At 70.8% G+C, this 115343-nt stretch carries 93 protein-coding genes, 5 tRNA genes and 2 pseudogenes (2 of these 100 cut by a window edge); 72 read left to right on the forward strand and 28 right to left on the reverse strand.

Annotation, left to right across the window (positions count from 1 at the left end; translation table 11 throughout):
* From ligA to ACIBJG_RS17140, 10 genes are all read left to right on the forward strand, one after another.
* Positions 1–485 carry the end of an NAD-dependent DNA ligase LigA gene (ligA, locus tag ACIBJG_RS17095; protein ID WP_399308333.1) on the forward strand. 1726 nt of this gene lie to the left of the window's left edge, so 485 of the gene's 2211 nt are visible here — the last part of the coding sequence; its start codon lies off the left edge, out of view; its stop codon occupies positions 483–485.
* Between the two features lie 269 nt (positions 486–754).
* Positions 755–2941, forward strand: a complete 2187-nt coding sequence (locus tag ACIBJG_RS17100) for a putative bifunctional diguanylate cyclase/phosphodiesterase (RefSeq protein ID WP_399308334.1) — start codon at positions 755–757, stop codon at positions 2939–2941.
* Positions 2942–3429: 488 nt separating this feature from the next.
* A complete protein-coding gene (gene gatC, locus ACIBJG_RS17105) occupies positions 3430–3726 on the forward strand; it encodes an Asp-tRNA(Asn)/Glu-tRNA(Gln) amidotransferase subunit GatC (protein WP_003966094.1) in 297 nt (98 codons plus the stop codon).
* 5 nt (positions 3727–3731) lie between these two features.
* A complete protein-coding gene (gene gatA / locus ACIBJG_RS17110; protein WP_399308335.1) occupies positions 3732–5234 on the forward strand; it encodes an Asp-tRNA(Asn)/Glu-tRNA(Gln) amidotransferase subunit GatA in 1503 nt (500 codons plus the stop codon).
* Positions 5231–5473, forward strand: a complete 243-nt coding sequence (locus ACIBJG_RS17115; RefSeq protein ID WP_148020961.1) for a hypothetical protein — start codon at positions 5231–5233, stop codon at positions 5471–5473. Before gatA ends, ACIBJG_RS17115 begins: the two co-directional genes overlap by 4 nt.
* Before the next feature lie 14 nt (positions 5474–5487).
* Positions 5488–6996: an Asp-tRNA(Asn)/Glu-tRNA(Gln) amidotransferase subunit GatB gene (gene gatB, locus ACIBJG_RS17120; RefSeq protein WP_399308336.1), complete on the forward strand. Its 1509-nt coding sequence runs from the start codon at positions 5488–5490 to the stop codon at positions 6994–6996.
* Positions 6997–7246: 250 nt separating this feature from the next.
* A complete protein-coding gene (locus ACIBJG_RS17125; RefSeq protein WP_399308337.1) occupies positions 7247–9478 on the forward strand; it encodes an MMPL family transporter in 2232 nt (743 codons plus the stop codon).
* 70 nt (positions 9479–9548) lie between these two features.
* Positions 9549–10235, forward strand: coding sequence for a hypothetical protein (locus ACIBJG_RS17130; RefSeq protein ID WP_399308338.1), 687 nt, complete (start codon positions 9549–9551; stop codon positions 10233–10235).
* A gap of 235 nt (positions 10236–10470) precedes the next feature.
* Positions 10471–10650 carry a hypothetical protein gene (locus ACIBJG_RS17135; protein ID WP_399308339.1) on the forward strand — a complete coding sequence of 60 codons (180 nt, stop codon included), beginning with the start codon at positions 10471–10473 and terminating at the stop codon, positions 10648–10650.
* Between the two features lie 57 nt (positions 10651–10707).
* Positions 10708–13866 carry an AAA family ATPase gene (locus ACIBJG_RS17140; RefSeq protein ID WP_399308551.1) on the forward strand — a complete coding sequence of 1053 codons (3159 nt, stop codon included), beginning with the start codon at positions 10708–10710 and terminating at the stop codon, positions 13864–13866.
* A 30-nt stretch (positions 13867–13896) separates the two neighbouring features.
* Here ACIBJG_RS17140 and ACIBJG_RS17145 read toward each other — a convergent pair whose 3' ends face one another.
* The 3 genes from ACIBJG_RS17145 to ACIBJG_RS17155 all read right to left on the reverse strand — a co-directional run bounded on the left by ACIBJG_RS17145 (position 13897) and on the right by ACIBJG_RS17155 (position 16612).
* Positions 13897–14178 (reverse strand): DUF6191 domain-containing protein, encoded by a 282-nt coding sequence (locus ACIBJG_RS17145; RefSeq protein WP_399308340.1) that lies wholly within the window; start codon positions 14176–14178, stop codon positions 13897–13899.
* Between the two features lie 32 nt (positions 14179–14210).
* Complete coding sequence (locus tag ACIBJG_RS17150; RefSeq protein ID WP_399308341.1) at positions 14211–15401, reverse strand: PQQ-dependent sugar dehydrogenase; 1191 nt, start codon at positions 15399–15401, stop codon at positions 14211–14213.
* A gap of 218 nt (positions 15402–15619) precedes the next feature.
* Positions 15620–16612 (reverse strand): aldo/keto reductase, encoded by a 993-nt coding sequence (locus ACIBJG_RS17155; RefSeq protein ID WP_399308342.1) that lies wholly within the window; start codon positions 16610–16612, stop codon positions 15620–15622.
* Between the two features lie 77 nt (positions 16613–16689).
* Between ACIBJG_RS17155 and ACIBJG_RS17160 the strand changes: the two genes are divergently transcribed.
* The 7 genes from ACIBJG_RS17160 (at position 16690) to ACIBJG_RS17190 (ending at position 27077) form a co-directional block, all read left to right on the forward strand.
* Positions 16690–17652 (forward strand): 2-hydroxyacid dehydrogenase, encoded by a 963-nt coding sequence (locus tag ACIBJG_RS17160; protein ID WP_399308343.1) that lies wholly within the window; start codon positions 16690–16692, stop codon positions 17650–17652.
* A 351-nt stretch (positions 17653–18003) separates the two neighbouring features.
* On the forward strand, positions 18004–20772 hold the full coding sequence (locus tag ACIBJG_RS17165; protein WP_399308552.1) for a putative bifunctional diguanylate cyclase/phosphodiesterase: 2769 nt from the start codon (positions 18004–18006) through the stop codon (positions 20770–20772).
* 217 nt (positions 20773–20989) lie between these two features.
* Complete coding sequence (locus tag ACIBJG_RS17170) at positions 20990–22846, forward strand: acetolactate synthase large subunit (RefSeq protein WP_399308344.1); 1857 nt, start codon at positions 20990–20992, stop codon at positions 22844–22846.
* 23 nt (positions 22847–22869) lie between these two features.
* Positions 22870–23397 carry an acetolactate synthase small subunit gene (gene ilvN, locus ACIBJG_RS17175; RefSeq protein ID WP_399308345.1) on the forward strand — a complete coding sequence of 176 codons (528 nt, stop codon included), beginning with the start codon at positions 22870–22872 and terminating at the stop codon, positions 23395–23397.
* Positions 23398–23503: 106 nt separating this feature from the next.
* Positions 23504–24505 (forward strand): ketol-acid reductoisomerase, encoded by a 1002-nt coding sequence (gene ilvC, locus ACIBJG_RS17180; protein WP_399308346.1) that lies wholly within the window; start codon positions 23504–23506, stop codon positions 24503–24505.
* A gap of 274 nt (positions 24506–24779) precedes the next feature.
* Positions 24780–26372, forward strand: a complete 1593-nt coding sequence (serA, locus tag ACIBJG_RS17185; RefSeq protein WP_399308347.1) for a phosphoglycerate dehydrogenase — start codon at positions 24780–24782, stop codon at positions 26370–26372.
* Between the two features lie 90 nt (positions 26373–26462).
* Positions 26463–27077: a TetR/AcrR family transcriptional regulator gene (locus ACIBJG_RS17190; protein ID WP_399308348.1), complete on the forward strand. Its 615-nt coding sequence runs from the start codon at positions 26463–26465 to the stop codon at positions 27075–27077.
* A 42-nt stretch (positions 27078–27119) separates the two neighbouring features.
* Here the strand turns inward: ACIBJG_RS17190 and ACIBJG_RS17195 are convergent, their stop codons facing one another.
* Complete coding sequence (locus ACIBJG_RS17195; RefSeq protein WP_399308349.1) at positions 27120–28262, reverse strand: PucR family transcriptional regulator; 1143 nt, start codon at positions 28260–28262, stop codon at positions 27120–27122.
* A gap of 189 nt (positions 28263–28451) precedes the next feature.
* On the opposite strand from ACIBJG_RS17195, the gene ACIBJG_RS17200 reads away from it, so the two are divergent.
* A complete protein-coding gene (locus ACIBJG_RS17200; RefSeq protein WP_399308350.1) occupies positions 28452–29432 on the forward strand; it encodes a proline dehydrogenase family protein in 981 nt (326 codons plus the stop codon).
* A gap of 249 nt (positions 29433–29681) precedes the next feature.
* Positions 29682–31313 (forward strand): L-glutamate gamma-semialdehyde dehydrogenase, encoded by a 1632-nt coding sequence (gene pruA / locus ACIBJG_RS17205; protein WP_399308351.1) that lies wholly within the window; start codon positions 29682–29684, stop codon positions 31311–31313.
* A gap of 100 nt (positions 31314–31413) precedes the next feature.
* Here the strand turns inward: pruA and ACIBJG_RS17210 are convergent, their stop codons facing one another.
* The 4 genes from ACIBJG_RS17210 to ACIBJG_RS17225 all read right to left on the reverse strand — a co-directional run bounded on the left by ACIBJG_RS17210 (position 31414) and on the right by ACIBJG_RS17225 (position 35153).
* Entirely contained in the window at positions 31414–32619 is a 1206-nt protein-coding gene (locus tag ACIBJG_RS17210; protein WP_399308352.1) for a lysophospholipid acyltransferase family protein, read from the reverse strand.
* Positions 32619–33479, reverse strand: coding sequence for a phosphatidate cytidylyltransferase (locus ACIBJG_RS17215; protein ID WP_399308353.1), 861 nt, complete (start codon positions 33477–33479; stop codon positions 32619–32621). The genes ACIBJG_RS17210 and ACIBJG_RS17215 overlap by 1 nt, the downstream gene beginning before the upstream one ends.
* The gene (locus tag ACIBJG_RS17220) at positions 33476–34048 is read right to left on the reverse strand and encodes a CDP-alcohol phosphatidyltransferase family protein (protein WP_399308354.1); all 573 of its coding nucleotides are present in this window, start codon (positions 34046–34048) and stop codon (positions 33476–33478) included. The genes ACIBJG_RS17215 and ACIBJG_RS17220 overlap by 4 nt, the downstream gene beginning before the upstream one ends.
* A gap of 94 nt (positions 34049–34142) precedes the next feature.
* The gene (locus ACIBJG_RS17225) at positions 34143–35153 is read right to left on the reverse strand and encodes an NADP-dependent oxidoreductase (RefSeq protein WP_399308355.1); all 1011 of its coding nucleotides are present in this window, start codon (positions 35151–35153) and stop codon (positions 34143–34145) included.
* 102 nt (positions 35154–35255) lie between these two features.
* Between ACIBJG_RS17225 and ACIBJG_RS17230 the strand changes: the two genes are divergently transcribed.
* Positions 35256–36140, forward strand: coding sequence for a LysR family transcriptional regulator (locus ACIBJG_RS17230; RefSeq protein ID WP_399308356.1), 885 nt, complete (start codon positions 35256–35258; stop codon positions 36138–36140).
* A gap of 260 nt (positions 36141–36400) precedes the next feature.
* A complete protein-coding gene (locus tag ACIBJG_RS17235) occupies positions 36401–36532 on the forward strand; it encodes a hypothetical protein (protein ID WP_261991728.1) in 132 nt (43 codons plus the stop codon).
* A gap of 28 nt (positions 36533–36560) precedes the next feature.
* On the opposite strand, the gene ACIBJG_RS17240 is transcribed toward ACIBJG_RS17235, so the two are convergent.
* Positions 36561–38126 (reverse strand): fibronectin type III domain-containing protein, encoded by a 1566-nt coding sequence (locus tag ACIBJG_RS17240; protein ID WP_399308357.1) that lies wholly within the window; start codon positions 38124–38126, stop codon positions 36561–36563.
* Positions 38127–38256: 130 nt separating this feature from the next.
* On the opposite strand from ACIBJG_RS17240, the gene ACIBJG_RS17245 reads away from it, so the two are divergent.
* The 18 genes from ACIBJG_RS17245 (at position 38257) to ACIBJG_RS17330 (ending at position 62839) form a co-directional block, all read left to right on the forward strand.
* On the forward strand, positions 38257–39297 hold the full coding sequence (locus ACIBJG_RS17245) for a 3-isopropylmalate dehydrogenase (RefSeq protein ID WP_399308358.1): 1041 nt from the start codon (positions 38257–38259) through the stop codon (positions 39295–39297).
* Positions 39298–39539: 242 nt separating this feature from the next.
* A complete protein-coding gene (locus ACIBJG_RS17250; protein ID WP_399308359.1) occupies positions 39540–40628 on the forward strand; it encodes a branched-chain amino acid aminotransferase in 1089 nt (362 codons plus the stop codon).
* Between the two features lie 150 nt (positions 40629–40778).
* On the forward strand, positions 40779–41459 hold the full coding sequence (gene ureA / locus ACIBJG_RS17255) for an urease subunit gamma (protein WP_399308360.1): 681 nt from the start codon (positions 40779–40781) through the stop codon (positions 41457–41459).
* Positions 41456–43144: an urease subunit alpha gene (locus tag ACIBJG_RS17260; protein WP_399308361.1), complete on the forward strand. Its 1689-nt coding sequence runs from the start codon at positions 41456–41458 to the stop codon at positions 43142–43144. The genes ureA and ACIBJG_RS17260 overlap by 4 nt, the downstream gene beginning before the upstream one ends.
* 26 nt (positions 43145–43170) lie before the next feature.
* On the forward strand, positions 43171–44172 hold the full coding sequence (locus tag ACIBJG_RS17265; RefSeq protein ID WP_399308553.1) for an agmatine/peptidylarginine deiminase: 1002 nt from the start codon (positions 43171–43173) through the stop codon (positions 44170–44172).
* Between the two features lie 3 nt (positions 44173–44175).
* Entirely contained in the window at positions 44176–44799 is a 624-nt protein-coding gene (locus ACIBJG_RS17270) for a TetR/AcrR family transcriptional regulator (RefSeq protein WP_399308362.1), read from the forward strand.
* A gap of 81 nt (positions 44800–44880) precedes the next feature.
* A complete protein-coding gene (locus ACIBJG_RS17275; RefSeq protein ID WP_399308363.1) occupies positions 44881–46212 on the forward strand; it encodes an MFS transporter in 1332 nt (443 codons plus the stop codon).
* A 278-nt stretch (positions 46213–46490) separates the two neighbouring features.
* A complete protein-coding gene (cimA, locus tag ACIBJG_RS17280; protein WP_399308364.1) occupies positions 46491–48098 on the forward strand; it encodes a citramalate synthase in 1608 nt (535 codons plus the stop codon).
* A 548-nt stretch (positions 48099–48646) separates the two neighbouring features.
* Complete coding sequence (locus tag ACIBJG_RS17285; protein WP_399308365.1) at positions 48647–49633, forward strand: LacI family DNA-binding transcriptional regulator; 987 nt, start codon at positions 48647–48649, stop codon at positions 49631–49633.
* Positions 49634–49928: 295 nt separating this feature from the next.
* Positions 49929–51605 carry an ABC transporter substrate-binding protein gene (locus tag ACIBJG_RS17290; protein ID WP_399308366.1) on the forward strand — a complete coding sequence of 559 codons (1677 nt, stop codon included), beginning with the start codon at positions 49929–49931 and terminating at the stop codon, positions 51603–51605.
* Between the two features lie 38 nt (positions 51606–51643).
* Complete coding sequence (locus ACIBJG_RS17295) at positions 51644–52711, forward strand: ABC transporter ATP-binding protein (RefSeq protein WP_399308367.1); 1068 nt, start codon at positions 51644–51646, stop codon at positions 52709–52711.
* The gene (locus ACIBJG_RS17300) at positions 52708–53688 is read left to right on the forward strand and encodes an ABC transporter permease (protein ID WP_399308368.1); all 981 of its coding nucleotides are present in this window, start codon (positions 52708–52710) and stop codon (positions 53686–53688) included. The genes ACIBJG_RS17295 and ACIBJG_RS17300 overlap by 4 nt, the downstream gene beginning before the upstream one ends.
* A gap of 164 nt (positions 53689–53852) precedes the next feature.
* Positions 53853–54830, forward strand: coding sequence for an ABC transporter permease (locus ACIBJG_RS17305; RefSeq protein WP_399308369.1), 978 nt, complete (start codon positions 53853–53855; stop codon positions 54828–54830).
* Entirely contained in the window at positions 54827–55837 is a 1011-nt protein-coding gene (locus tag ACIBJG_RS17310; protein WP_399308370.1) for an ABC transporter ATP-binding protein, read from the forward strand. The genes ACIBJG_RS17305 and ACIBJG_RS17310 overlap by 4 nt, the downstream gene beginning before the upstream one ends.
* A 34-nt stretch (positions 55838–55871) precedes the next feature.
* On the forward strand, positions 55872–57290 hold the full coding sequence (locus tag ACIBJG_RS17315) for a GH1 family beta-glucosidase (protein WP_399308371.1): 1419 nt from the start codon (positions 55872–55874) through the stop codon (positions 57288–57290).
* Positions 57291–57347: 57 nt separating this feature from the next.
* Positions 57348–60428, forward strand: a complete 3081-nt coding sequence (locus ACIBJG_RS17320) for a glycoside hydrolase family 3 N-terminal domain-containing protein (RefSeq protein WP_399308372.1) — start codon at positions 57348–57350, stop codon at positions 60426–60428.
* An 84-nt stretch (positions 60429–60512) separates the two neighbouring features.
* A complete protein-coding gene (locus ACIBJG_RS17325) occupies positions 60513–61949 on the forward strand; it encodes a hypothetical protein (RefSeq protein WP_399308373.1) in 1437 nt (478 codons plus the stop codon).
* Between the two features lie 293 nt (positions 61950–62242).
* Positions 62243–62839, forward strand: a complete 597-nt coding sequence (locus ACIBJG_RS17330) for a dihydrofolate reductase family protein (RefSeq protein WP_399308374.1) — start codon at positions 62243–62245, stop codon at positions 62837–62839.
* Between the two features lie 55 nt (positions 62840–62894).
* Here ACIBJG_RS17330 and ACIBJG_RS17335 read toward each other — a convergent pair whose 3' ends face one another.
* Positions 62895–64511 (reverse strand): adenosine deaminase, encoded by a 1617-nt coding sequence (locus tag ACIBJG_RS17335; protein WP_399308375.1) that lies wholly within the window; start codon positions 64509–64511, stop codon positions 62895–62897.
* Between the two features lie 162 nt (positions 64512–64673).
* Here ACIBJG_RS17335 and ACIBJG_RS17340 point away from each other — a divergent pair, with 162 nt between their 5' ends.
* Positions 64674–64994 carry a DUF1330 domain-containing protein gene (locus tag ACIBJG_RS17340; protein WP_399308376.1) on the forward strand — a complete coding sequence of 107 codons (321 nt, stop codon included), beginning with the start codon at positions 64674–64676 and terminating at the stop codon, positions 64992–64994.
* Between the two features lie 36 nt (positions 64995–65030).
* Positions 65031–65696, forward strand: coding sequence for a class I SAM-dependent methyltransferase (locus ACIBJG_RS17345; protein ID WP_399308377.1), 666 nt, complete (start codon positions 65031–65033; stop codon positions 65694–65696).
* Positions 65697–65714: 18 nt separating this feature from the next.
* Here ACIBJG_RS17345 and ACIBJG_RS17350 read toward each other — a convergent pair whose 3' ends face one another.
* Positions 65715–66638 (reverse strand): SDR family NAD(P)-dependent oxidoreductase, encoded by a 924-nt coding sequence (locus tag ACIBJG_RS17350; protein WP_399308378.1) that lies wholly within the window; start codon positions 66636–66638, stop codon positions 65715–65717.
* Positions 66639–66788: 150 nt separating this feature from the next.
* Between ACIBJG_RS17350 and ACIBJG_RS17355 the strand changes: the two genes are divergently transcribed.
* Positions 66789–67655 carry a helix-turn-helix domain-containing protein gene (locus ACIBJG_RS17355; protein ID WP_399308379.1) on the forward strand — a complete coding sequence of 289 codons (867 nt, stop codon included), beginning with the start codon at positions 66789–66791 and terminating at the stop codon, positions 67653–67655.
* Between the two features lie 29 nt (positions 67656–67684).
* Here ACIBJG_RS17355 and ACIBJG_RS17360 read toward each other — a convergent pair whose 3' ends face one another.
* Positions 67685–68614, reverse strand: a complete 930-nt coding sequence (locus ACIBJG_RS17360) for a hypothetical protein (protein WP_399308380.1) — start codon at positions 68612–68614, stop codon at positions 67685–67687.
* Positions 68615–69018: 404 nt separating this feature from the next.
* Here ACIBJG_RS17360 and ACIBJG_RS17365 point away from each other — a divergent pair, with 404 nt between their 5' ends.
* Positions 69019–69900, forward strand: a complete 882-nt coding sequence (locus tag ACIBJG_RS17365) for a GH25 family lysozyme (protein ID WP_399308381.1) — start codon at positions 69019–69021, stop codon at positions 69898–69900.
* 150 nt (positions 69901–70050) lie between these two features.
* The gene (locus tag ACIBJG_RS17370; RefSeq protein ID WP_399308382.1) at positions 70051–71187 is read left to right on the forward strand and encodes a glycoside hydrolase family 3 N-terminal domain-containing protein; all 1137 of its coding nucleotides are present in this window, start codon (positions 70051–70053) and stop codon (positions 71185–71187) included.
* Positions 71188–71198: 11 nt separating this feature from the next.
* On the opposite strand, the pseudogene ACIBJG_RS17375 reads toward ACIBJG_RS17370, so the two are convergent.
* Positions 71199–71312, reverse strand: a pseudogene (locus ACIBJG_RS17375) (DUF397 domain-containing protein); the annotation flags it as partial.
* A 20-nt stretch (positions 71313–71332) separates the two neighbouring features.
* Here ACIBJG_RS17375 and ACIBJG_RS17380 point away from each other — a divergent pair.
* The 5 genes from ACIBJG_RS17380 (at position 71333) to ACIBJG_RS17400 (ending at position 75357) form a co-directional block, all read left to right on the forward strand.
* Positions 71333–71653 (forward strand): ATP-binding protein, encoded by a 321-nt coding sequence (locus tag ACIBJG_RS17380; protein ID WP_399308383.1) that lies wholly within the window; start codon positions 71333–71335, stop codon positions 71651–71653.
* 42 nt (positions 71654–71695) lie between these two features.
* On the forward strand, positions 71696–72739 hold the full coding sequence (locus ACIBJG_RS17385) for an NAD(P)/FAD-dependent oxidoreductase (protein WP_399308384.1): 1044 nt from the start codon (positions 71696–71698) through the stop codon (positions 72737–72739).
* Positions 72736–73368 (forward strand): SAM-dependent methyltransferase, encoded by a 633-nt coding sequence (locus tag ACIBJG_RS17390; protein WP_399308385.1) that lies wholly within the window; start codon positions 72736–72738, stop codon positions 73366–73368. The genes ACIBJG_RS17385 and ACIBJG_RS17390 overlap by 4 nt, the downstream gene beginning before the upstream one ends.
* Positions 73369–73629: 261 nt before the next feature.
* Positions 73630–73998: a VOC family protein gene (locus ACIBJG_RS17395; RefSeq protein WP_399308386.1), complete on the forward strand. Its 369-nt coding sequence runs from the start codon at positions 73630–73632 to the stop codon at positions 73996–73998.
* A gap of 801 nt (positions 73999–74799) precedes the next feature.
* Positions 74800–75357, forward strand: a complete 558-nt coding sequence (locus ACIBJG_RS17400; RefSeq protein WP_399308387.1) for a DinB family protein — start codon at positions 74800–74802, stop codon at positions 75355–75357.
* Positions 75358–75388: 31 nt separating this feature from the next.
* Here the strand turns inward: ACIBJG_RS17400 and ACIBJG_RS17405 are convergent, their stop codons facing one another.
* Positions 75389–76129 carry an SDR family NAD(P)-dependent oxidoreductase gene (locus tag ACIBJG_RS17405; RefSeq protein WP_399308554.1) on the reverse strand — a complete coding sequence of 247 codons (741 nt, stop codon included), beginning with the start codon at positions 76127–76129 and terminating at the stop codon, positions 75389–75391.
* A 92-nt stretch (positions 76130–76221) separates the two neighbouring features.
* On the opposite strand from ACIBJG_RS17405, the gene ACIBJG_RS17410 reads away from it, so the two are divergent.
* Both ACIBJG_RS17410 and ACIBJG_RS17415 read left to right on the forward strand, forming a co-directional pair.
* The gene (locus ACIBJG_RS17410) at positions 76222–77061 is read left to right on the forward strand and encodes a LysR family transcriptional regulator (protein ID WP_399308388.1); all 840 of its coding nucleotides are present in this window, start codon (positions 76222–76224) and stop codon (positions 77059–77061) included.
* Between the two features lie 428 nt (positions 77062–77489).
* A complete protein-coding gene (locus ACIBJG_RS17415; protein ID WP_399308389.1) occupies positions 77490–77993 on the forward strand; it encodes a diadenosine tetraphosphate hydrolase in 504 nt (167 codons plus the stop codon).
* 38 nt (positions 77994–78031) lie between these two features.
* On the opposite strand, the gene ACIBJG_RS17420 is transcribed toward ACIBJG_RS17415, so the two are convergent.
* From ACIBJG_RS17420 to ACIBJG_RS17430, 3 genes are all read right to left on the reverse strand, one after another.
* On the reverse strand, positions 78032–78562 hold the full coding sequence (locus ACIBJG_RS17420) for a hypothetical protein (protein WP_399308390.1): 531 nt from the start codon (positions 78560–78562) through the stop codon (positions 78032–78034).
* The gene (locus ACIBJG_RS17425; protein ID WP_399308391.1) at positions 78559–78804 is read right to left on the reverse strand and encodes a helix-turn-helix transcriptional regulator; all 246 of its coding nucleotides are present in this window, start codon (positions 78802–78804) and stop codon (positions 78559–78561) included. The genes ACIBJG_RS17420 and ACIBJG_RS17425 overlap by 4 nt, the downstream gene beginning before the upstream one ends.
* A 116-nt stretch (positions 78805–78920) precedes the next feature.
* Entirely contained in the window at positions 78921–79535 is a 615-nt protein-coding gene (locus ACIBJG_RS17430) for a YceI family protein (protein WP_399308392.1), read from the reverse strand.
* 248 nt (positions 79536–79783) lie between these two features.
* Between ACIBJG_RS17430 and ACIBJG_RS17435 the strand changes: the two genes are divergently transcribed.
* Together ACIBJG_RS17435 and ACIBJG_RS17440 are read left to right on the forward strand one after the other, a co-directional pair.
* A complete protein-coding gene (locus ACIBJG_RS17435; RefSeq protein ID WP_399308393.1) occupies positions 79784–80305 on the forward strand; it encodes a hypothetical protein in 522 nt (173 codons plus the stop codon).
* Between the two features lie 215 nt (positions 80306–80520).
* Positions 80521–80892 (forward strand): annotated as a pseudogene (locus ACIBJG_RS17440) (ROK family protein); the annotation flags it as partial.
* An 89-nt stretch (positions 80893–80981) separates the two neighbouring features.
* Here ACIBJG_RS17440 and ACIBJG_RS17445 read toward each other — a convergent pair.
* A complete protein-coding gene (locus tag ACIBJG_RS17445; RefSeq protein ID WP_399308394.1) occupies positions 80982–82211 on the reverse strand; it encodes a glycoside hydrolase family 64 protein in 1230 nt (409 codons plus the stop codon).
* 349 nt (positions 82212–82560) lie between these two features.
* Between ACIBJG_RS17445 and ACIBJG_RS17450 the strand changes: the two genes are divergently transcribed.
* The 9 genes from ACIBJG_RS17450 to ACIBJG_RS17490 all read left to right on the forward strand — a co-directional run bounded on the left by ACIBJG_RS17450 (position 82561) and on the right by ACIBJG_RS17490 (position 98409).
* Entirely contained in the window at positions 82561–86433 is a 3873-nt protein-coding gene (locus tag ACIBJG_RS17450; protein ID WP_399308395.1) for an endo-alpha-N-acetylgalactosaminidase family protein, read from the forward strand.
* Between the two features lie 120 nt (positions 86434–86553).
* Positions 86554–88887 (forward strand): polysaccharide lyase 8 family protein, encoded by a 2334-nt coding sequence (locus tag ACIBJG_RS17455; RefSeq protein ID WP_399308396.1) that lies wholly within the window; start codon positions 86554–86556, stop codon positions 88885–88887.
* A gap of 66 nt (positions 88888–88953) precedes the next feature.
* Positions 88954–90354 carry a serine protease gene (locus tag ACIBJG_RS17460; protein ID WP_399308397.1) on the forward strand — a complete coding sequence of 467 codons (1401 nt, stop codon included), beginning with the start codon at positions 88954–88956 and terminating at the stop codon, positions 90352–90354.
* The gene (locus tag ACIBJG_RS17465; protein ID WP_399308398.1) at positions 90351–92648 is read left to right on the forward strand and encodes a tetratricopeptide repeat protein; all 2298 of its coding nucleotides are present in this window, start codon (positions 90351–90353) and stop codon (positions 92646–92648) included. Before ACIBJG_RS17460 ends, ACIBJG_RS17465 begins: the two co-directional genes overlap by 4 nt.
* 63 nt (positions 92649–92711) lie before the next feature.
* Positions 92712–94148 carry a hypothetical protein gene (locus ACIBJG_RS17470; protein ID WP_399308399.1) on the forward strand — a complete coding sequence of 479 codons (1437 nt, stop codon included), beginning with the start codon at positions 92712–92714 and terminating at the stop codon, positions 94146–94148.
* Positions 94148–95167 (forward strand): hypothetical protein, encoded by a 1020-nt coding sequence (locus ACIBJG_RS17475; RefSeq protein ID WP_399308400.1) that lies wholly within the window; start codon positions 94148–94150, stop codon positions 95165–95167. Before ACIBJG_RS17470 ends, ACIBJG_RS17475 begins: the two co-directional genes overlap by 1 nt.
* Positions 95164–96402: a carbohydrate ABC transporter substrate-binding protein gene (locus ACIBJG_RS17480; protein WP_399308401.1), complete on the forward strand. Its 1239-nt coding sequence runs from the start codon at positions 95164–95166 to the stop codon at positions 96400–96402. Before ACIBJG_RS17475 ends, ACIBJG_RS17480 begins: the two co-directional genes overlap by 4 nt.
* A 153-nt stretch (positions 96403–96555) precedes the next feature.
* Positions 96556–98139, forward strand: a complete 1584-nt coding sequence (locus ACIBJG_RS17485; protein ID WP_399308402.1) for an acyl-CoA carboxylase subunit beta — start codon at positions 96556–96558, stop codon at positions 98137–98139.
* Between the two features lie 66 nt (positions 98140–98205).
* Complete coding sequence (locus ACIBJG_RS17490) at positions 98206–98409, forward strand: acyl-CoA carboxylase subunit epsilon (RefSeq protein WP_399308403.1); 204 nt, start codon at positions 98206–98208, stop codon at positions 98407–98409.
* 258 nt (positions 98410–98667) lie between these two features.
* Here ACIBJG_RS17490 and ACIBJG_RS17495 read toward each other — a convergent pair whose 3' ends face one another.
* The 8 genes from ACIBJG_RS17495 to ACIBJG_RS17530 form a co-directional block, all read right to left on the reverse strand.
* The gene (locus tag ACIBJG_RS17495; RefSeq protein ID WP_123461870.1) at positions 98668–99249 is read right to left on the reverse strand and encodes an ATP/GTP-binding protein; all 582 of its coding nucleotides are present in this window, start codon (positions 99247–99249) and stop codon (positions 98668–98670) included.
* The gene (locus ACIBJG_RS17500) at positions 99230–99874 is read right to left on the reverse strand and encodes a DUF742 domain-containing protein (protein ID WP_399308404.1); all 645 of its coding nucleotides are present in this window, start codon (positions 99872–99874) and stop codon (positions 99230–99232) included. Before ACIBJG_RS17500 ends, ACIBJG_RS17495 begins: the two co-directional genes overlap by 20 nt.
* An 89-nt stretch (positions 99875–99963) precedes the next feature.
* Complete coding sequence (locus ACIBJG_RS17505; RefSeq protein ID WP_018551717.1) at positions 99964–100377, reverse strand: roadblock/LC7 domain-containing protein; 414 nt, start codon at positions 100375–100377, stop codon at positions 99964–99966.
* A gap of 10 nt (positions 100378–100387) precedes the next feature.
* On the reverse strand, positions 100388–103606 hold the full coding sequence (locus ACIBJG_RS17510; protein ID WP_399308405.1) for a nitrate- and nitrite sensing domain-containing protein: 3219 nt from the start codon (positions 103604–103606) through the stop codon (positions 100388–100390).
* A 346-nt stretch (positions 103607–103952) separates the two neighbouring features.
* Positions 103953–104534 (reverse strand): ATP/GTP-binding protein, encoded by a 582-nt coding sequence (locus ACIBJG_RS17515; RefSeq protein WP_073738725.1) that lies wholly within the window; start codon positions 104532–104534, stop codon positions 103953–103955.
* Complete coding sequence (locus tag ACIBJG_RS17520; protein WP_073738726.1) at positions 104515–104922, reverse strand: DUF742 domain-containing protein; 408 nt, start codon at positions 104920–104922, stop codon at positions 104515–104517. The genes ACIBJG_RS17515 and ACIBJG_RS17520 overlap by 20 nt, the downstream gene beginning before the upstream one ends.
* Before the next feature lie 133 nt (positions 104923–105055).
* Positions 105056–105469 (reverse strand): roadblock/LC7 domain-containing protein, encoded by a 414-nt coding sequence (locus ACIBJG_RS17525; protein ID WP_024495006.1) that lies wholly within the window; start codon positions 105467–105469, stop codon positions 105056–105058.
* A gap of 9 nt (positions 105470–105478) precedes the next feature.
* Positions 105479–109192: a nitrate- and nitrite sensing domain-containing protein gene (locus tag ACIBJG_RS17530; RefSeq protein ID WP_399308406.1), complete on the reverse strand. Its 3714-nt coding sequence runs from the start codon at positions 109190–109192 to the stop codon at positions 105479–105481.
* Positions 109193–109770: 578 nt separating this feature from the next.
* Here ACIBJG_RS17530 and ACIBJG_RS17535 point away from each other — a divergent pair.
* From ACIBJG_RS17535 to ACIBJG_RS17575, 9 genes are all read left to right on the forward strand, one after another.
* Positions 109771–109962, forward strand: coding sequence for a hypothetical protein (locus ACIBJG_RS17535; protein WP_399308407.1), 192 nt, complete (start codon positions 109771–109773; stop codon positions 109960–109962).
* A gap of 280 nt (positions 109963–110242) precedes the next feature.
* Positions 110243–111019: a fumarylacetoacetate hydrolase family protein gene (locus ACIBJG_RS17540; RefSeq protein ID WP_399308408.1), complete on the forward strand. Its 777-nt coding sequence runs from the start codon at positions 110243–110245 to the stop codon at positions 111017–111019.
* Entirely contained in the window at positions 111012–112484 is a 1473-nt protein-coding gene (gene gltX, locus ACIBJG_RS17545) for a glutamate--tRNA ligase (RefSeq protein WP_399308409.1), read from the forward strand. Before ACIBJG_RS17540 ends, gltX begins: the two co-directional genes overlap by 8 nt.
* A 93-nt stretch (positions 112485–112577) precedes the next feature.
* Complete coding sequence (locus ACIBJG_RS17550) at positions 112578–113297, forward strand: HAD family hydrolase (protein WP_399308410.1); 720 nt, start codon at positions 112578–112580, stop codon at positions 113295–113297.
* Positions 113298–113383: 86 nt separating this feature from the next.
* Positions 113384–113455: transfer RNA gene (locus ACIBJG_RS17555), tRNA-Gln, on the forward strand.
* Positions 113456–113490: 35 nt separating this feature from the next.
* Positions 113491–113563: transfer RNA gene (locus tag ACIBJG_RS17560), tRNA-Glu, on the forward strand.
* 60 nt (positions 113564–113623) lie between these two features.
* Positions 113624–113696, forward strand: a tRNA-Glu gene (locus ACIBJG_RS17565).
* A 12-nt stretch (positions 113697–113708) separates the two neighbouring features.
* Positions 113709–113780 (forward strand) — tRNA-Gln (locus tag ACIBJG_RS17570).
* A 36-nt stretch (positions 113781–113816) separates the two neighbouring features.
* A tRNA-Glu gene (locus ACIBJG_RS17575) sits at positions 113817–113889 on the forward strand.
* A gap of 95 nt (positions 113890–113984) precedes the next feature.
* Here ACIBJG_RS17575 and ACIBJG_RS17580 read toward each other — a convergent pair.
* Positions 113985–114626 (reverse strand): MerR family transcriptional regulator, encoded by a 642-nt coding sequence (locus ACIBJG_RS17580; protein WP_399308411.1) that lies wholly within the window; start codon positions 114624–114626, stop codon positions 113985–113987.
* A gap of 88 nt (positions 114627–114714) precedes the next feature.
* Here ACIBJG_RS17580 and ACIBJG_RS17585 point away from each other — a divergent pair, with 88 nt between their 5' ends.
* Positions 114715–115212 carry a DUF4188 domain-containing protein gene (locus tag ACIBJG_RS17585; protein ID WP_399308412.1) on the forward strand — a complete coding sequence of 166 codons (498 nt, stop codon included), beginning with the start codon at positions 114715–114717 and terminating at the stop codon, positions 115210–115212.
* A gap of 79 nt (positions 115213–115291) precedes the next feature.
* On the opposite strand, the gene ndgR is transcribed toward ACIBJG_RS17585, so the two are convergent.
* Positions 115292–115343, reverse strand: the end of a protein-coding gene (gene ndgR, locus ACIBJG_RS17590) for an IclR family transcriptional regulator NdgR (RefSeq protein WP_399308413.1). It continues 665 nt past the right edge of the window; the window shows 52 of its 717 coding nt (coding positions 666–717); its start codon lies beyond the right edge, outside the window; the stop codon is at positions 115292–115294.

The following is a 115343-nucleotide window of genomic DNA, read 5'->3' on the forward strand; positions in this document are numbered from 1 at the left end:
CGCAGGAGCTGGCGCGCCAGTTCCGGTCCATGGACCGGATCGAGGAGGCCACCGAGCAGGAGCTGGCCGACGCGGACGGGGTCGGGGGGATCATCGCCGCCTCGGTCAAGCAGTGGTTCGCCGAGGAATGGCACCGCGAGATCCTGCGCAAGTGGCGGGAGGCCGGGGTCCGGATGGAGGACGAGGGCGCAGGCGAGGACGAGGGGCCGAGGCCGCTCGAAGGACTCACCGTCGTCGTCACCGGCACCCTGACCGGCCACACCAGGGACGGCGCGAAGGAGGCGCTCCAGAGCCGCGGGGCGAAGGTCACCGGTTCCGTCTCGAAGAAGACCTCCTTCGTCGTCGTCGGCGACAACCCCGGGTCGAAGTACGACAAGGCGATGCAGCTGAAGGTGCCCGTGCTCGACGAGGACGGCTTCGCGGTGCTGCTCGAACAGGGGCCCGACGCGGCGCGCGAGGCCGCGGTCCCGCCCGAGGATCAGTAGGAGGGAGCCGGCGAAGGCCGCGTCGGACGCCGGAGAGTGAGGGCGGGATGACACACCGTCGGATTCACCCGATCGGCGCATAGCAGATGCTGACGGGTGGTCGGTTCGCATTCGGGCAAGAGCTGTAGACCGCTGCCCGTGGACGCCCTCGGCGGCCTACTGTTGGGAGATGCGCCTGCGGTACCCCGGCCACCGCGCGGGACGGGGCGTGCTGGCACGGAACGGAACCATCAGGTGACATCGGCACCGCCGGCTGTGAGAGGGACGGAATGAAACCGACCGAGAACGCCGCACCGGTGTCACGGATGCAAGGTTTCACCGGCCTCACACCCAAAGTGGGTGCCGTCGTCGTGGCCCTCGCCACGGTCCAGCTCGCGACCGGCTTCTACCGGACCGTGAGCAGCGGCCACGCCCTCTTCCCGGACGGGCGCGCCGGCTGGTCGCTCGCCGTCCTCACCGGGATCGTCGTCGGTCACCTGGTCGCGCTCGGCCGCGACCGCTGGTGGGGCGGCACCGGTTCCGGCGCCGCCCTCACCCTCGCCGTGCTCCTCCTCTACGGCTGGGTGCCCGCCGGTCTGGTCAGCCTCGTGGTGGTCGTGCTCGTCGGCGTGGCCCGCCGGCACCGCTGGTGGCAGGGGCTGCTGCACGGGGCGGTGGACATCCTGGGCGTGGGCGCGGCGGCGCTGGTCCTGGCGGCGTTCGGCGAGGTGCAGACCGTCGAGTCGCCCTGGCAGCCACTCGACTGGGGCATCGACGCCGTCCCGGAAGTCCTGCTCGCGGCCTCCACGTATCTGCTCGTCACCCGGGTCCTGCTGTGGTACTCCCGGTCCCCGCAGGGCGGCGGACTGCCGACGGTCGCCCGCACCGCCCTGCTGCGGCAGGGTCTCGTCGCCGTCGCGCTCCTCGGCATCGCACCGCTGATCTGCGTCGTCGCGATGGCGATGCCCGTCCTGCTGCCCCTCTTCGCGGTCCCGCTGATCGCGCTGGACTCCACACTCTGGATCGCCCGCGCCCGGGCTGAGGAGCAACTGAGGGACCCGCTGACCGGACTGCCGAACCGGCAGTGGCTGCTGGAGCGGACCTGGACGGCGCTGGAGGAGGCCGAGAGCCTCGGCAGCCGGGTCGGCCTCGTCCTGATCGACCTCGACCGCTTCCGTGCGGTCAACGACACCCTCGGTCACCTCGCGGGGGACCGGCTGCTGCTGCAGATAGCGGACCGGCTGCGGCTCGCACTGCCGCGCGGCGCGGAGGCGGCCCGGCTCGGCGGCGACGAGTTCGCCGTCCTGCTGCCGACGGCGGACTCCACCACCAGCGCCCAGCGCGTCGCCCGCCATCTGGTGGCCGAGCTCTCCTCGCCGCTGGACCTCGACGGACTCACGCTGGTGCTGGAGGCCAGCGCGGGCGTCGCCGTCTACCCGGACCACGCGCTGGACGCGGAGGGGCTGCTGCGGCGTGCGGACGTGGCGATGTACCAGGCCAAGCGCGACCGGACGGGCGTGGAGGTGTACGAGTCGAAGCGCGACAGCAACACCCCGGACCGGCTCGGCCTGCTCGGCGATCTGCGACGCGCGCTGGATGCCGGGGAAGTGGAGCTGCACTACCAGCCGAAGGTGCGTTTCGACGGCCAGGTGGCCGGCCTGGAGGCGCTGGTCCGCTGGGTGCATCCGGAGCGGGGCAGGGTCCCCCCGGACGAGTTCATCGCCATCGCCGAGTCCTCCGGGCTGATGCCGCACCTCACGGAGTACGTCCTGGAGACGGCGTTGGCCCAGGTCGCCCGGTGGCGGGCGCAGGGCCTCTTCGTGCCCGTCGCGGTCAACGTGTCGCCGCGCGACGTGCACACCCCGGGGTTCGCCGGCGGCGTCGCGGCCCGGCTGGCCCGGCACGGCGTCCCGGCGGGCGCGCTGCAGCTGGAGATAACGGAACACGTGCTCCTGGAGGACCCGCAGCGAGCCGCGGACACGCTGGCCGGGCTGACCGGGCACGGCGTGAAGATGTCCCTGGACGACTTCGGTACGGGGTACTCCTCGCTGGTTCACCTGCGCCGGCTGCCGGTCAGCGAGCTCAAGATCGACCGGTCGTTCGTGGCCCGGCTCGCCATCGACCACGAGGACGCGGAGATCGTCCGCTGCACGATCGACCTGGCCCACTCGCTCGGTCTGGTGGTCGTCGCCGAGGGCGTCGAGGACGACGAGACGTGGGAGCGGCTGCGGGACCTGGGCTGCGACGCGGTGCAGGGATGGCTGGTGGCCGCCGCGATGCCGCCCCAGGAGACGACGGCCTGGCTGCGGGCGCGCGGCGAGCACGGGTGGCGGCGTCCGGCGGAGCTGGCCGCGGCCGCCGCGGCCGCCGCGGCGGCAGCGAGTGCGGTCGCCGCGGGTGCGGCTGCCAAGGCGACGCCCGAGCTGGAGCAGCGCCCGTCCGGGCGGACGGTCGACTCGCGGCCCGCGACGACATAGGGCGGGTGCGGGGTGCCGGGGCGCGGGGTGCGATGAGGTGACCGGGGCGCCCGGCGGCCGCCCGCGATGAGGTGACCGGGGGCGCCCGGCGGCCGCTTTGTCCTCGATCTCCTCCATTACCGGAAGGGCATGGGGGATCCCCTCGACGGGCGTGATTGCGCCTGCCGGCGGCTTCGTCCTTGAGCGGCGGACGGGCTCGACTTCGCAGGGCGGCCGCTTTACCGACCAGCCGTTCCACAGGTGGCCGTAGCCAGTCCGGGCGACACCATAGGATTGGGGGGCCGGCGGCACATTTCCACCTGCCGTGCGGCGTCTGGCACGCACGCTCGCCGCGTTGCCGAAACGCCCACGTGGCTCCGCCACGAGGGCGCTCCGGCGCCTTGCGATCGCACGGACCAGACGCCGCACGGCCCGTCCTTCGGACGGACGGTGGAAACGTGCCGTCGGCCCCCAGCCAAAACCACACACCAACCCCTGAGGATCGCTGCATGCCTGGCATCACGCGCGAGGAGGTCGCCCACCTCGCCCGGCTGGCGCGTCTGGAGCTGAAGGGCGAAGAGCTCGATCACTTCGCCGGTCAGCTCGACGACATCATCGGCGCGGTCGCCCGCGTCTCCGAGGTCGCCGACCAAGACGTACCGCCGACCTCCCACCCGCTGCCGCTGACCAACGTCATGCGCGCGGACGAGGTCCGTCCGTCGCTCACCCCCGCGCAGGCGCTCTCCGGCGCCCCGGCCCAGGAGCAGCAGCGTTTCAAGGTGCCGCAGATCCTGGGGGAGGACTAAAACTCATGACGGACATCAGCACCATCATCAAGCTCACCGCCGCCGAGATCGCCGCGAAGATCGCTTCGGGTGAGCTCACGGCCGTCGAGGTCACCGAGGCCCACCTGGCCCGGATCGAAGCCGTCGACGAGAAGGTCCACGCCTTCCTGCACATCGACCGCGAGGGCGCGCTCGCTCAGGCCCGCGCCGTCGACGCCAAGAAGGCGGCCGGCGAGAAGCTCGGCCCGCTGGCCGGCGTGCCGCTCGCGCTGAAGGACATCTTCACCACCGAGGACATGCCGACCACCGTCGGTTCGAAGATCCTCGAAGGCTGGGTCCCGCCGTACGACGCGACCGTCACCAAGCGGCTCAAGGCCGCCGACGTCGTGATCCTCGGCAAGACCAACATGGACGAGTTCGCCATGGGGTCCTCCACCGAGAACAGCGCCTACGGCCCGACCGGCAACCCGTGGGACCTCACCCGCATCCCGGGCGGCTCCGGCGGCGGTTCGTCGGCCGCTCTCGCGTCGTTCGAGGCCCCGCTCGCCATCGGCACGGACACCGGCGGTTCCATCCGCCAGCCCGCCGCCGTCACCGGCACCGTCGGCGTCAAGCCCACCTACGGCGGCGTCTCCCGCTACGGCATGGTGGCCTTCTCGTCCTCCCTCGACCAGGGCGGGCCCTGCGCCCGTACGGTCCTGGACGCGGCCCTGCTGCACGAGGCCATCGCCGGGCACGACCCGCTCGACTCGACGTCCATCGACGCCCCGGTGCCGCCGGTCGTCGAGGCCGCGCGCAACGGCTCCGTACAGGGCATGCGCGTCGGTGTCGTGAAGCAGTTCTCGGGCGAGGGCTACCAGGCCGGTGTCGTCCAGCGCTTCAACGAGTCGGTCGAGCTGCTGAAGTCGCTCGGCGCCACGGTCGTCGAGCTGGACTGCCCGTCCTTCGACCTCGGCCTTTCGGCGTACTACCTCATCGCGCCGTCCGAGTGCTCCTCGAACCTCGCCCGCTTCGACGCCATGCGTTACGGCCTGCGGGTCGGCGACGACGGCACGAGGTCCGCCGAGGACGTCACCGCGCTCACCCGCGAGGCCGGCTTCGGCGACGAGGTCAAGCGCCGCATCATCCTCGGTACGTACGCGCTGAGCTCCGGCTACTACGACGCGTACTACGGCTCGGCGCAGAAGGTCCGCACACTGATCACGCGGGACTTCGAGAAGGCATTCGAGCAGGTCGACGTCATCGTCTCCCCGACGACGCCCACCACCGCCTTCCCGATCGGCGAGCGCGCCGACGACCCGATGGCGATGTACCTCGCGGACCTGTGCACCATTCCGACCAACCTGGCCGGCAACGCCGCCATGTCGCTGCCCTGCGGCCTGGCGCCGGAGGACGGCCTGCCGGTCGGGCTGCAGATCATCGCTCCCGCCATGAAGGACGACCGGCTGTACAAGGTCGGAGCCGCCGTCGAGGCCGCCTTCGTGGAAAGGTGGGGGCACCCGCTGCTTGAGGAGGCTCCGTCGCTATGAGCGCAATGGCTAAGAAGGCCAAGAACTTCAAGAAGTCCAAGACCGGCGCGTACGTGTCCATGGGCACCACCGCCTTCGGCGCGCTCAGCGTGTTCAAGCAGGTGAAGATGGCCCGCCAGGACAACGACACACTGCGGCTGATCGACGCCGCCGTATCCGCCGCCGCGATCGTGACCGGACTCGCGATCCTTTACCGCGAGCTCAAGCGTCTCGGCGACGACGACGTCCTGCTGGGCTGAGAGGGAAAGTTTCAGTGACTGTCATTGACCTGGAGTCGTACGAGGACGCCCTCGCGACGTACGACCCCGTCATGGGCCTCGAAGTCCATGTCGAGCTCGGCACCAAGACCAAGATGTTCTGCGGCTGCTCCACCGAGCTCAAGCAGGACGCCAACTCGCAGACCTGCCCGGTCTGTCTCGGGCTGCCCGGCGCGCTGCCGGTCGTGAACGAGATCGGCGTCGAGTCCGCCATCAAGATCGGTCTCGCGCTGAACTGCGAGATCGCCGAGTGGTGCCGCTTCGCCCGGAAGAACTACTTCTATCCGGACATGCCGAAGAACTTCCAGACCTCCCAGTACGACGAGCCGATCGCTTTCGAAGGCTATCTGGACGTCCAGCTGGAGGACGGGGAGATCTTCCGCGTGCAGATCGAGCGCGCCCACATGGAGGAGGACACCGGCAAGTCGACGCACGTCGGCGGTGCCACCGGCCGCATCCACGGCGCGTCCCACTCCCTGCTCGACTACAACCGCGCGGGCATCCCGCTCATCGAGATCGTCACCAAGCCGATCGAGGGAGCGGGCGCACGCGCCCCCGAGGTCGCCAAGGCGTACGTCGCCGAGCTCCGCGAGCTCATCAAGGCGCTCGGCGTCTCGGACGCCCGCATGGAGATGGGCCAGATGCGCTGCGACGTGAACCTGTCGCTGCGCCCGCACGGCCGCGAGGCGTTCGGTACCCGCTCCGAGACGAAGAACGTGAACTCGCTGCGTTCCGTCGAGCGGGCCGCCCGCTTCGAGATCCAGCGCCACGCCGCGGTGCTGAACTCGGGCGGCACGATCGTGCAGGAGACCCGGCACTTCCACGAGGAGGACGGCTCCACCACGGCCGGCCGCATCAAGGACAACGCCGAGGACTACCGCTACTTCCCCGAGCCCGACCTGGTGCCGGTCGCCCCGGCCCGGGAGTGGGTCGAGGAGCTCCGCAAGGGGCTTCCCGAGCTGCCGCGGCTGCGCCGCGCCCGGCTCAAGGAGGAATGGGGTGTCTCCGAGCACGACATGCAGTCCATCCTCAACGCGGGCGCGGTCGACCTGATCGTGGCCACGACCGAGGCGGGCGCCCCGTCGGACCAGGCCCGCAAATGGTGGATGGGCGAGCTCGCCCGTAACGCCAACGAGACCGGCCGCGGTCTCGACGAGCTGGGTGTCACCCCCGCGCAGGTCGCCAGGGTCGCCGAGCTCGTCACCTCCGGCGATCTCAACGACAAGCTGGCCCGACAGGTCCTGGAGGGTGTCCTCGCGGGCGAGGGCGACCCGGACACCGTCGTCGAGAAGCGCGGCCTGAAGGTCGTCTCCGACGACGGCGCGCTGTCCACGGCCGTGGACGAGGCCATCGCGGGCAACGCCGCCATCGCGGACAAGATCCGCGGCGGCAAGGTCGCCGCCGCCGGTGCGCTCGTCGGCGCCGTCATGAAGGCCACCCGTGGCCAGGCGGACGCGGCCCGGGTGCGCGAGCTGATCCTGGAGAAGCTCGGCGTCGAGGGCTGAGCCCGTTCCGTACGAGAGTGAAGGGGCGGTGCCCCGGTTCCGGCCGGGTGCACCGCCCCTTTGTGCGCCCCCGCCGTACGGCGGTGTTCATATCGCTCATATGTGGACCTGACCCCTGTGAGTAAGGCCACGAAACGGACAAAGGATCATAGTTGACTGTCAGAGTGACGGTTCTCAAGGTCATGCGTTCTCACACGGACGGTTCTGCCGAACGTCCGTGGAGACCACGAACCCGCAGGGAGTACGTCCCTTGGCTGCCATCGCCCGCTGGTGCGTCACGCACCGCCTCCTCGCCGTCCTCATCTGGCTGCTGGCCCTCGGAGGCACGGCGGCCGCGGCGGGGTTCGCGGGTTCCGCCTACTCCAACGACTACGAGGCACCCGGCACCGAGTCCGGGCGGGCGGCCGAACTGCTGAAGAACGGCTTCAAGGATCTCGGTGGCGACACCGACACCATCGTCTGGCACACCGACGACTCCACCGTGCGGGCCGCCGACGTCACCCAGAAGATGACCGCCACCCTGCACGCCGTCGAACGGCTGCCCGGCGTCGGAGCGGTCAGCGGTCCGTACGCGGACCCCGGATCCGGGCAGATCAGCGCGGACGGGCGCACCGCCTACGCCACCATCACCTTCGACCGGCAGGCGGACGACGTACCGGCCGCCCACGCCCGCGCCGTCGTCGACACCGCGAAGGCCGCCGCGGGCGAGCACCTCCAGGTCGAGCTGGGCGGCTCGGCCATAGCCCTCACCGAGGCACCGGCCGCCCACCTCAGCGAGGCCGTCGGGGTGGTCGTCGCCGCCGTCGTGCTCCTCCTCGCCTTCGGCTCGCTCGCCGCCAGCCTGCTGCCCATCGCCACCGCCCTCGTCTCGGTCGGTACGGCGTACGCGGGCATCGTGCTGCTTGGACACCTGATGACCGTCGCCGACTTCGCCCCCATGCTGGGCATGCTCATCGGGCTCGGCGTCGGGATCGACTACGCGCTCTTCATCGTGACCCGGCACCGCAGAGGGATCCGGCGCGGCATGACCGTACCCGAGGCGGCACAGCACGCCGTCACGACGACCGGGAGGGCCGTCGTCTTCGCCGGGGCCACCGTCTGCGTCGCGCTGCTCGGCATGCTGATCCTGCGGCTGAACTTCCTCAACGGCGTTGCCATCGCCGCCTCGCTCACCGTCGTCCTGACCGTAGCCGCCTCCGTGACCCTGCTGCCCGCGCTGCTGTCCCTGATCGGCATGCGGGCACTGAGCCGGCGCGAGCGCCGACGGCTGGCCGAGCACGGCCCGCAGCCCGAATCGGCCACGGGCTTCGCCGCCCGCTGGTCCGCCTTCGTGGAGCGCCACCCCAAACTGCTCGGCGCCGTCGCCGCCGCCGTGATGCTGGTCCTCGCGCTCCCCACCTTCTCGCTCCACCTGGGCAGCTCCGACCAGGGCAACAACGCGCGGTCCTCGACCACCCGGCAGGCGTACGACCTCCTGGCCGACGGCTTCGGTCCCGGCGTCAACGGTCCGCTGACCGTGGCCGCGCACCTGGACGGCGCCGACGACCGGCTCGCGATGGACACCCTGCCCGCGACGCTGCGCGCCACCGACGGGGTCGCATGGGCCTACCCGGTGACGTACAACTCCAGCGGCGACACCGCGTACGTCACCGTCGTCCCGGACTCGGCGCCGCAGTCCCGGCAGACCAGTGAGCTCGTGGACCGGCTGCGGACCGACGTCCTGCCGAAGGCGTCCGAGAACACGTCGCTCCAGGCCCATGTGGGCGGGGTGACGGCCAGCTACGACGACTTCGCCCAGATCATCATCGGCAAGCTCCCGCTCTTCATCGGCGTCGTCGTGGGACTCGGCTGTCTGCTCCTGCTGATGGCCTTCCGGTCGGTCGGCATCCCGCTGAAGGCCGCGGCGATGAACGTGGCGGCGGTGGCCTCCTCGTTCGGGGTGGTCGTGGCGATCTTCCAGTGGGGCTGGGGGAGCGAGCTGCTGGGGCTGGGCAGCTCCGGTCCGATCGAGCCCTTCCTGCCGGTGATCATGGTGTCCGTGCTGTTCGGCCTCTCCATGGACTACCAGGTGTTCCTGGTCGGCCGGATGTACGAGGAGTGGCTGGAGACCGGCGACAACCGGCGGGCGGTCAGGGTCGGCCTGGCCGAGACCAGCCGGGTGATCAACTCGGCCGCCGTGATCATGATTTCGGTCTTCCTCGCCTTCGTACTCAGCGGCGACCGGGTCATCGCCATGTTCGGCATCGCCCTCGCCGCGGCCGTGGCCCTGGACGCCTTCGTCCTGCGCACCCTGCTCGTCCCCGCCCTGATGCACCTGCTGGGCGGTGCGAACTGGTGGCTGCCCGGGTGGCTGGACCGGCGGCTGCCGCGCATCAGCATCGAACCGCCCGACTGCCGGGCTTCGCACGCGACGATCCCGGCGGCGCACGCGAACGGGGCCGAGAGCGACGAGGTCGCACCGACCGCTGAGCACGTGCACTGACCGGCGAGGAAACAGAGCCGACGCCGGGCGGGAGCGGACGTTAAGAGGGTTCTCATCTGTCCCACCTAGCGTGCGGAAGATGAACTCCACCACCCCCACTACTCCCACCGCTCCCGTCGCCGAGGGCGACGGCGAGCCGAAGACCACCGAGAAGGCGACTCCCGACAACACCGCCGACAAGACCGTGGAGAACACCACCGACGCCGCAGTCACCGACACCCCCGTGAGCAGCGGCACGGCGACCCGGCTAGACAAAACCGGCCCGGAGTCCGAAGCCGACGCCGAGCAGGATCTCGACCCGGAGCAGGACCTCGACCTCGACGACGACGAGGAGGAGGGCAAGGAGTCCTCCGGCCTCGCCACCGCCGCAGCGGCCGTCGTCACCGCCGGACTCGGCGTCGTCTCGCTCACCGGCGCCTGGAGCGGCCGGGTCGCCGCCGAGCGCGAGACGCTGATCGGGCAGTTCAAGACCTCGTCCGGTGCGTCGGCCGCACAGCAGATCTCCGAGATCTACGGCGACGCGTGGCACACCACCGCACTGGTCAACGGCCTCTTCGGCCTGCTCGCGCTGCTCGTCGGTGTCTACGTCCTGGTCCGCCCGGCGTTCGGCACCCCGTCCGCGCACCCGCAGCCGGGCTGGATCCGCGCGGTCGCCAAGGGGGGCATCGCCCTCGGCGTGCTGGGCGTACTGATCGCCGTGTGCATGTACTTCGACCTCATCGTCGCGCTGCCGACGGCGCCGGCCACCGCAGGATAGCCAGGGCAGGATAGCCAGGGCCCCTCACGTACGCCGCCCCGCGGCGCGGTCTAAGGCATCGGGCCGCGTCCCGGCCGTGACTGTGCGGTGGCGTAAGGCCCTGCCTAAGGCCCCCGGCCGTCACGGATGCGGAACTCGCCCGATGCGGCACCACCCCCTGGGGGACGACAGTGGTGGCACGGCAGAAGCACTGCCGCCACCGAGGCCCAACGGGCCCTACCCCAGGGGGAATCACATGTACGAGCTGGAACTCCACAAGATCAGGGCAGCCGAACTCGTCCGCCGCGCCGCCAACGAGCGGCTCGTGCGGGAGGCCCGCCGTGCCCGCAAGGCGGCTCGCGGCTCCGCACGCCAGGAGCGCGGGAGGACGGTGAGTGCGGACAGCGACCGGGAGCGGTTCGCGCACGCCGCGTAAGGGCGGACGGCCGTGCCCGCCCGGCTTCCCGGCACCGCGTTGTCGGACCCGTGTGCGATGCTCGGCGACGTGGAGACCAGGTCAGTCAGTCCCGTGTTCGTCGGACGCGCAGGTGAACTCACCACGCTCACCGACGCACTCGCCCGCGCCACCGCCGCCGGCACCGCCCCGACCGGCGGTGGCGGCGGCGAGCCGCAGGCGCTCCTCATCGGCGGCGAGGCGGGTGTCGGCAAGACCCGGCTGGTCGAGGAGTTCCTCGCGGTGGCGGTCCGCCGCGAGGCAGTCGTCGCCGTCGGCGGCTGCGTGGAGATCGGAGCCGACGGCCTGCCGTACGCCCCCTTCTCCACCGCCCTGCGCGCCCTGCTCCGCACCCTGCCCGAGGCAATGGCCGCCGCCTGCGCGGGCCAGGAGGGCGAACTGGCCAGGCTCCTTCCGGAACTCGGCGAGGCCGGCCGGGACACGGCCGACGAACTCGGCACGGCGCGCCTCTTCGAACTCACCGCCAGGCTGCTGGAACGCATCTCCGCGGACCGCACCGTCGTGCTCGTCCTGGAGGACCTGCACTGGGCCGACTCCTCCACCAGACACCTGCTCGCCTACCTCTTCCGTACGCTGCGCAGCGGCCGCCTCGTCGTCATCGCCACCTACCGCGCGGACGACATCCACCGCCGCCACCCGCTGCGTCCCCTGCTGGCCGAACTGGACCGGCTGCGCACCGTGCGGCGCATAGAGCTCCCCCGGTTCAACCGGGCAGAGGTCCGCCGCCAGCTCACCGGCATACTCGCGGGCACCCCCGAACCCGCCCTCGTGGACGAGATATTCGAGCGCTCCGACGGAAACGCCTTCTTCGTCGAGGAACTCGCCTGCAGTCTGGAGTGCGGCGACGGCGCCGGGCTGCCCGGCTCCCTGCGCGACCTCCTCCTCGTCCGGGTCGAGGCCCTCTCCGACGACGCCCAGAGAGTCGCCCGGATCATCGCCGAGGGCGGCTCCGCGGTCGAGTACGAACTGCTGGCCGCCGTAGCAGGCCTCGCCGAGGACGAGCTCATCGAGGCCCTGCGCGGAGCCGTCGGCGCCAATCTGCTGCTGACCACCCCGGAGGGCGACGGCTACCGCTTCCGGCACTCCCTGGTCCGCGAAGCCGTCAGCGACGACCTCCTCCCCGGCGAACGCTCCCGGCTCAACCGCCGATACGCCCAGGCCCTGGAGGCCGACCCCGCCCTCGTCCGCGACGGGGAACGCGCCACGCGCCTGGCCAGCTACTGGTACGGGGCGCACGATCCGGCCAAGGCCCTGCCCGCCGTACTGAAAGCCTCCGTCGAAGCACGCCACCGCAACGCCTACGCCGAGCAACTACGGCTTCTGGAACGGGCGATGGAGCTGTGGGATGACGCCCCCGAAGCGATACGCGGCACGCTGCGCCCCATCGACTACGCCGAGGTCTATCCGGCCTGCGGCCGTGACGGATCCGCCCCGCTGAGCCACCTCGACCTGATGGCCGAGGCCACCGTCGCCGCCCGCTTCGGCGGCGAGCGCGAACGGGCCCTCACCCTCTGCAAGAAGGCCCTGCGCATCCTGGACGGCGAGGACGACGCCCTGCGCGCTGCCTGGTTCTGGGTCCAGCGCTCCCGCCTGGTCCAGGACCTCACCCGGGGCGACGGCTGGGACGAACTCGCCACGGCGGAGGAACTGGTCCGCGGCCTGCCCCCGTCGGCCGTGCACGCGGACGTCCTGACGAGTGTGGCCGGCTGGGGCGCCCTGCACCGGCCCGGCGCCCAGACCCTCGCCGCCACGGACCGGGCTGTGGAGTACGCCCGGCTGGTAGGCGACGAGTACATCGAGCTGCAGGCACGGCTCACCCGAGGATGGCTGAACGCCGACGCCGGAGCCGTCGACGAGGGCATCGGCGAGCTGTACGCCGTCCGTGACCGTGCCGACGAGCTGGGCCTCATCGGCGTCATGGGCCGGGCCGCCATCAACCTCCCCTCCACCCTCGAAGCCATGGGCCGGTCGCTGGAGGCGGTGGCCGCCGCCGACCACGGCATCAAGGTCTGCCACAGCCACGGTGTCGCGGACATGGAGTCCTGGGCCCGGACCAACCAGGCGATGTCGCTGTTCTCCCTCGGCCGCTGGGACGAGGCCCTGGCCACCACCGAGGCCGCCTCCCGCAAGGCGCTGTCCCGGAAGTCACAGGGCCTCGTCGCCGCACGCCGCACCGAAGTGGCCCTGGCGCGCGGGGACCTCGACGAGGCCGAACGCCAACTCGCGCTCACCAGAAGGAGTTTCGGCTCCAACGATCCGCAGCCGCAGCACTTCATCAACATCGTCCGCCACACCCTCACCATCGCCGTGCAGCAGGGGCGCCTGCCGGAGGCGCGGGCGGCCTTCGAGGCCCAGTCGGCGGAGGGTTTCCCGCCCGGCACCCAGCGGTACGCCTTCCCGCTGCTGCACGTCGTCGCGGCGGCGGAGGCCGACGCCCGGGGGCTGCCCGCCACCGAACCGGGCCGGCCGGACATCCTCGCGCTCGTGCGGACCCACCTCAAGCGGCTGCCGGCGCTCGTCCCCGTATGGGCCGCCCACGTCGTGCTGATCGACGCGGAACTGGCCCGGGCCGAAGGCCTCGACACCCCGGACCACTGGTCCCGCGCCGCCCAGGTCTTCACCCCGCTGCACCGTCCGTACGAAATGGCGCAGATCCGCCACCGCTGGGCGGAGGCCCTGCTCGTCGCCTCCGGCGACCGGGCCGCGGCCACCACACTGCTGCGCGACGCCCACGGCACCGCACAGCGCCTCGGGGCGCGCCCGCTGATGGAGACCATCGAGCTGCTGGCGGGCCGCGCACGCATCACCCTCACCGACCCCGATGCCGCCCACGGCTCCGCACCGGGCCCCGGGGGCGCCATCCCGGTGGCCGTGACCGTCCCGGACCACGGCGACGAGCGGGGCGGGGGAGGCCAGGACCATTCGGAGGAACAGCTCAGGGCCGCGGCGGCCGCCGCGGTGGAGTCCTTCGGGCTGACCCCGCGCGAGCAGGACGTCCACCGGCTCGTGGCGGCCGGCCACACCAACCGCAAGATCGCGGAGGAGCTCTACATCTCGCCCAAGACCGCGAGTGTGCACGTCTCCAACATCCTGGCCAAGCTCGGCGTCACCGGCCGCGGCGAGGCGGCCGCGCTCGCCCACCGGCTGCGGCTGTACCGGATGCCGAAGGACTCGTAGAGCCGCAGCCCGGGCGCCACCCGGGCGGGGTCAGCCCCCGTCCGCGTCGCCGTCGCCGTCCGCACCGGCGCCGCCGGAGCCGTCGTCCGCGTCGCCGTCGTCCCTGTCGCCGCGGTCCCCGTCCGACTCTCCGGGGTCACCGTCACCGTCATCGTCACGGCGGCGGACCACGACCTTGCCCGAGGTCAGGTCGATGGGACCACGCGCGGGATCGCCGACGCCGAGATCCACCCGGGTCAGCTCCAGCCGTTTCTGCTCCTCGGCGGTGTGCTTGCGGCCGGGGGCGAAGAGTTCCTCGAAGAAGTTGAACACGGGCCGCGCACCCTTCCGCCTTCTGCTGGCCGCTAACGCACCTCGACCACCAGGATCCTGTCGTCTCCCGGCTTCGGGGTGCCACGGGTGTCCGTCTCGCTCGTCACGAGCCAGAGTCTGTTGCCGCCCGCCGCGAGCACGGTGCGCAGACGGCCGTACTTCCCCTTCAGGAACGACTGAGGTGCCGCCAGAGGTTCCTTGTCCGCCGTACCGGACAGCGGAATCCGCCAGAGCCGCTCACCCCGCAGACCGGCCATCCAGATCGAACCCTTGGCGAAGGCGATACCGCTCGGGGACGCCTCGGACGTCTTCCACTGTGCCACGGGATCGATGAATCCGGCCTGGCCGGCCTTGCCCTCGACCTCCGGCCAGCCGTAGTTCCCGCCCGGCACGATCCGGTTCAGTTCGTCCCAGGTGTCCTGGCCGAATTCGGACGCCCACAGCTGCTTGTGCCCGTCCCAGGCCAGGCCCTGCACATTGCGGTGACCGTACGAATACACCACGGAGTCGGCCTGCGGATTGCCGTGCAACGGCTCCCCGTCCGGGGTCATCCGAAGGATCTTGCCGGCCAGCGACTTCTTGTCCTGCGCCAGACCGTCGTCCCCCGTCTCGCCCGTGCCCGCGTACAGCATGCGGTCCGGGCCGAAGGCGATCCGGCCGCCGTTGTGGACGGAGCCCTTCGGGATGCCCCGCAGGATCGTGTCCGGGGCGCCCAGCAACTGGCCGGGGTTCGTCCCGTTCTCGTCGTAGAGCATGCGGGCGATGCGGTTGTCCGAAGCGGTGGTGAAGTAGGCGTACACCAGGTGGTCCGTGCCGTAGTCGGGGGAGACCGCGATCCCCAGAAGCCCGCCCTCGCCGGCCGGTGCCACCCCCGGCACGGCGCCCAGCAGCGTCTTCTTCCCGCTCTTCGCGTCGATCCGGGTGATCGTCCCCTTGTCGCGCGAGGACACCAGCAGATCGCCGTCCGGCAGCTCCGCGAGACCCCACGGTGAGTCCAGGCCCTCCGTGAGCGTCGACACCACCTTCACCGAGCCCTTGGCGGGCGGCAGATCGGCCGCAGGGCGCGAGGCCGACGGCGACGTGGACGGGGAGGCCGCTCGGCTCGACGAGGCCGCGGGTGAACCGGCCGGTGAGCTCGCCCCCTGGCCCGCGGTGCTCTCGGCCCCCTCCTGCGAGGAGCATCCCGCGGCGAGCATCAGGGCGCCGGCCGCCAGCGCCGCCACCGCTCCACGCCGTGCACCGCGACCGCTCCCGCGGGGCGTCGCGCGACGCTCCACCGGTTCCCGCACAGATCCGAACCTCGCACCGCGCACAGCACCGACCCCTTCGACGACCGTCTGTCCCCTGTTCTTACACCGCAGCCGCGCCCTGGGTTCCCGAAGCCCGGGGACTTTCTCGCTCGGCGATCAAACTTCACACGCGGAGGCCCGTGTACGGGCGCTCAGTCCCACGACTCGCGTGCGGCCGGAAGCCGGTCGATCTCATCGAGGTCCTGAGCCGTCAGCGCGAGCCCGGCCGCCCCGGCGTTCTCGACGGCCCACCGCGCCTGCTTGGTCCCCGGCACCGGAACGACCTGTGGCCCCTGCCGCAGCACCCAGGCCAGCGCGACCTGCGCCGGCGTCGCCCCGTGCCGCTCCGCGATCCGGCGCAGCCCCACCACCACCGGCTGGTTCGCGGCCATCATCTCGGCGGTGAACCGCGGATGCCTGGCCCGCAGGTCCTCCGGCTCGAAGCCCTGCCCCGGAGTGAGCGTCCCCGTCAGATAGCCGCTGCCCAGCGGCATCGCCGCCAGCACCCCGACCCCGCGCGCCGCACACCACGGCACCAGCGCCTCCAACGCCTGCGGGGACCACACGGAGAGCTCCGCCTGCACCGCGCTCACCGGAAAGACCTGCTGGACCCGCTCCAGCTGCCGGATCGTTTCGTCGTGCGTCCGCGCGCCCCGCCGGCGGGCGGCCCTGGCACCGACCGCGCACAGCCCGAGCGCCCGCACCTTGCCGGCGGACACCAGATCCGCCATCGCACCCCAGGTCTCCTCGACGGGCACCTCGGGGTCGGCCCGGTGGAGCTGGTACAGATCGATCACATCCGTCTGCAGCCGCCGCAGCGAGGCATCGCAGGCTCGCCGCACATAGCCGGGACGGCCGTTGGCCACGATGTGCTGATCGCCCACCAGCAGCCCGCACTTGGTGGAGAGGAACGCCTGCTCACGGCGCCCCTTCAACGCCCGCCCCACCAGATGCTCATTGGTGAACGGCCCGTACATGTCGGCGGTGTCGAGCAGGTCGACGCCCGCGTCGAGCGCCGCGTGCACCGCACGCAACGCCTCGTCACCACGCTGCCGAGAGGCGCTGTACGCCCAGCTCATCGGCATGCAGCCGAGGCCGACCGCACCCACGGCGAGCGCCGCCGCACCGAGACTTCTGCGCTCCAACTCCCCGAACCCTCCCTCGCACCGCACCCCCAAAACTAACCTCTGCGCCCCGCCGGGCTTCGCATAGCCTCCTGACCATGACTTCCACCACGTATTCCGCCGATGTTCCCGACGTATGGATGCCCTTCGAGGCCGACGACATCGAAGGGCTCCCCGAGGGTCTCAACTACCGCTTCTGGGACGGCGGGCAGGACTTCCCCGCCGACCCCGCGCACTGCGCCTTCTACGTCGTCCCCTACATGAAGGGACCGGCGGTCGCGGTCCGTCCGCTCGACGGCATGAGCGGGGTCCGGGTCGTGCAGACGCTCTCCGCGGGCATCGACCATGTGGAGCCGGGCCTCGGGCTGTTGCCCGCGGGCGTACGGCTGTGCAACGCCAAGGGGGTCCACGAGGCGTCCACCGCCGAGCTCACCCTCACGCTGATCCTCGCCTCGCTGCGCGGGTTGCCCGGATTCGTGCGCGGCCAGGAAAAGGAGGAGTGGCGGTCCGGCTTCTATCCGGCGCTCGCCGACAAGTCCGTGCTGATCGTGGGGTACGGATCGATCGGCTCCGCCATCGAGGACCGGCTCGCGCCCTTCGAGTGCGCGCGGGTGGCGCGCGTCGCGCGCTCCGCACGGACAACCGCACGCGGGCCCGTACTCACACTCGACGACCTGCCGGCACTGCTGCCCGAGGCCGATGTCGTCGTTCTGTCCACCCCGCTGAACCCGTCCACGCAGGGGCTGGTCGGCGCGGACTTCCTCGCCGCGATGCGGGACGGGGCACTGCTGGTGAACGTGGCCCGCGGCGGTGTCGTCGACACCGAGGCCCTGTTGTCCGAACTCGAGTCCGGCAGGCTGCACGCCGCCCTCGACGTCACCGACCCGGAACCGCTCCCTTCCGGCCATCCCCTCTGGCATGCTCCGAACGTCCTCGTCACTCCGCACGTCGGCGGCAGCACCTCGGCGTTCCTGCCGCGCGCCAAGCGTCTGCTCGCCGGACAGCTCAGCCGCTTCGCCGCGGGGGAGGCGGTCCACAACGTCGTACGCACCATCGGCTGAACACGCTACGGGCACGTTCCGTATCCCTCCGTGCCGACAACTCCGCTGGTCGTCACGGAGAGTAGAGGAACTATGTCCCTGTGTGACGAGTCTGGTGTATCGTCCCGAAAGGGGGCCTGCGCCGTGGAAGGGACGGCGCCCGGGGAGGAAGCCACACGCGAGGGGGCGACGGGCGATGTACGGCCGATGGGCGAACGATCCGACACGGCGGGGCGGTCGGCGGCTGCCGCCGGCGCGTCCGGTGCGCCGGCGCCGCAGCCGCCCGGCGACGTCGGGGGCACCGCGGTGAGCGCGCCGGCGAGCACCCGCGGGGCGTTCCTGGCCGGCCGGCCGGCCGTGGGCCGGGCTGCGATGGTGCCGCGCCTCCTTCTCGCCCTCGTCTGCGCGGGATACGCGGTGGGTGCCGCCGTGGACTGGGGCTCGGAGCGACTCGCGGTGTTCATGGGGGACTTCGGCCTGAGCGCGGCCGCCCTGGTCGCCGCCGTGTCCTGCTTCCTGTTCGCACGCTCGGCGGACAACCGGTTCCGGCCGGCCTGGCTGCTGTTCTCGCTCTCCTCCCTGATGGCGGCCGCGGGCAACGGGGTCTGGGGCTGGTACGAGTTCGTGCGCGAGGCCGAGGTGCCCAGTCCCTCCCTGGCCGACCTCTTCTTCCTCTGCTTCGCGCCGCCCGCCATCGTCGGACTGCTCGTCCTCGCCAAGCGCCCCGTCACCCGGGCCGGCTGGGTCTGTCTGGTTCTCGACTCCTGGCTGATCGGCGGATCGCTCCTCACGCTCTCCTGGAGCCTCGCCCTCGCCCACACCGCCCACCTGGCCGATGTCGAGGGCGCCAGCGTGGCCCGCGCCGCTCTCTCGCTGGCCTATCCGCTCCTGGACATCGTGCTGGTGTCCATGGTGCTGGCCCTGCACTTCCGGCGCTCCAGCGTCAACCGCGCCGCGGTGAACACCGCCATCGCCGCACTGGCCCTCACCGTCCTGTGCGACGCCCTGTTCACCTCGCCGCTGCTGCGTGAGAGCTACCGGTCCGGCCAGTTGCTCGACGCCGGCTGGTTCGCCGGGTCGCTGCTCCTCGCGTACGCCCCCTGGGGCGTCGCCCGGGACGAGGACGACACCGAAGGGCCACGTCCCGCGTCCCGTGCTACCAGCCGCCCCATCTCCGGTTCACTCGCCGCGCTGACGCCTTACCTCGCCGCAGCGGTCTGCACCCTGGGCATCCTCTACAACGTCATCGAGGGCCGCCGGGTCGACCGCATCGTGGTCTTCACCGGGTGCACGGTGGTGCTCGCGCTGGTCGTCCGGCAGGGCATCATGCTCGTCGACAACATCGCCCTCACCCAGGAACTGGCGCAGAAGGAGAACCACTTCCGCTCCCTGGTGCAGGGCTCCAGCGACGTCATCATGATCGCCGCGCCCTCCGGAATACTCCGCTACGTCAGCCCCGCGGCCGCCGGGGTCTACGGGCGCGAGGCGGACGACCTCGTCGGCGCCGAGCTCGCCTCGATCATCCATCCCGAGGACCTCGGCCGGGTGGTCCACGAAGTGCGGAGGTTCCTCGCCGCCCCGCCCGGTGAGGAACCCACCACGCGCATCGAGTGCCGCTTCCGCTCCGGCACCGGCGAATGGCTGAACGTCGAGTCCACCGTCAACCGCCACCAGGGCGGCCTGATCCTCAACAGCCGGGATGTGACCGAACGGGTCCGCCTGCAGGCGCAGTTGCAGCACAACGCGGAGCACGACCCGCTCACCGACCTGCCCAACCGTGCGCTCTTCACCGGCCGGGTCCGCAGGGCGCTGGGCGGCCGACGGGCCGGCGACGTGGGTACCGCCGTGCTCTTCATCGACCTGGACGGCTTCAAGGCGGCCAACGACCGGCTCGGCCACCAGGCCGGCGACGAGCTCCTGATCCAGGCCGCCCGCCGCCTCCAGGAGTCCGTCCGGACGGGGGACACCGCGGCCCGCCTCGGCGGGGACGAGTTCGCCGCCCTCATCGTCGGCGACGGCGGACGCGACCAGTCGGCCCGCGAGTACCAGGTCCACGAGATCGCCGACCGGCTGCGCCTCACGCTCTCCCAGCCCTATCGCATCGGCGCCGGCGAGGTCCGGGTCACCGCCTCCATCGGGGTCGCCTTCGCCGAGCCCGGCATCACCCCCAACGACCTCATGCGCAACGCCGACCTGGCCATGTACCGCGCCAAGGCGGGCGGCAAGGACCGCGTCGAGCTGTACGCCCCCCAGATGCAGGCCGAAGTGGTGCGCCGCTCCGAACTGGCGGCCCGGCTGCGCACCGCCCTGCGCGACGGCGAGTTCGCGCTGCTGCACCAGCCCGTGGTCCATCTCGCCACCGGCACCGTCGCCGCCGTCGCGGCCCAGGCCCGCTGGCGCTCGGCCCAGGGCATCCTCTTCACGCCCGCCGAGTTCCTTCGCGTGGCCGAGGACAGCGACCGCACCGCGGAACTGGGCCGCTGGCTCCTCGAGGAGGCCGTCGAGCAGGCCGCGGACCGGGCCAGGGCCGGTCACCACGTCTCCGTCGCCGTCCGGCTCTCCGCCCGCAGGCTGCTCGACAAGGGGTTGCCGTTCGGCTCCGTCGAGGCGCTCCTGACGCGGTACGGGCTGCCCTCCGGGGCCCTGATGATCGAGGTCGCCGACAGCGACCCGCGGATCTCCTTCGACGAGCTCGAACAGCGCCTGGTAGCCCTGCGGCGCCTCGGCGTACGGATCGCGCTCGACGGCTTCGGCAGTGGCTACGCCGCGATCAACGCCCTGCGTCGGCTCCCCATCGACGTACTGAAGCTCGACCGCGGCCTGGTGGAGGGCGTCGTCGAGTCCGCCCGGCTGCACAAGATCACCAGCGGGCTGCTGCGGATCGCCTGCGACCTCGGCATGCAGTCCGTGGCCGACGGCGTCGACGTACCGGAACAGGTCCTCGCCCTGCGCGCCATGGGCTGTACGCACGGCCAGGGCATGGCCTTCTCCGGGCCGCTGGACGAGTACCGGCTGCGCCGCGCCCTGGTCCGGGGTGAGTTCCCGGTGCCCGGCAGTCCGGCCGTCCAGCCGGTCCTGGCGGGAGGCTCGATTCCCCTCCTCACCGGCTCACATGCTGAGACTCCCGTCCCACCCACTTGACATGCCGAGTGCGTCGGAGAGAGGGTCAATGCCATGCGCACCCGAATTCTCGTACTTGGAAAGCGCGTCGGCTGAAGCAGAGTTGCTCGATGACACTCTGCAGACCGCACCGACGCGCTCCCCTCGCCTGCCTCACGGCACGAGGGGTTTTTTGTTGCACCGGCACCACGCAAACCATCGCAAAACACTCGCAAAAACCCTCAGCTTCGAGAAGAGAATGCCGATGACCGAGCAGGCCACCGGGGCCCACCATCCCCAGCCGCGGGCCCGTAACGGCGGATCGTCGTCCGCCACCGTTGAGCACGTCACGGGCGCGCAGTCCCTCATTCGCTCTCTCGAGGAAGTCGGGGCGGACACCGTATTCGGTCTCCCCGGCGGCTGCATCCTTCCGGCGTACGACCCGCTGATGGACTCCACCCGGGTCCGCCACATCCTGGTCCGCCACGAGCAGGGTGCGGGTCACGCGGCCACCGGTTATGCGCAGGCCACCGGCAAGGTCGGTGTCTGCATGGTCACCTCGGGGCCGGGCGCCACCAACCTGGTCACCCCGATCGCCGACGCGGCCATGGACTCGGTGCCCCTGGTCGCGATCACCGGTCAGGTGGCCTCCGCCGCCATCGGCACGGACGCCTTCCAGGAAGCCGACATCTGCGGCATCACGATGCCGATCACCAAGCACAACTTCCTGGTCACCCGCGCCGAGGACATCGCGCACACGATCGCGGAGGCCTTCCACATCGCCTCCACCGGCCGCCCCGGACCGGTCCTCGTCGACATCGCCAAGGACGCGCTGCAGTCGAAGACGGCCTTCACCTGGCCGCCGGTGATGGACCTGCCGGGCTACCGCCCGGTGACCAAGCCGCACGCCAAGCAGATCCGCGAGGCCGCCAAGCTCATCGCGCAGGCCGCACGCCCGGTGCTGTACGTCGGCGGCGGCGTCATGAAGGCCGGCGCCACAGCCGAGCTGAAGGTCCTGGCCGAGCTCACCGGAGCGCCCGTCACCACCACACTGATGGCGCTCGGCTCCTTCCCCGACAGCCACCCGCTGCACGTGGGAATGCCCGGCATGCACGGTTCGGTCACCGCCGTCACCGCGCTGCAGAAGGCCGACCTGATCGTCGCCCTCGGCGCCCGGTTCGACGACCGGGTCACCGGCAAGCTGGACAGCTTCGCCCCGTACGCCAAGATCGTCCACGCAGACATCGACCCGGCGGAGATCGGCAAGAACCGTGCCGCCGACGTCCCGATCGTCGGTGACGCCCGCGAGGTCATCGCCGACCTGGTCCAGGCGGTCCAGGCCGAGCACACCGAGGGCAACACGGGCGACTACAGCGCCTGGTGGAAGGACCTCAACCGCTGGCGCGAGACCTACCCGGTCGGCTACGACCTGCCGGAGGACGGCAGCCTCTCGCCGCAGCAGGTCATCCAGCGCATCGGCGAACTCGCCCCGCCGGACACGATCTTCGCCGCGGGCGTCGGCCAGCACCAGATGTGGGCCTCGCACTTCATCCAGTACGAGCAGCCCGCCACCTGGCTCAACTCCGGCGGCGCGGGCACGATGGGCTACGCGGTCCCCGCCGCGATGGGCGCCAAGGCGGGCATGCCCGACCGCACGGTCTGGGCGATCGACGGCGACGGCTGCTTCCAGATGACCAACCAGGAACTCACCACCTGCGCGCTCAACAACATCCCGATCAAGGTCGCCATCATCAACAACGGCGCGCTCGGGATGGTCCGCCAGTGGCAGACCCTCTTCTACAACCAGCGGTACTCCAACACCGTGCTGCACTCCGGTGCCGACACGGACGGCAACGCGGCCAAGGGCACCCGAGTGCCGGACTTCGTGAAGCTGTCCGAGGCCATGGGCTGCTACGCGATCCGCTGCGAGGACCCGGCCGACCTGGACAAGGTCATCGCCGAGGCCAACGCGATCAACGACCGGCCGGTCGTCATCGACTTCATCGTTCACGAGGACGCCATGGTGTGGCCGATGGTCGCCGCCGGCACCTCCAACGACGAGGTCATGGCAGCGCGCGGTGTCCGCCCCGACTTCGGCGACAACGAAGACGACTGAGAGACAGAGAGAGACCGACTCACATGTCCACCAAGCACACGCTCTCCGTCCTGGTCGAGAACAAGCCCGGTGTCCTCGCCCGGATCACCGCACTGTTCTCCCGCCGCGGTTTCAACATCGACTCGCTCGCGGTCGGTACCACCGAGCATCCCGACATCTCCCGCATCACCATTGTGGTGAATGTCGAGGGCCTGCCCCTGGAGCAGGTGACCAAGCAGCTCAACAAGCTGGTCAACGTCCTGAAGATCGTCGAACTCGAGCCGTCCGCTGCGATCCAGCGTGAGCTCGTCCTGGTGAAGGTCCGCGCCGACAGCGAGACCCGCTCCCAGATCGTCGAGATCGTCCAGCTGTTCCGCGCCAAGACCGTGGACGTCTCCCCGGAGGCCGTCACGATCGAGGCGACCGGCGGCGCCGACAAGCTGGAGGCGATGCTCAAGATGCTGGAGCAGTACGGCATCAAGGAGCTCGTCCAGTCCGGCACCATCGCCATAGGACGTGGCGCGCGCTCCATCACCGACCGGTCGCTGCGCGCCCTCGACCGCTCGGCGTAAGCACCGCGGGTCCGTCGCGCCGCTCGCATGGCGAGACCCGAAAACGTAACTGACGCACCCCGCCGTACGGTGGGACGCAACACCTGCACACCAAGGAGAAGACCCAGTGGCCGAGCTGTTCTACGACGACGATGCCGACCTGTCCATCATCCAGGGCCGCAAGGTCGCGGTCCTTGGTTACGGCAGCCAGGGCCACGCCCACGCGCTGTCGCTGCGCGACTCGGGTGTCGACGTCCGTGTCGGTCTGCACGAGGGCTCCAAGTCCAAGGCCAAGGCCGAGGAGCAGGGCCTGCGCGTGGTGACCCCGGCCGAGGCGTCCGCCGAGGCCGACGTCATCATGATCCTGGTTCCGGACCCGATCCAGGCCCAGGTCTACGAGGAGTCCGTCAAGGACAACCTCAAGGACGGCGACGCGCTGTTCTTCGGCCACGGCCTGAACATCCGCTTCGGCTTCATCAAGCCGCCGGCCGGCGTCGACGTCTGCATGGTCGCCCCCAAGGGCCCGGGCCACCTCGTCCGCCGTCAGTACGAGGAGGGCCGCGGCGTTCCGTGCATCGTGGCCGTCGAGCAGGACGCCACGGGCAAGGGCCTGGAGCTCGCCCTCTCGTACGCCAAGGGCATCGGCGGCACCCGCGCCGGCGTCATCAAGACGACCTTCACCGAGGAGACCGAGACCGACCTGTTCGGTGAGCAGGCCGTTCTCTGCGGTGGCACCGCCGCCCTGGTGAAGGCCGGTTTCGAGACCCTGACCGAGGCCGGCTACCAGCCGGAGATCGCGTACTTCGAGTGCCTTCACGAGCTGAAGCTCATCGTGGACCTCATGTACGAGGGCGGCCTGGAGAAGATGCGCTGGTCGATCTCGGAGACCGCCGAGTGGGGCGACTACGTCACCGGCCCGCGGATCATCACGGCCGACACCAAGGCCGAGATGAAGAAGGTCCTCACCGAGATCCAGGACGGCACCTTCGCCAACGCCTGGATGGCCGAGTACCACAACGGTCTGCCCAAGTACAACGAGTACAAGAAGGCCGACAGCGACCACCTGCTGGAGACCACCGGCCGTGAGCTGCGCAAGCTCATGAGCTGGGTCAACGACGACGACGCGTAGTACCGGCGCCCGGGGGGCGGGTCCCGGACCCGCCCTCCGGGCATCCGCCGTGTTTCACCCGCTGGAAGAGGCGGCGTCGTACGTGTGTACAAGTCGTCCAGCCTCTTGTGGGTGATCCTTCCAACGGGGCGCAGTATGCGTCCTCGCGCATGACTACACTTCTCCACACATACACGCGTCAGGCCCACAGTGTCGTGCGTCTTCCACGCGGCAAGCCCCTCCACCGCCTGCGGCCGTCGGGACGGCCGTCCGCACTGGATCTGTGAGGACTCACGTGAGCTCGAAACCTGTCGTACTCATCGCTGAAGAGCTGTCGCCCGCCACGGTGGACGCCCTGGGACCGGACTTCGAGATCCGGCACTGCAACGGCGCGGACCGCGCCGAGCTCCTCCCCGCGATCGTCGATGTCGACGCCATCCTGGTGCGCTCCGCCACCAAGGTCGACGCCGAGGCCATCGCCGCCGCGAAGAAGCTGAAGGTCGTCGCCCGCGCGGGCGTCGGTCTGGACAACGTCGACGTCTCCTCGGCCACCAAGGCCGGCGTGATGGTCGTGAACGCGCCGACCTCCAACATCGTCACCGCCGCCGAGCTCGCCTGCGGTCTGCTCGTCGCCACCGCGCGCAACATCCCCCAGGCCAACAGCGCGCTCAAGAACGGCGAGTGGAAGCGCTCGAAGTACACCGGCGTCGAGCTGAGCGAGAAGACCCTCGGCGTCGTCGGCCTCGGCCGCATCGGCGTCCTGGTCGCCCAGCGCATGTCGGCCTTCGGTATGAAGATCGTCGCGTACGACCCCTACGTCCAGCCCGCGCGGGCCGCGCAGATGGGCGTCAAGCTCCTCTCGCTGGACGAGCTGCTGGAGGTCTCCGACTTCATCACCGTGCACCTCCCCAAGACCCCGGAGACGCTCGGCCTGATCGGCGACGAGGCGCTGCACAAGGTGAAGCCCTCGGTGCGCATCGTCAACGCCGCGCGCGGCGGCATCGTCGACGAGGAGGCGCTCGCCTCCGCCCTCAAGGAGGGCCGCGTCGCCGGCGCCGGCCTCGACGTGTACACCAAGGAGCCCTGCACGGACTCCCCGCTGTTCCAGTTCGACCAGGTCGTCTGCACCCCGCACCTGGGCGCCTCCACGGACGAGGCCCAGGAGAAGGCCGGTATCGCGGTCGCCAGGTCGGTGCGCCTCGCGCTCGCCGGTGAGCTCGTGCCGGACGCGGTCAACGTCCAGGGCGGCGTCATCGCCGAGGACGTCCGCCCCGGACTGCCGCTCGCCGAGAAGCTCGGCCGGATCTTCACCGCGCTCGCGGGCGAGGTCGCGGCCCGTCTCGACGTCGAGGTGTACGGCGAGATCACCCAGCACGACGTGAAGGTGCTCGAACTCTCCGCGCTCAAGGGCGTCTTCGAGGACGTGGTCGACGAGACCGTGTCGTACGTGAACGCCCCGCTGTTCGCGCAGGAGCGCGGCGTCGAGGTCCGCCTCACCACCAGCTCCGAGTCGCCCGACCACCGCAACGTGGTCACCGTGCGCGGCACGCTGGCCGACGGCCAGGAAGTCGCGGTCTCCGGCACACTGGCCGGCCCCAAGCACCTCCAGAAGATCGTCGCGATCGGCGAGCACGACGTGGACCTGGCGCTCGCCGACCACATGGTCGTGCTCCGCTACGACGACCGCCCCGGCGTCGTCGGCGCGGTCGGCAAGATCCTCGGCGAGGCCGGGCTGAACATCGCGGGCATGCAGGTCTCCCGGGCCGACGTGGGCGGCGAGGCACTGGTCGTCCTCACCGTCGACGACGACGTCCCGGCGTCGGTGCTCACCGAGATCTCCTCGGAGATCGGCGCGGCCTCGGCCCGCTCGGTGAACCTCACCGGCTGAGATCTCCCCGGCACGGATCTCGGATCCTTGGTACCCGGTATGTAGACGTACGTCTTACACAAACGTCTGCATGCCGGGTACGCTGCTGTCATGGGACATCGTGAGGATCTGCTCGAAGGCGCCAAGCGCTGCCTGCTGGAGAAGGGGTACGCCCGGACGACGGCGCGCGACATCGTGGCGGCCTCGGGAACGAACCTCGCCTCCATCGGCTACCACTACGGCTCCAAGGAGGCCCTGCTCAACCTCGCCTTCCTCAAGGTGACGGAGGAGTGGGGCGATGTGCTGACGAAGGACGGCGACGCGGCCGAGGCCGCCCAGGACATACCCGCCGCCCCCCTCGACCAGTTCCGCGAGACCTGGGAGCGGGTGATCGGGAGCTACGAGCAGACCCGTGCCGTCTGGCAGCTCCAGATGGAGGTCATCTCGCGGATCGACTCCGACCCCGAGCTGAAGAAGGCCCTCGCCGGCCCGCAGCGCGAGGGCCGCAACGGACTGGTCGAGAACATGCTGGGCATCGACCCCGAGGCCGAACCCGAGAAGGCCCGGGTGGCCGGACTCTTCTGTCAGGCGCTGCTCGCGGGTGTCATGGTCCAGTGGCTGATGGACAGTGAGTCGGCGCCCTCCGCGCAGGACCTGACGGACGGGCTGAAGGCGGTGCTGGAGGGGCGGGTCGTCCACACCGAGGCCCCGGACGCACCTCACTGACCGAGGGGGCCGCCCGCAGTCCCGGCGTCGGGCGCGGCGGATTCAGAGCCGGGACGCCTTCAACGCCATGTGCAGCAGCAGCCGGTCCTCGCCGTCGTTCAGATCGAGGCCGGTGAGCTGCTGGACCCGGGAGAGGCGGTAGTACAGCGTCTGGCGGTGGATGCCCAGCTCGGCCGCGGTCCGGGACGCCTGGCCCGCGCAGTCGAGAAACACTTCGGCGGTACGGGCGAGGTCCCGGTGCGGCGGGGCGAGCAGCGGGCGGACCGTGTGGTCCGCCGGTGTGCCGGGGACGAGCGCGGTCAGCAGGCGGTACGGGCCGATGGCCGACCACTCGGCGACCGGGCCGAACCGCGTCTCCGCCGCTGCCGCCCGAGCCGCGGCCGAGGCCTCGTGCCACGCGTCGGCCAGCTCAGCCAGGCCGCGGCGGGGGACCGCGATCCCCGCCGTGGCGGCCGCCCCCGCGGTGGTGCGCAGCCGGCCGGCGGCGGTGAGCGCCGGATCCAGCACGTCGTGCGACCGGAGCCGGACGAGCGCGGCCAGAGCCGGACCCCCCGTACCGCCCGGGGAGGTCACGCCGGACAGGGCGGCCGCCGACGGTACCGTACGCGCCGACGGCGGGTCGTCCGGCCATGGGGCCACGCACACCACGGTGTGCAGCCCCTCCGCATCCGGGCCCAGCGCCTCGGTGAACGCGGCCACCGCCATGTCGCGCTGCCAGCCGCGCCCCGCCGTGAGCACCGCGCCGAACTCCCGGGACAGATCGGTGCCCGCCCGCGCCTCGTCGGAGAGCAGCGCCCCGATCCGGGTCGCCACGTCCATCGCCGCGTCGAGCTGCTGGTCGGTCGGCCCCGGGTCGGCGTCCAGCAGCCATACGTAGCCGAGCACGACACCCCGATGGCGTACGGGCAGACAGATCCGGCCCCGGTAGACACCGGCCTCAGGGGCGGCCGGGATGCGGACGGGGCCGGTGGCGCGGGTGATGCCGAAGTTCTCGAACCAGGCGCGGACCGCCGGGGTGGAGCGGCGGGTCAGGATCGAACGGGTGCGGACCGGGTCCATCGCCGTGTCGTCGTCGCTGTCGTGGGCTCCGAAGGCGACCAGGCCGAAGTCCCGGTTCTCCAGCGTCGCGGGGACGCCGAGCAGTGCGGAGATCTCGTCGACCAGCTCCTGGTAATCGCCCTTCACCCGGCCATTCTCGCACCCCTTCAGACATATGTCTGAGATCCAGGGCACGGATGCGTGACAGCTGTCGATGGCACAGGATCGGAGGGATCCTTAGATTTCACGGTGGTTCTCCGTGCTGTACCGCTTCTGTTCCCTATCGGGCACTTGTGGCGGTTCGGCCTTCGTTCGTACTTTCCGTGGAGGTGCCCCGTGCTGGGTCCCGTGATTCTCGCCGCGTCACGCAGCGACAAGATGCGCCGTTTCATCTCGGCAGCCCCGGGCACGAAGCAGGTCGTCGACCGGTTCATCGCCGGTGAGTCGGTCGAGCAGGTCGTCCCGATCATCGAGGACGCCACCGGCAAGGGCCTCGAAGTCACCCTCGACGTGGTCGGCGAGGACATCACCACCCCCGAGCAGGCCGCCGCCGCGCGCGACGCCTACCTGGAGCTCATCGGCCGCCTCAAGGAGCTCGGCCTGGGAACGAAGGCGGAGATGTCCGTCAAGCTCTCCATGTTCGGCCAGTCCCTCCCGTCGCCCGCCACCACCCTCAACGGAGAGCCCTTCGGGCTCGCCCCCGCATTCCCCGGGGGCCACGAGCTGGCCCTCGCCAACGTCCGCCCGGTCGTCGAGGCCGCCGCCGCGATCGGCACCACGGTCACCCTGGACGCCGAGGACCACACCACCCTCGACTCGATGTTCGCCATCCACGAGGAGCTGCGGAAGGACCACCCGCAGACCGGATGCGTCATCCAGGCCTACCTGTTCCGCACCGAGGATGACGCCCGCCGCCTGGCCGACGCCGGCAGCCGCGTGCGCATCGTCAAGGGCGCCTACAAGGAGCCCGCCTCCGTCGCGTACCAGGACAAGGCCGAGATCGACAAGGCGTACGTCCGCATCCTCAGGACGCTGATGGAGGGCGAGGGCTACCCGATGATCGGGTCCCACGACCCCCGCCTGATCGCCATCGCCCAGGAACTGGGCCGCAAGGCCGGCCGCAAGCTCGACGAGTACGAGTTCCAGATGCTGTACGGCATTCGCAGCGACGAGCACATCCGGCTCGCGGCCGAGGGCCACCGCATGCGTGTCTACACCGCGTACGGCACCGACTGGTACGGCTACTTCATGCGCCGCCTCGCGGAGAAGCCGGCCAACCTTCTGTTCTTCGGCCGCTCCATCCTCACCAAGGGGTGAGCGGCGGTTGTCGCCCCCCAGGCGCATCCTGGGAGGCGACAACCACCGCCCGCCGCCCGGCTGAGCCGGACCCGTTCCGCGCTGCCTCCCGAAGGAGCTACGGAAACACCGTGACTCCGCCCCTTGAGGCTTCTCAGTCACCCGCCGAAGCGAGCTTGTGACGGTCAAGCCCTGACCGCCGCGCAATATACGTACAGGACTTCAGTTCCTCCCGGCTGAGGTCGGCAATTCACTCGGAAGAGGTAACTCATGGACGCCGTGACCCAGGTCCCCGCCCCCGTCAATGAGCCGGTGCACAGCTACGCCCCCGGCTCCCCGGAGCGCGCCCGCCTGGAGGCGAAGCTCAAGGAGCTCAGCCAGAACCCGATCGACCTGCCGATGACCATCGGCGGGGAGAAGCGGATGGGTGGCGGTGAGCGCTTCGACGTCGTCCAGCCGCACAACCACAAGGCCGTCATCGGCACGTACGCCGGCGCCACCGAGCAGGACGCCCAGGACGCGGTCGACGCCGCCCTCGCCGCCGCCCCGGCCTGGCGCGCGATGGCCTTCGACGACCGCGCCGCCATCATCCTGCGCGCCGCCGAGCTGCTCTCCGGCCCCTGGCGCGAGACGCTGGCCGCCTCCACGATGCTCGGCCAGGGCAAGACCGCCCAGCAGGCCGAGATCGACTGCCCCTGTGAGCTCGTCGACTTCTGGCGCTTCAACGTGCACTACGCGCGCCAGATCCTGGCCGAGCAGCCCCCGGCTAACTCCGCCGGTGTGTGGAACCGCATGGACCACCGCCCGCTGGAGGGCTTCGTCTACGCGATCACGCCGTTCAACTTCTCGGCCATCGCGGCCAACCTGCCCACCGCCCCGGCCCTCATGGGCAACGTGGTGGTCTGGAAGCCGTCCCCGACCCAGACCCACGCCGCCGTGCTGCTGATGCAGCTCCTCGAGGAGGCCGGTCTGCCCAAGGGCGTCATCAACCTGGTGACCGGCGACGGCATCGCCGTCTCCGAGGTGGCCCTGAACCACCGCGACCTGGCCGGTATCCACTTCACCGGCTCGACCCCCACCTTCCAGCACCTGTGGAAGACGGTCGGCAACAACATCGCCAACTACCGCACCTACCCGCGGCTCGTCGGCGAGACCGGCGGCAAGGACTTCGTCGTCGCCCACCCGTCGGCCGACCACGCCGTCCTGAAGACCGCGCTGACCCGTGGATCCTTCGAGTACCAGGGCCAGAAGTGCTCGGCGTCCTCGCGCGCCTACGTCCCGGCCTCCATCTGGAACTCCGGTTTCAAGGAGAAGTTCGCGGCCGAGGTCGACTCCATCACCATGGGCGACGTCACCGATCTGTCGCACTTCATGGGCGCCGTCATCGACGACCGCTCGTTCGCGAAGAACAAGGCCGCCATCGACCGCGCCGCGGCCGACCCGGCGTGCACGATCATCGCGGGCGGCACGTACGACGACTCGGTGGGCTACTTCGTCCGCCCGACCGTCATCGAGTGCAGCGACCCCGAGAACGAGGTCTTCACGACCGAGTACTTCGGCCCGATCCTCGCGGTCCACGTCTACGAGGACGACAAGTTCGACGAGATGCTGGAGCAGATGGAGTCGGTCTCCGACTACGCCCTGACCGGTGCCGTCATCGCGAACGACCGAGCCGCGGCCGCGTACACGATGGAGAAGCTGCGGTACGCCGCGGGCAACTTCTACATCAACGACAAGTCGACCGGCGCCGTCGTCGGCCAGCAGCCGTTCGGCGGCGGCCGTGCCTCGGGTACGAACGACAAGGCGGGCGCCCCGCAGAACCTCCAGCGCTGGACCCTGACCCGGGCCATCAAGGAGACGCTGGTCCCGCCGACCGAGTACACCTACCCCCACCAGGGCTGACCGCCCAGGGGGCCGCCCTGGTGGCCCCCGCCCCGAACTCCGCCTCCCGACCGGTTCCCCTGCCGGCCGGGAGGCGGTTTCCATTTCCGCCCTCGGCGGTTCAGCCCCAGCCGTGCACGATCAGCGCCAGCCCCGCCGCGAACCCGCCGCCCAGCAGCACCAGGTAGTGGCCGTACCGGCGGCGGTGGCGGCGCAGCAGCAGGCCGAAGCCGGCGAAGGCCAGGCCCACCGTCAGCGTGCGGGAGCCCCGGGCCGCCGCCGACGCGGTGAGCCAGTCGAGCGCGGGGACGTCGGCGCGTCCCGCCTCGGCGCCGTACACCTTGAACGGGATGCCGTTCCACGGCTGGTGGCGCACGGCGGAGGCACCCTCCAGGGCCAGCTCGTGCCGGACCTCCGCCCGCATCCGGTCCGTCGTCAGCGGCGCCGGCAGGTGCACGCCGGCCGAGGCCAGGTGCAGCGCCAGCAGACCGCCCGCCAGGCTGCCGGCCAGTGCGCCCAGGGACATCTTCAGCGCCGCGCGCGGCACCGCCACGCACACGACGCCCAGCAGCAGCTCCGGCATCAGCGGCCAGCTCAGCGCCTCCGCGAACGCCCAGCAGAACGCCAGGGGCACACCCCAGCGCGAGGTGACGACCGCCGCGACCCTGCGGCGCGTCGCGGAGTCCCTCAGCGGCTCGGCGGACGTACGCGCATGCAGCGCCACCACCGCGTCGCGGGCCTCCTCCGGGGAGACGGCCGACGGCAGCGGTTCACCGATCGTCACCCGGACCAGCGACGAACGCAGGCGCCCGTGCTTGGGCAGCAACCGGTCCGTGCCCGCGATCCCGACCGGCACGACCGGCACCCCCGCCTCCTCGGCCAGGACCAGCGCGCCCCGGTGGAAGGAGCCCAGTGCGCCGTCCTTGGCCCGGGTGCCCTCGGGGAACAGCACGACCGCGCGGCCCGCCCGCAGTTCACCGGCCATCGTGAGCAGGTCCTCCATGCCGCCGCCGCCCCGCCGCACCGGGAAGCCGGCCGCGAGCCTGCGGCAGATCCGGCGCCGCCACGGGGAGGCGAACCAGTAGTCGGCCGCTGCCCCGATCGCCGGGCTGTGCCGGGCGTCGAGCGCCGCGAGGAGTGCCGCGGTGTCCGCGTGCGAGGAGTGGTTGGCGACCACCACACAGCCGCCGCGCGGCAGCCGGCCACGCCGCTCGACCCCGCCGGTGAGGCTCAGCACGCCCCACCACAGGCCGCGCCGGAGCGCGGCGGCGACACGGGAACGGCGCGGGAGCACGGCTCGGGCCGGGATGTTCAGGAGCGTACTCATCAGGTCATCACCGTCGCCAGGAGAAGGGCCACCAGCAGGGAGTCGATCCGGTCGAGCAGGCCGCCGAAGCCGGGCAGCCAGCTGCCCGCGTCCTTGACCCCCGACTCGCGCTTGACCATGGACTCGATCAGGTCGCCGAGTACACAGCCGCCGATCACGGCCGCCCACAGCGGGAGGCTGAACTCGCCGAGCACCAGCAGGAGTACGGCCGTCGCGACGGCCGCGCCGAGCACGCCCGCCCAGGTCTTGTTGGGGGAGAGCGGCGACAGCGGCCGGGCGAGCGCGCCGCGCCGGCCCAGCGCCGTGCCCCCGCACCAGGCGCCGACATCGCCGAGCGCCACCGCCAGGCCCACCGCCACAGCCGTGTCGCCGAGCGACACCAGACCGGTCAGCGCGACGGGGATCCACAGCAGCCCGAAGGCGGTGCGGGCCGTGCGGGTGAAGCCCGTCCGGTCGTCCCCGGCCAGCACCGACGGCAGCGCGGCCGCGACCAGCAGCAGCGCCGCCGCCCGCAGGTCCAGGAGGTGCGGAGCCAGCCAGGCCAGCGCCGGGAGGGCGACCGCGGCCGCCGCCAGCACCACGTGGTCGCCACGTCGCAGCCCCGCCATCCGGACGAACTCGCTCACAGCGATCACCCCGAGCCCGGCGGCCAGGGCGTACGCACCGCCGCCGCCCAGGAAGTACGCGCCCAGGAAGACCGGCGCGACCAGCGCCCAGGTCCGCCACCGCCTGCGCAGTTCGGCCCGCATCCGCACCTTCGAGGGAAGGACCGCGACCGCGACCCCGCCCGCCCCCAGCACACCCGCGACCAGCGGAACCGCCCGCGCGGCCGCCTCCTCGGCGATCAGTACGGCGCTCATGCCAGCTCCCTCCACAGCCCGGCCAGCCGGAGCGCCGCCGTGAGTAGCGAGCCGACGGCGATCACGATCAGTACCGGTACGCTCCAGCCGCTCGCCGCGGCGACCACGACCAGCAGGCAGCGTTCGGTCTTGCCGACCGGTCCGCCGTTGCGCCGGGGCGCACCGGCCGCGGCGCCGGCCAGCGACACCCAGGACGGCAGCGTCGCCGCGAGCGCGGTGACGGCCACCAGCCAGAGAGGGGCGAGGGCCAGGAAACCGGTCAGTACGACCAGGTCCGCGACCCGGTCGCCGAGCTCGTTGAGCACCGCACCGCGCTTGGTCGTGCGGCCCGTGTCGCGGGCCAGCGCCCCGTCCAGGTTGGCGAAGGCGAGCCGGGCCGCGAGAAGTGCGGCGACCGGCAGGGCGGCGGGGCCGGCGGGCAGCCAGGCCAGTGCGGCGGCCCCGCCGGCAGCGGCGACGACGCCGGCCGCGGTGAGGGTGTCGGGCGACACCTCACGGCGGACCAGCGAGGCGCGGACACCGGAGAGCCGGTTCGCGTACCAGGGCTTGAGAGCGTAGAGGCCGTTCATGGGTGCAACTGTCGTGCGTCGCACGCTTCTTCGACACGGGCCGGGTACTCAAATGGCGGCTGAGTACCCGGTGGGTGCGGCAGAGGCGTACCGCCTACTCGCCCGTACGGATCAGCATCTTGCCGGTGTTCTCGCCCCGTAGCATTCCCAGGAAGCCGTCCACGGTCCGCTCGAAGCCGTCGACGACGGTGACGTCCGGGGTGATCCGGCCGCTCTGCAGATGCGGGACGAGCAGTTCCTCCAACTCGGCCTGTGCGGCGGTGTGGTTGCGCACCATGACACCTTCGAGCCGCAGGCTCTTCTCCACCATGTCGAAGAGGTTGCGCGGGGCAGCCGGTGGCCGGCCCGCCGAGTGGTACTGGGCGATCGCGCCGACCCAGGCGATGCGGCCGTGCTCGCGGAGCGCCGATATCGCGGCCTCCAGATGGTCCCCGCCCACGTTGTCGACGGCGACGTCGATCCCGGCCGGGGCCGCCATCGCCAGCAGTTCGCCGACCGGCCCGTCGTGGTAGTCGAAGGCCGCGTCGAAGCCGAGGTCGCCCGTCAGCCGGGCGGCCTTCGCCGCCGAGCCCGCGCTGCCGACGATCCGGCCGGCGCCGAGGAGCCGGGCGATCCGGCCCACCGCGGTGCCGACCCCGCCCGCGGCGGCGGAGACGAACAGGTCCTGGCCCGCCTTGAACTCCAGCGTGCGGGTGAGCGCGACGTACGCGGTCAGCCCGGTCCCGCCGAGGATCGACAGGTACGCGGTCAGCGGCACCCCTTCGTACGACGGGAGCCTGCGGGTGCCGGGGGCCCCGGCCGTGACCAGGGCGTGGGTGCGCCAGCCGTGCCGGTGGAGGACCAGGTCGCCTTCGGTGAGGCCGGGGTCGCGGGAGGCGACGACCCGGCCGAGCGCGCGGCCCTCCAGCGGGGTGTTCAGCTCCCAGCCGCCGTCCATCTCCTCGCGGTGGTACGGGTCCACGGAGAGGAGGACGTTCTCGACGAGGGCCTCGCCCGGGCCGGGAACGGGAAGCGCGGTTTCGACCATGGAGAAGAGGTCAGGGGTGGGGAACCCCGAGGGGCGGGCGGTCAGGTGGAAGGTGCGGGCCGTGCGCGTCGTCGTCATGGCAGTGACCGTAGGAAGGAATCGATCGGCCCGGCAGGGGGTTGCGTCCATGGAAAGGCCGTTTCCATGAACGGTGTTCATGGCATGAGGGGGACTCACACGATGACCGATCTGACCCCGCACGAGCTGCGGATCATCGTCGCGGTCGAGAACACCGGCAGCTTCTCGAGTGCCGCGACGGCGCTGGACATGACGCAGTCTGCCGTCTCCCACGCGATCCGGACCAGCGAGGGCAGGATCGGGGCCGTGCTCTTCGACCGCGGCCGGAAGGGTGCCCGGCCCACGGCGGCGGGCACGAGCGCCGTCGCGCATGCCCGTCGTGTGCTGCGGCTGCTGGAGGTCATGGGCGCCGAGGCGCGCGCCGCGGCGGCCGGACCGGAGGGGTCCGGCGTTCTGGCGGGTCCCTTGCGCATCGCCGCCTTCCGCAGCGCGGCGCTCCATCTGCTGCCGCCCGCCCTGGAACGGCTCACGGCCCGCCACCCGGGGATCGAGCCGAGGGTGCGGGTGGTCCGGGAAGTGGGGCGGGGGACGGCGGGCGAGGTCCTGGACGGGCGCGCCGATCTGGGGATCGCGACGATCGGGGTGAGTTCCCCCGTACCGAAGGAACTGGTCGGGGGAGTGCTGCGGGAGGAGGAGTACGCGCTGGTGCACCCGGCCGGTCATCCGGCGCCCCGGACCCTCCCGCTGCTCGACTGGGCGGAGAGCTGCACCTCGTACACCCGCGAGTGGTGGGCCGCGCAGGACTGGATCCCGCGGGCGACGATGGAGGCGGAGGACGACGGAGCGGTGCTCTCGATGGTGTCCCGTGGTCTCGGTATGGCGATCATGCCGGAACTGTCACTCGAAGGAGCACCGGACACGGTCGCGATCACCGCTCTCGGACCGGAGCGGCCGACGCGCTCGGTGGGCTATGTCACCACCCCTGAGCTGGCACGATCGCTCTCCGTGCGGGCGCTCATCAGGGAGCTGAGAGTGAGCGCGGGGTGAGCGGGCGTAAACCTCCGTCTCAGATAGTAGGAAGTCCGAGTAATTGTGGAGACAGACCGGCGCGGCTGCCTTAGCTTTGTAGAAGCCGAACGTCTCGCTAGATCAAGCGACTGGCGGTCGTGAGCGCGCGCCCCCGAAGCAGGCAACCCCTGCGGCGCCTGCTCCCCGCCCCTTCCGGCACCTCGAAATCCCTGATCTCGACATCACGTTCACGATTTTTCGATCTCGAAATCCTCGCGATCTCAAGGAGTCGATCCACCATGGCCGAGACCACTGTCCGCCGCCGCGTCCGTCACACCCACCGCCCGACCGAGTCGGAGCGGCAGAACGCCGCCGCCGCCCTGCAGCGTGCACTCGACCGCAGGGACAACGGCGGCTCCACCGGTCACTGAACCGGGGGCGCCCTTCAGCCGGCCGCGCTCAGCCGCGGCTGATCTCGAAGTGGTCGATGCGCTCGCCGGACTCGGCGAGCGCGGTGACCTTCATCCGCGCGTTCTTCCCGGGCTCCACCTCCACAGCGAGGAACGAGAAGCCCGTGTAGCGCACCCGCGACCACTCCACGGTCTCGACGGCCTTACCGCCGCCCTTGACCACGTGGTACGTGTCCACGCTCTCGAGGTCGGTGACGTGACCCTCGTAGCTGTCGGGCGCCGGGAAGTTGTACAGCGCCTTGCCCGCGCCGCCCGCCGTGACGTACACGATGCCGTCCCGCGTCGGGTCGGTGCGCTCACCGATCGGCACCTCGCGCTGCACCGCGTTCCTCAGGATCGCGTCGGTGCGCTCGTAGACGTGGTTGTGCCCGTTGATGACCAGGTCCACCTGGTGCTTCTCGAAGAGCGGTACCCAGGCGTCCCGCACCCCGCCGTCCGAGGCGTGCGCGTTGGTCGTGGAGAAGGCGCAGTGGTGGAAGAAGACCACCAGGAAATCGATGTCGTGGCGCGCCCGCAGCTCGCCCAGGCGCCGGTCCAGCCAGCGCGTCTGCTTGCCGCCGCTGATGCCGAAGTTGGCGGGGATCTCGTACGAGACGTCGTTCGCGTCGAGCGCGATCACGCCGACGTTGCCGTGCACGAAGGAGTACGCCCCGGGCTGGTTCACCGGGTCCGGCCCGTTGTCCGGCAGGGTCCAGCGGGCGTTCTGGCCGCCGTAGCCGTCGGGCGAGTACCAGGCCTCCATGTCGTGGTTGCCGGTCGTCACCATCCACGGCACGGTCTTGGAGACCGTCTCGGTCTGCGCCAGGAACTGGTCCCAGGTGCGCGCGTCATAGGTGTCGCTGGTCTGGCCGGAGCCCGACGGGTCGGCGTAGCAGATGTCGCCCGCGTGCAGGTGGAAGGCGGGGTTCTGGCCCAGGATCAGCTGGTCGTTGCCGAGCGCGTGGTAGCTGACGCCCTGGTCGCCGAAGGCGGTGAAGGTGAACTTCCCGGCGCGCGAGGGCGCGGTGGTGAAGGTGCCGAGCGTGCCGAGGTTGCGGGTGTCGGCCGGGTCGAAGCCGTCGTGGCCGACGCCGTAGTAGTACGTGGTGCCGGGCTTCAGCCGCTCCAGGGCCGCGTGCACGTAGTACTGCTCGGCGGCCGCGATCTTCCCGTCGTTCAGCAGCGGCGTGGTGAGGTGGCGCACCTCGGCGTCGATCTTCCGGCTCAGCGCCCACGGCTTGAGGCCGATGCGGATGTACGGGCGGCGCACCGCGAAGGGGACCTGCCAGGAGACCGTCATCCGCGTCTTCGGGTCGGAGCCGTAGGCCAGGTGCCGGCCGAACGGCGCGACGAGCGAACCGTCCACCCGGGTGGTGCTGTGCGAAGTGAGCACCGACGGTGCCGCGTTCGCGGGGGAGGAGACGAGCGAGGTGCCGAGGCCGGCCACGGCGGCGGTCGCCACGCCCGTACGCAGCACGCCGCGTCGCGTCAGCCGGGTGCGCAGGTAGTCGTGCTGCTCGGCCATGCTCATGCGGTCGGCGAGCTTCTCGGGGATTCCGAAACGGGGGATGTCCATGGGCGACAACCTCCACCCGTTCCCTGACGCCATTCCGTCGGGTAGGTGAACGGTACACGTACAGCTCCCCATGTGTCCGTATAGTGGACGCGACATGTCATGGGGTGGGACGCGCAGTATCGTGCCGGACATGGCTCCCAGCATCAATCTCGCAGTGATCCCCGGCGACGGTATCGGCCAGGAGGTCGTGACCCAGGGGCTCAAGGTCCTCAACGCTGTTCTCCCGCAGGATGTGAAGCTGGAGACCAAGGAGTACGACCTCGGCGCCCAGCGCTGGCACCGCACCGGTGAAACCCTCCCGGACGCGGAGCTGGAGGCCCTCAAGGGTCACGACGCCATCCTGCTCGGTGCGATCGGCGACCCGTCCGTGCCCTCCGGCGTTCTGGAGCGCGGGCTGCTGCTGAAGCTGCGCTTCGCCTTCGACCACTTCATCAACCTGCGGCCGTCGAAGCTGTTCCCGAACACGGCGACCCCGCTGGCCGGCAGCCCGGAGATCGACTTCGTCGTCGTCCGTGAGGGCACCGAGGGTCCGTACACCGGCAACGGCGGTTCGCTGCGCACCGGTACGGAGCACGAGGTCGCCACCGAGGTCAGCCTCAACACGGCCTTCGGCGTCGAGCGCGTCGTCCGCGACGCCTTCGAGCGGGCCGCCGCCCGCCCGCGCAAGAAGCTGACGCTGGTCCACAAGAACAACGTCCTCGTCTACGCGGGCCACCTGTGGAAGAACACCTTCGACAAGGTCGCGGCCGAGTACCCCCAGGTCACCACCGACTACCTGCACGTCGACGCCGCGACGATCTTCTTCGTCACGCAGCCGGAGCGCTTCGACGTCATCGTCACCGACAACCTCTTCGGCGACATCCTCACCGACCTCGCCGCCGCCATCTCCGGCGGCATCGGTCTGGCCGCCTCCGGCAACATCAACCCGACGGGCGCCTTCCCGTCGATGTTCGAGCCGGTCCACGGCACTGCCCCCGACATCGCGGGCCAGGGCAAGGCCGACCCGACCGCCACGATCCTCTCCGTCGCCCTCCTGCTGCGCCACCTCGGCTACGAGGCCGAGGCCGTGCGCATCGAGGACGCCGTCTCCGCCGACCTCGCGGAGCGCGACGGTACGGCCCGCAGCACCGACGAGATCGGCGACGCGCTCGCGGTACGCGTAGCGGGCTGATCCGACGACTCCCTTACGAAGCCGCCGGGTCGCACACGCACCCGGCGGCTTCTCCTGTGCGGCCCCGGGTGTCACCATCGAACCCTGGACCGCATTCACGCCATTTCGTGCACGGCCTCCCACGAGAGATAATCGAACGGGACCGTGGCCTGCCGCGAAGCTCGGACGTCCTAGCACCTGTCCGACAGGAGCTGACGTGAGCGTGGTCCTACACACACAAAACCGGTGAAGGACACGCACTCATGACGACGCCCACGATCGAGCTCAAGCCCTCCTCGAACCCGCTGTCCGACGCGGAGCGCGAGGCGATCCTGGTCAAGCCCGGCTTCGGCCGCCACTTCACCGATCACATGGTGACGATCAAGTGGACCGAAGGCCGCGGCTGGCACGACGCCCAGCTCGTCCCGTACGCGCCGCTGTCGATCGACCCCGCCAACATGACGCTGCACTACGGCCAGGAGATCTTCGAGGGGCTCAAGGCCTACCGCCAGCCCGACGGCACGGTCGCCACCTTCCGCCCCGAGGCCAACGCCGAGCGCTTCCAGTCGTCCGCCCGCCGCCTCGCCATGCCGGAGCTGCCCGTCGAGACGTTCGTCGCTGCCTGCGACGCGCTCGTCCAGCAGGACGCGGCCTGGGTCCCGGCCCACGGCGGCGAGGAGTCGCTGTACCTGCGCCCGTTCATGATCGCGACCGAGGTCGGGCTCGGCGTCCGGCCCGCCAACGAGTACCTCTTCCTGGTCATCGCCTCGCCGGCCGGCGCGTACTTCCCCGGTGGTGTGAAGCCCGTCTCCATCTGGCTCTCCGAGGACCGCGTCCGCGCCGTCCCCGGCGGCATGGGCGACGCCAAGACCGGCGGCAACTACGCCGCGTCCCTCCTCGCCCAGGCCGAGGCCGCCGCCAAGGGCTGCGACCAGGTCGCCTACCTCGACGCCGTCGAGCACAGGTGGGTCGAGGAGCTCGGCGGGATGAACCTGTACTTCGTGTACGGGAACAAGATCGTCACCCCCGCCCTGACCGGCTCCCTGCTCGCGGGCATCACCCGTGACTCGCTGCTCAGGCTCGCCGCGGACCTCGGCTACGAGCCCGAGGAGAGCCGCGTCTCCATCGACCAGTGGCGCGACGACAGCGCGAACGGCACCCTCACCGAGGTCTTCGCCTGCGGCACCGCCGCCGTCATCACCCCCGTCGGCACCGTGAAGAGCGCGGGCGGCAAGTGGACCGAGGGCGACGGCACGCCGGGCCCGGTCACCCTCCGGCTGCGCGAGCGCCTGCTGGACATCCAGCGCGGCGTCGCCGAGGACACCCACGGCTGGATGCACCCGCTCGGCTAGCCGATCCACGTACCCGCAGAAGGCCGCGTCCGCAGGGCGCGGCCTTTTTGTGCGGGAAGACTTGGAGTGTCACTCGAACCCAACTGCCAAGGGTTCCGTTTCTGCATGCCCCCTGGTTAGAGTGCTGCTCTAACCAGGAGGTGCGACGACGTGCGACTGACCCCGACCGAGCGCGACCGGCTGCTGCTCTTCGGCGCCGCCGAACTGGCCCGCGCCCGCCGGGCCCGCGGCCTGAGGCTCAACGTCCCCGAGGCCACCGCCCTGATCGCGGACACCGTCTGCGAGGCCGCCCGCGACGGGCGCCGGCTCGCCGAGGCGATCGAGGCGGCGCGTCGGGTGCTGGGCCCGGACGACGTGCTGCCCGGGGTCGCCGACGTCGTCACCGAGGTCCATGTGGAGGCCGTCTTCGACGACGGATCGCGGCTCGCCGTGGTCTCCCGGCCCCTGGGCGCAGGCCTCGGCGACGAAGCGCCCGGCGCGATCGTGCCGGGCCCCGCCACACCGGAGCCCGAGCCCGCGGTACGGCTGGGCGTCCGGAACACCGCGACCGTCCCGGTCTCCGTGACCTCGCACTTCCACTTCTTCGAGGCCAACCCGCGGCTCGACTTCGACCGGGCGGCGGGGTACGGGATGCGGCTGTCCGTACCCGCGGGCTCCTCCGTCCGCTTCGGGCCGGGGGAGCACGTCGAGGTGGGCCTCGTACCCATCGGCGGCGACCGTGTCGCGATCGGCTTCGCCGGGCTGGTCGACGGCCCCCTCGACGAACCCGGCGCCCGCGAGGAAGCGCTGCGACGCGCGGCCGCCTGCGGATACCTGGGGGCCGCACGATGAGCATCGACCCGTACGAGTACGCCGCCGTGCACGGCCCGCGAGCCGGCGACCGGGTCCGGCTCGGCGACTCCGGGCTGACCGTCAGGGTCGAGTCCGACGCCCAGAAGCCCGGCGACGAGTTCCTCGCCGGATTCGGCAAGACCGCCCGCGACGGCCTCCACCTCAAGGCCGCCGCCGTCCGGGAGACCTGCGACGTGGTGATCAGCAACGTACTGGTCATCGACGCCGTGCAGGGCGTCCGCAAGGTGTCGATCGGCATCCGCGAGGGCCGGATCTCCGCGATCGGCAGAGCCGGGAACCCGGACACCCTCGACGGGGTGGACGTCGTCGTCGGCACGGGCACCTCCATCGTGTCCGGCGAGGGCATGATCGCCACCGCCGGTGCCGTCGACACCCATGTCCACCTGCTCTCGCCGCGGATCATGGAGGCCTCGCTCGCCTCCGGCGTCACCACGGTCATCGGCCAGGAGTTCGGCCCCGTCTGGGGCGTCGGCGTCAACTCGCCGTGGGCCCTGCGCCACGCCTTCAACGCCTTCGACGCCTGGCCGGTCAACATCGGCTTCCTGGGCCGCGGTTCCTCCTCCCACGAGGCGCCGCTCGTCGAGGCGCTCGCCGAGGGCGGGGCCTGCGGCTTCAAGGTCCACGAGGACATGGGCGCCCACACCCGCGCCCTGGACACCGCGCTGCGCGTCGCCGAGGAGTACGACGTCCAGGTGGCCCTGCACAGCGACGGGCTGAACGAATGCCTGTCGGTCGAGGACACCCTGAGCGTCCTGGAGGGGCGCACCATCCACGCCTTCCACATCGAGGGCTGCGGCGGCGGACACGTCCCCAACGTCCTGAAGATGGCCGGCGTGCCGAACGTCATCGGCTCCTCGACCAACCCGACCCTGCCCTTCGGCCGGGACGCGGTCGCCGAGCACTACGGGATGATCGTCTCCGTACACGACCTGAAAACGGACCTGCCGGGCGACGCCGCCATGGCCCGCGACCGGATCAGAGCCGGCACGATGGGCGCCGAGGACGTGCTGCACGACCTCGGGGCTATCGGCATCACCTCCTCCGACGCCCAGGGCATGGGTCGGGCCGGCGAGACAGTCCGCCGCACCTTCGCCATGGCCGGGAAGATGAAGGCCGAACTCGGCCCGATGGAGGGCGACGGGCCGGGCGACGACAACGCCCGGGTGCTGCGCTACATGGCCAAGCTCACCATCAACCCCGCCATCGCCCACGGCCTCGCGCACGAGATCGGCTCCATCGAGACCGGGAAGCTCGCCGACATCGTGCTGTGGCGGCCCGAGTTCTTCGGCGCGAAGCCGCAACTGGTCCTCAAGTCCGGCTTCCCCGCCTACGGCGTCACCGGCGACCCCAGCGCCGCCACCGACACCTGCGAACCCCTCGTCCTCGGCCCGCAGTTCGGCGCGTACGGGGCGACCGCCGCCGATCTCTCGGTCGCCTTCGTCTCGCAGGCCGCCACCCAGCTGGGGGCGGACGCCATGCCGACCCGCAGACGACGCGTCGGCGTCCGGGGTACACGCGGCATCGGCCCCGCCGACCTGCGCCTCAACTCCCGTACCGGAACGGTCGACGTGGACGGACGCAGCGGTCTCGTCACCCTGGACGGTGACCCGCTCAGCTCCGCACCCGCCGACTCGGTCTCCCTCAACCGGCTCTACTTCCTGTAAGGACCCGTGCTCCCGTGACCTTCCGCATGCCGCCCGAATGGGCCCCGCACGAACGCACCTGGATGGCCTGGCCCGGCCCCAACCCCACCTTCGCCTCCGCCGCCGAACTCGACGAGGCCAGTAGCGCCTGGGCCGCCGTCGCCCACGCCGTCCGCCGCTTCGAACCCGTCACGATGGTCGTCGGCCCCGGCCAGGAGGAGGGTGCCCGCGCCCTGCTCGGCCCGGAGATCGAGCTGGCGGTGCGCCCGCTCGACGACGCCTGGATGCGCGACATCGGCCCCACCTTCGTCACCGACGGCCACGAACTGGCCGCAGTCGACTGGACCTTCAACGGCTGGGGCGCCCAGGACTGGGCCCGCTGGGACCACGACCGGCACATCGCCCGCTCCGTCGCCGAACTCGCCGGAGTCCCCGTGCACAGCTCGCCGCTCGTCAACGAGGGCGGCGCGATCCACGTCGACGGCGAGGGCACCGTCCTGCTCACGGAGACCGTCCAGCTCGGCAGGGAACGCAACCCCGGCTGGAGCCGCGCGGACGTCGAGGCCGAGGTCCACGCGCGCCTCGGCACCCGGAAGGCCATCTGGCTGCCCCGCGGCCTGTCCGGCGACTACGGCACGTACGGCACGCTCGGCCATGTCGACATCGTCGCCGCCTTCGCCCGCCCCGGCACCGTCGTCGTCCACGTCCAGCCGGACCCGACCCACCCGGACCACGAGATCAGCCGGGAGACCGTCCGCATCCTGCGCGCCGCCACCGACGCGAAGGGGCGGCCGCTGGAGGTCGTGGAGGTCCTGGCGCCCACCGTGCTGCGGGCCGGCGGGGAGTGGGTCGACTACTCCTACATCAACCACTACCTCTGCAACGGCGGGGTCGTCCTGTGCGCCTTCGGCGACCCGCGCGACGAGCTCGCCGCCGGGATTTTCCGCCGCCTCTTCCCCGGCCGTACGGTGACACTCGTCGACGCCCGCGCGATCTTCGCCGGGGGCGGCGGCATCCACTGCATCACCCAGCAACAGCCCAAGGTCTGAACCGTGCCCTCCGCCCCGCGCAGCCGCAACACCGCCCCGCCCCGTGAGGACGTGCTCGCCGCCGTCATGGCCACCGTCGCCGAACGCGGCCTCGACGGCCTCACGATGGCCGCTCTCGGCCGGGAGGTCGGCATGAGCAGCGGCCACCTCCTCTACTACTTCCGCACCAAGGACGAACTGCTGCTCCAGACCCTCGAATGGAGCGAGAGCCGGCTCGGGGCCGAGCGGCACCGGCTGCTGTCCCGGCCGACGACGGTCCGCGAACGCCTCGACGCGTACATCGCCCTCTACCTCCCCGCCGGTCACCGCGACCCGCACTGGACGCTCTGGCTGGAGGTCTGGAACCGCTCGCGCGGCGCCGCCGACGACGCACGCGCCCGGCAGGCCGCGATCGAGGCGGCATGGCACCGCGACCTGGTGGCACTGCTCGCCGAGGGCGGCTCGCGCGGGGAGTTCCACCGGGTCGACGCCGAGCGCTTCGCCACCCGGCTGCGGGCCCTGCTGGACGGCTTCAGCGTCCATGTGGCGGTCGGCCTCCCCGGCACATCCCGGGACCAAGTCCTGCAAAGTGCCGCCGAGTTCATCGACGAGACGCTGACCGCTCCCACGGGTCTCACCCTTCCGTGAACGCAACGCACGTAAGTACGCGCGATCGTTGCGCCCTGCACCCTTGTTGGGGTTCCGGTGGTTCGGGCACGGTGGCCGACCATGGGACGAGAGCAGTGGAAGAAAATCTGGGTCGGCTCGGCCGGCAACATGGTCGAGTGGTTCGACTGGTTCGTGTACGCGACCTTCGCGGTGTACTTCGCGGATTCGTTCTTCCCCGAAGGCAACGAGACCGCCAACCTCATGAACACCATGGGCATCTTCGCCGTCGGCTTCTTCATGCGGCCGGTCGGCGGCTGGCTGCTCGGCAGGATCGGTGACCGCAAGGGCCGCAAGGCCGCGCTCACCCTGACCGTCACCCTCATGTCGGCCTCCGCGGTCCTCATCGCGATCGCCCCGACCTACGACGTCGCCGGGTACGGCGGCGTCGCCGTGCTGATGGTGGCCCGGCTGCTCCAGGGACTGTCCGTCGGCGGTGAGTACGCGGCCAGCGCCACCTACCTCACCGAGGCCTCCGCGCCCGAGAAGCGCGGCTTCGCCTCCAGCTTCCAGTACGTGTCCATGACCGCCGGACAGCTCGTCGGTCTCGGCCTCCAGATCCTCCTGCAGCGCAACATGTCCGAGGCGGCGCTGCACAGCTGGGGCTGGCGCATCCCGTTCGTCGTCGGCGCGCTCGGCGCGGGCATCGTCTTCTACCTGCGCCGCTCCATGCTGGAGACCGAGGTGTACGCGGAGTCCGGCGCCGCCGAGCAGCAGGACCGCGGCACGATGAAGGTGCTGTGGCAGCACCGGCGCGAGGCGTTCCTCGTGATGGCGCTGACCATGGGCGGGACCGTCGCCTACTACACGTACACGACCTACCTCACGAAGTTCCTCTCCAAGAGCGCCGGCATGGAGAAGTCCACCGCCTCGCTCGTCAGCTTCTGCGCGCTGTTCGTCTTCATGTGCATCCAGCCGCTGGCCGGGATGCTGTCCGACCGGATCGGCCGCCGTCCGCTGCTCATCACCTTCGCGATCGGCTCGACCTTCCTGACCGTGCCGATCATGACGATGCTGCGGCACGCGGACACCTTCTGGCCCGCCCTCGGCCTCGCGCTGCTCGCGCTGGTCGTGATCACCGGCTACACCTCCATCAACGCCTGCGTGAAGGCCGAGCTCTTCCCGACCGGCATCCGCGCCCTGGGCGTCGGACTCTCGTACGCCGTCGCCAACGCGCTCTTCGGCGGCACCGCCGAGTACGTGGCGCTGTGGTTCAAGAACGCCGGCGCCGAGTCCGGCTTCTACTGGTACGTGGCCGGGTGCGCCGCGGTCTCGCTGGTCGTCTACCTGACGATGCGCGAGACCCGGGACATCGACCTGAACCGGGTCGCCGCCGTGCGGGCCGGGGAGAAGGCGTCGCCGGCCGGAGCGACGAGCGTCACGCCCGCATCCTGAGACGGGGCGGGGCACGGAAGCGGTCCTGTGCCAGACTGCTTCCGTGTCCTCGTTCGTCATGATTATTGGCAACAGGCGCGCCGGTCCGCAGTGATCGTCCCGTACCACCACGTACGGCACGGCCATCGTGCCCCAGACCCGCGCGCAGACCTCTCGCACCCGCGAGGGGTTTTTTGTTTTCCGGCCCTCACCACCGGCCGGGACGAGGCACGCGGGATGATGGGGGCAAGTGGAGTCAGATCGTCCGGATCCACTCATCCGACAGGAGTCAGACCAGCATGACCACCAAGGCCAAGCCCACCGACGACAGTTTCCATGTCTTCGACACCACGCTGCGCGACGGTGCCCAGCGTGAAGGCATCAACCTGACGGTCGCGGACAAGCTGACCATCGCCCGGCACCTGGACGATTTCGGCGTCGGTTTCATCGAGGGCGGCTGGCCGGGCGCCAACCCCCGCGACACCGAGTTCTTCGCCCGCGCGCGCCAGGAGATCGAGTTCAGGAACGCCGAGCTGGTCGCCTTCGGCGCGACCCGCAGGGCCGGCGGCAAGGCGGCCGAGGACCCGCAGGTCAAGGCGCTGCTGGAGTCGGGTGCCCCGGTGATCACGCTGGTCGCCAAGTCGCACGACCGCCATGTCGAGCTCGCCCTGCGCACCACGCTGGAGGAGAACCTGGAGATGGTGCGCGACACCGTCTCCCACCTGGTCGCCCAGGGGCGCAGGGTCTTCGTCGACTGCGAGCACTTCTTCGACGGCTACCGTGCCAACGCCGAGTACGCCAAGGCCGTCGTCCGGGCCGCGTCGGACGCCGGCGCCGACGTCGTCATCCTCTGCGACACCAACGGCGGGATGCTCCCGGCCCAGGTCCAGGCCGTCGTCGCCACCGTCCTGGCCGACACGGGCGCCCGCCTCGGCATCCACGCCCAGGACGACACCGGCTGCGCCGTCGCCAACACCCTGGCCGCCGTCGACGCGGGTGCCACGCACGTCCAGTGCACCGCCAACGGCTACGGCGAGCGGGTCGGCAACGCCAACCTCTTCCCCGTCGTCGCCGCGCTGGAGCTCAAGTACGGCATGACCGTCCTGCCCGAGGGCGCGCTCGCCGACATGACCCGCGTCTCGCACGCCATCGCCGAGGTCGTCAACCTCACGCCCTCCACCCACCAGCCGTACGTCGGCGTCTCGGCGTTCGCGCACAAGGCCGGGCTACACGCCTCCGCGATCAAGGTCGACCCGGACCTGTACCAGCACATCGACCCCGCGCTGGTCGGCAACACCATGCGGATGCTCGTCTCCGACATGGCGGGTCGCGCCTCCATCGAGCTCAAGAGCGTGGAGCTCGGCATCGACCTCGGCGGCGACCGCGAGCTCATCGGCCGCGTCGTCGAGCGCGTCAAGGAGCGTGAGCTCCGGGGCTACACCTACGAGGCCGCCGACGCCTCCTTCGAACTGCTGCTGCGCGCCGAGGCCGAGGGCAGGCCCCGCCGCTACTTCCGCGTGGAGTCCTGGCGGGCGATCGTCGAGGACCGCCCCGACGGCACCCACGCCAACGAGGCGACCGTGAAGCTCTGGGCCAAGGGCGAGCGCATCGTCGCCACCGCCGAGGGCAACGGCCCGGTCAACGCGCTCGACCGGGCGCTGCGCGTCGCCCTGGAACGGATCTACCCGCAGCTCGCCAAGCTGGAGCTGGTGGACTACAAGGTCCGCATCCTGGAGGGCCGCACCGGCACCGAGTCCACCACCCGCGTCCTGATCACCACGGGTGACGGCAAGGGCGACTGGGCGACCGTGGGGGTCGCCGAGAACGTCATCGCCGCGTCCTGGCAGGCACTGGAGGACGCGTACACCTTCGGGCTGCTGCGCGCGGGGATCGAGCCGACGGAGTAACGCGGACGGACACGTCCGGATCGCGGGCCGGCTCTCCGGCCCGCGGTCCAGGTGTGTGCGCCTGCTACCGAAGCCGTCGCGCGGGCCGCCGTTCCGGCCTGCCGCCGCCGGGGGCCGAATGGCCGCCGGCTCCGCCCGGTCACGGATGTCGTCGACGGAGGCCGGCCCGCCCTCCCGGTCCGGGTCGCGGATCCAGGCTCGTGTGCGAGCGAGAAGCGGGCGGGGCGGACTCCCGCCCGGGGCGTGCCGTCGTACGCGCGGCCGTGGCGAGGCAGGTCCACCGAGGCCGCCCACCGGATCGCTTACGGACAGGACCCCGCGGAGGCCCGCATCGCCTGGGCCGCTTTGTGTGTTCAGGATGTGAACGCAAGTGTCGTGCAGACCCGTTGCGGAAATGGGTACGGACCAATCTCGACGTGAAGTATTGACGGCCCTGTTCCAGCGAGGTTAACTCACGCCACCAACGCCGGTACCGGTTCCGGAACCGGTTGCGGTACCGGTTCCACGGCTGCTCGTTCGCTCTGTCCCGTTGTGTCCTGGAGGCCCCGATGCGTGTCACCATCGCTGATGTCGCCCGCGAGGCCGGCGTCAGCAAGACGACCGTGTCCCGGGTCATCAACACGAAGGGCGAAGTGGACGGTTCGACGGCCGCCCGTGTTCGTGAAGTGATCGCACAGCTCGGCTACGTACCCAGCTCGGGCGCCGTCGGTCTGGCCCGCGGCAGCAGCCGTACGGTCGGCATGCTGGTGCCCTCGCTGACCTGGCCGTGGATGGGCGAGGTGCTTCAGGGCGTCGTCGACACCGTCGAGGCCGCCGACTACGGGCTGTTGCTCTTCACCTGCAACCGCGGGGCCGAGTCCGTGCAGCGCTTCACCAGCCAGGTGTCGGCGCGCGCCTTCGACGGACTGGTCGTCGTCGAACCCGAGAACACCCTCGACCACCTCACCTCACTGCACCGCGCCGGCCTGCCGATCGTGCTGATCGACGATCGCGGCCACCACCCCGAATTCCCCTCCGTCGTGACCACCAACCACGAAGGAGGCGCGTCGGCAGCCCGCCATCTGCGGGACGCCGGCCGCACCAGGCCCCTGGTCATCACGGGCCCCCAGGACTTCGGCTGCGTACGCGACCGGCTAACGGGGTTCGTCTCCGTCCTGCCCACCGACCTCGTCCACCGCGGAGACTTCACCGAGCGTTGCGGCCGCGAGGCCGTGGAGCAACTCCTCGCCTCCGGCGTCGAGTTCGACTCGGTCTTCGCGCACAACGACATCACCGCGGCAGGCGTGCTGCGGGCGCTGCGCGCCGCGGGGCGCTCCGTGCCCGGCGACATCGCGGTGGTCGGTTTCGACGACATCCCGATGGCCGAGCACACCGAACCGCCCCTGACCACCGTGCGCCAGCCCACCCGGCAGATGGGTGAGACGGCCGCACGGATGCTCCTCTCCCACCTCGGCGGCACGCCCGTACCCGACGCACCGCTCGTGCTGCCCACCGAACTGGTCGTGCGCCACTCGGCGCCCGTGGGGGGTGGCTGACGAGTGAGGGCGGCGTCGCGGCGTCCGGCACGCACGCTCGCGGCGTTGCCGAAACGCCCACGTGGCTCCGCCACGAGGGCGCTCCGGCGCCTTGCGATCGCACGCACCGGACGCCGCTCCTTCACCCGCCCTCACTCGTCAGCCACCCCCTAGCGCTGCGGGCCCCGGCCCGCACGCACCCGTACCACCAGCACTGCCTGTACCGCCCGCACGCACCCGTACCGCCCGTAGCCGGCGCGCCGAGCGCTGCCCGTTTCCGGATCTCCCAGACCCGCCAGTCCCTCCTGGAGTCGCCATGTCCGCACGCCGTCACCACACGCTCAGAGCGGTCGCGCTCGCCACCGCTGTGGTCGCGCTCGCCGCCGGATGCTCGTCAGCCAACTCGAACCGCGACAAGAGCGGCAGTGGCGCTTCGGGCGTCCTGAACATCGGCAAGCCGGACGGGCCGCAGACGAACAACAGCAACCCGTTCCTGGCCACTTCGGCGGGCGCCACCCTCGGCTACCGCTTCATGATCTACGAGCCGCTGGCGATGGTGAGCCAGATCCGGCCCGCCGACAAGCCCGACCCGTGGCTGGCGACGGAGTGGAAGTGGGACCTGAACTTCACCAAGGTCACCTTCACCCTGAACGACAAGGCCAAGTGGGCCGACGGCAAGCCGCTGACCGCCGAGGACGTCGCGTTCACCTTCAACCTGCTGAAGAAGCACCCGGCGCTCAACGGCGACGGCATCGCGTTCGGCGGCGTCGAGGTCCAGGGCAAGAAGGTCGTCCTGACCTTCGACGACTCGCAGTACGTCAACCAGAACAAGATCCTCCAGCAGTTCATCGTGCCCAAGCACATCTGGGAAGGCGTCAAGAGCCCGGAGACCTGGCCCAACCGCACGCCCGTCGGCTCGGGCCCGTACAAGCTGAAGACGTTCACTCCGCAGACCACCACGCTGACCGCCACGCCCACCTACTGGAAGGGCGCGACGAAGGTCAAGGAGCTGCGCTACAGCACCTACAACGACAACAGCGCCGCCACCACCGCGCTGGCCAGCGGCAAGCTGGAGTGGTCGTTCGTCTTCATGCCGAACTACAAGCAGCTGTTCATCTCCAAGGACCCCAAGAACCACAAACTGTGGTTCCCCTCCGGGCTCGGCATCCACGGCCTGTGGTTCAACACCGCCCGCAAGCCGTTCGACAACCCGGCGCTGCGCAAGGCCATGGCGATGGTCGTCGACCGCAACGCGATCTACACCCAGGCCGAGGCGACGCTCTACCCGGAGATCACCAACCCGACCGGCATCCCGCTGCCCGCCGGTGAGTCCTTCCTCGCGCCCGAGTACAAGAGCGCGACCACGAAGCCGGACGTCGAGGGCGCCAAGAAGGTCCTGGAGGAGGCCGGCTTCACGCTCAGCGGCGGCGTGCTGAAGGACCCGGGCGGCAAGGCCGTGAAGCTCACCTTCACCGACCCGGCCGGCTGGAACGACTACATCACCGGCCTCGCGATCATCAAGGACAACATCAAGAAGATCGGTATCGAGGCCAAGGTCAAGACACAGACCGCCGACGCCTGGACCGCCGACGTGGCCAACGGCAACTTCGACGCCACCCTGCACTGGACCAACAGCGGCGCGACCCCGTACGACATGTACCAGAACATCATGGACGGCGCGCTGCTCCAGCCCATCGGCAAGCCCTCCCAGCTCGGCAACTTCGGCCGCTTCAAGAACACCGAGGCGACCGAGGCGCTCAAGGACTTCGCCGGCGCGACCACCGACACCGCCCGGACCGCCGCGATGAACACACTGCAGAAGATCATGGTCGAGCAGGCGCCGATGATCCCGACCGCGGCCGCGCCCATCGGGGCCGAGTACTCCACGAAGAACTGGGTGGGCTGGCCCACCGAGGCCGACCCGTACGCCGACCCGCAGCACACGCAGCGCTCCGCGCTGGAAGTCGTGCTGAAGCTCAAGCCGTCCAAGTAGGGCCGTCGGCCTCAGACCCAGGGATCCAGGTACCGGCCATGTCTGACCAGACCGAGAAGAACCACGTCGTGCTCGAAGCACGCGGAGTCACCAAACACTTCGCCGTCCGGCGCACCGGCCGCGACCTCGTCGCGGGCAAGCGCCGCAGCGTCCACGCCGTCGACGACGTCTCGCTGCAACTGCGGCGCGGCACCGTCACGGCACTGGTGGGGGAGTCGGGCTCCGGGAAGTCCACCGTCGCCAGGCTGCTCGCCCAGCTGTATCCGCTCACCGAGGGCGAGATCCACCTGGACGGACAGGCGGTGAAGGCCGGACGTGGCCGGTCCTTCCGCAGTTACGTACGCCGGGTCCAGCTCATCTTCCAGGACCCGTTCGCCTCGCTGAACCCCGTGCACACCGTGCGCTACCACCTCACCCGCGCCCTGAAGATCCACGGCCGGGCGGGCAACGGAGAGGCGGAACTCGAAGAGAACCTGACCGCTCTGCTGAACCGCGTCCAGCTGACTCCTCCTCATCAGTACCTGGACAAGTTCCCGCACGAGCTGTCGGGAGGTCAGCGCCAGCGCGTGGCCATCGCCCGCGCGCTCGGCGCCGACCCCCAGGTCCTCCTCGCCGACGAGCCCGTCTCGATGCTGGACGTCTCGATCCGGCTCGGGGTGCTCAACCTGCTGGCGGACCTCAAGGACCGCATGCACCTCGCGATCCTCTACATCACCCACGACATCGCGTCCGCCCGCTACTTCGCGGACTCCACGCTGGTGATGTACGCCGGCCGGATCGTCGAGGGCGGTGACAGCGAGACCGTCACCCAGCACCCCGCGCACCCCTACACCCAGCTGTTGATCGCCTCGGCGCCCGACCCGGACCGGGTGGCCGACGAGGAGGAGCAGGAGGAGACCGGCAGCGGCGAGCCCCCCTCGCTCATCGACCCGCCGGCCGGCTGCCGCTTCCACCCCCGCTGCCCCAAGGCGATGGAGCGCTGCCGCACCGAACTGCCGCCCCGCTTCGACCTGGCCGACGGCCAGTGGGCCGCCTGCTGGCTGTACGACTCGGCCACCGGCGACGCGACCACCACCGACGACCACGAGAAGGAGGCTGCGAAGTGAAGTTCCTGCTCCAACGGCTCGCCTTCTACCTGGTCACCGCGTGGGCCGCGATCACCATCAACTTCCTCATCCCGCGGATGATGCCCGGCGACCCGGTGCAGTCCCTCATGGCCCGCTTCCAGGGACAGCTGGACACCAATGCCATCGCCTCGCTCCAGGCCCTCTTCGGCCTGGACAAGCACCAGTCGATCTGGCAGCAGTACGTCGACTACTGGGCGCATCTGCTCGACGGCGACCTCGGGCTGTCCTTCACCTTCTTCCCGACCCCGGTGAGCGAGGTCATCGCCCAGTCGCTGCCGTGGACGCTCGCGCTCGTCGGCATCACCACGCTGATCAGCTTCGTGCTCGGCACCGGCATCGGGGTCTTCACCGGCTGGCGGCGCGGCTCCTGGATGGACAGCCTGCTGCCCGTCACCACGTTCATCTCGGCGATCCCGTACTTCTGGCTCGGCCTCATCGCCATCTCGCTGTTCGCCGTGAAGTGGCCGCTCTTCCCGGCCGCCGGCGGCTACGACAACTCGCTGGTGCCCGCCTTCGACTGGCCGTTCATCTCCAGCGCGCTCTACCACGGGGCGCTGCCCGGCCTCACGATCGTGCTCAGCGCCGTCGCCGGCTGGATCCTCGGCATGCGCAACATGATGGTGACGGTGTCGAGCGAGGACTACGTCATGGTCGCCCAGGCCAAGGGGCTCTCCGAGCGCCGGGTGATGTTCGGGTACGCCGCCCGCAACGCGATCCTCCCCAACATCTCCGGCTTCGCCCTCTCGCTGGGCTTCATCGTCGGCGGCACGCTCCTGGTGGAGATGGTCTTCTCCTACCCGGGCATCGGCTACCAGCTCTTCCAGGGCGTGGGAGCCAAGGACTACCCCCTCATGCAGGGCGTCTTCCTGATCATCACGCTCTCCGTCCTCGCGGCGAACCTCCTCGCCGACGTGCTCTACATGGTCCTCGACCCCCGTACCCGAAGGGAGGCCTAGTGCCTCTCGTCCAGAGCAGGCCGGGCTCGCGGGGTCTGGCACGCACATCTGCGGCGTTGTCGTCAATCACCACGGCTCCGCCGTGCCTCAATCCTCCGCCTCGCAGCTGCACGCACCAGACCCCGCTCCCTGTCCGGCCTGCTCCGAACGAGAGGCACTAGCTCATGGCCGTCACCGCCACCGAAGTCGCCGTACTCGACGCGACCGAGACCCCCGCAGCGAGCAAGCGCAGGTTCCGCTTCCTGCGCGGCCGCAAGACCGTCGTCGGGCTCTGCATCCTGCTCTTCTTCATGCTGATCGCCGTCATCGGCCCGTGGATCGCCCCGTACGACCCCGACACGATGAGCAGCGAACTGCTCCAGCCGCCCTCCGGATCCCACTGGTTCGGCACCACGCAGACCGGTCAGGACGTGCTCTCGCAGATCCTGGTCGGCACCCGCGGCGTCCTCGTCGTCGGATTCATCGCCGGCATCATCGCCACGATCCTCTCCGTGCTGATCGGCGTCAGCGCAGGCTTCCTCGGCGGCACCGCCGACGAGGTGCTCTCGCTGCTCTCCAACGTCTTCCTGGTGATCCCCGGACTGCCGCTGATCATCATCATCGCCAGCTTCGTCTCCGACACGGGCGACCTCCTGATCGCGGCCGTCATCGCCCTCACCTCGTGGGCCTGGGGCGCCCGGGTGCTCCGCGCCCAGACGCTCTCGCTGCGCCGCAGGGACTACGTCGAGGCGGCCCGCGCCACCGGTGAGTCGACCTGGCGGATCATCTTCTTCGAGGTGATGCCGAACCTGACCGCCGTCATCGCCTCCGGTTTCGTCGGCACCGTCATCTTCGCGATCCTCTCCGAGATCACGCTCGCCTTCATCGGCGTCGCCGACATCTCCAACTGGAACTGGGGGACCGTCCTTTTCTGGGCGCAGTCCAACCAGGCACTGGCCCAGGGCGCCTGGTGGTGGTTCGTCCCGGCCGGGCTCTGCATCGCACTGCTCGGCATGTCGCTCGCCCTCATCAACTTCGGCATCGACGAGTTCGTCAACCCGCGCCTGCGCACCGAGACCGGCGGCTCCCGGAAGGTCCGGATGCGCGTCGGCTTCACCCCCGTGGCCCGTACCGGCACGTCCAAGAAGGAGCCCCGCCCATGAGCGAGCCCGTCCTTACCATCAGCGGCCTCAACGTGGACTACGGGACCGGCGCCGACGCCGTACACGCGCTGCGCGACATCGACCTCACCCTGCACCGCGGCGAAGTCCTCGGCCTCGCGGGCGAGTCGGGCTCCGGCAAGTCGACCCTGGCCTACGCCGTCACCCGGCTGCTCTCCCCGCCCGGCGTGATCACCGGCGGCGAGGTCCACTACCACCGGCCGGGCGGCGAGGTGCTCGACCTGCTCACCCTGTCGGCGCCCGAACTGCGCGCCTTCCGCTGGCAGGAGCTGTCGATCGTCTTCCAGGGCGCGATGAACTCCCTCAACCCGGTGCACACGGTCCACAGCCAGCTCACCGACGTACTCCAGGCCCACCGCCCGGAGATGAAGAAGAGCGAACGGACGGCGCGGGCCGAGGAGCTGCTCAACCTGGTCGGCATCTCCGCCGACCGGCTCGGCGCCTACCCGCACCAGCTCTCCGGCGGCATGCGCCAGCGCGTGATGATCGCGATGGCCCTCGCCCTGGAGCCCGAGATCGTCATCATGGACGAGCCCACGACCGCACTCGACGTCGTCATGCAGCGCCAGATCCTGCGCCGGCTGGTCGAGCTCCGCGAGGAACTCGGCTTCTCCGTCGTCTTCATCACGCATGACATCTCCCTCCTCATCGAGTTCTCCGACCGCATCGCGATCATGTACGGCGGCCGGATCGTCGAGGAGGCCGGAGCGTCCGACATCTACCGCGACCCCCGCCACCCGTACAGCGACGGACTGCTGCACTCCTTCCCCGCGCTGCACGGCCCCCGCCGCGAACTCAGCGGCATCCCGGGCTCGCCCCCGCACCTGTCCGCGATGCCGGCCGGCTGCGCCTTCCACCCCCGCTGCGGCAAGAAGGTCGCGGGCTGCGACACCCACGTCCCGGTGCTCGCGGCGCCGGACGGAGGCGACGGCTCCCGCTCGGTGGCCTGCTGGCTCCACAAGGAAGCCCCGGCCGCCGCCCGCTCGTAGCGCCGCCGTACGCCACGCACACCACAGGAGAACCATGAACCTCGTCACCTCCCAGGCCTACGCCCGCGAGCTCGCCGCCCGGGCCGTACCCGGTCTGCCCGCCGACTTCCGCTGGGGCGTCGCCACAGCCGCCTACCAGATCGAGGGAGCGGCGGCCGAGGACGGCAGAACACCGTCGATCTGGGACACGTACTGCAGGGTGCCGGGCATGGTCGTCCGCGGCGAGAACGGCGACGTGGCCTGTGACCACTACCACCGGATGCCCGAGGACGTCTCGCTGATCGCCGGCCTGGGCGTCGACACGTACCGCTTCTCGCTGGCCTGGCCCCGCATCCAGCCCGGCGGGCGGGGCCCCGCCAACGCGAAGGGCCTGGACTTCTACAAGCGCCTGGTCGACGAGCTGGAGGACAAGGGCGTCACCCCGTGGATCACGCTCTACCACTGGGACCTCCCGCAGGAGCTGGAGGACGCGGGCGGCTGGCCGGCCCGCGACACCGCCTACCGCTTCGCCGAGTACGCCGCCCTCGCCTACGACGCCCTGGGCGACCGGGTGAAGCACTGGACCACGCTGAACGAGCCGTGGTGCTCGGCGATGCTCGGTTACGCGTACGGCAACCAGGCCCCCGGCCGGAAGGACTTCGGCGAGGCGATCCACGCGGTCCACCACCTGCTCCTGGGCCACGGCCTCGCCTCGCAGTACCTGCGCGAACAGTCCGCCGCACGCGGCAACGAACTCGAACTCGGCATCACCCTCAACCTGGGCACCGCCACCCCCGAGACCGACAGCCACGAGGACGCCGAGGCCTGCCGCCGCGCCGACGGACTCGGCGCCCGCCTCTACCTGGACCCCGTCGTCAAGGGCGCCTACCCCGAGGACATCGTCACCGACCTCGCCGCCCAGGGCATCGAACTCCCCGTCCAGGAAGGCGACCTGGCGGCCATCTCCACCCCGCTCGACGTCCTCGGCGTCAACTTCTACCGGGGCTCGCTCTTCTCCGGCGTCACCGAGGACGGCGCGACGACCGACACCGACGGCCTGCCCGTCACCCGCGTCGTCGAGCGTGACCTGCCGCGCACCGCCATGGACTGGGAGATCACCCCCACTGCCCTCACCGACCTGCTGGTCCGGCTGGAGAAGGACTACGGCCTCCCGACGGTCATCACCGAGAACGGTGCCGCGTTCGACGACACCGTCTCCGCGGACGGCGAGATCCACGACGCCGACCGCACCACGTATCTCGCCGACCACATCGCCGCCGTCGCCGACGCCCGCGCCCAAGGGGCCGACGTCCGGGGCTACTTCGCCTGGTCGCTGATGGACAACTTCGAGTGGTCCTACGGCTACGACAAGCGCTTCGGCATCGTCCGCGTGGACTACGACACGCAAGGCCGGACGCTCAAGGACAGCGCCAAGTGGTACCGCGACACCATCCGCCTCACCCGCGGCGCGTAGCCGCCCCACCCGCACTCCCGTACCCCTCGCCGCAGCAACCGTACGAAGGAGCCGCACATGCCACCACGCACCCGTCGCCGGGCGAGACCCGCGACCGCCGCACTGGCCGCCGCCACCGTCCTGGCCGGCCTGCTCGCCGGGGCCGTCCCCAGCGCGGCGGCGCCCGTCGCGGCCGACGAACCGGCCCCCGTCGCCATCGACCGGTTCGAGGGCGAGGTCCCGTTCGCGACCCAGCCCGCCGAGGGCATCTTCACCTGGGGCGGCGACGCCGACGACCCGCCCACCCTGTCCCTGAAGGAACGCGCGGATGCCCCCGAGGGCGCCAAGGTCCTCGAAGGCACCTACGACATCAGCGGCTACGGCGGCCTCAGCCACGACTACGCCGCCGACCAGCCGGCCCACGACTGGTCCGCCCACAAGGGCATCCGCTTCTGGTGGTACGGACAGAACACCGCGCCCCTGCCCCCCGGTTCGGGCAAGAAGATCAGCTTCGAGATCAAGGACGGCGGCGCCAACGGCGAGGCCTCCGAGCTCTGGACCACCTCCTTCACCGACGACTGGGAGGGCTGGCACCAGGTCGAGATTCCGTTCGCCGACTTCACCTACCGCGGCGACTACCAGCCCGTCGGCGGCATCGACCAGGTGCTCGGACTCGACGAGATGTGGGGCTACGCCCTCACCCTGCCGCCGGGCGCCCCCGGCTCCTTCGCCATCGACGGCATGGAGCTGTACGGGAAGGCCGACGCCGCCCTGAAGGCGAGCGTCGTCACCGACGCTGCCGTGCACCCCGTCAAGCAGGGCGAGACCGCCGACATCGGCCTCTCCGTCGCCACCACCGGTTCGCTCCCGCTGGAGGAGCCCGTCACCGTCGCGTACGAGACCAAGGGCGGCAGCGGCGGGTCCGGCACCGACTACACCCCGGTCAGCGGCACGTACACCTTCCCCGCGGGGACCGCCTCCGGCGCCACGCACCGCGTCTTGGTCACCACGAAGAAGATCGCCGGCGCCGCCTCCGCGAAGACGGTCCCGCTCGAACTCACCGTCACCGGCGCCAAGCCGCCGAAGGAGAACCCGCAGGTCGTCATCGACGCCCACGGGCTGCCCTACCAGAACCCGAAACTGCCGGTGAAGAAGCGGGTCGCCGACCTGCTCGCCCGGATGTCGCCCGCCGAGAAGGCCGGCCAGATGACGCAGGCGGAGCGCAACGCGCTCTCCTCGCAGGGTGACATCGCCACGTACGACCTCGGCTCGCTGCTCTCCGGCGGCGGCTCCGTCCCCACGCCCAACACCCCTGCGGCGTGGGCCAAGATGGTCGACGCCTACCAGCTGCGCGCCCAGGCGACCCGCTTCCAGATCCCGCTGATCTACGGCGTGGACGCGGTGCACGGCCACAACAACGTGATCGGCTCGACGATCATGCCGCACAACGTCGGCCTCGGTGCGACCCGTGACCCGAAGACGGTCGAGAAGACCGGCGCCGTCACCGCGAACGAGGTGCGCGCCACCGGCATCCCGTGGGACTTCGCCCCCTGCCTCTGCGTCTCGCGCGACGACCGCTGGGGCCGCGCCTACGAGGCGTACGGGGAGGACCCGGCACTCGTGGAGTCCCTGGAGACCGTGATCCAGGGCATGCAGGGTGCGGCCTCCGGCAAGGACCTGGACCGCAACGACAAGGTGCTGGCCACCGCCAAGCACTACGTCGGCGACGGCGGTACGGAGTACGGCTCCTCGACCACCGGCTCGTACCCCATCGACCAGGGCGTCACGAAGGTCACCCGGCAGGAGCTCGAAGCGGTGCACCTCGCCCCGTTCACCGAGGCCGTCAAGCGCGGGGTCGGCACGGTCATGCCGTCGTACTCCTCGCTCGACATCCTCGGGGACGACGAGGGCCCGGTGAAGATGCACGCCAACGCCGAGATGATCAACGGTGTACTGAAGGACCGGATGGGCTTCGACGGCTTCGTCATCAGCGACTGGCAGGCGATCGACCAGATCCCCGGCGACTACGCGAGCGACGTCCGCACCTCCGTCAACGCCGGACTCGACATGATCATGGTGCCGACGGCGTACAAGGACTTCACGAAGACGCTCCAGGACGAGGTCACCGCGGGCCGCATCACGCAGGCCCGGATCGACGACGCCGTCACCCGCATCCTGACGCAGAAGTTCAAGCTGGGCCTGTTCGAGAAGCCGTACGCCGACACGTCCAACCTCGACAAGGTCGGCTCGGCCGAACACCGTGCCGTGGCCCGCGAGGCCGCCGCCAAGTCCCAGGTGCTGCTGAAGAACGACGGCGGCGTCCTGCCGCTGAAGTCCGCACAGAAGGTGTACGTCGCCGGCTCCAACGCCGACGACATCGGAAACCAGGCCGGCGGCTGGACCGTCAGCTGGCAGGGCTCGTCCGGCAACATCACCCCGGGCACCACGATCCTGTCGGCCATGAAGAAGGACGCGGCCTCGGTCACGTACTCCAAGGACGCATCGGCCGCCACGGACGGTTACGACGTCGGCGTCGTGGTCGTCGGAGAGACCCCGTACGCGGAGGGCATCGGCGACGTCGGCAACGGCCACGACCTGGAGCTGTCCGCCGCCGACAAGGCAGCGGTCGACAAGGTCTGCGCCGCGATGAAGTGCGCCGTCCTGATCGTCTCGGGCCGCCCCCAGCTCATCGGCGACCGGCTCGGCGACATCGACGCCCTGGTGGCCTCCTGGCTGCCGGGCACCGAGGGCGACGGTGTGGCCGACGTGCTCTTCGGCAAGCGGGCCTTCACCGGGCAGCTGCCGGTCACCTGGCCGAAGTCCGTGTCGCAGCTGCCGATCAACGTGGGCGACGCGGCATACGACCCGCAGTTCCCGTACGGCTGGGGCCTCACCACCCTGAAGAAGCCCCCGGCCGGCGGCGAGCTCACGCTCGGCGCACTCGCGCTGGCCGCCCAGGTCGCGGAGAGGACAGGCCTCGGCCGGACGGACGTGGGCCGCACCATCGTCGGCCAGGCCCGGCTGCTGGTCCAGCAGAAGACCGGCGGGAAGCTGACGGAAGCGGTCTCCAAGCCGTTCGCCGACGCCGACCACCTGCTGCTCACCGGTGACCTGACCGGTGCGGTGGCCAAGCTGAGGGCGGCGTACCGGGCCGTCTGAGGCGCGAGCGCGGCGGGTGGGCGGCGAAGGTGCCGCCCCCCCGCCCGCCACGCATTTCTCACCCGTCTGGGTTAGCGTCGAAGTATGCGGAACAGAGCGTTCCCAGCCTTCCTGGTCCCGGCATTCCTGGCGGGGCTCCTCCTCCTGCTGTCGGCGGCCGCCCTGCTCCTGGCCCCCGCCGCTCCCGCCGCTCCCGCCGCACCGGCCGTACCGGCCGCCACCGGCGCCTCCACCGTCGACGAGGTCGCCCAGGCCCTGCGCAAGAGCCCGGTGTACGTCGATCCGGCAGCGGCCTCCCAGCTCTCCCGGAACCAGGCAGCCGCCCTGACGAAGAAGATCAAGGACGCCGACAAGCCGGTCTTCGTGGCCGTGCTGCCGCAGAGCTCCGCCTTCCCCGCGGACAGCGTGCTGCGCACCCTGCGCACGGACACCGGGATCACCGGCGTCTACGCGATCCGCCTCGGCGACGGCTTCAACGCGGGCGCCGATCCACAGGTGATGTCGCGGCAGGCGGTCCAGAACCTCACCGCTGCCGTGAAGACCCCCGGCGCGGACACGTCCGCCGCCACCCAGCTGAACGCCTTCGTCGACCGTGCCGTGGAGCAGGCCCGGGGCCACGCCCCCGGCTCCTGGGGCGGCGGCAACTCCTCCCGCACCGGCTCGGCCGCTCCCGGGCTGATCGCGATCGGCGCGGTGGTGGTCCTCGGCGGCGCGGGGGCGTACACGATCGTGCGCCGCAACCGGAAGCGCAAGGAGGCCGAGGAGCAGGCCGCCCTGGACAAGCTCCGGGTCGTCGTCGACGAGGACATCACGGCCTACGGGGAGACCCTGGACCGGCTCGACTTCCACCCCGCGGAGCCGGGCGCCGACGACACGATGCGCGCCGACTACGAAAGCGCGCTCGACTCCTACGAGACCGCCAAGTCCCGTATGGCCCAGGCCCGGCACCCCTCGGACGTGCGCGGAGTCACCCAGGCCCTCGAGGACGGGCGCTACTCGCTCGCGGTCCTGGAGGCCCGCCGCGGCGGTGGCGAGCTCCCCGCCCGCCGCCCGCCCTGCTTCTTCGACCCGCGCCACGGCCCCTCGGTCGCCGACGTCCGCTGGACCCCCTCGGGCGGCACGGCCCGCGAGGTCCCGGTCTGCGGCGCCGACGAGGTACGGCTGCAGCGCGGCGAGGACCCGATGAGCCGCACCGTCGACGTGGGCGACGGCAGCCGCCGCCCGTACTGGGAGGCCGGCCCGGCCTACGGCCCGTGGGCGGGCGGCTACTTCGGCGGCGGCCTGCTCCCGGGACTGCTGGTCGGCACCATGCTCGGCTCGATGCTCTCGACCCCGGCGTACGCGGCGGAGTACGGCGGAGGCGACTTCGGCGGTGGTGACTTCTCCGGCGGCGACGTCTCCGGCTCCGACTTCGACTCGTCCGGGTTCGGCGGGGGCGGTTTCGGCGACGGGGGAGGCGGCGGGTTCGGTGACGGCGGAGGCTTCGGTGGTGGAGGCGACTTCGGGGGCGGAAGCTTCTAGGGCGTGTTTCGAAAGTCCCGCCTGCCGGGCGGCGTCTGGCACTTCCCCGAGCTCTCGGCTTCGCTCGAGCAGGGGAGACCCCATTGCTCGCGGCGTTGCCGAAAAGCCCTGGTAGCTCCGCTACGAGGACTTCCCGGCGCCTTGCGATCGCACGCACCAGACGCCGCCCGGCCCGCCCGCCGGGCGGACGGCGCTACTTTCGAAACACGCCCTAGGACATTCGTCGATGACTTCCGGGCCGCGTGGCAGTCTCTCTTCCCGTACACCTGATCTGCAGCCGAGGAGCACGTCACATGCGCATCGTCATCAGCGAGTTCATCAGCCTGGACGGCGTCGTACAGGCGCCGGGCGGTGCCGAGGAGGACACGGACGGCGGCTTCACCCACGGAGGCTGGTCGCACCCGTTCTTCGACCCGGAGGTCGTGGGCGGATCCTTCAGCGACTCGATGAACGGGGCCGAAGCTCTCCTGTTCGGCCGCCGCACCTGGCAGACGATGGCCGGGGCATGGCCCGAGCGGGCCGGTGATCCGTTCGCCGACCGGATGAACGCGATCGAGAAGTACGTCGTGACCGGCACCCTGGGCGACGACGAACTGACGTGGAACAACACGGAGCGCATCCCCGGCGAGAAGTTCGCCTCCCGCATCCAGGAACTGCGCGAGAAGGACGGCGGCGACCTGCTGGTGATGGGCAGCCCCACGCTCGTACGCAGCCTGCTGAGCGAGGGGCTCGTCGACGAACTCCGGCTCGTGATCATGCCGGTGCTGCTCGGCGGCGGAAAGTCGATCTTCCCTGAGGACGGCGGGCTGCGCACGCTGGAACTGGTCTCGCACGCCACGAGTGACGCGGGCGTGCAGGTGTGCACGTACCGGACGGTGGCGAAGGCGTAGGCGTAGGAGGGGTGCGGGGCCACGGCCCCGCACCCCTCACGACGCGGGCCTCGGGTCAGCGGCGGCCGGCGTGGTCGCGCTCGAAGGCGGCGAAGGCCGTCTCCTGACGCCACTGCGTCGCGGCCTTCGGGTTGTCGGCGAGATAGCGGGCACAGCGGGCGCCCGGGTGAGCACTGCCGGGCCGGCTGTCGGCGCAGGCAGGGACAGCCCGGTAGCCGGAGGGGGCGGAACCGGCGGCCCACAGGCTGCGGCCGTCACGGAACGCGTACTCCAGCGAGGCGCGCGCCAGGTCCTTCAGCTCGGTGTAGGAGAGGCTGTACGTCCGGGCGGCGTACTGGTACTCATGGCTGACGTTGATCCGCGAGACGCCCGGGTCGTCGGTGGACAGGACGACCGGCACGCCGTAGCGGCGGTAGGCGTTGAACGGGTGGTCGGCTCCCGCGATGCCGAGGATCTGCTTGTTGCTGGAGAACGGCACCTCGACCGCGACCTGGCGCCGCGCCATGGTCCGGGCGAGCTGCCGCCAGTCGTCCTCGTGGACCAGGTCGACGCCGTGCCCGATGCGTTCGGCTCCGGCGACGAGGACGGCCTCGCGGATGTGGAAGGTCAGGTCCTCGGGCTTGACGAGACCGGGAGCCAGCTCGCCGGCGTGCAGGGTGAGGTGGGCGCCCGGGTACTGGCCGCGCAGGTACTTCAGCATCCGCATCTGGAGGCTGTAGTTGCTGAGCGCGCTCTCCCCGTCCTCGGGCTGTACGAGGTTGACGGCGACGAACCTCGGATCGCGCTCCGCCAGCCGCATGCCGACCGCCATCTGCGTGAACACCCGTGCCGGGGAGCTGCCCCGGGAGACCTGGGAGATCCAGCGGACGGGCAGCCGGCAGCCCGGGTCGGGGCGCTTCGTGCCGCAGTGCGCGGTCGCCCGGAACTGGGCGTTGGCGTCGTCGGCCTCCCGCACCGCCTCGTTCACGACCCGGTCGAGCTGCCCGCCGGCCAGGAGCTTGCGGTGCAACGCCGCCAGGTCGGCGTCGTAACCCACCGCGTCGGCAAGCTTCTTGGAGCTGTCCGACGCCGGGGTGACCATCGTCTCCAGGTAGAACTGGTTCTGCTCCACCACGGTGTTGGCCACATTGGCCAGCAGTTTGCCCCGGTCGGACGTCGCCAGGCCGAACTTGCCGAACGTGTCGAAGAAGTGGTCGTGCCCGGACTCGTCGGCCGGGAAGTCCTGCATGGACCAGGCCCGGACGATTCTCTGCCGGAATCGGCTGTCCGTCCGCGCGTCGGCGGCGGGCCGCGTGCCGGGACCGCAGGGCGGCGCGACGGCCGTCATTGTCGCGTCGATGCACAGGCCCTTCTCGCCCGCGAGCCTGATCAGGTACTCGGTGGTGACCGCACCCGACAGGTGGTTGTGGAGGTCGCCCCCCTTGGGCAGGGCGGCGAAGAAGGCCTTCAGCCTCCCGGGCCGGCCCTGCAGCGAATCGAGGTACGCGGCGGTCCTGCGCTCGGACGCGGTCACGGCACGGGGTGAGGAGAATCCTGCCGCCTGCGGCGTCACGTCGGCCGACGGTGCGGCCGCCGCCGGGGTCGCCGGGAGCAGGGTCAGCACGGCGAGTGAGCCGAGCCCGGCGATGAAGGGGGACTTGGGACGGCGTGCCGTCCGGTTGGTTGAGATCACGGCTCGAATGATCGCGCCCGGGAGGTGACTTATCCCGCAAACCACCTCTACAGGACGGAACGTCCACTCGATCGAGTGCGGGACCGGTTGGCCGTCGGTGGTCAACGGTTCGTACGGTGACCGTGTCTTCAGTGCACGCCACGCCAACGAACGGGGAATCAGGTGTCCGCTTACGTCATCGTCAACGTCGATGTGCTCGACGAGGAGGCCGGCCTGGCCTATGCCGCCGCCGCCCGGAAGACCATCCTCGGCCACGGCGGCCGCTACCTGGTCGCGGGCCCCACGCCCGAGGCCGTCGAAGGCAGCTGGGACTCCTCCCGGTTCATGGTCATCGAGTTTCCCGACATGGACCGGATCCGGCAGTGGTACGACTCTCCCGAGTACCGGAGTGCCCGGGAGATACGTGAGGGCAAAGCCCGGGTGGGGATGCTGTTCGTCGACGGCGCGCCGCCGGAGGGCTTCCGCCTCCCGCCTGATGAGTAGCCGGCCCGTCAGACGCCACCTCACTGGATTGTGACCATGCCGGACGCACTCTCATCCATGCCGGAGCCCGGCAGCGCCGCCGACGTCGTCCGCACGTGGAACGCTCGCGCCGACCGCTATCTCCGGCTGTTCCGCGACGAGTTGGACGGCAAGCCCTTCGACCGCGAGATGCTCCGCGCGTTCGCCGGGCGAGTCGGCGAGGGCGGCAGGGTGTACGACGCCGGGTGCGGGCCCTGCGGCCATGTGACGGAACTGCTGGCCGTCCGTGGTCTCGACGTCCTGGGTATCGACCTCTCACCGCGCTGCGTCGCCCTCGCGCGGCAGGAGAAGCCCGGCTGTCGATTTGCGGTCATGGACCAGCGGGACATCGCGGAGGAGCGGCTGGACGGGCTGGTCTCGTACTACTCGCTCCACGATCAGCCCAAGAGGGACCTGGCCACCACGCTCACCTCGTGGGCTGCGGTACTCCGCCCCGGCGGGCAGCTGCTGATCGTGGCCAAGGAAGGGAGCGGCGACGAGGTGATCAATGATCCGCTCGGCGGTGATCTGCGCGTCTACTGGGCGGAGTTCACGGCGTACGAGCTCCGCACGGCGGCCGGGGACGCCGGCTTCCGCGTCGACGACTGCACGGTTCGCGAGGCGTACGACGACGAGATCCCGACCCGCCGCATCCATCTGGCGGCGACGCGCGGCGCGGCCTGAGCCCGAAGGGTCCACAGCTCAGGTGGCGTGCGCCGCGGTGAACCGTTCGACGGTGTCCCAGAGCTCGCCCTCGCGCTGGGGGTCGTAGGACTCCTCCGACGACCGGGTCGCACGGGTGCGGTCGACATAGGACCCGGTCGGCGCCTGGGTCGTACCGAGGACGACGTCGGCGAGGTAGCGCCCGGCTGCACGGCGGCCGGTCGCGAAGGGGGTGAGGGCCATGACCGGCAGGATGCGGCGCATCGCGAACCGGGAGGCGGGGCCCGCGTTCCGGGTGAGGCCGGTGCCGGGGACGAACCCCGGGTTGTAGGCCACGGCGTCGATCCCGGCCGGCAGCCGGCGTGCGTACGCGTGAACCAGATAGATCGCGGCCAGCTTGCTCGTGGAGTACGCGGTACGCCCACCGGCCACGGTGTCCGGCCGGGGGAAGGCGCCCGGACGGGCGAGGACGTCCGGGGACTTCCACGCCGGACCGGGCACCATGCCCATGTTGTGCTTGAAGTCCCCGAAGTGGGTGTCGCTGGCGGTGATCACGATCCGGGCGGGAGCCACGAACCGGTCCTGGAGCAGGCGGACGAACAGGTGGTTGGCGAGCACGTTGATCGTGAACGTCGACTCGAACCCGTCGGGCCCCTCGGTCATCGCGTTCGTGTACTGCGTGCCCGCGTTGCCCACGAAGCCGCGCAGCGGCGGCAGCTCACCCCGATCCAGCCGCCCGCGGATCTCGGTGGCGGCCGACCGGACGCTGTCCAGCGAGCCGAGGTCCGCCGAGACGTACGAGACCGTGTGTCCGCCCTCCCTCAGCTCCGCGGCCAGCGGCGCGCCGGAGGATCCGCGGGCTACGACGAGGAGGTGCGCGTCGGGCGACCGGCGCAGGATGTGCGCTGCGGCGACGCGGCCGAGGCCGCGGCTCGCGCCCGTCATCACGATGGTGTGGCGCATGGGAGGCCCCTTTGCTGGTCAGCCGATGTGCGCCCGGGACCGGGCGCATCACCACGGTCGCCTCTCACGACGGCGCCAACCAGTGCCGTCCTCGTCACTAGGACCGGCAGTACCCAGGCTCGCCGGGCGTCGAGCGGCGACAATGGACCCATGGCTGCTCCCCGCTCCACCTTCGGTGCACTCCTGCGTGCCTGGCGCGACCGCCTCCCCCCGGCCGACGCCGGCCTCACCGCGGCGGCCGGCCGCCGCGCCCCGGGGCTGCGCCGCGAGGAGCTCGCGCAGCTGGCCGGGCTCTCGGTCGACTACGTTCTGCGCCTGGAGCAGTCACGCGCGAAGAATCCCTCGGCCCAGGTCGTAGGCGCCCTCTCCCGGGCCCTTCAGCTGTCCCGGCCCGAGCGCGACCGGCTGTACCGCAGCGCCGGACTGCTTCCGCCGCAGGACGGCACGGTCAGCACCCATGTACCCCCGGGGATCCAGCGGCTGGCCGCGCGCCTGGGCGACGTCCCGATCGGGTTGTTCACCGCCGACTGGACCCTGGTGTGGTGGAACACCCTGTGGAGCGCCCTGCACGGCGACCCCGCCGCTCTCCCGGCTGCTGAACGGAACCTCGCGCGCGCCCTGTTCGGCCACGGCGCCGCGCGTGCCTCGCTGTATCCCATCCGGTCCGAGCGCGGACAGGAGGCCGTCGAGACGTCGATCGTCGCCGACCTCAAGGACGCCGTGTCCCGCTACCCGGCGGACCGCGGGCTGGATCGTCTCGTACAGGGCCTCCGGGAGGAATCCGAGGTCTTCGCCCGTCACTGGGCCACGCAGACGGCGGCCGCCCAGCACGTCAGCGACCGCAAGACGATCCGGCATCCGGAGATCGGCGGCATCCTGCTGGACTGCGACGTCCTGGTCGTTCCGGGCGCGGACCTGCGCATGGTCACCTACACGGCGGCGTCCGGGAGCAGCGACGAGGGCAAGCTCGACCTCCTGCGCGTCACAGGCGGCCGTCCCGCCAGCGCACGCCCCTGACAGTTCCCCTGGCCGTCCGGTCCACCGGTTCATCCGAGGTGGGACGCGAGCGCGGTCCGCAACCGCTCGTAGGTCGCAGCCAGTCGGCGCAGCCCGTCCGCCGCGACCCGGTCGTCGCCCGTGACCACGGGGTGCTGGAGGCTGCCGACCAGCCGCGCCTGCCCGGCCGCGACGGACGCCGCTGCGGACAGCCCCAGCGAGTCCAGGCAGTGCGCGGCGTCGGAGAGCCGGCGGGCGCCGACCCGGATCGCGAAGTGCGCCAGGAAGCCGCGCATCCGTGCGTCGAGCCCCGCCTCTGCGAGGTCGGCCAGCGCCTCCACCCCGGCGGCGCCCCCGAGCGTCCCCGCCGGCACCGGCCGGTCGTGGCGCCCCGCCAGCCACCGCTCGGCGGCGGGCAGCGACGCCCGCAGAGCGTCCTCGGCCGAGACCTGCCGTTCCTGGACGAAGCCGGCGCGCATCACGTACGGGGCATCGGTGTACCCGACCGCCTTCGCCTCCCACGCAACGAGGAAGTCCGCGACGGGCAGCGTCGTGAAGGGATGACCATGCGGGTCATGGAAGACCACTGTGCCGCCGTCGACCTCCAGCACGGCCACGAAGTGGTCGCCGCCATCGGTGGTGGGTGTGCCCGGCTGGTGAAGGAGTAGCCCCATGTCGACGGGACCGACCAGCACGGGGCCACGAGCGGCCGCCGCCCGCAGCCGCTCCTCGGCAACCTCGGCCGTACCACCGGCGGTACGTGCGCAGCGCGCGCCGAGCAGGGTGATGGCCGCGTCCAGGCCGTGATCCGGGTCCCAGCCGTACGGGTCGAACAGCGGAAGCGTGCCGCCGAGCAACTCGAACCCGAACGGCGAACCGGTCAGTACCTCGATGACAGCCGGGGGCGGGGCCGACTCGCCGACGACCATGGCGAGGGAGTTGGCGTAACAGTAGGGGCCGGAGCCGATGAAGTGCGTCACTGGTGTCCTGTCTTCTTCGGTTCGGTGAGGAAGCGAGGGGCGGGGCGGCGGCAGCCCCGTGAGCGCGGAGAAGCCCGGGGGCGGGCACGCCCGACATCGAGTTCAGACCTTGACGCGGTGTGAGGGTCAAGCCCGTCGTACGGCCCTGGATGCGTTGGCCGCAGGCCTGTGCGGACGCTCGGCGTCGCGACCGAGTGCACAGGGGGCCCGTCAGTCCGGAAAATTTCTTTCAAGCGCAGGTCGTTTGCACAGCTCACCAGGACGCAGGTAGGTCTAGACCACTAACGAAAGGTGAAAGCTATTTACCGCACGGGCGCACCTGTGGCTCACTATGTCGTGTCCCCGACAACTTGACGCGCGTAGACCGTCGTGGAATCACATCCCCCCACAAGCAGGAGGCCACCGTGTTCCCCCGGAGCATCTCCCTCAGGTCCACCCAGAAGAGACTCACCGTGGCTGGTGTCGTCGGCACGAGCGCAGCGCTGCTGCTCGGCCTGATGTCCGGCACCGCGTCGGCGACGCCCGTGCCGGACAACCCCGTGCCGTACGGCCAGGGGCACATGGGCGTCGGATACATCCAGGACGGCAAGGACTTCAAGCCCGACACCCGCCAACTGCACCTCGGGGCCCAGTCGGACGCCAGCCTCAAGGCGAACCCCGAGGGCATCGACGTCTCCGGCTGGCAGGGGAGCATCAACTGGAGCTCGGTCCGCAGTGCGGGCATCGAGTTCTCCTGGATGAAGGCGACCGAGGGACTGACGTACAAGGACTCGACGTTCAGCGCCAACTACGTGAACGCCTACAACGCGGGCGTGATCCGGGGCGCTTACCACTTCGCGCGGCCGGACGTCTCCGGTGGCGCCGCGCAGGCTGACTTCTTCGCGAGCAATGGTGGCGCCTGGTCCCGCGACAACCTCACGCTCCCCGGCGTGCTGGACATCGAGGGCAGCTGCTACGGCTACTCCCAGGCGAGCATGCGGCAGTGGGTCCTCGACTTCTACAACACGTACAAGGCCCGCACGGGTCGTGACGTCGTGATCTACACGAGCCCGAGCTGGTGGAACACCTGCACCGGTGGCTGGAGCGGCATGTCCGCCCTCACCCCGCTGTGGGTCGCGCACTGGACCTCCGCCGCCAACCCCACCATTCCGGCGGGCTTCCCGTCCTGGACGGTCTGGCAGTACAGCGCCACCGGCTCGGTGAGCGGAGTCGCGGGCGACGTCGACCGCGACCGCTTCAACGGTGACCGCTCCCGCCTGCTGGCGCTGGCCAACAACACCGCGTGACGGTGGGTGCCGGACCACGGTGACCCTTCCGGGGCGTGGCTTCCGCACGAGGGTGCGCGGGCCGGAGAGGCTGTACCCGGCTGCTCCGGCCCGCCACCCTCCCGAGGTCCGGCCCGGCTCCACGACAGTTCACGAAGGAGCAAGTCAGTCATGAGCTCGACACCACCTCTCAGCAGGCGCGGCGCCCTGATCGCCGGAGCTGCGGCCCTGGCCGGGCTGGGACCGGCGGCGACCGCTTCGGAAGCCGCCGTGCGTATGCCGGAGGGCTCACGCCCCCGGGCCGCCGCCCTGACCCCGCAGCAGCGCGCCGCGCAGTGCGTCATCCACTCCTACCCAGGACTCACGCCCCCCGCCTCCCTGATGAACGCCATCGCGGAGGGCCGCACGGCCGGCGTCATCTTCTTCGGGGAGAACGTCGAGGACCTGAGCCAGATCGAGAGCGTCATCCAGTCGATGAACGCGGCGCACGCCTCGTCCCCCGTGAAGGCCCCGCTGCTCCTGATGACCGACCAGGAAGGCGGCCTGGTCCGCCGCCTGCCCGGTGAGCCCGTGATGTCCGCGAAGGAGGTCGGCGCCGCCACCGACCCGCACCAGTGGGCCGACTTCACCGGCAGCGGTGCGGGCATGAACCTCGCGGGCATCGGCATGAACGTCAACCTCGCACCGGTCCTCGACGTCTACCGCAAGGACGGCGACTTCACCGACCAGTACGAGCGCTCGTACAGCAAGTCAGCAGCAGCCGTGGCCAGTTGCGGTGCGGCCTTCATCGCCGCCCAGCAGGGCGCCGGTGTCGCCGCCACCGCCAAGCACTTCCCCGGCCTCGGCCCCGCATCCGCGAGCCAGAACACGGATCTCCGATCCGTCACCCTCACCACGTCTGCGGCCACCCTCCGCGGTGTGGACGAGGTGCCGTACCGGGATGCCATCGCCGCCGGTGCCAAGCTCGTCATGCTGTCCTGGGCCATCTACACCGCCCTGGACTCCAGCCGCCCCGCCGGCCTGTCCCCGGCCGTCGTCGGCGAGCTGCGTAACCGGCTCGGCTACACCGGCGTCACGATCACCGACGGCCTGGAAGCCGGTGCCCTCCAGTCCTTCGGCAGTACGTCGCAGCGTGCCGTCACGGCCGCCTCCGCGGGCATGGACCTCTTGCTCTGCTCGTCCCGCAGCGTCTCGCAGGGAGACGAGGCGGTGACCGCGCTGAGCGACGCCCTGGCGTCCGGCAAGCTCGACGGCACGGCTTTCGACGCCGCGGCGGCACGCGTCAGCGCTCTGCGCGTCGGGCTGTGACGAGCGGGCGTCTACCTTGCGGCCACGAGGAACGCGGACCAGGCGTGCGGGGGGACGGTGAGGACGGGGCCGTCGGTGACCTTGGAGTCGCGGATGTGCACGGCGGCGGGGTGGGCGGCGACCTCGCGCCGATCGACGCGAAGCCGTGGTTCTGGACCAGGACCACGACGTACTGCTCTGCGTGAGTGAGCTCGCCACCAACGCATTCGTCCACGGGGTGCCGCCGGGGCGTGGATTTCGGATGCATCTGTACTGGGAGCGGGGTGACGGCCGGCTCCGTATCGAGATGCATGACAGCGGCGACGGCGAGGTCCCGGTCGCCCGGCACTGTCCGCCCGGCGCCGAAAGCGGGCGCGCACTGCTGCTGGTTTCGGCGCTTGCCGATGCGTGGGGCGTGGATGAGCAGAGTCCCGGCAAGGTCGTCTGGTGCGAATTTGCCGCTTCGGCAAGGATCTTTGCCGAATAAGAGCCCAGCGCGCACCATCTTCCCCAGATGGAGGTGTTTCGCATGAGCGACATGACGCAGACGTACGACGTGGTGGTGATCGGTGGCGGGGCCGCCGGCCTGAGCGGGGCGCTGTCCCTGGGGCGGGCCCGGCGTTCGGTGCTGGTGATCGACGCGGGCAGCCCGCGCAACGCACCCGCGTCCCACGTGCACAACTACCTCGGCCGCGAGGGCACCCCGCCCTCGGAGCTGGCGGCCATCGGCCGCAAGGAGGTGGCCCAGTACGGGGTCGACATCGTCGAGGGCGAGGTCACTGCGGCTGAGAAGCTGCCGGGCGGGGCCGGATTCCGGGTCGTGCAGGGGGACGGGACCGCTGTCACGGCGCGTCGCCTCCTCGTCACCACGGGGCTCGTCGACGAGCTGCCGCCGATCCCCGGCCTGGCCGAGCGCTGGGGGCAGGACGTGTTGCACTGCCCGTACTGCCACGGCTGGGAGGTCCGGGACGCGGCGATCGGCATCGTGGCGCTGACGCCGATGGCTGTGCACCAGGCGCTGCTCTGGCGGCAGTGGAGCGCCGACGTCACCCTGTTCCTCCACAACGCGCCCGAGCCGGGCGACGAGGAGTACGAGCAGCTGGCGGCGCGGGGCATCGCCGTGGTGGACGGGGAGGTGGCCGGGCTGGAGGCGAGCGGCGACCGTCTGACCGGGGTGCGGCTGGCCGGTGGCCGGGTCGTCCCGCGCGAGGCCGTCGTGGTCCAGCCGCGGTTCACGGCGCGCTCCGGGGTGCTCGACGGGCTCGGTCTGCACGCCACGCCGCTGGAGATGGGCGGTCACACCCTCGGCACATACATCGCGGCCGACCCGATGGGGGCGACGGAGGTGCCGGGTGTGTGGGTGGCCGGTAACGTCGCCAGTCTGATGGAACAGGTCATCGGCTCCGCCGCGGCGGGCCTGAAGGCGGGCTCCGCCATCAACGCCGACCTCGTCGCCGAGGACACCCGCCGCGCGGTCGAGGCCCGCCGCGCCCCCTTCTCGGCGGAGGCCGAGCGCCAGGTCTGCGAGAAGACCCTCGGAAACCGCCGGCACGGACTGCAGGAGACACGATGACCAACGACAGCGCCGCCGCCTCCGATGCCGAACTCTGGGACGAGCGCTACCGCGAGAGTCACCGGATCTGGAGCGGCAACCCCAACACCGCCCTCGTCCGCGAGGTGGAGGACCTGAGCCCCGGGCGCGCTCTGGACCTCGGGTGCGGTGAGGGGGCCGACGCGGTGTGGCTCGCCCGGTGGGGCTGGCAGGTCACCGCCACCGACATCTCGCGCGTCGCCCTGGACCGGGCCGCCGAGCACGCGGCCGAGGCGGGGGTCGCCGACCGTGTCGACTGGCAGTTCCACGACCTCGGGGTGTCCTTCCCCGAGGGGGAGTACGACCTGGTCTCCGCGCAGTTCCTGCACTCCATGGGCGACCTGCCGCGCGAGCAGATCCTGCGCCGTGCCGCCGCCGCGGTTGCCCCCGGGGGCGTGCTCCTGATCGTCGGCCACGCCGGCTTCCCGGCCTGGGAGCACAACCATGCGGACATGGAGCTCCCGACCACGGTCGAGGTGCTCGCCTCCCTCGAACTTCCCGAGGGGGAATGGGACGTGCTGGTCAGCGCGGAGCACGAGCGCATTCAGAACGACCCGGACGGGAACCCCACCACCCGTACGGACAACGCGCTGAAGGTCCGCCGGCGCTGACCGGCGGGGGTGCGGTGGTTTGAGGGCCCTCAGAGCCCACCCCGTGCCAAGCGTCGCCTTGTTCGCGTTCGTCTTGGACAAAGAGGCTGCGCCATCTTGAAGTGGCTGGTCAGCAGGGTGGTGCGGCCGCGTTTCCGGCTGCTCCTACTGGTCGCGGGCGGCGGTCCGGGGCGTAGATCGCCTGGCAGGGCGGTTGTGCCGATGAGTTCACCGTCGTCGAACGGTCTACCCAGCGACACGACCGTTCTCGACAGGAGTGCCATGTCCACGATCCAGCCAGTGATCATCACTGCCGACCAGGACGTCCTGCTCGGCTTCTATACGAAGTTGTTCGGCGCCGAGGAGATCTTCCGGGTACCGGCGGAAGGCCCGGCCTTCTACCTCGGCTTGCGCATCGGCGACACCGACCTCGGCCTGGTGGCCAAGACGGACCCGGGGACCGGGGCAGCACCGCGGATCCTGCTCAGCATCGGTGTCGACGACGTCGACGAGACGCTCGGCCGGGTGACGGCGCTGGGCGGCTCGGTCCGCGGCCGCCCCAACGACATGCCGTGGGGGCAGCGCGTCGCCCACATCCAGGACCCCGACGGCAACCCGGTGAACCTCACCCAGCCGATCCCGGCTCAATGACGCCGTTCCAGGTGCAGGCCGGCCGGCTGTCCAGCACGGCCGCGTCGGCACGGCCCCGCGGGCTTCCCGGAGCCGTCAGGCCGGGGTAGAACCGCCGTCAACTGGATGGCGTCCGCGGAGCGCGCCAACGACGGCCGTCCGCTGAGCGAGGGGGCGGACGACATCGGCTCCGCCGACCGCGCGGCGACCCCGCACGACAGCAGCATCCCCGCCCAGACCGCGATCACCTGCGCGGACTCCAGCCTGCGCCCCGGCTTCGAACATCTCGACAGGGACGAGGCCCGCGTCAAAGCCGCCTCACCCGTCTTCGGCGCGGCCTGGTCCACCGGCGTCTACCTCTGTTACGACTGGCACACCGTCCCCGGGGCCGGGGTGCGGCCCTGCGCTGATCGGCGACGATCACACGGCCGGCCTCTTCTCGTGCGGGCCTGGTCCGCTTACGGAGCGGGTTCGTGGACGACCATGGTGGTCGGGCACTCGGTGGCCAGGTTCTGGAGCTTGGGCATCCACTGCGTCGAGTCCTCGTCGGCTTTGGACCTGTTGGACTTCGCGGTGACGCCGATGAGAGTGAGTGGGGAGCCCTGGTCGTTCGCGTGTGCTTCCCGCCGGAGAGGGCCGGGGCCGGGTCACTCCGCACGCCGAGCAGGGCATCGACACCTCCACCACGGAAGGCCGCGCCGTGGACGGCGTGGCCGTTGTGACCGACCATGGGGTAGGGCGTCGTTCAGGTCACGTACTGACCTATAGGCCTTCTAACGTGTTCCTTGACCGGCTGATCAGGAACAACAGGAGGCAGAGATCATGACCGTCAGCGAGACCACCACCCAGGACGTCGCCGATGCCCCGGCCCTCACCGGCGAGCGCGCCGATCTGCTGGAAATGCTCGCCAAGCACCGGCACTTCCTCCGCTTCACCACCCGTGACCTCACCGACGAGCAGGCCGGGTTGCGCTCCACAGTGAGCGAGTTGTGTCTGGGGGGTCTCATCAAGCACGTCACCGGCGCCGAACGGAGCTGGGCCGGCTTCATCGTGAACGGCCCGTCGTCCATGCTCGACTTCACCGCGATGACCGACGCCGACTGGGCCCAGCGGGCCGGTCAGATGCGGATGCTGCCCGGCGAGACGCTGGCCGGTGTGCTGGACGACTACGCCGAGGCCGCCCGTCTGACCGACGAACTGATCGCCACCCTGCCCGACCTGAACGCCACCCAGCCGCTGCCGAAGGCTCCGTGGTTCGAGGGCACCGCGCACTGGTCGGCGCGCCGGGTGCTGATGCACATCATGACCGAGACCGCGCAGCACGCCGGTCACGCCGACATCATCCGGGAGTCGATCGACGGCGCCAAGAGCATGGGCTGACTCCCGGCCCCAGCGGGAACACCTCAGAAGGTCACCACGGTACGACGCCGTTGTCGTCGAACTGCTGACCAGTGGGACCGTCGTCGGGCAGGGCAGCCAACCGGATGGCGATCGCCGCGCCCTGCTCAGGGGGCTGAGTCCCGCTGAACGCGTTGAGGCCGGTGGCCACGTAGCCGGGGCAGGCGTTGTTGATCAGGATGCCGGTGCCGCTCAGCTCCTTGGCGTACTGGATGGTGACGGCGTTGAGGTAGGTCTTCGTCGGCGCGTACGCCCCGCTGACGCCTCCGAGGTCGACGCCGGGCGTGGTCTGCAGGGCCAGCGAGCCGACGTGGCTGGACTGGTTGACGATCCGCGGGTGCGCCGAGTCGCGCAGCAGCGGCAGCATCGCGTTGGTGACCCGGATGACGCCGATGACGTTCGTCTCCACCAGCCGCCGCACAGTCTCCAGGTCCATGGTGGTGGGCTCTTCCGGCCGCCCACCGCTCGCGACGCCGGCGTTGTTGATCAGCACGTCGAGGCGTCCGGCTCGCTCATCGAGCAGCTGTGCCGCAGCGGCCACGCTCTCGTCGTCGGTCACGTCCAGGGGCACGCCGAACGCGTCGGCACCTGACGCGCGCAGTTTCGCCACGGCGTCCGTCCTGCGCCGCTCGTCCCGGGCGCCGACACCGACGCTCCAGCCCAGTGCGCCGAGCCCGGCCGCGATCTCGTAGCCGATTCCCTTGTTCGCGCCGGTGACCAGCGCGATTGTCTTCTCGCTCATGACGTCGAGCATGGCTGCGCGGCGACCGGACACCAACACCATCTCGGTGGTGCACCGATACCCGAACGGCATCGATCGTCCGTTCGTCTGCGTACTGTGCAGTTATGGAGCTACGCGAATTGCGGTACTTCGTTGCCCTCGCCGAAGAACTGCACTTCGGCAGGGCTGCGCAGCGCCTGGAGATATCCCAGCCGCCGCTGTCCCGCGCGATCGCCCGGCTCGAACGCCGGCTCGGAGTCACGCTGCTGGAGCGCACCAGCCGCAAGGTCACGCTCACCGAGTCCGGATCCGTGCTGCTGTCCGAGGCGCGCACCATCCTCGGTGCGGTGGCCGCGGCCGAGCGGCGTACCCAGCAGGCCGCGCAACAGCGTCCGCGTCTCGTCCTCGCCGTGAAATCCGGTACCGGGGGCGAGTTCCTGGCCAAGCTGCTCGATGCCTACCGCTTGGATCCCGGCGCGGCCACCGTCGATCTGATGCTCTGCGAGGCGCATCAACCACAGGAATTGCTGATGTGCGGGCAGGCCGACGTGGCTCTGCTGCACCTGCCGTTCGACTCGACGGCCGGACTCGACACCGAAACCCTGTACACCGAGGGCCAGGTGGCGATCCTGCCCGCCTCTCACCCGCTCGTCGGCCGGTCTCGAGTCCGGGTGGCCGAGGTCTCCGCATTGGCGGAACTTCCGATGGCTCGCTGGCCCGGTCCCGGTGGCAGCTATCCGGAGGGACCAGGGGTCGAGGTACGGAACCTGACCCAGCTCTTCCAGCTGATCGCGCTGGGGCACACCACGGTGATCCTGCCCGAGTCCGCCGGCACGGACCTGCGCCGTGATCTTGTCGCGGTGCCGGTTCCGGATGCTCCACCTGTGACGACGGTGATCGGTTGGCCGTCACAGAGCCGCGTGCGGGCGGTCGCCGACCTGGTCCGCTTGGCAACGTGCCTCTGACTGACGGTTGTTCGGCCGGCCGATGGGCTGAGGTACCCGGTCTCTCAGTCGAAACGCAGCGCGGGTAGCTGCGAGGGGATTCGTTGCGCAGCCTCAGGAGCTCCTTCCACTGCCGGGCGTGGTCAGCCGCCAACAGCGGTTCGGGCACGTCGGCACGCCGCACCGCGAGACTGACCCCGCACTCTCCCTGCTCAGCTGATGGATCCGGTGAGCCCCGTCGTACCAGACGCTGGTGTTGTCCCGGTTCCCGCATACCCGGCACGTCAGCGCGGGAGTCCCACCCCACGGACGCTGCCCGCCCTCCGCGCACGGACCGTACGTCACTTCGACTCAAGGCCTCGGCGAGGCCGTGTTCTTCACGATCGACCCTTGGGAGGAGGGCGGGGAGCGAGAAGCGGTCTTCGATCTCCGGCATGTAGGTTCTCGCCATGACCGAGGAATGGCGGATGGACCGGATCGGAACTGCTCTGAGGGGCGAGAACCCCACCGTCCTGCGGCGGTTGACGTCGGGATTCGCGGTGATCGGGGACGTTCAGTTCCTGCCGGGATACTCGGTTCTTCTCGTGGACCAACCGGATGTGCAGCGCCTGTCCGACCTGCCGAAGGCGAAGCGGCTGTCGTTCCTGGCCGACATGGACCGGCTCGGTGAAGCGGTTGAGCGGGCCTGTCGGCGGCTGGATCCGGCATTCCGGCGGGTGAATCTGGAGATCCTGGGGAACACGGACCCGTTCCTGCACGCGCATGTGTGGCCGCGGTTCGCGTGGGAGCCGGCCGACGCGGTGGGTGCTCCGGTGTGGCTCTATCCGCGTGCACGGTGGAGCGACGAGCAGTTCAGGCTCGGTCCGCAGCACGACGTTCTGCGGGAAGCGATCGGCAGCGAACTCGACCACTTGTCCGATGTACCTTCGCGGGCGCCCGAGGGCCGAGCGTAGCTCCGGGCCGGCCGGCGTGAGCCTCCGGAGGCCGGCGGTCAGAACAGTTCCTCCTCCGGCTCCGCCTCGTCCCGGACCGTCAGCCCCGCCACCCACAGCGGCATCAGCCAGTGCGCGACGAACACCGTGGCCAGGACGGGGAGGAGCAGGGTTTCCGCCTCGGCCCGCCCGGTCCAGTCCCCGCCGGCGACGACGCCGAGGGCGATCGCGAGGAGCAGCGTGGTGAGGCGGTGGGCCCGGGCTCGCACTCGGTCCCGCTCCGCCACCTGGCGCTCGTCCAGGACGGGCGTTCGCAGTTCGAGCAGGCCGCGGGTGGCGCCGTTGATCGCGCCGGTGGCCACGCACCACGGGAGGACCATGGCGAGCAGGGCGAAGGCGGGCCAGCGCTGGTCGCTCGCGTACGCGCCGATGCCCGTGGCCAGACCGGCCGCCGTGAGCGTCACGTGGGCCGCGACGGCTGTGCGGCGGCGCGCGGCCGTCGCGTACAGCGCGCTCGCCCGGCGGTCGTTCATGACGGCGAACATGCGCCGGTCGTGGCGTGTGGGGGCCGACATGTCTGTGCTGGTCATTGCTTCCTCCCGTAGACCTCGTCCGTGAGCGGGCGGAACGGCCGGAGGGAGAACAGTGCCTCCACCGGCAGTTCGAAGAACTCGGCGATGCGCAGAGCCAGGTCGAGGCTCGGGTTGTACTGCCCGCGCTCGATGTAGCCGATGGTCTGGTAGTGGACGCCGACCGCCTCGGCCAGCGCCTGTCGCGACACCTTGCGTTCCGCGCGCACCATCGCCAACCTGTTGTGCACCTGCTCGCTCATGTATAAGAAGTACTACATTAACGAGCAGGGTCGCAAGGCGGAAACGCCGAGCGCCCGCCGTCCTCCCCGCAGGGGGTGGAAGGCGGGCGCGCTCGGTGCGGGGTGTCCCGGGGGGGTCAGGCCTGCGGTGCGGCAGCCTTGATCGCGGAGATGTCGAAGTTCAGCTTGACCTTGTCGCTGACCATCACGCCGCCGGTCTCCAGCGCCGCGTTCCACGTCAGGCCCCAGTCGGAGCGCAGGATGTCCGCGCTGCCCTCGAAGCCGACGCGCTCGTTGCCGTACACGTCCGTCGCGGAGCCGTTGAACTCCAGGTCGATGGCGAGCGGGCGGGTGACGTCCTTGATCGTGAGGTCACCGGTGACGCGGTACGTGTCGCCGCCGAGCTGCTCCGCGGCCGTCGAGCGGAAGGTCATGAGGGGGAACTTCTCGGCATCGAAGAAGTCGCCGCTGACGAGGTGGCCGTCGCGGTCGGCGATGCCGGTGTCCACGCTGGCGATCTTGACGTCGATCGAGGCTGCGGAGTTGGCCGGGTTGCTGCCGTCCAGCTTCAGGCTGCCCTCGTGCTCACCGAAGGAGCCGCGCACATTGGTGACCATCGCGTGACGGACGGTGAAGCCGATGCTGCTGTGGGCCGGGTCGATCGCGTAGTCGCCGGTGAGGGCGGCCAGGGCCGGGTCGACGGCGACGGTGGTGGCGGGGGCGTCGTTGTTCTTGCGGTTGAACAGAGCCATGGCTCCTCCTCGGGGACGTGATCGAGCGGGGCTCGAAGTAGTTGTTTAACCTTCAACGAGATTTACTGTAGACCCATTTTGTTCAAAGTTCAACATCTGCGACCCCGACTGTTACGGAAGGGGGCGGGGTGGCGGCTCGGGGAGGGGGTGTATGTGCGCGACCGGCGCCGCAGGCCCTCTGGCGGACGCGCGTAGAACTCGGGCAATATCCTCCATGCCCCATTGTCATGCACAGGAGGAGTTCCCCCATGGTGTCCCGTATGACGCTGCGCCCCGTCCTGACCGCTCTCGCCCTCGTCCTCGGCGTCCTCTTCGCCCCCGGAATCGGCGTCGTCGCCGGTACGACGGACGCCTACGCCGTCACCAAGCTCACCCACAGCCAGGCGACCTCCAGGTTCAGCTCGTCGGGCGTCACATGGTCGTCCTCCGGTGGCTGCTCCAACCGCAACGTCTCCACCTGCACCTCGTTCGACCAGCTCAACCTGGCGACCGCCCAGGGCGCCCAGACCCTCAAGAGCGCCACGGGCTGCGCGCTCAACATCACCGGCGGCACCGAGACCGGGCACGCCAGTGGTACGTACTCGCACTGGAACGGCTACAAGCTCGACTTCGGCAAGACGACCTGTCTCACCAACTACGTCCACGGAGTGTTCAGTTACATCGGTCTGCGCGGCGACGGCGCGCCCCAGTACAAGTCGGGCTCCGGCAACGTCTACGCGGACGAGGGCAACCACTGGGACGTGACGTTCTACAACTGCGGCGGCTGCTGACCGCTTTCGCGCCCATGCGTGACGGCCTCCCCGCCCGTCCCTTCAGTTCTAGTGGTCGTTGCAACACCCCGGATGAAGGGGTGCGATGGACTTCGAGATCCGGGAGGGCCGGAGTAAGCCGAGCGGGAAGAGGCTGGTCCGAGAGCGGGCTGCATACTTCCAGCTCATGGAGCAGGGCTACAGCACGCGAGAAGCTGCGCGGATCATCGGAATCAACCTCCGGCCGCTCCATCGGCGCCCGCTACACGGAGCGCACCGGCCGGCGGCTGACCGCCCGCGAGGTCGCGGGGGCGGCGGAGCGCGGTGACGAGGACGCCCTCGCGGTGTACCGGGCCGCCGGTGCCGGCATCGCACGGGCGATCGTGATGACTGCGGGCGTCGTCGACATCACGACGGTGGACGTGGGCGGCGGGGTCAGCCACGCCTGGTCGCTGCTGAGCCCGGTCGTCGTCGCGTCGCCGGCCGCCGAACCGCCGGTGAGCGGTCACCCCGTCCGGCTGGTCAGGTCCGGCCTGGGCGCCGACGCCGTACCGGTCGGCGCCGCGGCAAGGGCACGGCAGGAGCTCGCAGTGGGTTCCCCGGCCTGATCCGGCCCGCGCCCGCGGCGCATGGGTGCGGCGTCGTCGTGCCCCCGTCCTGGAACCCAGGACGGGGGCACACGCATGTCCGAACGGACTCAGGACCCCACGGCCACCGTGAAGCGCCTCGGGTTGCCGTCGTTGGCGGCGCCCGAGACGTCGGGCTCGCCTTCGGGGCGTACGTCGTCGTAGGGGAAGGCGTAGCCGATCGGGCTGTTGGCGTGGACGATGCGCGACCAGTGGTTGGTCACCGCGCCCTGGTAGTAGTCGGCCACCGTGGTGCCGTTGGGCTGGTCGGGGTGGCTGAGCATGATGGAGCGGTTGAAGCCGGCCGCGAGTCGGGCCAGCAGGCCCTTCTTGTCGTCGGAGTCCGCCGGGTTGTTGGTGAACGGTCCGTGGTTGCAGGTGAAGATGTCCTTGGAGACGGGCTTGGTGAAGGTGTGCCCGCCGTTGAACGTCAGGGTGTCGCCGCTGACCCGCCCGGTGAAGACACCGCGTCCGCCCTGGAGGTCGATCCGCAGGTCGGTCGAGCGGTACTTCTCCCAGACCTCGTCGATCTGCGCGGTGAACAGGTCGCGGAACGGCATCTGGTCCGGCCGGTCGAAGAACGGGGCCATCAGGTTCTGCGGGGAGATGACCCGCAGCACGCTGCCGTCCGAGCCGCGCGTCACCAACTGGTCCCACGGCTGACCGTCTGCGGCGGCCTGGGCGGTGAGGCCGTCGGCGATCCGCTGCACGGCGCCGTCGGGCAGCGGGGCCACCGTGTGGGTGGCGTCGCCCTCCAGCTTCAGGCCGATGGGCAGTGCCGTCACCAGGTCGACGTAGCTGATGTTCGCGTACAGCTGCTGCGGGTTGAAGGTGAACTCGCAGAACGACCAGGTGCGCCCGTAGTTCGCGTCCGTGGACGTGGCGAAGGCCGGCTCGACCAGGGCCGGGCCCGGGTTGAGGTAGAAGTCCAGGGTGTCGTCGCGGACGAAGTAGACCCGGGCGCCGTACATCTGTGGCAGCGTCAGGACGACCGGGGCGCCGCCCGCGGCGTTCAGCGGGATGGCGCAGTCGACCGGGAGGGGGGTCTGCGGCGCGGCGGGGGAGTCGGGGCGGTAGACGCTGCCGTCCGGCCGCAGCAGCACCCAGCGGTCCGTTCCCTGCTCATGACCGGTGACGTAGGCGTTGACCCGGCCGGGCAGCGAGCGGTTCTCCAGGGCCAGTTCGCAGGTCGCGGCGGACGCCGAGGCGTTCGGACTCAGCGCGCTTCCCCAGAGGGGGTAGGAGAGCGCGGTCGCGGAGGCGGCGACGCCGCCGGAGAGGAACATTCTGCGCGAAATCATCAGGCGACTCCGGGTGTGTGGGGGGCCGCGGACGGGGTCGTGATGCGGGGAGTGTGGAACGGGGGCGTCCGCGGTGCGCACCACTCTTGCGACGGTCGGGACAGCCGTCAAGACTTGTGACTGAGAGCGCTCTCAGAAGAAAGAAGTCTTCACAACTCTACGCAGGTGAACGGTATTTGGCGGGACCGTCAGCGAGCGGCTCGAGGTTCCGTGATCAGGAACTGAACGCTGCAGCCGCCCTGACCTGCGCACGCGCACTTGGACTTACGCGGCACGGTTGTTGGACTGGAGAGGCCCTCGGAGCCGTACGTCGTTGACGGTGTCACGACACGGCGACTACGCAGTGCACATGTCGCCAAGATTTACTTCGGTGGGCGCCGCAGCCGCCGCCTCAGCAGCCGTCCTGGCTCTGGCCGGGACCGCCCTGCCCGCCTCAGCCGCCGCCCCCGCCTCCGCCGCGGCCGAATCCGCCGTCCCCGCGGACGCCCCCGTCATCGGATCGGCGCAGCTCGCCGTCGCCGTCGCCGACGACTTCCCGCGCGTCCTCACGTACACCGACCGCGCCACCGGGGCCCAGCTGTCCGGCAGCACCCGGCCGGTCACCGCCGTCACGCTCAACGGCACGGCCCACCCGGTGCGGCTCAAGGGCGCCCCCGAGATCACCGCGTCGGCCGCCCGCTACACGCTCGTCTTCGCCGATCTGCCCGGGATCGAGATCGACGCCACGCTCTCCATCTCCGGACGCGCCACCACCTTCAAGGTGACGGCCGTCCGTGACACCGAGGCGTTCCGGGTCGGCACGATCGACATCCCCGGCCACGACCTCGTCTCCGTCGCGAGCACCGACACCGGGGCCGCCACCGCCTTCACCAAGCTCGACCCCGACTCGACGAAGACCGCCGACGTCTTCGCGAAGGTCACCGGCGACACGAAGGCCGACGCCGCGCCGGTCGGTGGCACCTACGCGATCGTCAACACCGGGTCGCTCGCGGCCGCCGTCGAGTCCAACTCCTCGTACGACAAGCCCTCCGGTGCCACCGGCGGCGACGACGCCCGCTTCTGGCACCAGGCCCGCAAGGCCGACGACGGCTCCACCCGCGTCGGCGTCTGGTCCGGCCAGTGGACCTACCGCGGCGACGGGGCGCCGAAGCCTTCGATCGGGGAGAACCTGCCCTGGGCGAAGGTCGTCGTCACGCCCGACGCCAACGGCGACAAGACCGTCGACTGGCAGGACGGCGCCGTCGCCTTCCGCTCCATCGGCGTGGTCGCGCCGGGCAGCAAGGACACCGCGGACCGGGTGATCACCCACATCCCGTTCAACTTCGCCAGCCAGGCCACCCACCCCTTCCTGCGCACGCTCGACGACGTCAAGCGGATCTCCCTGTCCACGGACGGCCTCGGCCAGCTCGCGCTGCTCAAGGGGTACGCCTCCGAGGGCCACGACTCCGCCCACCCCGACTACGGCGGCAACTACAACAAGCGCGCCGGGGGGCTGAAGGACCTCAACGAGCTCCTGAAGGACGGCAAGAAGTGGGGCGCCACCTTCGGCGTCCACGTCAACGCCACCGAGGCATACCCCGAGGCGAAGGCGTTCGACGAGAACCTCGTCGACAAGTCGAAGCCCGGCTGGAACTGGCTCAACCAGAGCTACTACATCGACCAGCGCCGCGACATCAACAGCGGTGACCTGGCCAAGCGCTTCCAGCAGCTGCGGGACGAGACGAACAGCAACCTCAGCATGCTGTACATCGACGTCTACTACACGCACGGCTGGATCGCCGACAAGACCCTCCAGTCCCTCCAGACGCAGGGCTGGAACGTCTCCAGCGAATGGGCCGACAAGTTCGAGCGGGGCTCGCTCTGGTCGCACTGGGCCAACGACCTCGACTACGGCGGCGCCACCAACAAGGGTCTCAACTCGCAGATCATCCGGTTCATCCGCAACGGTGAGAAGGACGTCTGGAACAACGACCCGGTACTCGGCCAGACCGCTATCGACGAGTTCGAGGGCTGGACCGGCGAGACCGACTGGAACTCCTTCTACGACAACGTCTGGCAGCGCAACCTGCCCGCCAAGTACCTCCAGCAGCAGAAGATCACCCGCTGGGACGGCAACGACATCACGTTCACCGGCGGGGTGAGCGGCACGGTCGAGGACGGGAAGCGCACCTTCTACGACCACGGCCGCAAGGTCCTCAGCGGCACCGACTACCTGCTGCCGTGGGACGGCGGCAAGAAGCTGTACCACTACAGCGAGTCCGGCGGTACGAGCACCTGGGCGGTGCCCTCCACCGGCACGTACACGGTCTACGAGCTCACGGACAACGGCCGGGTGAAGACCGGCACCGTCCGTCCCGTCGAGGGGAAGATCACGCTGAAGGCGGAGGCCGGGCAGCCCTACGTCCTCTACCCGGCCAAGGCGCCGAAGGCAGCCGACGCCAAGTGGGGCCAAGGCACCCTCGTCGACGACCCCGGCTTCAACGACAGCAAGCTGGCCGCCTGGTCGAAGACCGGCACCGCCGCCCGCGACACCGACGGCCAGGGCCGCAACAGTGCGAAGCTGTCCGGCACCGGCACGGCGGCGCTCTCCCAGACCATGGCCGGACTGAAGCCCGGCGCCCGCTACACCGCGTCCGCGCTCATCGAGGTCCAGCCCGGCAAGACCCGGCACACCACGCTGTCGGCCGGCGGGAAGTCCGTCGCCGTGGACCGCTCCACCGCGAAGGACTACGTCGCCGCGTCCGACTGGCACGGCACGTACTTCCAGCGCGCGAAGGTGAACTTCACCGCACCGGCCAACGGGCGCACCACCCTGCGGATCGAGGCCGCCGGCGGCAGCGCGGCGACCGTCCGCGCCGATGACGTGCGCCTCGTCGCCAACGCCCCCGCCACCAAGGAGAACACCGTCGTCCACGAGGACTTCGAGGACGTCGACCAGGGCTGGGGCCCCTTCCTCAAGGGCGACGCGGGCGGCGCCACCGACCCCCGCACCAGCATCTCCCAGCTGCACGCCCCGTACACCCAGGCCGGCTGGAACGGGAAGCTCGTCGACGACGTGCTCGGCGGCAAGGAGTCCCTCAAGGCCCACGAGGAGAACACCGGGCTCGTCTACCGGACCGCCCCCTGGACCGTCCCGATGACGGACGGACACCGCTACAAGGTCGAGTACGACTACCAGTCCAGCCACGCCGGCGCCTACGAATGGGTCGACGGCTACGACCGGATCACCGCGGACGGCGCGCCCGACTCGGTCGAGACCCGGACCACCGCGATCGGTGCCCAGCACACCACCGCTCACTTCAGCGAGACCGTCACGGCGGGCTGCGGCGACGCCTGGACCGGGCTGCGCAAGCGCGGCGACGCGCCCGACGGCGCGGACTTCGTCCTCGACGGCTTCACCGTGACCGACCTGGGCGCGGCCCCCGCCGGTGAGCAGGCCGCCTGCGGCACGCTCACCCTCGACCCCGCCGCCGAGACCCTGGAGCCGGGCACGGCCAACACCGTGAAGGCGAGCTTCACCAACTACGAGGCCACCGCGGCCACCGGCGTCTCGGTCGGCCTCACCCTCCCCGAGGGCTGGAAGGCCGAGCCCGCCGGAGTCGTCACCTTCGACTCGGTCGCGGCTGGTGCGAAGGTCACCGCGAGCTGGCAGGTCACCCCGCCGGTGGATGCCAAGTACCAGACGTACGGCCTGAGTTCCGAGGCGTCCTACACGGTCGGCGGTGCGCGGCGGACGCTCGGCGCGCAGACGTCGGTGCGGACCCTGCCGCCGCCGCCCACCACGGACAGCTGGGCCAGTGACCTGGACTGGACCGCCGCCACGAACGGCTGGGGACCGGTCGAACGCGACCTCTCCAACGGCGAGACCGGCACCGGCGACGGCACCGCGCTGACCATCGGCGGCGCGGTGTACGCCAAGGGTCTCGGCAGCCACGCACCGGCGAGCATCCGCTACTACCTGGGCGGGAAGTGCACCTCCTTCACCGCCGAGGTGGGCGTGGACGACGTGCAGAAGAGCGCGGGCAGCGTGCAGTTCTCCGTGAAGGCAGACGGTACGGAGAAGGTGAAGTCGCCGGTCCTCAAGGCCGCCGACACCGCCTGGTCGCTGACGGCGGACGTCACCGGCGCGAAGTACGTCGAGCTGATCGCCGGTGACGGCGGCGACGGCAACGGCAACGACCACGCCGACTGGGGCAGCGCCCGCTTCCACTGCGGAAGCTGAACGGCTCCATGAGGGGAAGGGGGAGGGCCGGCATCGGTCCGCCCCCTTCCCCGTCGCAGTAAGCGCGTGCTAGACCAACCCTCGTCCGGTCTAAACCACTTGCCCACCGGAGGTAGCCCCGTGTCACTCCTGCCCGCCTGGTCCCGCCGTGCCTTCCTCGCCACCGGCAGTGCCACCGCACTGGGTCTGGCGCTCCCCTCGACGGCACGCGCGGCGCAGGACGAGTTCGAGACGCTCCGGCTGCGCTGGAACGACCTGTCGCTCGGTACCGGATACGACCCCGCCACCGAGCCGTACGCCGCCAAGCTGGCCGAGACCGGTGAACTCGCCGCGGAATTCCGCTCGACGATGGCCCCCGCCGCCGACTCCCTCTGGGCCGGGCACACCTTCGACCCGCCGTCCGGCATCACCTGGAGCTACAACCGGCTGTGGACGATGACCCAGGCGTACGCCCAGCAGGGCACCGGCCACACCGGGGACGCGGGCCTCCTCGCCGACATCCTCCGCGGCCTGGACCACCTCTCCGCGACGGTCTACAACCCGGCCACGGCCCGGTACGGGAACTGGTGGGAGTGGCAGATCGGCAGCCCGCGCCTGCTCATGGACATCGTTGCCGTCCTGCGCCCCCATCTGGGCGAGGAACGCGTCGCCGACGCCTGCGCCGCCGTCGACCACTTCATCCCCGACACCATGCTCACGGACTACAGCGGCACCTCCACCGGGGCCAACCGGGTCGACCTCTGCCGCTCCGTAGCCCTGCGCGGCATCCTCGGCCGGGACGCCGCGAAGACCGCGCTCGCGCGCGACGCCCTGTCGCCCGTCTTCCCGTACGTGACGAGGGGCGACGGCCTCTACGCCGACGGGTCGTTCGTCCAGCACACCTGGGTCGCCTACTCGGGCACGTACGGCCAGGTCATGCTCGACGGCCTCGGCCGGCTCTTCGCGCTGCTGGCCGGATCCACCTGGGAGGTCACCGACCCGGGCCGGCAGATCATCCTCGACAGCGTCGAACACGCCTACGCGCCGCTCATCCACGACGGCCTGATGATGGACAGCGTCAACGGCCGCGCCATCAGCCGGGGGCTCCTCAAGAGTGACGAGCGCCGGATCATGCGCAGCGACCACTTCCACGGCCAGGGCCTGATCGCCGCCGTCGCGCTGCTCGCGGGCGGCGCGTCCGCCGCCGAACGCGACCGGTGGAACGGCATGGTCAAGGGCTGGATCGAACGGGACACCGTCAGCCCGATCCTCGCCGCCCCGCAGTTCGGCGTCGCCGACCTGTCCCGGCTGCAGGCGGCAGCGGAAGCCCCCGTTCCCGCCGCGCCCGAACCCGTCGGCCACACCCTGTTCGCCGCCATGGACCGGGCCGTGCACCGCCGCCCCGGCTGGGTCGCGAACCTCTCCATGGCATCGGAGCGGATCAGCGCGTACGAGTGCGGCAACGGCGAGAATCCGCGCGGCTGGCACACCGGGGCCGGAATGCTCTACTGGTGGCAGGGCGAGAACGGCGGCGGCCAGTACACCGACTGGTTCTGGCCCACCGTCGACTGGTACCGGCTGCCCGGCACCACCGTCTCCACCAAGCACCTCGCCGACCGGGCCGGCGGCGAATGGGGCGAACCCCGCCCGGCCGTCCAGTGGGTCGGCGGGGCGCACGACGGCGAGTTCGCCGCCGTCGGACAGCATGTGAAGGGTCTCGGCTCCACCCTGGAGGCCCGCAAGTCCTGGTTCTGTGCGGCGGACGCGGTCATCTGCCTCGGCGCGGGCATCACCGCCGCCGACGGGGTCCCCGTGGAGACCGTCGTCGACAACCGCAATCTGGGTCCGGACGCGCGGCAGACCCTCACCGTCGACGACCGCGAACGCCCCCGCTGGGCCCATCTGGAGGGGCACGGCGGCTGGGTGCTGCCCGGTGGCGCCGCCCTGCACACCCTGCGCGAGGCCAGGACCGGTGCCTGGTCCGACATCAACACCACCAGCTCCACCGAGCAGCAGACCCGCCACTGGCAGACGCTCTGGCTCGACCACGGCACCGACCCGGTCGATGCCGCGTACCTCTACCTCCTGATGCCCGGCGCCTCCCCGCGCACCGTCGCCGCCCGCGCGGCCGACAAACACTGGCTGACGGTGCTCGCCAACACCGCCGCCGCCCAGGCCGTCGCCGTGCGCTCGCTCGGGCTGACCGCCGCCAATTTCTGGCAGCCGGGCACCGCCGGACGGCTCTCCTCCACCGGGCCGGCCAGTGTTCTCGTACGGGAGGGCCGGAGCACGACGGCCGTCCGGGTCAGCGGACCCGACCGGAGCGGCGCGCCGTTCGAAGTGGTCTGGGACCGGCCGGTGCGCGAGGTCGTCTCGGCCGACCCGGGCATCGAGGTCCGGGCCATCGGCCGACGGCTCGTGCTGGGCGTGGACCCGGGGACGTCGGGGGCCACCCTGCGGTGCGACGTCCGGTAACCCGTTGGGCCGGACTGTGCGCGGAGTCTGGGAACGATGGCTGTTGCACGCGTACTCTCAAGCGGTATGGGGGAGTTGAGAGCGGACTGGCGGCTCCGGTTACGCCGGGGCGGTGCGGACGGACCCGTGTGCGGGGCCGGGGTGCTCCTCACCCAGGACCGGGTGCTGACGTGCGCCCACGTCGTCGGCGGACCGGACACCCCGATGTGGGTGGAGTTCGCCGAGAGCCCCGGCATCCCGCCCGTCGGCGCCCGGGTGGCCCCGGGCGGCTGGCTGCCCGGCCTCGACGGGGCCGACGGTGAGGACATCGCCGTGCTCGCCCTGGACAGCCCGCGCCCGCAGGCGGCGCCCGCGCCGCTGGGACGGCGGCTGGAGCGGGGCGGCGAGGTGTGGATCGGTGGATACGCCCAGAGCTTCGACGACGGGATGTGGCTGAGCGGCCGCATCGGCGGACTGCACGGCGACTGGGTGCAGCTCGACGCCGGGACCGACGCCGACGTGGTGCGCCCCGGGTTCAGCGGCGCCGCCGTCCAGACCCGGGGCGTGCGGCCGGGGACGGAGGAGGTCGTCGGCCTGATCGTCAGCCGGAGCGCCGATCCGGGGCCCGCCCCGCCCACCGGGAACCACCTGGCGTTCTCGTACATGATCCCCGTCGACCGCATCGCCGCCCTCGTGCCGCTCGTCGCCGAACTGAGCGGCCCGGACGGCTGGGACGGGGACCTGGAGCGGCGGCTGCGGCACTGGTTCGCGGGCGGCGAGGAGCCCGCGGTGCGGTTCGGCGTCGTGGCACGCGGCACCGGCCGCGACCGGGCCCTCCAGCACCAGCTCCACCGGGCCCACCTCGTCTGCCGGGGCGGCGTCACCCGGCCCGGGGAACTCGTCGACACCCTCGTGGCGCAGCTGCGGCCGCCCCGGTACCAGCGCAACGCCTACCGCGACTGGCTGCTGGAGGGCGGCGACGCCCCGGACCGCTCGGACGGCGGCAGGCCCGCCGGATCGGGCCCGGTGCTGGCCGTGATCGGGCTGGACGAGGATCCCGACCCGGTCGCCCTGGTGCCGCTGCTGGCGCGCGTACGCACCCTCGGATTCCGGCTGCTGGTCATCTACCGCCACGCCGACGGCGCCGGCCTGGCCGAGGTGGCGCGGCAGTTGCTGGTGCCCGCCCTGGAGGAGCGGGCGGAGGTGCTGGTGCGCCGGGTCGAGCGTGTCGAGCGGGAGCGGACCGGGCTGCGGGGCATGGTGAGCTCCGCCTCGCTGGTCCCGCGCCCCGCGGTCGACGCGGCGGCCCGCCGCCACCGGCTGGGGGAACTGAAACTGCTGGCCGACCCGCAGGACCAGCTGGCGGAACTGAAACAGCTGTTACGGGAGTTACGTGACGACCTCGGCGGGGTGAACGGACCCGGGCGGCCGGAGCAGCCCGCTCTGCCCGGCCCGAGGACCGGACGCGGCCCTGCGGAGCGCCGATGAGGATCCCGTGTCCGCACCGCCGCTTCACCGGAGCCCCCTGCGAGGGCGCCGTCCAGCAGACCGGCTACTGCGACACCTGCGGCCGCGAGGAGGGCGCGCCCGGACTGCCGCCGCTGCCCACCGCCCCCGAGCGGCACGGACCCGCCGGACTGCTCGAACTGCCGCTGCTCGACCCGGGCAGCCCGGCGGAGCGCCTCGCCGCGGCCGAGCAGCCGGTGCGCATCGTGATGACGTGCTCGGCCGAGGCGTGCCACACCTCGTTCGTCCCGCCGCACACGGCGTCCCCGCCACCGGACGAGGGGTACTGCCCACAGTGCGGGGCCCCGTACTCGTACCGCCCCGAACTGACGAAGGACGGGCCCCCGCTCCAGGACCAGTACCGCATCCGCGGCCCGATCGCCCACGGCGGCCAGGGCTGGGTCTACCTGGCGGAGGACACCCACCTGGAGGACTTCGTCGCGGTCAAGGGCCTCCTCAACCGGTACGCGGAACGCGGCGCCGCCCAGGCCGGTGAGGAACGCCGCAGCCTGGTCGCCATCCGGCACGAACGCATCGTCCAGATCCGCGACTTCGTCAGCACCCGCAACGCGGACGGCACCGTCTCCGGCGGCTACATCGTCATGGAGGACGTCGGCGACCGCACCCTGACGGCCGTCGTCGAATCGACCCGCCAGGGCGCCTTCGTCCTCGACATCGAGCACGTCATCACCTACGGCTGCCAGATCCTGGAGGCCCTCGCCCATCTGCACGACATGGGCTTCCTGTACGGCGACATGAAGCCGTCCAACGTCATTCACCACCTCGACGGCATCAAGGTCATCGACCTCGGCGGGGTCCGCAAGGCGGGGGCCACCGACCCGCCGCCCGTCATCACGCCGTGGTTCGCCGCACCCGAGACGGACGGGACGGGCCCGCTCACCGTCGCCCACGACGTGCACACGGTCGGGGTGACCCTGGCCGAACTGGCCGGCTGGGCCGTCGGCGACGACGTGCCGGGGCTCGGCATCAGCTCCTTCCGGCTGGTCGTGGAGCGGGCCACGGCCCATGACCCGGAGCGCCGGTTCGGCTCCGCCGAGGACATGGCCGGCCAACTGCGCGGGGTGCTGCGCGAGATCCGGGCCCTGCGCGGCAAGCGCGACCAGCCCGAACCCTCCGCCTATTTCACCCCCTCCACCGAACTGCTCGGCGCGCGCCTGGGCTCGGTGCCCGACTACGCGCACTGGCTGCACCGCCCGCTGTACGACCGCCGGGACACACCCCGGTCGCCCGCGCTCGACCCCGGGCTGCCCACCCCGACCGAGATCGCCCGCAGACTGCCGGTGCCCCGGCCCTATCCGCGGGACCCGCAGGCCGCCCGGTTCGGCGTCAGCAGCTACGACCCGGGACAGCCGCTGCCCCAGCCGGCCCACGGGGAGCGGTCGGTGGAGATCTGCCTGCACAACGCCCGGCTGCTGCTCGGCCAGGACGGCGACGAACCACTCGCCGCAGCCCGGGAGCAGGTGCAGGCCGCCGCCGCGATCCCGGGCCCGGGGCCTGTCCGGCAGTGGCGGCTGAGCTGGCACTGGGGTCTCGTCGCGCTGCGCAGCGCCGATGTGCTGGACGACCGGCAGCCGATGCTCGAAGCGGCCCTGGAGCACTTCTCCGCCGTGCACCGGGCCCTGCCGGGCGAGTACGCGGCCAAGCTGGCGCTGGCCTACTGCGCGGAACAGTTGGGCGACGACCGGCCGGCCGCGGCGGGCCCCTCCGCGTACGAACTCTTCCGGGCCGTGCACGCCCGCAACCCCTCGCACGTCGGCGCGGCCCTCGGGCTGGCCAGAATCGCCCTCGCGCGCGGCGACCGGGCCGCGGCCACCGAGGTCCTCGACCTGGTGCCGGACGAGTCGCGGGACCACACCGTCGCCCGGATCGCCGCCCTCCGTATCAGGGCGGCCCGGCTCGCGACGGGGGAGCGGCCCCTGCCCGACGAGGCGGAGATCGACGCCTGTCTGGCCGCCCTCGCACCCGAGCCGGGCATCCCGTCCCCGGTGGTCGCGGGCGACGAGGCGGCCTGGCTGCTGCGGACCGAGCTGTACGAGTGGAAGCTCGACGCCGTCCGCGCCGCGGGCCGGGTTCCGTTGCCCCGGGGCGGCCTGCTGCGGATCGGGCTGCCGCCCCCGGCCGTACCGGGGGAGCGGGCGGTGCGGGAGGACCTGGAGCAGTGCTACCGCTGGCTGGCCCGGCAGCGGCAGGGACCGGCCGAGTACGAACGGCTGATCGACCTGTCCCACGGGGTCCGCCCGCAGACCCGCTTCTGACCGCCGGTGCCGGTGGCCGCTCACGACAGCCGCGCCCCCGTCCCGTAACCCTGGAGGCAGTCCATGGGTGTCACCGCCCCCTCGGCCGGGCTGGAGTTCAGGGTGTCCCTGGACGTCCGGCGCGACCAGCAGCCGCACCACGACGCCCGGATCGACGCCCATCTGCGGGTCAAGGCCGTCGGCGTCGGCCCCCGCGACGAGGTGCCCGCCGTCCAACTCGCCGTCGTCATCGCGCTGGACGTCGCCGCCGGACGCCGGGAGGCCGCGGCCGCCGCCCTCGCCGCCACGCTGCGCGCCCTGCCCGACGGGGTCTCCTTCGCCGTCCTGGGCGGCGTCGACGAGAGCGGGGAGCCGACCCGCTGCTACCCGCTGCGCGGCCGGTGGGCGGTGGCCGACACGATGGAGAAGCGCCGCGCCGCGTTCAGTGCGGGCCGGATCGTCCCGGCCGACGGCGACCGGCCGCCGCCCGGGTATCCGGCCTGGCTCGCGGCCGCCCGCGCGCTGTTCGCCGAGCGCCCGCTGCCGCTGCGCCACCTGCTGCTGATCACCGACGGCAGCGGCGGGGACCCGGCGGACGACGCCGGAACGGACGGGGGCGGCGGTGCGCTGCGGGAGGAACTCGCCGCCTGCGGAGGCACGTTCACCGCAGACGTGCTGGCGGTCGGCGGCGACTGGGGCCCCGCGCCGCTGCTCGCCGTCGTCGAGTCCCTGCACGGCGCCGCGGAGCACGCCCCCGACCGGTTCGCCCCCGCGGTCGCCGGGGCGCTGCGACGGCTGCGCCGGGTCCGCAGCCCCGAACTGCCCGTCGTGGTGAGCGCGCGCCCGGCGGTGCGCGCGGTCGAACTGACCGAGACCGCCCCCCGCCAGCAACGGCTCGAACCCGCGCCCCGCCGGGAGGAACAGGCTCAGGAGCCGTACCGGACCCGCTTCCCCACCCACCAGTGGGAGCCGGGGACCCGCGACTACCTCCTCACCGTGCACGCCGACGCGAGCACCGACCCGCTCGGCGTGCTGCTGCAACTGGCCACCGTCTCCGTCGGGGACGCCACCACCGCGCTGCTGGTGCGCTGGCTGCCGCCCGGAGTCGCCGTGGGCGCGGGGGCCACCGGCGGCGGGGGCGGCACGGTCCAGGCGATGAACGCCGCCACCCAGATGCGGACCGCTCTCAAACGCGGGTACGCCGCACTCGACGCGATGAGCCGTGACGAGGCCGAGCGGCAGTTCGGCCTCGCGGTCCGGCTCGCCACCGAGATCGGCGCCGCCTGGGTCCTCCAGGACGTGCGCGGGCTGGCCGACATCGTCGACGGCCCACGCGGACTGGTCAGGGTCGGCCCGACCGTCGACCGCGGGACCGTACGCCGGGCGCAGCTGCACGTCGCCTCGGGACACGGTCTGGAACTGCCCGGCCACACCACGGGGAAGCCGGTGAAGTGCCCGCACTGCCGCCATCTCGCCGGGCCTCGCGCCCGGTACTGCATCGCCTGTGGAAGGAGCCTGTGATGCCCTCACCGACCCGGTGGACGCGTGCCTTCCGGGCCGGCCGCCGCACCCGCTCGCGCACCAGGCGGCTGCTGGAACGGCACCTGGCCGTCATGGTGGTGACCGCGCTCGTCTCGATGACGGCCCTGCTCGTCTCCTACCGCGAGGTGCAGAACTCCGCGGGCGAGATGCGTACCCGCGGCGCCCCCGCCGTCCAGGGCGTCGCCGCCACCCAGCTCGCCCTGCTCCTCGCCCACCAGGAGGCGAAGAGTTCGCTCGCCAACGGGATCGACGAGGTGGTCGGCGCCGGAGCGCGGTACGAGAACCAGCTGGCGGCCGCCGACCAGGGCCTGTCCCGGCTCTCCGACGTACAGATCGACGGGGAACGCGGCCGAGGCGTCCTCAACACGGTCAACGGCGTGCTGACCTCGTACAGCAGTTCCATCACTCCCGGCGCCGTCAAGTACGTGCACGACGACCTGATGCAGCAGGAGAAGTTCGAGGAGGCCAGAACCCTCCTCGACCGGCCGGGCACCGGGGTCGTGCCGCGCCTGGACGTCCTCCAGGAGCACCAGATGCGGCGCGTGGACCGGGTCAGTTCCCTCGGAACGCTTCAGCGGGCCGGCTGGGCCGTCGCCGAACTGGGCCTGCTGATCCTGGCGCTGACCTGCCTCAGCGCCCTGTGGGTGCTGCGCACCCGCTGCGGCCGCAGCCAGGACCCGTGGCTGCTGGCGGCGCTGCTGGTGACCGTCGTACTCGCCGTCGTCCCGCTGTGGGCCACCGTCCACACCCAGGAGCGGCTGGACACCGTCCGCCACCGGCTGGTCGCGATCGAGCAACGGGCCCACGACCACACGAACCTGACCGACTCCCAGACGTTCGTCATCGACAACTCCACCGCCCTGCGCGGCCGGCTGGCCGCCCGGAACTGGCAGAGCTGGACGTACTACGGGGCGTTGGGCGGCGCCGCGCTGATCGTCCTGCTGCCGGCCGCCGGTATCTGCCGGCGCCTCAACGCCGACTACTGGAGGACCGGATGATCCCGCACGCCCGGGCGTTCCTGCTCGTCCTGGCCCTGTTCATGACCGCGGCCGGCTGCGGACTCGCGGCGCCAGGCGGCAGCGACGCGGAACCGGAGGTGACGATCCTCGGCCCGTGGACCGACGCGCAGGAGCAGCGGTTCAAGGACGTCCTGGACGGGTTCGGGATCCCGTACACCTACCAGGGCACCGCCGCGACCCGCGAGGTGCTGCTCGCCGAGGTCCAGGCCGGCGACCCGCCCGACATCGCGATCCTGCCGGGCGTCGGCGAACTCGTCGAGTACGCGGACGAGGGCAGGCTGCGCACCCTGAAGGGGCTGTACGAGCCCGAGGAGTACGGCAATCCGTGGCAGCCCGAGGCACAGGGCGCCACCGAGGATCTTTGGGTACCGCTCAAGGCCGACCTCAAGTCCATCGTCTGGTACCGCGACGGCGCGGTCCCGGGCCGCAGCCCCGCGCCGCTGGCCTCGTGGTGCATCGGCATGGGTGACGACGGCGCGTCCGGCTGGCCCGGGAGCGACTGGATCGAGGACCTCATCCTCCAGCGCGCGGGCCCGGTGCTGTACGCGCGCTGGGCGACCGGTGACATGAAGTGGACGGACGCCCCGGTCGCCGACGCCTGGACCGCCTGGGCCGGGATGCTCGCCCAGGACCCGGACCGGTCCGGCCACATGCTGCTGGCCGACCATCGGGGACCGGCCGGGGGCCACGGACTGCTCTTCGGCGGCGGCTGCGACCTGGAGCACCAGGGCTCCTTCGCCCGCGCCTTCTACGGCGACCGGAAGGACCGGGCGGCCTTCGTGGACTCGGCGCCGCTGCTGCCCGGCGGCCCTTATACGGTGAAGGCCCACGAGGTGTCGGCCGACTTCGCGGCGCTCTTCGGCCGGAGCGGGGCGGCCCGCGAGATGATGCGGCGGCTCGCCTCCCGGGAAGCCCAGGAGGAGTGGGGCCGCACGGGCGGGGTGTTCTCGGCCAACGCAGCCGTCCCGCCCAAGAAGGGTACGGTCGACAAGCAGGTGAGCCGTCGCTTCACGGACCAGCGGGTGCCGCTCTGCCTGGATGCGTCGGACGTCATGCCGGCGGCGGTGCGGGACGCCTTCTACGAGGCCGTACTGCTCACGATGGCGCACCCCGCGGAGCCGGTACGGTCGAGGCTGGCGGACATCCAGAAGGTCCAGGACGCGCAGCCCACGAGCGCCCGCCGGCTGACCGGGGTGTGCGGCAGACCACAGTGAACCTTTGTGGAACTCCCACAAACGAGGACGGGTACGGGCTGGTACTTCGCCTGCATGGCCCAAGGCTTCTGTCAGGCTCCACCAGGAAACCGGGCAGGAGACTGTACGGAGTCGACGGCAGGGTTTTCCAGGTCTGGTTCGTAGGGTCGATACATGACCGTTGTGGACGAAACCCAGGGTGAGCCGAGCGATACCCGTGGCCGTGTGGCGGAACTGCTGGCGCTGCGCGAGCAGGCCCGGCGGGGACCGAGTGACCGGGCGACCGAGGCACAGCACGCCAAGGGCAAGCTGACGGCGCGTGAGCGCATCGAGCTGCTCGTGGACCCTGGTTCGTTCAAGGAGGTCGAGCAGCTGCGCCGGCACCGGGCGACCGGCTTCGGCCTGGAGGAGAAGAAGCCCTACACCGACGGTGTCATCACCGGCTGGGGCACGGTCGACGGCCGCACGGTCTTCGTCTACGCACACGACTTCCGGATCTTCGGCGGCGCACTGGGCGAGGCCCACGCCACGAAGATCCACAAGATCATGGACATGGCCATCTCGGCCGGTGCCCCGCTGGTCTCGCTGAACGACGGCGCCGGCGCCCGTATCCAGGAGGGCGTCTCGGCGCTCGCCGGTTACGGCGGCATCTTCCAGCGCAACACCCGGGCCTCCGGTGTCATCCCGCAGATCAGCGTGATGCTCGGCCCGTGCGCGGGCGGCGCGGCCTACAGCCCCGCCCTCACGGACTTCGTCTTCATGGTCCGCGAGACCTCGCAGATGTTCATCACCGGACCGGACGTCGTCAAGGCGGTCACCGGCGAGGAGATCACGCAGAACGGCCTCGGCGGCGCCGATGTGCACGCCGAGACCTCGGGCGTCGCGCACTTCGCGTACGACGACGAGGAGACCTGCATCGCCGAGGTCCGCTACCTGATCGGGATGCTGCCCTCGAACAACCGGGAGAACCCGCCCGCCGCGCCGAGCGACGACCCGGCCGACCGGCGCGGCGACGTCCTGCTGGACCTGGTCCCGGCCGACGGCAACCGCCCGTACGACATGCACAAGGTCATCGAGGAGCTCGTCGACGACGGCGACTACCTGGAGATCCACGAGCGCTGGGCCCGCAACATCATCTGCGCCCTGGCCCGGCTGGACGGCCAGGTCGTCGGCATCGTCGCCAACCAGCCGCAGGCCCTGGCCGGTGTCCTGGACATCGAGGCGAGCGAGAAGGCCGCCAGGTTCGTTCAGATGTGTGATGCCTTCAACATCCCCATCGTCACTCTTCTGGACGTACCCGGCTTCCTGCCCGGCGTCGATCAGGAGCACGGTGGAATCATCCGGCACGGCGCGAAGCTGCTCTACGCGTACTGCAACGCGACGGTGCCGAGGATCTCACTGATCCTGCGCAAGGCCTACGGCGGTGCGTACATCGTGATGGACAGCCAGTCCATCGGGGCGGACCTCACCTACGCCTGGCCGACCAACGAGATCGCGGTGATGGGCGCCGAAGGTGCCGCCAACGTCATCTTCCGCCGACAGATCGCCGACGCCGAGGACCCGGAGGCCATGCGGACCCGCATGGTCAAGGAGTACAAGGCCGAACTGATGCACCCGTACTACGCCGCCGAGCGCGGCCTGGTCGACGATGTCATCGACCCTGCCGAGACCCGCGAGGTCCTGATCGCCTCGCTCGCGATGCTCCGGTCCAAGCACGCCGACCTGCCGTCCCGCAAGCACGGCAACCCCCCGCAGTAGTCCGCGGCCCCGCAGCAACCCTGCAAGGCCCCCGCGAAGACCTGCCGAGTAGACGGAGAGACATCCATGAGCACTGCCACCGAGTCCGTGCTGCGCGTCGAGAAGGGTCTGGCAGACCCCGAGGAGCTGGCCGCCATAACGGCGGTCCTGCTCGCCCGCGCCGCCTCCCAGCCCGCCGACGCCCCCGTGCGCCTCGGCCGCGACACCGCGGGCTGGCGCCGCCTGGAACGCACCCCGGGCTTCCGCGCCCCGCACAGCTGGCAGGGCTGACGTTTCGAGCTCAGTCCTGATGCGGCCACACCGACACGGTGTGGCCGCATCAGCCATTCCCGGCCAGATAAGCTCCGCGGGTCACAGCCCGGCCGCATCGAGCCCGTCGAGGGGGCACCTCCCATGCCCTTGGGGCTATGGGGGAGATTGAGGACAAAGAACGGCCGAAGGCCGGGCGCACCACGGAAAAGGCCCCGTACTCCCCACCAGGGGAGTACGGGGCCTCACGTACATCCGGGCCCGAAAGGGCCCAAGGGCCTACCGCAGGCGAGCCATCAGCGCATGCTCCACCAACGTGATCAGCGCACTCTTCGCATCCGCCCGATGCCGCGCATCCGTGACCAGAATCGGGGTGTCGGGTCCGATCTGGAGGGCTTCGCGGACTTCGTCGGGGGTGTAGGGCTGGTGTCCGTCGAAGCCGTTGAGGGCGATGACGAAGGGGAGGCCGCTGTTCTCGAAGTAGTCGACGGCGGGGAAGCAGTCGGCGAGGCGGCGGGTGTCGACGAGGACGACGGCGCCGATGGCGCCGCGTACGAGGTCGTCCCACATGAACCAGAATCGGTCCTGTCCGGGGGTACCGAAGAGGTACAGGATCAGGTCCTGGTCCAGGGTGATGCGGCCGAAGTCCATGGCCACCGTCGTGGTGGTCTTGTCCCCGGTGTGCGTCAGGTCGTCGATGCCCGCCGAGGCGGACGTCATCACGGCTTCGGTACGCAGCGGATTGATCTCCGAAACGGCACCGACAAACGTGGTCTTACCCACGCCGAAGCCCCCTGCCACCACGATCTTCGCCGAGGTAGTGGAGCGGGCCGCTCCGCCGCTAGAGCTTGCGAAGTCCACTGAGCACCCTTTCGAGCAGTGTCACATCTGGCTGGCCGCCGGCGGACTCGTCGCCGCCGGGCTGGTGGATAGCGACGAGTCCGGCCTCAGCCAGGTCGGCTACGAGGATCCGGGCAACGCCGAGCGGAATCGAGAGCAAGGCCGAGATCTCGGCCACCGACTTGATCTCGATGCACAGCCGGCAGATCCGCTGGTGCTCGGGCAACTGCCCTTGCAACCGGGACGGATCAGCCGTCGTACTGACCAACGCCTCAATGGCGAGTTGGTAGCGCGGTCGGGTCCGTCCACCGGTCATGGCGTACGGACGAACGAGCGGATTGTGCGCCGCGGGCGCGGCCGGCTCGGGGGCCCGCCGCGGCTGCACCGGCTGAATGCGGGGCTGCTGCTGCGGGGAGTCGTACCGGTGCGGGCGCTGCGGCCGGTGGGGCTGCTGCGGCTGCTGCGGCTGCTGGGGCCAGTCCGAGCCCTGAACGTGCTGCGGCTGCTGCGGCTGCCGGTATGGCTGGTAAGGCTGCTGCGCGCCCTGTCTGCCGGGTGTGGAGGGGAAGCCGAAACCATTGTCCCCGTGCTCACCCGGAGTTCGCTGACCACCGTTGAACTGGTGCCCGCCTGGGGGTGTACCCACGATTCCTCCTCCGCCTGCCGGTCCCGATCCCAGTGGGTCCGCGCCACCGCACCCTATGGCGCGGTGACGCGAAACGCACTGTCTGTCTACTAGTTAAGAAGACTTCCCTGAAGCTCGGCACGGAGGTCCGGAGTAAGGACGCTGCCGGCACGGTCGACCAGAAGGGCCATTTCGTACCCAACCAGACCGATATCGGCGTCCGGGTGTGCGAGAACGGCCAACGAAGATCCATCGGAAACGGACATGATGAAGAGGAATCCTCGCTCCATCTCCACAACTGTCTGATTCACCGCGCCGCCCTCGAAGATCCGGGAGGCACCCGCGGTCAGCGAGGTCAGACCGGAGGCGACAGCCGCCAGCTGGTCCGCACGGTCGCGCGGGAATCCCTCGGACATCGCCAGCAGGAGTCCGTCGGCGGAGACCACCACCGTGTGGGACACCCCGGGGGTGTTGTCCACGAAGTTGGTGATCAACCAGTTCAGATTCTGCGCCGCCTGGCTCATCGGGCTCACACTAACGCTCCTGGTTGTAGGTATTACTGGTGTCCGAACCCGCGTTACGTCCCCGCAGCACGCCACGTCGCAGGTTGCTCAACCTGCCACGCACGTCCTCCGGGGCGCGGGAGACCTGGGGGCCGCCCTGTTGGGTCTGTTCGGCCGTGCCCTCGATCAGATTGGCCTTGGGTACCCGCCGGGGAAGACCGGAGGGGGTGACCCCGCCCGCCTTCGGCTCCTTGAGCTTCTCGGCCCGCTCCCAGCGCTCGTCGTTCGCCGAGCGCCAGTCCTCGGGACCGGTCCCGTCCGCCTGCGCGGATGTCGGCTGCTGCGGCGGCAGTTCTTCTTCCTGCTGCTGCGGCGCCGGCTGCGCGGCGACGGGCTGGTCGTTGCCCCGGCCGGTCGGCTGCCAGTGCTGCTGGCCGCCGCGTCGCGGCAGACCGGCATCGGTCAGTTCGTGGCTGGAGTTCGGGACGGGTCCCGAATGGTCGAAGCCTACGCGCTCCTGTGCCGGCGCGGGAGCGCTCGGATGAGATTCGCCCCCGTCCTGCGGCACCGGCTCGAACGCGCCCTGGTACGTGCCCTGATCAGCCCACTCTTCCTGCTGGGGTTGGGCGGCGTACTGCTCGTCATAGGCCTGGACGGGCGCCTGGGGGGCCGCGTACGCAGGGTCCTGGTAGCCGCCCTGGGTGGGGTAGCCGGGCTGCTCGGCATAGCCGGTGTCACCCCGGTACGGGTCGTAACCACCTTCGTACGAGGGCTGCTCGTACTGCTGCGGCTGCTCCTGCTGCCCGCCCGTCTGCGGCTGCTGCGCGTACGGGTCGGCGACGAAGGGCTCCTCGCCGTACGAGGCCCCGGCGTACTGCTGCGGCTCCTGCTGCTGCGGGAACGGCGGGCGCTCACCGCCGGTCTGCGCCTCCAGCGCGGCTCGGCGCTCCTCACGCATCAGCGAGCGGTTCACCGGGTCGAGCTGGGGGGCGTCCGCGGACGGCTCCTCGTAGCGCGAGTCGTCGAAGCCGAGCTCCGCCGCCGTACGCATCTGGGGCTGCAGCACAGGCGCGTCGAACGCCTGCTGCTGCGGAATGATCGAGGAGACGGTGAAGTCGTCCTGCGCGGGGGCGCCGTCGCCGCCACCACCGTGGGTGATCGCGTCGGGCAGCATGACCAGCGAGGTGGTCCCGGCCTGCTCGCCCGAGGGGCGCAGCTGGACCCGGATCCCGTGCCGGTCGGAGAGCCGGCCGACCACGAAGAGACCCATGCGCTGGGACACCGCGGCGTCCACCGTCGGCGGGTTGGCCAGCTTGTGGTTGATGTCGGCGAAGTCCTCGGCAGTGAGACCGATGCCCTTGTCGTGGATCTCGATCATCACGCGGCTGTCGGGCAGCCGGGTCGCGGTGACCCGCACCTTGGTCTGCGGCGAGGAGAACGTGGTGGCGTTCTCCAGCAGCTCGGCCAGCAGGTGCACGAGGTCGGTGACCGACTGGCCGTGGATCTCGGTCTCCGGCACGCCGGAGAGCTCGATGCGCTCGTAGGACTCCACCTCGGAGGCGGCGGCCCGCAACACGTCCACCAGCGGAACCGGCTGGTTCCAGCGGCGGCCGGGCTCCTCGCCGGCGAGGACCAGGAGGTTCTCGCCGTTGCGGCGCATACGGGTCGCCAGGTGGTCCAGCCGGAAGAGGCTCTCCAGCTGGTCCGGGTCGGCCTCGTTGTTCTCCAGGTCCGTGATGAGGGTCAGCTGGCCCTCGATGAGCGACTGGTTGCGGCGCGAGAGGTTGGTGAAGATCGCGTTGACGTTGCCCCGCAGCATGGCCTGCTCGGCCGCCAGCCGGACGGCCTCGCGGTGCACCTGGTCGAAGGCGCGGGCGACCTCGCCGATCTCGTCCTGGGTGTTGATCGGGATCGGCTGGACACGGGTGTCCACCCGGCCCGGGTCGGTCCGGGAGAGCTGGTCGACGAGGGAGGGCAGCCGCTGCTCGGCGATGGAGAAGGCGGCCGTACGCAGCTGGCGCATCGAGCGGCTCATCTGGCGGGCCATGAGCCCGGCCAGGAGGAAGGCGGCCAGCAGGGCGACGATCACGATGGCGGCGTTGACGATGGCGTCGGTCCGGGCGCTGGAGGAGATCTCCGCGGCCTCGGTCACCGCCTTGTCGACGAGCTCGTCCTCGACCGTGGTGTAGCCGTCGAACTTCGCGGTGGCGGCGGCCATCCAGGTCTCGGGGGTGATCCCCTTCGCCTTGAGCTCCTTGGGGTCCTTGCCCTGGCCGATCTCCTGGGCCATGCCGTCGTAGACCGAGCCGTCGATGCTGGGCGGCATCACGAACGGCGCGCCCGCCGCGTCGGCCTGCTCCTTGGCGGCCTTGAGCTTCGCGGCGCCCTCGGCGGCCTTGCCGGCCATGACCGTCTTCAGCCGGGCGGCGTCGGCCTCCGTACCACCGGAGACGAATTCACCGAGGGCGATCTGCTCCAGGTAGTTGTACGAACCGAATGCCTTGACCTGGTCGTTGAACTTGCCGCTCTCCTGGCTCGGCCGCACCAGAAGGTGCATGCCGATGGAGCGCTGAAGCGATTCTGCAGCCTTGGCCAGCTCGATCGCGTACACGGTACGGCCGTAACTGGTGATGTTTCCGGTGCCGAGACCGAGCTCGTTGCAGAACTCCATGAGGGAGTGCTGGACCTGGGTGTATCCCTCTTCGGTCTTCACCGGGTCCATGGCGGCGGTGTAGGCGGCCTTGCGCAGCGCCGGGAGCTTGGGCTCCTCCAGCTTGAACAGCTTGAGGCGGCGCTCCAGACCCTGCTTGCCCGGCTTGTCCTGCACGGCCGTGTCGAACTTCTTCGCGGCCGCGTCGGTGGTGGCCCGGGCCTGGGTGACGACCTCGGAGTCACGCTTGTTGGACAGCAGCGGCTGAGCGGTGAGGTCACGCTCGTTGAGCAGCGCCTGCCCGTACTCGGCGGCCGCGCGCACGATCAGCGCGGTCTTCTCGGCGTCCTGGGCCTCCTGCCAGGTGTCGAGCGAACCCTTCACCTGGAAGCCGCCCATGATCAGGCCGACCAGCACCGGGATCAGGAGGATCGCGTTCAGCCGGGTGGGCACCCGCCAGTTGCGCGGGGACAGCCGACTGGTGCTGCCACCGGCCGGTATCCCTTCGGACACATCGGCGGACGGCGCCGCGGTGCGCGGCGGCGGGGTGAAGTTGCCCCGCTCCGTCTGCGCCGCTGCGCCCTCGTTGTTACGCCTCACTCGACCAACAACCTCTCGGCGTCGGCACCTACGTTGTGCCGTGTTCGTTCAGGGCCGTACTACTCGGGAGTTCGTCGAATTGCAGCACGGCTACCGGTCGCGTTCCAAACAGTCGGAATGGGCGATTCCAAGTGGCCCACGCCTCAGATAAAACGGGCATAAAGAACGAGCCCCGCCAAAAGGCGGGGCTCATGTGAGCGCAGTGGAACCGATCGTGCGCATCGGGTATTGACCGTGGGGTAATTCTCTTTCGAAACGTTATGAACACAGGGGTGGATCGTGTCAAAGGACACAGTCCACCCCCGTGTGACTACGGTAATTGTCGTACGGCAATACCGACTTGTGCCTACTTGAGCCGCGCCATCAAAGCGTGCTCCACCAGCGTGATCAGACCGCTCTTCGCGTCACCGCGGTGCCGTGCGTCGGTCGTGATGATCGGGGTGTCGGGTCCGATCTGGAGGGCTTCGCGGACTTCGTCGGGGGTGTAGGGCTGGTGTCCGTCGAAGCCGTTGAGGGCGATGACGAAGGGGAGGCCGCTGTTCTCGAAGTAGTCGACGGCGGGGAAGCAGTCGGCGAGGCGGCGGGTGTCGACGAGGACGACGGCGCCGATGGCGCCGCGTACGAGGTCGTCCCACATGAACCAGAATCGGTCCTGTCCGGGGGTACCGAAGAGGTACAGGATCAGGTCCTGGTCCAGGGTGATGCGGCCGAAGTCCATGGCCACCGTCGTGGTGGTCTTGCCGCCGGTGTGCGTCAGGTCGTCGATGCCCGCCGAGGCGGACGTCATCACGGCTTCGGTACGCAGCGGATTGATCTCCGAAACGGCACCGACAAACGTGGTCTTACCCACGCCGAATCCGCCCGCCACCACGATCTTCGCCGAGGTGGTGGCCCGGGCTGCACCGCCACTAGAGCTTGCGAAGTCCACTGAGCACCCTTTCGAGCAGTGTCACATCCGGCGCGCCGCCGGCCTCTCCGTTGCCCGGCTGGTGGATGGCCACCATGCCGGCTTCCGCCAGGTCCGCGACGAGGATCCGGGCCACGCCGAGCGGCATCGACAGCAGGGCCGACACCTCGGCCACCGACTTGACCTCACGGCAGAGGTGGCAGATCCGCTGGTGCTCGGGGAGCAGTGTCCCCAGGTGCGCAGGGTCGGCCGTGGTGCTGACCAGCGCCTCTATCGCTAGTTGGTAGCGCGGTCGGGTCCGTCCGCCGGTCATGGCGTACGGACGGACCAGCGGCTGGTCGCCTTCACCTTCGTACGACGCGTGGTTCAACGCGCCGTACGGATCGGGTGAGGCGGGTGGCGGGGTCATGAATCCTCCGGGCGTGACAGCAGGGTGTCGGCTTGCCGTCTGAAGGGGCCGGTGGGGGGCTGTAAGCGGCCGGACGGGCGAGTGATGGGTGCGGTACCTGGGCTAATTGTCTGTGTCACCGATTCATGGCCGCCTAGTGGAGCAGGCTGCCCTGGAGCTCGGCGCGGAGGTCCGGGGTCAGGACCGTGCCCGCCCGGTCCACCAGCAGAGCCATTTCGTAGCCCACCAGACCGATGTCGGCGTCCGGGTGTGCGAGAACGGCCAGCGAGGAGCCGTCCGAGACGGACATCAGGAAGAGGAATCCGCGTTCCATCTCCACCACGGTCTGGCTGACGGCGCCGCCCTCGAAGATCCGGGAGGCACCCGCGGTCAGCGAGGTCAGACCGGAGGCGACAGCCGCCAGCTGGTCCGCACGGTCGCGCGGGAAACCTTCGGACATCGCCAGCAGCAGGCCGTCGGCGGAGACCACCACCGTGTGCGACACCCCGGGGGTGTTGTCCACGAAGTTGGTGATCAACCAGTTCAGATTCTGTGCGGCCTGACTCATCGGGCTCAACTAACGCTCCTGCTGGTGAGTGGGGCCGAGGGGAAAACTGCCGGTCGACGGGCCGTTGTTGGCCTGACGTCCCTGCTGGATGCCCCGGCGGAGATTGGTCAGCCGTCCGCGCACGTCATCGGGCGCACGCGAGACCTGGGGACCGGACTGATGGTTCTGCTGCTGGGCGGTACCCGGCACCAGATTGGCACGCGGTACCCGGCGAGGCAGACCGGACGTAGTAATTCCGCCTGCTGCGGGCTTCTTCACCCGCTCCGCCTGCCGGACGAGTTCGTCGTTCGGCGAGGCGCGCCAGGAACTTGTGGCGCCGTTGGTGTCACCGGCATCGCGACGCGGTGCGGCGGGAGCGGGACGCTCCTCGGCGGACTGCTGGGCGAACCCGGGTGCCGGCGGCGCGGCGGGCGGCTGCTGGCCACCCTGCTGCGGACCGTGGAACCAGTTCGTCTCCAGCGTGTCGTACAGCGGGGTACGGCCGTCGCCGGGTCCGGCGGGCGGCAGTGCCTCGGGCTGCGGCTGCTGCGGTACGGCCGGGCGGAACTCCCCGCCCCGAGCCGGTGCGACGGGCGGCCGCGGGGCACCGAAGTCCTCGTTGTCGCGGTCACGCTGGCGCGGCGCGGGCTGACCCTGTGCCTGGGCGGGCTGCTGCCCGAAGTCCGGACGGGCGAACTGTGCGGTGCTCGCCGGGTCCGGCGTCTGCGGCACGGGCCGCTGCTGCGGAGCCGGTGCCGAGAAGTCCGGACGGGCGAACTCGGCGGTGGCGCCGGGTCCCTGCCGGCTGTCCATCGGCGGACGCGGGATGAGCGGCGGCGGGGTCAGCGGCCGCTGGAACTGGCCGGTGGACTCGGGCTCCTCATGACCGCGGGGCGAGTCGAGCGGGGAGCGCCGCGGTGCGGACGGCTCCTCGTTGCTGCCCCAGCTGGTGGTCTGCGGACGCTGCGGCTGGGGGTTGCCGCCGGGCAGCTCGGCACGCGGGCCGCCGACCGGAGGCAACTGACGGTCGTTCTGGCCGGGCCCGCCGGGCTGCTGGAAGCCGCCGCCCGGGCCGTCCTGCCGGGCCTGCTGCGGCTGAGGCGACTGCCGGCCGGGACCGTTCTGCTCCGGGCGCTTCTGGTCGAACAGGCTGGGCTGGCCCGAGTCCGTACGGGCGCCGTCGCCCTGGCCGCGTGCACCGAGCCGGGCACCGCCGCCGAAGGCACCGGAAAGTCCCCCGCCCTGACGCGGCGGCTCCTGGCGCGAGGCGTCCGGCTGCCGGCCCTGCGGACCGGTGCCGGAGAACCCGGCGCTCTGGAACCCGGAGTTCTGCTGGCTGCCGGGCTGACCCGGCTGGCCGGGCTGACCCGGCTGGTTCTGGGGGCGGTTCGAGCCGTCGCGGGCCGGCAGGGCCGCCCGCGGACCGGAACCCGCGCCGACCTGGCCGCGCGTGGCACCGGGACCGGCGGGAAGCCGCCCGCCGGGGGCCGAAGGAGAGCTTTCGAGGCCGGTACGGGGTGCGTTGCCGCCGGCGAGGAGCCCGCCGGGGGCGGACTGCTGACCCGGGCCCTGCTTCGGAACCGGCTGCTTGCCACCGTGCGCGACATCGACCGGGAGCATGACCAGCGCCGTCGTACCACCGGAGTCGGAGGGGCGCAGCTGGATGCGGATGCCGTGACGCAGCGACAGCCGGCCGACCACGAACAGACCCATGCGGCGGGAGACCGAGACGTCCACGGTGGGCGGCGAGGCGAGCCGCTCGTTGATCGCCGCGAGGTCCTCGGGGGAGAGGCCGATGCCCGTGTCGTGGATCTCGACGAGCACCCGGCCGTCGGGCAGCGCGTGACCGGTGACCCGGACCTTCGTCTGCGGCGAGGAGAACGACGTGGCGTTCTCCAGCAGCTCGGCGAGGAGGTGCACGAGGTCGTTGACGACCCGGCCGGCGACCTCGGTGGCGGGCACCGCGGCCAGTTCGATCCGCTCGTACTGCTCCACCTCGGAGGCGGCGGCACGGAGCACGTCGACCAGCGGCACCGGACGGGTCCACCGGCGGCCAGGCTCCTCGCCCGCGAGGACGAGGAGGTTCTCACCGTTACGGCGCATACGCGTCGCGAGGTGGTCGAGCTTGAAGAGCGAGGACAACTGGTCCGGGTCGGCCTCGCGCGACTCCAGCTCGGAGATGAGCGAGAGCTGACGCTGGATGAGGCCCTGCGAACGGCGCGAGAGGTTGGTGAACATCGCGTTGACGTTGCCCCGGAGGAGGGCCTGCTCGGCGGCGAGGCGGACGGCCTCGCGGTGCACGTCGTCGAAGGCCGCGGCCACCTTGCCGATCTCGTCACGGGAGTGCACACCGACCGACTCGACCGAGGTGTCGACGTCCTGCGGGTCGGTCTCCGAGAGCTGCTTGACGAGCTCGGGCAGCCGGTCCTGGGCGACGCGCGTGGCGGTGTCCTGCAGCCGGCGCAGCGAGCGGATCATGGACCGGGCGACGACGAAGGCGCCGACCAGCGAGACACCGAGCACGAGCAGGATGAGCGCACCACTGATGATCGCGCTGCGCTGGGACTCGTCGCGCAGCTCGCGCGCCTTGCCCTCCATGTCGCTGAGGAGCGTCTCCTCGATCTGCTTCATGGCCTGGATCTTGGTGGAGTCCTGGTCGTACCAGTCCATGTACGAACGGCGCGCACCCGGGCTGCTCATGCCGTTGGCGTTGTTGAGCACCTTCTTGGCGTAGGTGTCGGCCGCCTTGATCTCGGGCTGGCCCTCGTCGAGCGTGGAGGTCAGCTCGTCGGCGCTCTGGCCCGTGGTCGTGTAGATCGCCTCGAAGGAGCGGCGGGCCGCGTCCTCCTTGCGCTGCGCAGCCAGACCGAACTGCTGGTCGTTACGGTCGAGGTGCGGCTGCTTGTCGTTGCCGCCCGGCAGGGCGGCGGCGATGATCGCGCGCTGGACCGAGGCGTACTCCTTGGCGGAGGAGAAGGCCGCCAGGGCGCGGGTCCGCTTGATCATCTCGGGGCTGCTGGTCGCCTGCGCCATGTCCTGGGAGAGGCTCAGCAGCGAGGTGATCAGCTGGCTGTAGGCGTCGACGGTCTGGAGACTCGGACTGTCCTTGGCGTACGCCTGCTTGCGGATGTCGCGGATGGAGCCGAGCTGCGAGGCGATCTGCTGGACGCTGGAGTGGATGCTCTCCAGGGCCTCGTCACCGGTGGTGTCGCCGAGGTCGCCCGTCGCGGTGAGGAACGACTTCTTCGCCCGGTCGGTCTTCTTCCGCGGCTCCGTGACCTTGAAGTCGTCCGCGGGCACGCCGTTGGACAGCGGGCCTGCCGACCGGTCGCGCTCCTCCTGGAGCGCCTGGGCCAGCGAGGTCGCCTGCTTCGTCATCTTCGTCAGCAGCTGCATGTGCTCCAGCTGCTGGATGTCGTTCATGGAGTCGTTGATACGGAGACCACCCAGCGTGGTCGCTGCGACCACGGGGAGGGCGAGCAGGGAAACCAGGCGCGTACTGATGCGCCAGTTGCGGAGAGCTACGCGTGATCCCGTGTTGACCGGGCCCCGCGGCTTGAGCGCCGAGACCGGATCGGTCCCGCCGCCCGCCTTGGCGCCCGAGCGCTGGGCGCGCTCGCTTTTGTCGCCGGCCGCGGCCGGTCCGGGGTTCTGGGCGTGCTGGGGCGAGGAACCGCGGTCGGTCCCGCCGCGCGGCTCCTGTTCCGCCGCAGCGCTGCCATCCCTCTTGAAACGTCCCTGCACTAGCGTCGCAACCTCTGGACCAGGCGTTCTCCCGTCATGGACGGAAGGAACGGTGTCGGCGTCGTGGGGCGTTGTACCGCCCCATGGTGGTCGTGAGTGACCGGCGCTCTTCCCCTTCCCGCCGCCACTCGGCGCTGCGTAGCGCCCCTGCGCGCCGGCTTGAAACCCGCGGCGGTGCGTGGAATTCCAGCACAGTGCCGGATCTCCAACAAGGGCCAGGTACCGGGCTGTGACCTGGGTGACACGTTGTGATGACGGGGTAACAAGACGTGGAGACCGTTCCCTGGCATATCGGATCATTGTGGGTGAATCAGGTCGGGGAGGCTGGTGTCCCAGACGACATGATCAGGAGCGGAATGGATCATTCAGGGATGCAATGTCCGTTTCATCCAGCCGTATCAGCCGCCCGAATTGGCGGAATTGTCGGTCACTTCGTGAGCAAACTCACAGGATGATCGCCGTCTCTTCCGGACCTCCTGCGGGAATTGGATGTTTAGCCTGGCGCTTTACAGGGATGGCAAAACCGACAACCGGCGCCCCTCCGGGTGGCGCCCCTACCGACAGGGTCCGTACGGCAGATGAAGACGACGATGATGTTCCGCAACATTGCCAACCCCCGGCGCACGACGCTGGCGCACCTCAAGGACGCCGAAGCGCTGCAGACGCCGGAGCAGCCGGAGCACGCAGTCGACCTGCCGACGCAGACGGCCAACCCGCGCCGCACGATCCTGATGGTCGCCCCCGCGGCCACCACCGCCGCCGCGGAGTAATACCGCGCGGAATGGCCCCTCACCCGCGCCGGCGCCTCGCCCGGCGGGGTTTGCCCCGTCGCGCGGCCCGGCACGCACGCTCGCCGCGTGGCCGAAACGCCCACGTGGCTCCTCCCCCATAGCCTCAAGGGCATGGGAGGTGCCCCCTTCGAAAGCGCGCCGGCGCCTTGTGATCGCATGCACCGGACGACGCTCCTTCTGGGGCAAAACCCGCCGGGCGAGGCGCTAGCCTGGAGCATCAGTCTTCAGCTACCCAGCAAGTGAGGGGCGACAGCAACCCGTGCGCATCGCCAGGTTCTCCATCGACGGCAATGTCGCCTTCGGCGCGGTCGAGGGCGACGGGCCCGATGGTCTCGTCCTCGACATCATCAAGGGCATCCCGTACGCCGACTTCGAGCTCTCCGGGACCAAGGTCCCGCTGAGCAAGGTCCGGCTGCTGCCGCCCGTGCTCCCCAACAAGGTCGTGGGCATCGGCCGCAACTACGCGGAGCACGCCGCGGAACTCGGCAACGAGGTCCCCGACGTCCCCGTCGCCTTCTTCAAGCCCACCACCTCGGTGATCGGCTCCGGTGACGCCATCGAGTACCCCTCCTTCTCCAACGAGCTGCACCACGAGGCCGAGCTGGCCGTGGTCATCGGCCGGATGTGCCGCGAGGTGCCCCGGGAGCGGGTCAAGGACGTCATCTTCGGCTACACCTGCGCCAACGACGTCACCGCGCGCGACGCCCAGAAGCGCGAGACGCAGTGGGCCAGGGCCAAGGGCTTCGACACCTCCTGCCCGCTCGGCCCCTGGGTGGAGACCGAACTCGACCCCAGCGACCTCGCCATCCAGGCCACCGTCAACGGTGAGCAACGCCAACTCGGCCGGACGAGCGAAATGATCCGCTCCATCGAGGATCTGATCGTCCACATCACGGAAGCCATGACGCTGCTCCCGGGCGATGTGATCCTCACCGGGACTCCCGCAGGGGTCGGACCCCTCCACGTCGGCGACGAGGTCGCCGTCACCATCGAAGGCATCGGCACTCTCACCAACAAGGTGATCAAGCGTGGTTAACGCACCTGTCCGCGTACGTTTCTGTCCCTCCCCGACCGGCAACCCCCACGTGGGCCTGGTCCGGACAGCTCTCTTCAACTGGGCCTTCGCCCGGCACCACCAGGGCACCCTGGTCTTCCGCATCGAGGACACCGACGCGGCGCGCGACTCCGAGGAGTCGTACGAGCAGCTCCTCGACGCGATGCGCTGGCTCGGCCTCGACTGGGACGAGGGCCCCGAGGTCGGCGGCCCGCACGCCCCGTACCGCCAGTCGCAGCGCATGGACCTCTACAAGGACGTAGCCGAGAAGCTCCTTGCCGCCGGTCACGCGTACCACTGCTACTGCACCACCGAGGAGCTCGACGCCCGCCGTGACGCCGCCCGCGCGGCCGGCAAGCCGTCGGGCTACGACGGCCACTGCCGCGACCTGAGCGACGAGCGGAAGGCCGCGTACGAGGCCGAGGGACGCACGTCCATCGTCCGCTTCCGGATGCCCGACGAGGCCCTCACCTTCACCGACCTGGTGCGCGGCGACATCACCGTCCAGCCGGAGAACGTGCCGGACTACGGCATCGTCCGCGCCAACGGCGCCCCGCTCTACACGCTGGTCAACCCGGTCGACGACGCGCTGATGGAGATCACCCACGTCCTGCGCGGCGAGGACCTGCTCTCCTCCACCCCGCGCCAGATCGCGCTGTACGCGGCGCTCACCGAGCTGGGCATCGCCAAGCAGACCCCGGAGTTCGGCCACCTGCCGTACGTCATGGGGGAGGGCAACAAGAAGCTCTCCAAGCGCGACCCGCAGGCCTCGCTCAACCTCTACCGCGAGCGCGGCTTCCTGCGGGAGGGGCTGCTCAACTACCTGTCGCTGCTCGGCTGGTCGATCGCCGAGGACCGGGACATCTTCGACATCGACGAGATGGTCGCCGCCTTCGACATCACGGACGTCAACGCCAACCCGGCCCGCTTCGACCTCAAGAAGTGCGAGCACGTCAACGCCGAGCACATCCGCAAGCTGGATGTGAAGACGTTCACCGAGGCGTGCGGCCCCTGGCTGCAGGCCCCCTTCGCCCCCTGGGCCCCGGAGGCCTTCGACGCGGACGTGTTCGCGGCGATCGCCCCGCACGCCCAGACCCGGCTCACGGTCCTCTCCGAGATCACGGCCAACGTCGACTTCCTCTTCCTCGACGAGCCGGCGACCGACGAGGCGTCCTGGACCAAGGCGATGAAGGAGGGCTCCGACGCCCTGCTCGTCACGGCCCGCGCCAACCTGATCGCCGCCGAGTGGAACGCGGAGGCACTGAAGGCCGCCATCCTCGCCGCCGGCGAGGAGCACGGCCTCAAGCTCGGCAAGGCGCAGGCCCCGGTCCGCGTCGCCGTCACCGGCCGCACGGTCGGCCTGCCGCTCTTCGAGTCCCTGGAGATCCTGGGCCGCGAGCGCACGATCGCCCGCGTCGACGCGGCGCTCGCGAAGCTGACCGCGTAGCGACGGAAACGGACGGGCCCGGCAACCGCGCACAGCGGTAGTCGGGCCCGTCCGTCTGTTCCCGGGCCCTCCGCAGGCTCTAAAGTCGGGTTCATGCCGATCAGAGCCGTCCTCTGGGACGTGGACGACACACTCTTCGACTACACGACGGCCGCCGCCACGGGCATGTCCCGGCACCTCGCGGACGAGGGCCTGCCCGAGGGCTACGCCACCGCAACCGAGGCCCTGGACGCCTGGGGGCGGCTCACCCGGCACCACTGGCAGCGGTTCTCCGATGGGGAGACCGACTGGCAGGGCCAGCGCCGTGACCGGGCCAGGGACTTCCTCGCGCGCCCGCTGGACGACGCCGCGGCTGATGCCTGGTTCGAGCGCCACATCGCCCACTACGAGGCCGCCTGGGTACTCTTCCCGGACACCGTGCCCGCACTCGACGCCCTGAGCGGGGCCTACCGGCACGGCGTGCTGTCGAACTCCGCCCTGGAACAGCAGCACCACAAGCTGACCGTGCTCGGTGTGCGCGACCGATTCGAGTCCGTCCTGTGCGCGGCGGAGCTGGGCATCTCCAAGCCGGACCCCCGAGCGTTCCTCGCCGCCTGCGAGGCGCTGGCCCTGCCACCGGAGGAGGTCGTCTACGTGGGGGACGAACCCGACATCGATGCCCGGGGCGCGGTCGCCGCCGGTCTCACGGGCGTCTGGCTGGACCGGTACGGGCGGGGCGGGCGGCCCGAACTCGTCCGGATCACTGCCCTTGACCAGCTCCCCGGCCTGCTGTCGGCCGATACCCGTTTTGGAGCGCCGGACACCTTCAGGTAATGTTCTTCCTGCGCCGCCCAAGCGGAACGAAAGATCCGGACGGGAAGCGCAGACAGAGACAACACCCCGCAGGGGTTGCGTTTCAGTGGGCTATGGTGTAATTGGCAACACTACGGTTTCTGGTACCGTCATTCTAGGTTCGAGTCCTGGTAGCCCAGCGCAAGATCGCAAGACAAGCACGTTGTAGGAACAAGCCCCCGTTGTGTAGCGGCCTAGCACGCTGCCCTCTCACGGCAGTAGCGCCGGTTCGAATCCGGTCGGGGGTACAGATCCTTCCCGCGAGAACACCTGGGTCGCACCCACGTTTTCGATGCAGGATCGCTAGGGCCCCCGTTGTGTAGCGGCCTAGCACGCTGCCCTCTCACGGCAGTAGCGCCGGTTCGAATCCGGTCGGGGGTACTTGCAACACCATGGGCTATGGTGTAATTGGCAACACTACGGTTTCTGGTACCGTCATTCTAGGTTCGAGTCCTGGTAGCCCAGCGCAAGATCGCAAAACAAGCAAGTCGCAGTATTCAAGCCCCCGTTGTGTAGCGGCCTAGCACGCTGCCCTCTCACGGCAGTAGCGCCGGTTCAAATCCGGTCGGGGGTACAACAGAGCAGCAGGCGAAGGCCCTTCACTCCGGTGAGGGGCCTTCTGCTTGTGTACGCGGGCCGTTCAACCCGGATGTGTTCGCGGCGTCGCACTCACAGCCCGTACCGCCGGGCCGACTCCTCCTCCTGGGCCAGTCGTCGCAGCGCCGCCATCAGCGGTTCGTACAGCACCGCGGAGGCGACCGCCATCTCCACCTGCTCGGACTGTGTGGGATACGTCTCCATCATGTCCAGGTCGCGGACCGCCGCTTCGTGCATGAGGCGGGCGTGGTCCGCCAGGTAGTCGCCCCTGCACGGGTAGCCGAGGCGGATCAGGGTGGCCAGGGACGCCACCAGCGAGCGGTGGGAGGGGGAGAGGGCGCCGATCTCCCGCGCGGTGGCCCAGCCCAGCCGGTCCAGGAGCCGCTCGACCTCCGCGGCGGCGATCGCCGTCTCGGGTGCCTCCTCGTCGGGCTCGGGTCCGTGCGGCAGTGACCAGAGAGCCGCTCCCAGCCGGATCGTCCGGCTCAGGGACGCGTCGTCGGCGTGGTTCAGCACCTCGCGCGCCGTGGCCACGGGGAGACGGCCCACCTGGAGGAGAGCCCGGACCAGCCGCAGCCGGCGCACATGGCTGTCGTCGTACTCGGCCTGCGTCGCGCTCACCCGCTGTCCCGGCGGCAACAGCCCCTCGCGCAGGTAGTACTTGATCGTCGCCGTGCTGACGCCGCTCTGCTCACTCAGTTCCGAGAGCCGCATTCCGTCCCCTCCCTTGCGCCGCCGTTTGGGCGGTGCCACGATCCAACCATTGGATAGTTCCACTCTCCAACGAAGCCAGGGGGCCCGTATGTTCGCGAAACCGATACCGGGACGGACGACCGCAGCGGCCGAGGGCGATGTGGTGGTCTTCCTGATCGGCATGCGCATCAACCACTTCTGGGGAGTGCACCACTGGCTCCCCGTCTTCCTCGCGATGCCGCGCCTGCTGCGGGAGTTGAGCCGGGACAAGAGCCGCGGCCTGCTCGGGTACCACCTGCTGTCCGGCTCGCCCAGGACGTACTACGTCGTCCAGTACTGGGAGTCGAAGGAGAAGCTGTACGAGTACGCCGTGGCGCCGGACATGCTGCACCGCAAGGCGTGGGCGATGATCAACCGCAAGGAGAAGAAGTCCCGGCAGCACGTGGGGCTGTGGCACGAGACCTACGTCGTGCCCGAGGGCGGCTACGAGTCCGTCTACGCGGATATGCCGGCGTACGGACTGGCCGCGGCGACCGGGTCGCTGCCGATCGAGGGGCGGGGCCGCCGTGGGGCGGATCGATTCGCACACCGCTCGCCGGCGAAGTGAGGCGCCTGGCCGGGGCTGATCTCGGAGGGGGCCGCCACGACACTGGGGCGGCCTCTGATGAAGGGGGAGGGGTACCGGCTCAGCCCGTGCGGCGGAGCGCCTCGCTCAGCCGGGCGGCCGAGTCGATGACG

Origin of the sequence: Streptomyces sp. NPDC050422, assembly GCF_044458665.1 — a bacterium.
Lineage (GTDB): Bacteria > Actinomycetota > Actinomycetes > Streptomycetales > Streptomycetaceae > Streptomyces.

Coding starts and splice junctions, on each gene's coding strand:
- ACIBJG_RS17135 (WP_399308339.1), top strand. CDS start 10,471: ATGTACGAGCTGGAACTCCACAAGATCAGGGCAGCCGAACTCGTCCGC.
- ACIBJG_RS17415 (WP_399308389.1), top strand. CDS start 77,490: ATGACCGAGGAATGGCGGATGGACCGGATCGGAACTGCTCTGAGGGGC.
- ACIBJG_RS17520 (WP_073738726.1), bottom strand. CDS start 104,922: ATGACCCCGCCACCCGCCTCACCCGATCCGTACGGCGCGTTGAACCAC.
- ACIBJG_RS17160 (WP_399308343.1), top strand. CDS start 16,690: ATGACTTCCACCACGTATTCCGCCGATGTTCCCGACGTATGGATGCCC.
- ACIBJG_RS17285 (WP_399308365.1), top strand. CDS start 48,647: ATGCGTGTCACCATCGCTGATGTCGCCCGCGAGGCCGGCGTCAGCAAG.
- ACIBJG_RS17525 (WP_024495006.1), bottom strand. CDS start 105,469: ATGAGTCAGGCCGCACAGAATCTGAACTGGTTGATCACCAACTTCGTG.
- ACIBJG_RS17230 (WP_399308356.1), top strand. CDS start 35,256: ATGACCGATCTGACCCCGCACGAGCTGCGGATCATCGTCGCGGTCGAG.
- ACIBJG_RS17475 (WP_399308400.1), top strand. CDS start 94,148: ATGCCCTCACCGACCCGGTGGACGCGTGCCTTCCGGGCCGGCCGCCGC.
- ACIBJG_RS17580 (WP_399308411.1), bottom strand. CDS start 114,626: ATGCGGCTCTCGGAACTGAGTGAGCAGAGCGGCGTCAGCACGGCGACG.
- ACIBJG_RS17395 (WP_399308386.1), top strand. CDS start 73,630: ATGTCCACGATCCAGCCAGTGATCATCACTGCCGACCAGGACGTCCTG.
- ACIBJG_RS17550 (WP_399308410.1), top strand. CDS start 112,578: ATGCCGATCAGAGCCGTCCTCTGGGACGTGGACGACACACTCTTCGAC.
- ACIBJG_RS17305 (WP_399308369.1), top strand. CDS start 53,853: ATGGCCGTCACCGCCACCGAAGTCGCCGTACTCGACGCGACCGAGACC.
- ACIBJG_RS17350 (WP_399308378.1), bottom strand. CDS start 66,638: ATGCGCCACACCATCGTGATGACGGGCGCGAGCCGCGGCCTCGGCCGC.
- ACIBJG_RS17330 (WP_399308374.1), top strand. CDS start 62,243: ATGCGCATCGTCATCAGCGAGTTCATCAGCCTGGACGGCGTCGTACAG.
- ACIBJG_RS17320 (WP_399308372.1), top strand. CDS start 57,348: ATGCCACCACGCACCCGTCGCCGGGCGAGACCCGCGACCGCCGCACTG.
- ACIBJG_RS17450 (WP_399308395.1), top strand. CDS start 82,561: ATGTCGCCAAGATTTACTTCGGTGGGCGCCGCAGCCGCCGCCTCAGCA.
- ACIBJG_RS17425 (WP_399308391.1), bottom strand. CDS start 78,804: ATGAGCGAGCAGGTGCACAACAGGTTGGCGATGGTGCGCGCGGAACGC.
- ACIBJG_RS17445 (WP_399308394.1), bottom strand. CDS start 82,211: ATGATTTCGCGCAGAATGTTCCTCTCCGGCGGCGTCGCCGCCTCCGCG.
- ACIBJG_RS17215 (WP_399308353.1), bottom strand. CDS start 33,479: ATGAGCGCCGTACTGATCGCCGAGGAGGCGGCCGCGCGGGCGGTTCCG.
- ACIBJG_RS17460 (WP_399308397.1), top strand. CDS start 88,954: ATGGGGGAGTTGAGAGCGGACTGGCGGCTCCGGTTACGCCGGGGCGGT.
- ACIBJG_RS17235 (WP_261991728.1), top strand. CDS start 36,401: ATGGCCGAGACCACTGTCCGCCGCCGCGTCCGTCACACCCACCGCCCG.
- ACIBJG_RS17225 (WP_399308355.1), bottom strand. CDS start 35,153: ATGACGACGACGCGCACGGCCCGCACCTTCCACCTGACCGCCCGCCCC.
- ACIBJG_RS17370 (WP_399308382.1), top strand. CDS start 70,051: ATGAGCTCGACACCACCTCTCAGCAGGCGCGGCGCCCTGATCGCCGGA.
- ACIBJG_RS17290 (WP_399308366.1), top strand. CDS start 49,929: ATGTCCGCACGCCGTCACCACACGCTCAGAGCGGTCGCGCTCGCCACC.
- ACIBJG_RS17245 (WP_399308358.1), top strand. CDS start 38,257: ATGGCTCCCAGCATCAATCTCGCAGTGATCCCCGGCGACGGTATCGGC.
- ACIBJG_RS17470 (WP_399308399.1), top strand. CDS start 92,712: ATGGGTGTCACCGCCCCCTCGGCCGGGCTGGAGTTCAGGGTGTCCCTG.
- ACIBJG_RS17100 (WP_399308334.1), top strand. CDS start 755: ATGAAACCGACCGAGAACGCCGCACCGGTGTCACGGATGCAAGGTTTC.
- ACIBJG_RS17190 (WP_399308348.1), top strand. CDS start 26,463: ATGGGACATCGTGAGGATCTGCTCGAAGGCGCCAAGCGCTGCCTGCTG.
- ACIBJG_RS17410 (WP_399308388.1), top strand. CDS start 76,222: ATGGAGCTACGCGAATTGCGGTACTTCGTTGCCCTCGCCGAAGAACTG.
- ACIBJG_RS17170 (WP_399308344.1), top strand. CDS start 20,990: ATGCCGATGACCGAGCAGGCCACCGGGGCCCACCATCCCCAGCCGCGG.
- gatC (WP_003966094.1), top strand. CDS start 3,430: ATGCCTGGCATCACGCGCGAGGAGGTCGCCCACCTCGCCCGGCTGGCG.
- ACIBJG_RS17210 (WP_399308352.1), bottom strand. CDS start 32,619: ATGAGTACGCTCCTGAACATCCCGGCCCGAGCCGTGCTCCCGCGCCGT.
- ACIBJG_RS17385 (WP_399308384.1), top strand. CDS start 71,696: ATGAGCGACATGACGCAGACGTACGACGTGGTGGTGATCGGTGGCGGG.
- ACIBJG_RS17355 (WP_399308379.1), top strand. CDS start 66,789: ATGGCTGCTCCCCGCTCCACCTTCGGTGCACTCCTGCGTGCCTGGCGC.
- ACIBJG_RS17240 (WP_399308357.1), bottom strand. CDS start 38,126: ATGGACATCCCCCGTTTCGGAATCCCCGAGAAGCTCGCCGACCGCATG.
- ACIBJG_RS17260 (WP_399308361.1), top strand. CDS start 41,456: ATGAGCATCGACCCGTACGAGTACGCCGCCGTGCACGGCCCGCGAGCC.
- ACIBJG_RS17115 (WP_148020961.1), top strand. CDS start 5,231: ATGAGCGCAATGGCTAAGAAGGCCAAGAACTTCAAGAAGTCCAAGACC.
- ACIBJG_RS17435 (WP_399308393.1), top strand. CDS start 79,784: ATGGTGTCCCGTATGACGCTGCGCCCCGTCCTGACCGCTCTCGCCCTC.
- pruA (WP_399308351.1), top strand. CDS start 29,682: ATGGACGCCGTGACCCAGGTCCCCGCCCCCGTCAATGAGCCGGTGCAC.
- ACIBJG_RS17430 (WP_399308392.1), bottom strand. CDS start 79,535: ATGGCTCTGTTCAACCGCAAGAACAACGACGCCCCCGCCACCACCGTC.
- ACIBJG_RS17490 (WP_399308403.1), top strand. CDS start 98,206: ATGAGCACTGCCACCGAGTCCGTGCTGCGCGTCGAGAAGGGTCTGGCA.
- ACIBJG_RS17535 (WP_399308407.1), top strand. CDS start 109,771: ATGAAGACGACGATGATGTTCCGCAACATTGCCAACCCCCGGCGCACG.
- ACIBJG_RS17265 (WP_399308553.1), top strand. CDS start 43,171: ATGCCGCCCGAATGGGCCCCGCACGAACGCACCTGGATGGCCTGGCCC.
- ACIBJG_RS17315 (WP_399308371.1), top strand. CDS start 55,872: ATGAACCTCGTCACCTCCCAGGCCTACGCCCGCGAGCTCGCCGCCCGG.
- ACIBJG_RS17420 (WP_399308390.1), bottom strand. CDS start 78,562: ATGACCAGCACAGACATGTCGGCCCCCACACGCCACGACCGGCGCATG.
- ACIBJG_RS17405 (WP_399308554.1), bottom strand. CDS start 76,129: ATGCTCGACGTCATGAGCGAGAAGACAATCGCGCTGGTCACCGGCGCG.
- ACIBJG_RS17465 (WP_399308398.1), top strand. CDS start 90,351: ATGAGGATCCCGTGTCCGCACCGCCGCTTCACCGGAGCCCCCTGCGAG.
- ACIBJG_RS17165 (WP_399308552.1), top strand. CDS start 18,004: ATGGTGCCGCGCCTCCTTCTCGCCCTCGTCTGCGCGGGATACGCGGTG.
- ACIBJG_RS17250 (WP_399308359.1), top strand. CDS start 39,540: ATGACGACGCCCACGATCGAGCTCAAGCCCTCCTCGAACCCGCTGTCC.
- ACIBJG_RS17585 (WP_399308412.1), top strand. CDS start 114,715: ATGTTCGCGAAACCGATACCGGGACGGACGACCGCAGCGGCCGAGGGC.
- ACIBJG_RS17390 (WP_399308385.1), top strand. CDS start 72,736: ATGACCAACGACAGCGCCGCCGCCTCCGATGCCGAACTCTGGGACGAG.
- cimA (WP_399308364.1), top strand. CDS start 46,491: ATGACCACCAAGGCCAAGCCCACCGACGACAGTTTCCATGTCTTCGAC.
- ilvN (WP_399308345.1), top strand. CDS start 22,870: ATGTCCACCAAGCACACGCTCTCCGTCCTGGTCGAGAACAAGCCCGGT.
- ACIBJG_RS17310 (WP_399308370.1), top strand. CDS start 54,827: ATGAGCGAGCCCGTCCTTACCATCAGCGGCCTCAACGTGGACTACGGG.
- ACIBJG_RS17275 (WP_399308363.1), top strand. CDS start 44,881: ATGGGACGAGAGCAGTGGAAGAAAATCTGGGTCGGCTCGGCCGGCAAC.
- ACIBJG_RS17505 (WP_018551717.1), bottom strand. CDS start 100,377: ATGAGCCAGGCGGCGCAGAATCTGAACTGGTTGATCACCAACTTCGTG.
- ACIBJG_RS17400 (WP_399308387.1), top strand. CDS start 74,800: ATGACCGTCAGCGAGACCACCACCCAGGACGTCGCCGATGCCCCGGCC.
- ACIBJG_RS17345 (WP_399308377.1), top strand. CDS start 65,031: ATGCCGGACGCACTCTCATCCATGCCGGAGCCCGGCAGCGCCGCCGAC.
- ACIBJG_RS17140 (WP_399308551.1), top strand. CDS start 10,708: ATGCTCGGCGACGTGGAGACCAGGTCAGTCAGTCCCGTGTTCGTCGGA.
- ACIBJG_RS17220 (WP_399308354.1), bottom strand. CDS start 34,048: ATGAACGGCCTCTACGCTCTCAAGCCCTGGTACGCGAACCGGCTCTCC.
- ACIBJG_RS17295 (WP_399308367.1), top strand. CDS start 51,644: ATGTCTGACCAGACCGAGAAGAACCACGTCGTGCTCGAAGCACGCGGA.
- ACIBJG_RS17325 (WP_399308373.1), top strand. CDS start 60,513: ATGCGGAACAGAGCGTTCCCAGCCTTCCTGGTCCCGGCATTCCTGGCG.
- ACIBJG_RS17480 (WP_399308401.1), top strand. CDS start 95,164: ATGATCCCGCACGCCCGGGCGTTCCTGCTCGTCCTGGCCCTGTTCATG.
- ACIBJG_RS17485 (WP_399308402.1), top strand. CDS start 96,556: ATGACCGTTGTGGACGAAACCCAGGGTGAGCCGAGCGATACCCGTGGC.
- gatA (WP_399308335.1), top strand. CDS start 3,732: ATGACGGACATCAGCACCATCATCAAGCTCACCGCCGCCGAGATCGCC.